Raw genomic sequence first — 115343 nt, 5'->3', positions numbered from 1 at the left:
ACAGCTCCTAGCGGAGATGTATTTTATGCAAACGTATTAGGAGTGAATGCACTACACCAAGGAGTAGAGTTTGACGGTCGGTATGACGTGAACAACAAACTTAGCCTTACCGGAATGCTTTCATTAGGAGACTGGACATGGAATAACAACGTAGAGAATGTAATTATTAGAGATGTTGATGGAACACAACTTGGTGACCCGATCAATGTTTACATCCAGGGATTGAAGGTTGGTAATGCTGCTCAGACTACAGGTGCATTTGGATTCAACTACAAGTTACTGCAAGGACTATCAGTTGGAATGGATTACAACTATTATGCTGATTTGTTTGCCAGCTACGATCCAACTAGCAGAACTTCACAAGAAGAAAATGTGCAAGCCTGGGAGATTCCAGCATATAGCTTGATGGACTTAAATATTGCTTACGACTTTGACGTTGCAGACTTCAAAGGATCGCTTTATGCCAATATCAACAACATGTTTGATACTTTCTATGTAGCTGATGCAAGAGATGGCAGCAATCACGATGCACAAACTTCAAGTATGTATGCAGGCTTTGGTAGAACATGGACACTTGGAGCAGTTATTAGATTTTAACCAATCAAGTCTGACAAATTAATTAAGAGAAAAATGAAAAAGATAAATATAATTTTAGCAGCACTTCTTTTGGTTAGCTTCTGGGGATGCGAGCCGTTAGAAGACGAAATCAAACTGGTTGAAGAGCAAACTGTAATCACAAAAGATTTGGTTTATACTTTGACAGATGATGATTACGATGTAGCAGATGATGCATGTGACTGTTCGGGTTTTGGTAGTTTTAGTTCAGAGGCAGGAGTGAAAGTAGGAATTCCAGCTGTACTAGATAACAACTTTCCTGCACTTGGAAAGGGTTCGTCTGCTGTTGTGACTTACAATTTCTATAATGGAAGTTCACCAGATCTGAATGGAACAGAGTTTACTTACACAGTTACAGCTCAGGAATATACTGATCTTGGTTACAATTTTGGCAGTTTTGACGATTTGTCTGGTGATATCCCAACTTATGCAAGCTTTAAGGAGCCGAATGCAGAAGATGGAGATTTTATGGATATCACACATGAATATTATGACGGTAGCAGTACCTCAACAGTGACCTCCAGAGGTGTTTATACTGTTGCTTATGGTTGGCAATATGCATTTATTCTTCCAGATGCAGCATATGGGGATTTCTTCGGTGAAAGCGGAATTGACTTCAGTACGAGTGATGAAGGCAAGGAGAAAATGCCTGTATATTTAAATGAGTTTAATTCATTATTTGTGGATGAAGGAACAACTATGGTGGTTCAATTTAACTTTGACGATAGATTTACCGAGGGTGGATCAGGTAATCCAAATGTGCCAGATGTAGGTCTTTATATTTTTAGCGGTGGTGAGTGGTTGTTATACAATGATCATTTCCAAACTACTGCGGAAACATTAAGTTTCGCAAATGATGGCTCTGAATGGGTTGCAGACAACACCATTAAATTAACACTTGATGCATCAGCATATGCTTCCATTGGAGCTGCAACTGCTACTTCAAATCCAGATGGATCTGCAAGCGCAATTCAATACAGTAACTTCGATCTTGGGCTATGGACATCAGATGAAATTTTTGATGCTATTACCAGCTATCTAGAATCAACTGTTCCTTCTGTAGATGGACAAAAATACCTTGTTACTTATGCAACTTGGGAACCAGGTGCCGGAACAGGTCAGATTTATGTAATCTATAGCGATGCAGATGGAAAATATATTCCATTTGTAGCTGAATAAGAGTTTTCAGTGATTTATTTAAAAGGGAGCATTTGCTCCCTTTTTTTGTTTGTCTCAACACCGTCTACCTTTGCTCTGTGCACACAATAACCCCATATGAGCGCTGGAATCAATATTACAATTCCAGCTATGATGATCGGTCTCCATTCTCAGGAAAGGAATATAACTATGATTTGTACTCTGAGAATATCTATGGTTATTACATTGATCCTGCATGGGATTTTTTTGGTTCCGAGACCCTTTATATCAAAATCCTTTTTGCCGATTACGATTTGGGATTTGCAGCAATTGAGATGATAGGGGAGTGGAACGATGCACTCAACAATGATGTCATGCAACTCAAGCGAAACATCATTGAGCACATGTCCTCTTTCGGTATTAATAAGTTTGCTTTGATAGGCGAGAATGTGATGAACTTTCATGGTAGCGATGATTGCTACTATGAGGAGTGGTTCGAGGATGTAGAAGACGGTTGGATCGCAGGGATCAACTTTCGTGAGTTTGTGATCGAGGAGATGAAGAATTATAACATCGATAACTATATCAATATGTCCGGAAGTCTTCAGGTAGAAAAATGGAGGACCCTGCCACCACTACGCTTTTTCGATTTGATCAATGGGTTGATCACGCGAAGACTCGCTATTTAGCTTTAACCTCCTGGTTATCAATCTGACTTAAAACTTCGACAAGATCCAGCTGATTCATCCGGGCAATCACTTCTTCACTCAGCTTAAGAAAGTCTTCCGCCACGACACTTTGGTCCGTAAATGAATATAGTGACTCATGCTGTTCGTTAGCCTCACTAACCCTTATGGATTCTCGTATCCGCTGATCCAAAATGAGATTTCCCAACTCTTGCTCCGCCTCCCTTACAATTTTCTGATGAAACAATGTGTTTTTTCTGTATTGATTGAAGAATATCCCCAATACGTTTAATGGCTTCTCTTTTTCGATGCTGCTGAGGTAGCTGAGCAGTTTTTTAAACCCCGCGACTGAAAATGAGCCCGGCGTGGCGGGTATCAGAATGCTGTTGATGTTGGCGATAAACGACTTCACGGTAACACCAAAGTGAGTTGGACAATCGAGAAGTATGAAATCATACTTATGCTTTATCATAGAAAGGAGCTTGTAAAATATGATGTGCCCAAAGGAAATAAATTGGGTGTTTGCTTCTATTTCAGCCATACGATAGTCGCCAGGAATTAAGTGTAGATATGGATGAATTTCAACCGGACTAATCTGTGGCTGCTCGTTGTGCAATAATTTTTTTGTAATGGAAAATAAGGTAGTGCTTTGACTCTCATTAGTCAATGCCATAGTCAAATTGGACTGAGGATCACAATCGATCACAAGAACTTTGAACGAACGTGACCAACTATGTGCCAGGCTCAATGTAGTGCTTGTTTTTCCAACTCCGCCTTTGAAATTGTAAACTGCTATTGTATTGGACATTTCATATAGTTGAATTCCTGAACACCAGCAGCAGTGATTAGATTAGACTCTTAAAATAATAAAATTTAATCTCTAAATGATTATATCAATAGCTTTTTTCTGAATCAAGCAGAAAAACTTCTGCTAGTTCTGAGATTAAATATTTTTTATGCGTAACAACCTCCTGGCACACGGAGCGTGTGCGTTTCTTCTCCAGCTTTACGAAGGTTTTTTTATTGAAGACAAATGATCTTCCAACTTGGATTTCTTTGAGAAGCAGCTTCCCGTTTTCAGCGTCAAATTGTTTGAGGATCTGATATAAAACCGGATCGGAACAACTTGAGGCTTTTGGGTTTTTGAAATACTTTTTGAGTGCCGCCAGTACACTTTGATGGAAGATTTCCGGATGGAGCATAGGTTCGGAAACCTCTTTGAAACACTGCTTCCATTCTTTGCCATGAGGCTGAATCCTTCTCCCGTACTGCTTGAAGGCTAGTAGGTGAGCTACCTCGTGCAAGTAGGTGACCAGGAAGGCAAAGGGATTTAAATCATTGTTTACGGTGATCGTATGCCTATCCGTTTTAGGATTGTAGCGATAGTCACCTAGTTTGGTCTGTCTTGCTTTTTTGATTTTAAACTCAAAACCAAAACGCTCATAAAGCTTCACGCAATAGCTGACGGAAGCCTGAGGCACAAACCTTGAAAAGACTTCTTCTGAAGTCATTTCTTCCTAAAGACCATTTTGATAGGCACACCTCTGAAATCAAAGTGCTCACGCATACGATTGGTCAGGTACCTATGATACGACTCCTTAATGTATTGTGGGAAGTTGCAGAAGAACGCAAAAGTTGGCGTATGTGTGGGCAGCTGAGTGATATATTTTATCTTGATATAATGCCCTCTAACTGCCGGAGGAGGATAATTCTCGATTTCCTTGCCCATAATCTCATTTAGCTTGGAAGTAGAAATCTTGCGTGACCTGTTATCATATACAGTCAATGCCAGCTCCAGTGTCTGCATGATCCGCTGCTTGTTTAATACTGAGGTGAAAATGACTGGGATGTAACTCAGAGGGCCTAGCTTCTCTTCCAAAAACTTCCGGTAAGTATCTGCAGTTTTAGAGTCTTTTTCCTGAAGATCCCACTTGTTTACCATCAGTACAATCCCTTTTTTGTACTTGTGAGCCAGCCCGATAATATTCATATCCTGAGATTCCAACCCTGTCTCTGCATCGATCATTACCACACATACATCAGAATCCTGAAGCGCCTGTATCGCTCTTAGCACCGAGTAAAACTCTATGTTTTCTTTAACCTTAGATTTTTTCCTGATTCCGGCTGTATCCGTCAGGATAAAGTCTTTTCCAAAAAGATTGTATCTGGTGTTTATGGCATCTCGGGTGGTGCCAGCAATGTTTGTAACAATGCTACGCTCTTTGCCAATCAGCGCATTCACGAATGAAGACTTCCCAACATTAGGTCTGCCGAGTATAGCTATTCTCGGAACATCCTCTTTTTCAAGTTCCTCTTCATCAAATTGCTTCACCACCTCATCAAGTAGATCTCCGGTTCCCGCTCCGCTTGCTGCGGCAATTGGGAACAGATCTGCATCAATACCTAGATTGTAAAACTCGTTGGAGGCTAAGAGTTTTTCTTGATTGTCGGCCTTATTGGCTACCAGAAAGATAGGTTTATCAATTTCCCTTACCACATTGGCAAAATCCTGATCCAACCCATGAAGCCCTGTATCACAGTCAACCATAAATAGGATGGCAGTGGCCTCTTCCAGCGCCTGCTTCACCTGGGTTCTGATAGCTCCTTCAAAGATATCGTCAGAGCCTTCAACGTACCCACCTGTGTCAATGACAGTGAATTTCTTTCCATTCCACTCCCCATATCCATAATGACGATCTCTGGTCACCCCGGATTCATTGTCCATAATGGCTTGTTTCTTTTCGATCAGTCGATTGAAAAGTGTGGATTTGCCTACGTTAGGTCTACCTACAATTGCGAGAATATTAGCCATTATTGGATATGAAAATTGAAGTACTAAACCGCGAAGTTAACCTAAAAGCGAGGAGCTAATTTGATTTTTGAGAAGATATGTAATTCTTCACTTCATTTTCTAAAATAGGCAAAGGTACCGATCCATTTCTCAGGATCACATCGTGAAATTGTTGAATGTTAAATTTCTCTCCAAGTGCATCTGCCGCTTCTTCTCGTAGTTTTTTAATTGTGAGTTCGCCTATCTTATAGCTCACTGCCTGCCCAGGCCATCCAATGTATCGGTCAATCTCCGTATTCACCTCATGCAGTGAAAGGGCGGTATTGTTTGCCATATAATCCACTGCCTCCTGTCTCGTCCACCCTTTGTAATGCAGGCCTACATCTACTACCAGCCTGCAGGCTCGCCACATCTCATAGGTATACCGACCAAAGAGGTCGTAAGGAGTTTCGTACATACCCATCTCTTCACCCAGATACTCGGCGTACAACCCCCAACCTTCGCCAAAAGCACTGATATAATATCCTGATCTAAAATCGGGAAGTCCTTCCAGTTCAGATGCAAGGGTGATTTGAAGGTGATGACCAGGTACAGCTTCATGAAGAGTGAGTGCGGGCAATGTGTAAAGCGTACGGCTGGGTAGATTGTACGTATTCACCCAATAGATTCCAGCTTTATTCTGCTGTCTACTTCCACCTACATATCTTCCGCCTGTATATTTTGGTGCTATGTCGTCGGGCACAGGCTCCACGGTGAATGGGAGGGAATACAAGTTTGAAAATAGCTTGGGCAGTTGACCTTCCGCTTTCTTGCTGAGCCAAGCCGCTTGATTCAAAAGTTCTTGTTCGGTTTTGGGATAAAACCTAGGGTCTGTTCTTAGGAAATTTAAAAAAGCTGCAAAGTCTCCCTCAAATTCAACACCTGAAATGATTTGCTCCATCAATGTTCGAATTCTCGATACTTCTGCCAAGCCAGTGGCATATACAGAATCAGGACTTATATCTAAGGTGGTGAAATGTTTTACTCGGTTTTCATAGTATGCCTTACCATTCTTGATTTCACTTATTCCGACCTTCTCAGGGGCTGTGGGTAAATATTCCTCTTTGATAAAACGGTGGAGTTCTTTGTATGCAGGTAGGATTTGATTTGATATTACTTTTTTTCCCCGCTCTTTAATAGTTGCCTTTTCCGCTGATGAATGACTGGACGATAAGCTTTGAAGTGGTGTGTAAAGAGGATGGAGTGTTACATCATCTTGTATCCACGATTCCAGCAAGTCCAGCACATTTTTCACAATGATTTTTGGAGCCTGAATCTGTTGCTCGATCCCCTCTTGCATCAAGTTTTTATTGTAATTGAGGAAATCCGGAAATGACTCCAGCCACTTAAAATATGTATCAAAATCTTGTGCATTCTCAAATGGAAGATTTGGCAAAAAGAAAGAAGGTGAGTTGAAGAAGCCTCCCTCGGCATTAAATGGAATCAGGTAGATTTTGTAGTCTACCTGGCTTATCTCATCCTTTAATTGAAGGATTTTTATTGATCGATTGATATAATCTTGATTGGATAGTTTTTCTGCTGATAGGCTTTCCAGCCCATCCAGTAAAGGGCGCAGGAGGTTTACTTTTTCAATCTGCGACTCAATCCTTTGAAAAGGGAAACTTTCGGGATGCTCACCTCGCCAGATAGGATTATCGATGGAATATGACTTTTCAATTTCATCAATCCGATCAAAAATCGATTGGAGTTCTTCTGACTGTGCGAGTGCCTGAAGATTGATGATTAAGAGAAGTAGTATTATCGATCTTTTCATAGCCGGATGTTATTACTTCCCACCGTCATCATATTTTAATGAATCTGTTTTTAAAGTATCTGGCGGCATCATATTTAGTCTCAGAGAGTCCATTCTCAAAGAATCCAACCTCATTTGTTCGAGGCGTACCAATTCCTCGAGCCTTGCTTGCTCAAGCAGTCTGTCTACCTCCTCTTGAGCCACCTCTACAGCTTTAGCAAGCACCTCATCTCTACCTTCTCGGATTCCGTTTAACGTTGGTTTCACCTCGATATCCGGAACGATTCCGATCCGTTGGGTTTCGCCCCGATCAGGGTAATACACCCCGATTCCGGTTAAGGATGAGTAGTACCTGTCAAGAAGTCTTAGCTTGGTCACATTGCCATCTGCACCAGCAGTCTGACTGCCAATGATTGTCACATTTGGTGCTGTTTGAAAGCACATGCAAGTAAACTCAGCATGGCTTTGAGTTTTTTCATTTACGAGCAGAATTACCTTTCCCTTGTAATAATCATCATTATCACTACCGCAAGTACTTTCTCCTGACCACACAAATTTCCCGGGATAGCTGTAATCTGGTCTTGTGAAAATAGCAAAGGTGGTATCTGTTGGATTTAGGTATTTGGAGATTGCTCTGTAGACACCCCTTGGGTAGTTTCTGACGTCTAAGATGATGACAGACTTATCCATGAGATTGCCCATTATTTCATCTACATCTCCAACAACTACATGCTCTAAATCCACATAGCCAATGGAATCGCTAATATGCTTCCATTTCACCACCGGATCTTTTTTGGCGTTTAGATCAGAGGACTTATAGAGGGTGACTGTTTTTGGTTGAGTAGCTCCATCTCTTTCAATCGTTACTGGAACAGTTCCTGTTTTTCCCATGAAGAGGCTGTACGTAATGCTTCGATTTTTGACAGCATCGTTAGATCCCCAGATGTATTTTTTGTGTGATTCATGAAGTTTTGTAGCTGTTTGACCATCAACCGTCACCAAAATATCACCGACCCTCAAGTCATCTTGACTAGCTTTTGCCTCATCTATTATTTTGGTTACCACAATTTGATCTTCAATCACTTCCAACTGGACAGATGGAAAAGTGAAGTATGGCATTTCGTCAATCAAGGAAGTAATAAATCCTCCATGGCTGTCATCTACTTTCACTACCAATTCCAGCATAGCAAGGTGGAAATCAAGTCTAGTGTCTGCCTCCAAGAACTTCGGGATCATCTCCCTCAGAACATCGTCCCAATTCTGGTCTGTCTTGTATTTGTATGGATAAAAATATTCGATGTAGTTCCAGTATCTGAAGAGTGGAAGCAGTCTTTGATTCTCGTCTTTCCAGATAAATTCATAGTCTGGGTTTTCGTTTTTTGGCTCAAACTGACCCACCTTACCCTGACCAACATAGTGATTGTTCCCTTGAAATCTATTGTTTTCAATATTCTTTAAAGATTTCCTAAACTCATCGGAAAACTTGCTGTTTTGCGTCCATGACAGGTCAAAGTTTTTCAGGAAAGGTTCCTCATTAGATGGTTGATTGCACTTTGCACATGGTTTGATTTGTCCCATATAATAAATCCACCGTGTCATGTATTCGGAGTAGGATTCGTAGGTCTGAATATTGGCGGTGTTTTTCAACATTCCCTGCAATTTTTCATCCCAATCAAAGGAACCCTTTGCTACCAGAGGGTGATAATACTTTAGAAATCCCCAAATCTTGCAGTTATAATATAATCTGTCAATTTTAGATAGTTCCTGAGTGTCGGTTGTAGGATTTTCTTTTGAAAATGAAGAGAGTGCTATGCTTAATGAGAATGCAAATACGATAAGTTGACGCATGACTAGATAGGTTATTAATAACCAAACCTAGTCAATTTTCTGTCATCTTTTCGCCAGTCCTTCTCCACCTTTACAAAGGTTTGCAGATGGATCTTCTTCCCGAAGAATGCTTCCATATCTTTTCTGGCCTGCATACCCACTTTTTTGATTGATTCAGCCTTCTTTCCGATGATGATTCCTTTCTGGCTGTCGCGCTCCACGAAAATCTCGGCATCTATGTGGATGATCGCTTCTTCTTCTTTGAAGCTGGTGACCACCACTTCAGAGCTATAGGGAATTTCTTGCTGATAGTTCATGAAGATTTTTTCCCTAATAATTTCGGCACAGATGAATCGCTCGCTTTTGTCCGTCATTTCATCTTTAGGAAAATAGGCGGGGTGGTGCGGTAGGAGTTCAAGAATACGATCCATAAGTTCCTGTGTTCCCTGCTGTTCCAGAGCAGAAATGGTCATCATCTCCAGGTCTGGGTACAATTCTTTCCAATAAGTGGTTTTGTCGTGTGTTTGCGAGCCTTTGTTTTGATCAGTCTTATTAATCAAAAAAATCACAGGTGCATCCGCTCGCATAGCCATCTCGATTAGTTCGGGATAGTCATTTTTGTCTTCAAGTGCTACCATGAACAAAATGATGTCAGCGTCATCCAATGCTGTACGGACATAACCCATCATTTTTTCCTGGAGCTTATATGCAGGATCAATTGCACCAGGAGTATCCGAAAATACTATCTGGTAGTTTTCTTCATTTAAAATCCCAAACATTCTGTGCCGGGTAGTCTGAGCCTTGCTACTCGTTATAGCAATCTTCTCATTCATCAAAGCATTGAGTAGGGTAGATTTCCCCACATTTGGCCTGCCTATGATGTTTACAAACCCCGACTTAAACTCTTTCGTATCCTCCATGAAACAACAAAATTATGAGGATAAGACTAACGATACTAATGCTTTGCCTTTTTACGCTTGCAAAAGCACAGGATAAGGAGATTGCCTCTATCAAATCTCAGATCACCAGATTCTCCCAATACCTAATGGAAGGAAAGCGAGATAAGGTGGTAGAGATGTATACTTCGGATGCCAAGATATTTCCTTCCAATACTGATATTTTGGAAGGGACGGAGCTTGCCAACTATTGGAACCCTCCGGGTGAACGAACCTGGAAAACAACCTATCACAAAGTGACACCCGTTGAGATCAAAGTGCTTGGTGATGAAGCCTATGATTATGGCTACTATGAAGGTACCTCGGTCAATGACGATCAATCATCAGATTGGAAAGGGAAGTATGTGATTATTTGGAAGAAGGTGAATGCAGAGTGGAAGATCTACCTGGATATTTGGAACAGGATAGAAAATGATTAAGTATATTTTGCATTCTATTTGGTAAGAAAATAATAGCGACTTAATTTTGCAGTAATATCGCGGGGTGGAGCAGTTGGTAGCTCGTCGGGCTCATAACCCGAAGGTCACAGGTTCGAGTCCTGTCCCCGCTACTAAAAACAAAAACCGATTCAGAAATGAATCGGTTTTTTTGTTTATCCAGCTATTCTAGTTCTATTTTTTCACCACTTTTAGTGCCTCGATAGTACCCATCATTAAGTAAAAACAGGATTTCACCGTATTCTCCTTTTTTAATGCTAGAGTCCACTCCGAAAACCTTGTTGTTATAGCGACTCACAACTTCGTCATTGGAGCAGTGGCCAACTACAATGTGCTTAGATTTCACTTGTGTTAAAATGCTATCTATTGATTGCTCAGGAATGGGATCATAGAAATACCCTCGATACCAGATAGGTCCTGCACTTCCATAGTAAGTACTATAAAATTCAGTGGCTTTCATTTCCTCTTTACTTCGATCAATAGACTTCCTCATTGTTTCATTGATGGCTTCAATATCAACACCGGCAGCATTTATAAAATGCTGAGAAATACCACCATGCACAAACAGGTGCTCATTTATTTTGATGATTGTATGTTTCGATCGTAACCATCTGCCCAGCACGGTATTTTTTCCATATAAGTCATCATAGCTAAGGTTTAAAAGTTTGGATACTTTGGGATATTTTTCATGCAGGTATCTCAGGTCTTTATGGAGTACCATATATTCATGATTGCCTAGTAGAAAGTGAAGTCGTCCGCCTGCCTTTTGAGCTTGTTTTTCAAGATTATAAATGAACCAGAGCGTTTCTGTGACTTTAGGTCCTCGATCAAAAATATCACCAACAATTACCAGGTGACCATCCTCAAAATTCCAGTTAAGCTCTTCATCAATGATTTGATTGTTTTGAAGAATCTCTATGGCTAGATCGTACTGGCCATGTATGTCGCTTAATGCTGCGATTTTTTCAACATTATTGAAGTTTGAAGGCTGGATAGTATAAGAGGTATCTAAAGAACTAAAAGCTAATTCTACGGAAACAACTGTCCCATCAACTACACTTTTTTCCAACATCCGTTGTTCTTCTATGAAAACATAAGGACCGTCGCTAATGGCTTCCTGACTGAGAAGATGTGTGCTCGTCAGACTAAACATGATTAATATCAGATACTTATTCATTTCGCTTAGATTGATTCTTCAAGGAACAGTCGAATTTACCATGAAGTAGACGCGGATACAATTGGGCTCATGATAATCCCAGTGATATGGAAGACCTGCATGGGGACTTTTTAGTGACTTTTCGTCTTTTCTGCGTCTCATGGATAACACAACATGTATGGCAGAAAAAAAACTTATATACACGGCTTATTTGGTAGCAGACAAGATAGATCTGGCGTCATATAAAAAGGACTACCCTGATAAGCTCATCTCATCTACCTCATCAGAATTGTACTATCATGTGGCTGAAGATCAATACATGTATCTTCTTAGCTACGGAGTGGTGGTTTTTTCTAGTATGACCAAAGGAGAGATGCTCGGTTATATGGATACCATTTTGTCTTATAGTTCGAATTGGAAATTGCAGCCGGTAGAAGATGATCTTGAGGTTGCCTTCAATGGAGATAAACAAATCACCATTGGCTTCAACACATTACATATCGGTCGGTTTGATCACCCGGTGAATCGAATGATCATGCTTCACCTTGCTCAAACAGTCACGCTCGATCACTACGCAATTTTAGGTGAGCAAATTCTTAGAAATATTACGAGCTATACAGACCTCATGCGAGTGAAGGGACGAATTATTTTGAGTAAAAGAAAAGCACTAAGATTTATCGGAACTACGCTCGCCACCAAGAATACCATCGCTGAAAACCTATACATTCTCGATAGCCCTGAAATAGCGTGGGAAGATGAGTTTTTGGATCAACTTCACAAAAAGTTGGTCAACCACTTTGAGCTGGCACAGCGATATCGTGCGCTCGAAAACACACTCAAAATTGTAGGAGATAACCTGGACGTCTATATCTCCTACAATAATCATCGGGAAAGTAGCAGGCTCGAGTGGATCATCATCATCCTGATCGTTATCGAAGTGGTCGATACACTTCTGGCCAAATTCATCTGATCAAATAGATGGTATGGTCAGGTCTGAGGCAATACGCTTAATCTTTAGATCATGAATCTTTCTCTGAATTTCTTTGATTCTAACCATGGACTGATCCCTAAGATTGGGGTTATTTCTTACACTCTCTGATTGAAGATTTGCAAGAATTATATCCATTTCTCCAATCAGTAGCTGGATTTCATCATAAAAGGGAGTTTTGCTTTGATTCATTTTTAAATCTTTCTCATCAGTCTGACGATGAAAAGATTAAAAGTCACTTTGGCTTTCGCAGGCTTTCTGAGTAGAGCTTATTGAGCATTTCTTTTGCTCTTTTCAAGCGCATCTTCACAGCGCTTTCTGAGAGTCCTAATGAATTTTGAATGTCCTGAATCGAATGCTTTTCCTTGTATTTTAAAAGCAAAATAAGCTTGCCTTCAGGCGTCATCTGATCTAATAGCGTTTCCAGGATCTCCACAGTTTTTTCTTCTGGTAGTTCTTCATCAGCATCCACCAGTTCAAAAACTTCGTCTGCCAACTTTTCGGAAATCACATCATGCGTTCTTTTCTTTTTGCTCCGCAAATAATCGATGCAGGTGTTGTGGATAATGCTAAAAAGCCACGTTGTGAGTTTCGCCTCCGTACGAAATTTGGATACCTGTAAAAACACTTTGATCATCACTTCCTGAGACAGGTCATTAGCAGCATCTTCATCCTTCACATAGGATTTGCATTTCTTCGTGATGTACGACTCATACCGATCCACAAAAACTGAAAAGTACTGGTTGTCGCCGCTTTTCATACGCAGTACCAGCTCTTCATCACTCAGTTTTTCGAAGGCTTTTTTCATGTTCAAAAGATGTGACTTATTAAAAATCTTGCGTCCAAGATATAAAAATATGAGTGCGGAATGCTTTTAAAGGAAGAAAAGAAATACTTGAAAATATTGCCCCAGCCAACAGATGTAAGTTGTGGGCCTACCAGCCTACATGCCGTTTACAATTTCTATGGTGATAAGCTTGCATTGGAGAAAGTCATTGACGAGGTGAAGCAGGTGAGTGGCGGTGGTACGCTCGCGGTAATGCTGGCAAATCATGCCCTGAAACGAGGGTATGAAACAACCATTTATACAAATAACCTCCAGGTGTTTGATCCTACATGGTTTCAAGGCGGTGTAGATATTGCCGAGAAGCTGAAAGAGCAAATGCGCTATAAAAAGACCAAGCGAATGGCCCAGGCTTCAGAAGCATATCTCGCATTCCTGAAGGCAGGAGGAAAATTGATGTTTGATGAGCTGAGCCCTGACCTTTTAAAAAAGTTCTTGTTAAATAAAATTCCTGTTTTAACTGGACTCAGCGCGACGTATCTTTATCAAAGCTCGCGAGAGATTGGAGAGACGAACGTGTATCACGATACCAAGGGTGAGCCAAGTGGTCACTTTGTGGTATTGAGTGATTATGATCAGGTTACGGATAAAGTACTTATTGCGGACCCTTTAGACCCAAATCCTATTAGCGATACAAATCAATATTATGCTGTAAAGATTCAGAGAGTGGTAAATGCAATCCTTTTGGGTATTGTAACTTATGATGCCAACCTCTTGATCATCCAACCTAAGAAACATGCGAAGATTAATAGTAACTGAAAACCCAGAAAAATGGACACTAGAAGTAGAAGGTGTTCAGGTTGTCTCGCCATCAAGTTATATAAATGATGAAGAGTATGCGAAGCAGAAAAATGTAAAGGTGATAAACCTATGCAAAAGCTATCAATACCAATCGGAAGGGTACTATATCTCTTTACTGGCAGAGGCCAGAGGGCATAAATCTTTACCCGTGACTTCTACCTTGATGGATTTCAAATTGCCAAACCTCGCTCGTGAGGATGCCCAGGATTTTGATAAGCTCATTCAGGATGTACTTGATGTCGCCACAAAGGATGATAAAATCGAATTCAATATCTACCTAGGCACCAACAGCAATCAGGCACTTTCCAGAATTAGTCAGTTGCTTTTCAATCTTTTCCAGATGCCAATTCTGAAAGCATCCTTTTTGAAAAAGGAAAAATGGCAGCTTCAGTCTCTCAAGCCTCTCAACCCTAAAGACCTCTCAGAAGCGGAGAAGAACGAATTGATCGAATCGCTAAAGATGTTCTTGTCTGGCAAAATCGTTCGTAAAAACTACAAACGGAAAAAATACGATTTGGCGATTCTTGTAAATCAGGATGACCCAAATCCTCCCTCTGATTCTAAAGCACTCCAAAAATTTGTGAAAGCTGCAGACAAAGTTGGATTCAGTACAGAGTTTATCACAAAAGCAGATTATGGTAAACTCACTCAATTTGATGCGCTTTTTATTCGAGAAACAACCAATGTAAATCATCATACTTTCCGATTTGCACGAAGGGCAGAGTACGAGGGTTTGGCTGTGATTGATGATTCTAACTCGATTCTGAAGTGTACCAACAAAGTGTACTTGAATGAGCTTTTGGCTGCCAATAATATCCCTACTCCTAAGTCTGTGATCATTCAGAAAAACCGATATGACAATATCAATATGGAATTTCCATATGTGCTGAAACAGCCGGATGGAGCATTTTCAAAGGGAGTGAAAAAAGTGAAAAACAAGGAGGAACAAGAGGAGGTTCTCAAGGAATTTTTTCAGCAAACAGAATTGATGATTGCACAGGAGTTTATGCCTACTTCTTTCGACTGGCGTGTAGGTATTTTGGGAGGAGAAGTAATCTATGTATGCAAGTATTTCATGGCAAAAAATCACTGGCAAATCATTGATTGGAAGTCTAAGAACAAAGACCGTTTGGGTGATAGTGAAACCATTCCTGTTCATATGGCTCCCAAAAATCTGATAGCTATTTCATTGAAAGCTACCAAGTTGATTGGCAATGGCCTGTATGGAGTGGATGTGAAGGAAGTGGATGGTAAGTATTATATCGTAGAGATCAATGACAACCCGAGCATAGAATCGGGAATTGAAGATGATGTAGATAACATGGATTTATATGAAAGAATCATGTCTCACATGATGAAAATCGTATTGTCACATTAATTATGAGTAAAAGATTACACCTATTCCAGGGATATGGTATCGAGCTGGAATACATGATAGTAGATAGAGATACGCTTGATGTGAAGCCCATTGCTGATGAGCTGTTGAAAGAGGTGCTCGGTCAATATGGTGAGGAATTTGCCAATGGATCGGTTAGCTGGTCCAATGAGCTGGTGTTGCATGTGATTGAACTAAAATGCACCACACCCACTCCTGATTTGGTTCAATTAGAGGCTGATCTTCATAGAAATATTCTAGAGGTTAATGATCGCTTGAAAAAATTCAATGCGAGGCTTATGCCCACCGCAGCACACCCGTGGATGAACCCACGGAAGGAAACGTTTTTGTGGCCTCATGGCAACTCCGAGATTTACGAAAAGTACAATGAGCTATTTGACTGTCAGGGGCATGGATGGTCTAATTTGCAAAGCATTCACCTCAACTTACCGTTCTACGATGATGAGGAGTTTGCCAAGCTGCACACGGCAGCCAGGTTGATTTTACCTATTATCCCCGGCTTGACTGCCAGCTCACCTATCTTGGATGGTGCTTACACTGAGTACCACGACAAGCGGATGGTGTATTACAAAAACAACCAAAAGCGATTTGAAAGTATCACGGGAAAGGTGGTACCGGAGCGTGTGACATCCAAGCATCAGTATCATAAGGTGATTTATGATCGAATTTTGAAGCAGATCAAGCCATTCGACCCTGCAGATATATTAGAGCCTGTCTGGGTTAATTCGAGAGGTATCATTGCCCGCTTTGATCGTGGCTCCATCGAGATAAGGATCATGGACATTCAGGAGTGCCCGAAATCAGATTTGGCCATTGCTGCTTTGGTTATCAATTCTATAAAGTTGTTTGCACAAGGAAAAATGACTGATTTTCATGAGCAGCAAATCTGGGAGGTAGACCCACTTTATGAGATTTTGAAGAAGTGCATCAGGAATAGTAGTGATACCACAATTACAAACACCGAGTATTTGAAAACACTGGGCATGAGTGAGACCAGCGCATCGGTGGTAGATGTGTGGAAGCATTTGCTTACGCAATGTGCAAAACATTACTCTACAGAAATGAATCATTGGATTGACCCGTTGAATCAGTTGTTTGAGCGGGGATCACTTGCGAAAGGAATTTTGGAGGTAGCCAATGGTCAGTATGGCAAAGAAAATCTAAAACTGATCTATCAGGAATTAAGTCAGAACCTGGAAGAGAATAAACTCTTTGAACCATGCGACAAGTCCATATTGTTGTAACCTGTGAGCATGCAGGGAACGAAATCCCTCGTCCATATCAGCATCTTTTCAAGGATAAAAATGTGCTTCATTCTCATCGTGGCATTGATGAAGGGGCACTTTCTTTTGCTGAACAACTTTCGGATCATTTAAGGGTGAAACTTTTCGAAACCAGAATTAGCAGGCTATTAGTGGAGTGTAATCGCAGTTTGTTCAACCCCAATTTATTTTCTGAGTTTACCTCATCATTAAAACCTGCGGTAAAGGAATCTATCCTCAAACAATACTATTATCCATATCGAAATATGGTAGAGAAATACATTGAAGAGAAGGTGTCAACAAAGCCGGTTTTGCATATTTCCATGCATACATTCACACCTGTGTGGGAAGGACAGGAAAGGAAAGTGGATATCGGATTGCTATTCGATGAAAACAGGTCGTCAGAAAGAGCTTTGTGCAATCTCTGGATAGAGAAACTGAGTCAAATGCTGGAAGGGTATGATATCGTCAAAAATGAGCCATATAAAGGATCTGATGATGGTTTTACGACCTATCTAAGGACAAAATTCATACCCAGCCAATATATGGGTATCGAAATTGAAATAAATCAGAAATGGGCATGGAGTGAGCAAGGCGATGCTTTTGTCAAAGCACTATCAGAAACATTGGAGACGGTTTTGAGTGATTTTGAAATAAATGAACCTCAGCTAAAATGAAAATAGACAAGACTATCCTGATTGAGGAGTGCATTGAGTTGATCGCTATGCACAAAAACAATCAATGCGATCAAAAGCATAACGAATCAGATCTCAACTGGTACACCCGTTTGCAAGGATTGATGAATGAAATACGAGAAGAACCAGATAGAAATTCCGCCAAGGATCGATCAGAAGTTTTGCTAAAAGCCCTGACCGAACTGATCGAAGAGGAGCGTGGTTCATAACCCCAACCACGAAAATATTCTTTTATTTTTTACGTGACCTTTCGATATTCCTTCGTCTTATTATCAGTGATTAGGTAGGTGATTTAGCCGACAATTGCGAGAGAAATTCCTTGGGTTGTCGGTTCCTTATTTCTAATCACAGAAAAATAATCCTAAATAGAGATGAAATTAAAATTGATGGCTATTTCCATGCTGGTGATAGCTGGATGTAGCAAAGTGCAAGAAAATGCCGAATTGCAAGAAGTAAGCAAAGTTGATTCACTACTTCAGGTGGTGGAAGAGCATAGGTATGCCGTGGCTTTGTTGAGCCAGGTTGGTATGTATATGGATTCGATTGATGAAAATCGAAAGTTGATCGCTGTTGATTTGGAAACAGGCCTTAACGAGGAAGACTACATTAAGCGGATGAAAAACCTGAATGAGTATACTCAAAAAGCTGAATGGACAATTGCTGAACTGGAAAAAACCAGAGGTGCTTATGCATCTCAGGTGAAAAGGCTTAAGAAGCAAATTGCAGAGCAGGGTGATCAGATTGCCATTCTTCAGATTAGTGTGGAAGACTATAAAGCAAAAAACGCTAATCTGGAAGACGAAGTAAAGTTGACAAGAGAGCAGCTTTTGGACACTCAGGTGGCACTAAATTACAATGAAAATGCCCTGATAGAAGCTGAGGAGAGAGCCGCTGAGCTCGACCAAAAACTGACACTTTCGGAGGCTGAAACTCTTTACGCAAAAGGAGAAGGGTTAGAACTAATGGCTACCAGAATTGAATTTGCTCCTAAGAGAAAAAAGCAAACACTGGAACAGTCATTAGCTTACTACAAGCAAGCGATAGATCTTGGTCACGCTCCAGCTAAAGCAAAGGCAGAAAACATTCAAAAACTCCTCAAATAACACCGAGTTGAAGTTGAATAAGCGAGAAGGAGGCTATGCCTCCTTTTTTTGTGACTTTTTTTAGACTGTTCGTCATATAGAAAAATATAAAGCGATGGCTAGAATAATGATACTACTTGCGACCGTGGCATCACTCGTACTTTTTGGTTATTTCATTCACAGTGAAAATTCCGAAAAGCATGCAGAGGTGGATTCGGATAGCGATGAGGTTGGATAGAACTAATTCTTCACAAACACTTTGTCGTTTTCCGGAAATCGGGTTTGGTAGAGGTGGTAGTTAATACCATCTTTCAACCCCACGTCCGGAACAACAATGCTTTTGGCTTTTGCCGCTTTCATTACCTCCACATAAATATCAGATGCAGGAATAATTACATCCGCTCGGTCGGGGTTCAATTGAAGCTTATTCAATCGATCCTCCAGCGTCAAGTTCTTCAAAATATCCTGCGTTCTCATCAAAGTGTTGAGTGACATTTTACGGGCTTTCTTTTCTGGATTAGAAAGCTCATATAGCTTATTGATGTTTCCGCCTGTCCCGATAGCGGTAATTTTTTCACCTTTTTTAAACGCATATTTTGCGACCCACTCACGCATCTCCTGCCAGTTTTCGGTAGTGTCCCTTCCTTCAAGTATTCTAACTGAACCTAGCTTGAAAGACTTGGAATATACTTTTTCGTGATTTTCATAAATATTTAACTCAGTACTACCACCACCCACATCAATATGGATGTAATGATCATTGTCCAGCCCCTGAAGAATCACCTTATTGATCATTTCGGCTTCATCCTCACCGGAGATAATTTGTAAATCTATTCCTAGCTTATCTCTGACCCGATCCACAATCTCCCTTCCATTTTCTGATTCCCGCATGGCAGAAGTAGCACATCCGTAAAATGCATCTATTTCATATAGATCTATAAGATTTTTATAGGCAGTCATCAGCTTAAAAAAACGATCCTCGTTGAATTCACTAATCCTCCCGGTAGAAAATACATCGTGACCTAACCGAAGAGGGAATCGCACGTATTCAAGCTTTTTAAAGGTGATTACTTTTTCATATTCCAGTACCCTCGTTATCTGTAAACGAACCGCATTTGAGCCTATATCTATCGCAGCTAATTTCATCTTAAGATAAAGGTAACATCCTATTTATTGCTGGGAATTAAAAACCCATATATTTGCAATACTTATCAAGAAAGACCGAGGGATTGGGCCCTGTGACGTCTTAGCAACCTGTCCGCTAGCTAGTGGATTTCGGTGCTACTTCCCAGCCCGCAGTGACGGGAAAGATGAGCGAAATCCAATCGGAACTTTCTCTGGTAAGTAAGCTTTAAGCCAGAGAATGAAGAAATTAACAGAACTTTTACATAAAAAAATCCTGGTGCTCGATGGAGCCATGGGCACCATGATTCAGCGTCATAAACTGGAGGAAGAAGACTTCAGAAATGAAGATCTACAAGATCACCCAAAATCCCTTAAGGGAAATAACGATCTCCTTTCAATCACTCGTCCGGATATCATCAGGGATATTCATGCTAAGTATTTTGAAGCCGGAGCAGATATTGCCGAGACTAATACTTTTTCGGGTACAACCATTGCCCAGGCGGATTATGGACTTGAGGATTTGGTATATGAATTGAATTACCAATCAGCTAAGATCGCCAGAGAGGTCGCAGATGAATTCACTAAAAGCAATCCCGATAAACCCAGGTTTGTAGCAGGGGCAATGGGTCCCACTAACCGCACAGCATCCCTTTCACCGGATGTCAATGACCCGGGATTTCGCGCAATAACATTTGAAGAATTACGGATCGCTTACAAGCAGCAGGCAGAAGCCTTAATCGACGGAGGGGTAGACATGCTGTTGGTAGAAACTGTTTTTGACACACTGAATGCAAAAGCGGCACTCTTCGCAATCGAAGAGATCAAAGATGAGCGAAAGATCGAGATACCAGTGATGGTTTCCGGAACTATCACAGATGCATCGGGAAGAACACTTTCCGGTCAAACCACAGAGGCATTTCTGATTTCAATTGCTCATACGGATTTACTAAGCGTAGGATTGAACTGTGCTTTAGGAGCGGCACAGTTGCGGCCATACCTAAAAACCCTCGCTGTTAAATCGGACTTTTTTGTTAGTGCTCATCCGAATGCCGGCTTACCCAATGAGTTTGGTCAATACGATGAAACACCTGAAATGATGGCTACTCAAATCAAAGAGTTTTTAGAAGAGGGGCTAGTGAATATTATTGGAGGGTGCTGTGGTACTACTCCGGAGCATATAGCTGCAATCTCGGAATTAGTCGCTAGTTATGATCCAAGGGAAATTCCCCCTTTGAAGGGGGGAGGGGGGATGTTTTCACGTGATAAAGAAAGGGAGGGTGTTCGATGAAGCCATTAATACTTTCCGGCCTAGAACCACTTGTCATCACCCCGGAATCCAACTTTGTCAACGTAGGTGAGCGGACCAATGTAACAGGCTCGAAGCGGTTCGCACGACTCATCGCAGAGGACAAGTACGATGAGGCTCTTGAAGTAGCTCTGGATCAAGTACGAGGAGGTGCTCAAATTCTGGACGTGAACATGGATGAGGGGATGCTGGACGGGAAGAAGGCCATGGTCAAATTTTTGAATCTGATAGCTTCCGAACCGGAAATCGCTCGCATTCCAATCATGATCGACTCATCGAAGTGGGAGATCATTGAAGCAGGTCTTCAGTGTGTGCAGGGGAAAGGAGTGGTGAATTCCATCAGCCTCAAAGGAGGAGAGAAGGAGTTTATAGAGCAAGCCAAAAAAGTAAAACGCTACGGAGCGGCTGTGATCGTTATGGCTTTTGATGAAAAAGGCCAGGCGGATAGTTATAAGCGGAGGATTGAAATCTGTGAAAGATGCTATCGCATTTTAGTTGATCAGGTCAAGTTTCCACCCCAGGATATCATTTTCGATCCAAATATCTTTCCAGTAGCTACAGGAATCGAAGAGCATAACAATAATGCGCTTGATTTTTTCAGAGCAACCACATGGATAAAGGAGAACCTTCCGGGAGCTAAGGTGAGCGGGGGAGTGAGCAACGTTTCCTTCTCTTTTCGAGGAAATAATGTAGTGCGTGAAGCCATGCATTCTGCTTTTCTATATCATGGAATACAGGCGGGTATGGATATGGGGATTGTCAATGCAGGTATGATTGAGGTGTATGATGAAATACCAAAAGATTTATTGGAGCATGTGGAAGATGTACTCCTCAACCGCAGAGATGATGCCACAGAAAGGCTGCTTGCCTTTGCTGAAAATGTAAAAGGAGCTGGAAAGAAAAAAGTAGAAGACCTCAGCTGGAGAGAAGCGGGTGTGGAGGATCGTTTGTCACATGCCTTGGTCAAAGGAATTGTTGATTTTATTGAGGAGGATACCGAGGAAGCAAGAGCAAAATATAACAGTCCGCTTCAGGTCATTGAAGGCCCTTTGATGGATGGGATGAATATCGTAGGTGACTTATTTGGTAGTGGGAAAATGTTCCTACCCCAGGTGGTGAAAAGCGCACGTGTGATGAAGAAGTCCGTGGCTTATCTGACTCCCTATCTTGAAAAGGAGAAAGCATCAGGAAACACGAAAGGGAAGATTTTGCTGGCTACTGTTAAGGGGGATGTTCACGACATTGGAAAAAATATTGTTGGGGTGGTAATGGCGTGCAACAATTTCGATATTGAGGATATGGGTGTGATGGTACCTGCTGATAAGATTTTAGATCGTGCAGAGGAAATTGGAGCAGATATCATTGGGTTGAGTGGGCTAATAACACCTTCGCTGGATGAGATGGTGAATGTAGCTGAAGAGATGAGTAGACGAAAGATGAAGACACCTTTATTGATTGGTGGAGCAACTACCTCAAGGATTCATACTGCTGTGAAGATCGCTCCTAAATATGATCAGACCGTAGTGCACGTATTGGATGCATCAAAAAGCGTGGGTGTTTCTACCAATCTGCTAAGTGATAAAGCTGCAGACTATAGTAAGTTGATCAAATCTGAGTATCAAGAACTCGCTGCTGATCATGCGTCGCGGACAGAGGTGAAAAGTTATATCACCTATGAAAAAGCGAGAGCCAATTCTGCTTCAATTGATTGGTCCAAACATGAGACGATAGTTCCCAATCATTTAGGTATTACTGTTTTTGAAGATTATGATCTCTCAGAAATCAGGAATTATATCGATTGGACGCCCTTCTTTTCTACCTGGATGCTGAAGGGGAAGTACCCGCAAATCTTCGAGAATCCTACAGTTGGGGTTGAGGCAAAGAAGCTGTTCAATGATGCCCAAGTCATGCTAGATGAGATCGTCAAAAATCGCTCGCTTCAAGCAAATGGAGTTGCAGGTCTTTTCGAAGTGAATAGAAATGAAGATGACGTTCAGATAGTTGGTCAAGATCACACATTCCACTTCTTAAGACAGCAAGGAAAAAAAGCTCCAGGGATTCCTAATCTGTCTTTGGTGGATTTCCTGAATCCGGATGAAAAGGATTACATGGGTGGTTTTGCGGTGACAGCCGGAATAGGAATTGAATCGCTGATTGCAAAATATAAAGCAGAGCACGATGACTACAAAGAGATCATGATCAAGGCATTGGCGGATCGGTTGGCTGAAGCTTTTGCCGAGCTGATGCACGAAAAAGTGAGAAAGAAACTGTGGGGATATGCCGCAGACGAAAAGTGTGCGAATGAAGATTTGATAAAAGAAAAATATCAGGGTATTCGTCCGGCTCCAGGGTATCCGGCCTGTCCGGATCATACCGAAAAGCAAACGCTGTTTGAATTGTTAGAGGTGGAGAAAAATACGGGTATCACCTTAACCGAATCCTATGCTATGTATCCAACTGCAGCGGTTAGTGGTTTCTACTTTTCTCATCCAGAATCCAAATATTTCGGATTAGGAAAAATCGGGAAGGATCAGGTGGAGGATTATGCCGCCAGAAAACAAATGAAAATAGAGGAAGTTGAAAAATGGCTTGCTCCTAATCTAGCCTATAGTCCATAGCCTAAGTCCACAGTCCGTTGTGTCAAGGAGACTTTGCGGACTAAAAACTATGGACTATTAACTAACAGAATATGAAAGTAACCGACCATATAAAAAACGCTGATAAAACGCTGTTCTCACTGGAGATTATTCCGCCGAAGAAAGGAGACAGCATTAGAAACTTATTCGATCAGATTGATCCGTTGATGGAGTTTAATCCTCCTTTCATTGATGTGACGTATCACAGAGAGGAATATGTATATAAAGAGCATGAAAATGGATTACTGGAGAAGCGAAGCATCAAAAAGAGACCCGGTACGGTAGGCATTTGTGCGGCTATTCAAAATCACTATCAGATTGATGCAGTGCCACATATCATATGTGGGGGATTCTCTCGTGAGGAGACGGAAAATGCATTGATTGATCTTAACTTCTTAGGGATTGATAATGTATTGGCCTTAAGGGGAGATAACATCAAATCTGAACGTGAATTCAAACCCGAGCCGGATGGAAATGCTTACGCTTCAGAATTAGTTGAGCAGATCTCCGCAATGAATAGAGGAGAATACCTGGATGATGAATTACAAAATGCGATTCCTTCTAACTTCTGCATTGGTGTCGCTGGCTATCCGGAGAAGCACTTCGAAGCGCCCAATATGAACTTTGATTTGAAATGGTTGAAGAAGAAAGTGGATCTAGGGGCAGAATATATTGTCACACAGATGTTTTTCGATAACAAGGCTTACTTCAAATTTGTTGATGACTGCAGAGCTATTGGTATTAATGTGCCGATTATACCAGGAATAAAGCCAGTCGCCGTTCAGCGACATCTAACAATACTTCCAAATATTTTTAAGATTGATCTGCCGGACGAATTGGAGCAGGAAATAGGTAAATGCAAGGACAATGAACAGGTGAAAGAGCTGGGTATTGAGTGGGGAATTGATCAGTGTAGGGAGCTAATAGATAGGGGAGTTCCAGTCATTCATTTCTATAGTATGGGAAAATCAGATGCAATTCATCGCATAGCAAAGGAGTTTTTCTAGCTTTGGCATCTATGAAGATAATCGAGTGCCCGCGAGATGCCATGCAGGGGTTGCATGACTTTATTCCTACCGAAACCAAGATCAACTATATCAATCAACTCTTGAAGGTTGGTTTTGATACTGTTGATTTTGGAAGCTTTGTTTCACCGAAAGCGATTCCGCAAATGAGAGATACTGCTGAGGTTCTTGCAGGCCTTAGCTTGGCAGACACTCCGTCTAAATTGCTGGCGATAGTTGCGAACCTCCGTGGTGCAAGTGATGCATGTCAGTTTGATGAAATTCAGTACCTCGGCTATCCTTTGTCTTTGTCAGAAACCTTCCAGCAGCGAAACACTAACAGGTCTATTGATGATGCATTTAATGACCTTTCTGAAATGCAGGAGCTGGCAGACGATCATGAAAAAATCTTAGTGGTATATTTATCCATGGGTTTTGGCAATCCCTATGGCGATCCCTATGAAATGGATTATGTTGGTGAGTTTGTTGATCGGCTGGATAAAATAGAGGTGCAAATCATCTCACTGGCGGATACCATTGGTGTTTCTCAGCCAGACAATATCACCACATTGTTCGAGACTTTGATTCCAAAATTCCCTCACATTGAATTTGGGGCACACCTACACTCTACACCTGACACAATTAAGGAAAAAGTAAAGGCTGCCTATGAGGCTGGTTGCAGACGAATGGACGGAGCAATTAAGGGATTTGGTGGATGTCCGATGGCTAAGGATGATCTGACAGGTAATATGGCTACTGAAGTGATGCTTGAATGGTTGGATACTAATAGAATCCATGCAGGAGTTAATAAAGAGGAGTTTAAAAAGTCTTTAGAAATAGCACTTTCTGTTTTTGGTTAAACCAACCCAAACTTCTTCCCTGGTAAGCTTTTGATCAGGTTTTTAAACTCAAGGCTTAATAAGTGAGAGGCAACCTGATTAATTGGAATTTGCGTCTTCATTGCGATAAGATCAATCTCTAGCGGATTCTGATTTTCGTCCAACAAATCATAAATTGATTGCTCCGCCTCAGTAAGTTCCGGCATCACCTTAGGGGGTTCATTCTTGTTATTCACATCCCAGTTCAGGTGATATATTAAATCTTCAACTCCTGTATAAATTAAAGCCCGCTGGGTAGCAATCAATTTATTCGTTCCTTCAGAGTGCGTGTGACCAATGTCTCCGGGAACAGCGAAAACCAATCGGTCATAAGAATCTGCAATGTTAGCAGTGATGAGTGCGCCTCCCTTTGCTGCTGCTTCCACGATGATGGTAGCATCCGTCATCCCAGCTATGATTCTGTTTCGGGCAGGGAAGAGATGAGGATCTGGTTTTGTTCCAGGGATGCTTTCAGAAATAATAGCTCCGGTCTGCTGCATTTCTTCCGCGTACTTTTTATGAACTGACGGATAAATTCGATCCAGGCCGCCGGCTAGTATCGCGATAGTGGGAAGGTTATTTTTTAAACTGGCTTTGTGAGCCTGGATGTCAATACCATAGGCCAATCCGCTGATTACAGTCACATTAAGTGATGAAAGGTCAGCTATGATTTTGTCAGTAATTCGCTTTCCGTACTCTGTAGCCTTTCGAGTGCCCACAACAGCAATAGCTCGTTTCGGATTTAATTCACCAGCTCCTTTTTTATAAATAATATTTGGAGAGTCCGGAGCTTGTTTCAGGCGTTTAGGAAAAGCTGGATTGGTATAATGTATAGCCTCAGAACCAATTTTCTCGGCCGACATTAAAATGCTTTCCGCTTCTTTAAATGGACTGGCGTGTTTGATAGCTTCAGCCATCTTATCACCAACTCCAGGAATCTTTAATAGCTTGCTTTTTTGGGATCTGAAGACTTCAGAGGCGGAACCACAATAACTGAGTAGCTGCTTGGTGCCTTTGTTTCCAACTCCCGGAATTAGCTCCAGCGCAATCTGGAAAACCAACTCTTCAGACATGTTTTAAGGTAATTCGCTCTTCAGCTCGGTTAAAAACTTTCTGATCCTCTTCAGCGATTCAATCATCTCCATTTTATCTGAGGCAGTCTCACCACCATTGGATATGAAGTCTCGTGCTCCCTGAAGGGTATAGCCTTTTTCCTTTACGAGGTGATATATCAGCTTAACACTTTGAAGATCATCTTTGGTAAACTGACGGTTGCCCTTTCGGTTTTTCTTGGGCTTGATATTGTCAAACTCACCCTCCCAAAAACGGATAAGGGAAGTAGCAACACCCAACTCATCGGCTACTTCGCCGATGGTGTAGTACTTCTTTTCAATTTCCTTTTCCTTGTAGGGCACGGTTGGTGAATAGGCTTTTAATTCTGAAGATAGATAATTCTTCCTTGATCATCTATGGTCACCGGATTTTCAGGGAAGTCTTCCAAAGATAATCGTTGAATTGTTTTTATAGAAGAAAGATTCAAATCATTTCTGGGTCCGTCAGAATAACTTTGACGGAAGGCATGAATCTGACCCGCAACAAACCTCCCGGTAGCGTCTGTTTGTATTTCGAGGATGGGTGCTTCGCCAGCCAGACCTCTCAAATTAAATCTTCCATAGGTCAAAAAATTTCCAAGACTATAAGCGATGATGCGTTCTTTATAAACTTCCATGGCACGAACGATATGAGGTCCATGTCCGAGTACTATGTCAGCACCATTGTCGATCATCAAGTGTGCAAGCTCATAAACATTCCCACGGTCTTCACCATAATAGAATTCTCGCTTCCGAGTCACATGCTGATGTTTAGAACCTTCAGCTCCGGCGTGGAAAGATGCAACTACTATATCAACTAATGTGTCAAGATGCTTGATGGTTGCCTTTATGTTTTCATATTGATGAATACTTACTGTCCCTCTATTAGGAGCAAATGCGCAGAACCCAACTTTCAGATGACCAATCTTTGTGATAGTGAAAGGCTGATCGATGGATCCGGCGTGGGCAATGCCTAAAGAATCTAAGACTCGCTGGGTATTTTTTCTTCCAGTTTCTCCAAAATCATTCGCATGATTGTTTGCCACACTCATCAAGTCAAATCCATTTTCACGGAAATTCTCGGCCAGATATTCGGGCGACCTGAAGAGATAACAAAGCTTTGGGTTGTTGCACTCTTTCTGCTCACCGCCATCATTAAGTATAGTACCTTCCAGGTTTCCAAAGGTGATGTCTGCATTTTGAAGAATAGGACGAACGTGATCCCAGAGATACCTCCCTGTGCCTCTGGGTAGGTAGGATTTATCAGGAAAATTGGTGCCAACCATAATATCACCAACAGCCACTATCGTCACAGTATCCGGTAATAGCCTTACCATTTCAATCTCAACTTCCTCATCCAGACTTGATAGGGTATCTCCTTTTTGAGTAATGAGATAAACAGTATCTGGTTCGGTGATTAACGCTATTGTGTCTGGAATCTTCTCTATCTGTGGATCATTCGTCTGAGGAAGTTTGGCTGTCTTGCAGGAAGCAAAAACTAGGATGATGCCAATGAAGAAAAGTTGTGTTTTCATAAGTGCAAAAAAAAGCGGCAAGTCCGTAAGACCAACCGCTTCTGATTTTTTTAAACGGAGTTTAGTAAGATCCCATTGCTTGATTTTCCCGAGAAGCAAGCTCTAGAATTCTAACAAATTCATCATCTGATAATCCTTGATTAAAGTAGTAAACAGGATTTTTCTTAGAGCCCTTTTCGATTACCTCATAGTGTAGATGAGGAGCTGTGGATTTACCACTGTTTCCAGAGTAAGCAATAATTTGACCTCTCTTTACTTTCTGACCAGGCTTTACCAAAAACTCACTTAGGTGTGCATATTTGGTCACATATCCATAACCATGATTGATCTCAATTTGGTTACCGTATCCACTAAAGCTCTTTCTGGTAAGTTTTACTACTCCATCCCCTGTTGAATAAACCGGAGTTCCTTTTGGAATGGAGAAGTCAACTCCTTCGTGCATTCTTCTCGTTTTTAGTATTGGATCAATACGATAACCATATCCGGAAGCAAGCCTTTTAAGCTCTTTATTGGAAACGGGCTGAATTGCAGGCAAACTAGCTAGCATGTCCTCCTTGTTTTTAGCCATACTCATGATATCATCATAAGACTTGGTCTGGATGTACATCTGCTTTTTCAGCTTATCTATGCGCTGCATGTTATTTAGGATTAGCTCCTCACGCTTCAATCCTTTCTCAAGTAGCTCTCTGTATCTATTGGAACCACCAATACCAGCAGATCTGATCTCATCCGGAATTGGCTCTACGCCGAATACAACACGGTAAATATCATCATCTCGTTCCTCCAGTACCGCTAGCATCTTATTAGCCTCGGCAATATCATTCTCTAGAAGTTCGTAGTAGAGTTTTAGTTCTTCATTTTCTTTTCTCAGAGCTGCCTTTGCTGGTGATTCAAAGTAGTGATCAGTTGCGAAAAAGATTCCCAATCCGATTATTGAAGAAACTACAAGAAAGCCCATTAGGTTAAGCACAATGTCCCAAGAAGAGACTTTTATGCGCTCATACCGGCAGGATTCAGTGTCATAGTAGTACTTAATTTTTGCCATGGGTTGATAGGGTATTTGTCGTAATTTTGTAAATGTATTTTAGTAGGTGGTTCACAAATTACCGCTGCAATTTACGGATAATTGAGATTTTTTCATAATTACAAGATTTTACAGTAACATTCTAATTTTTTACTCCTAAATGGATTCCAAGTCAATCAGGAAAACTTTCCTCAACTTTTTCGAAGAAAAATCCCACAAAATCGTTCCTTCGGCACCAATTGTAGTGCAAAATGACCCTACCCTAATGTTTACCAATGCGGGGATGAACCAGTTTAAAGACTTCTTTTTAGGTAATAAGGTTGCCGAAAGTAAACGAGTGGCTGATACGCAGAAATGTTTGCGAGTATCCGGGAAGCACAATGACCTGGAGGAGGTAGGTATTGACACTTATCACCATACCATGTTCGAAATGTTGGGGAACTGGTCATTTGGTGATTACTTCAAAAAAGAGGCTATTGAATGGGCTTGGGAGCTGCTTACGGGAGAATTCAAGTTACCGAAAGACCGGTTCTATGCCACCATTTTTGAAGGAGATGAAAGTGAAAATCTTGATCAGGATGTTGAAGCAAAGGAATTTTGGTTGCAGTTTCTTCCGGAAGATCGCGTGCTGAACGGAAGCAAAAAAGACAATTTCTGGGAGATGGGAGACACAGGGCCATGTGGGCCATGTTCGGAACTTCATATAGATCTAAGGCCTCAAAGTGAGGTAGATAAAATACCCGGACGAGACCTGGTAAATCAAGACCATCCTCAAGTCGTGGAGGTATGGAACCTCGTGTTTATTCAATATAATCGATTAGCGAATGGAACGCTGGAAAACCTTCCCGAAAAGCATGTGGATACGGGAATGGGATTTGAGCGATTGGCTATGGCGATCCAGGGCAAGCAATCCAACTACGATACAGACGTATTCCAGCCATTGATCCAGTGGGTGGCAAAGAAAGGAGGAGTTGAGTATGGAAAGGATGAAAAGACGGATATCGCCATTCGGGTGATCTCGGATCACATTCGAGCAATAGCTTTCACCATTGCTGATGGTCAGCTGCCGAGCAATAACAAGGCAGGTTATGTGATTAGAAGAATTTTACGAAGAGCTGTTCGCTACGGGTATACATTCCTTGGTTTTAAAGAGCCATTCCTGCATGAGATGCTAGATATTCTTGTTGATCAGTTCGATGGAGTTTTTCCTGAACTAACAGGACAAAAGGATTTTATAGCCAAAGTGATCAAGGAGGAGGAGTTGTCTTTCTTAAGAACGCTGGATAATGGACTGAAGAAATTGGATACCATTACTTCGGGTGACTCCAAGACGATAGAAGGCTCAACCGCTTTTGAATTGTATGATACCTACGGTTTCCCGATAGACTTGACAGCATTGATCGCTCGAGAAAATGGGATGGAAGTGGATGAGGCAGGTTTCCAAAAAGAAATGGAAGTTCAGAAGAACCGCTCGAAAAGTGCCGGCAAGCAAACCACTGGAGATTGGAACGTGGTGCACGAGGGTGATGAAACTAAGTTTTTGGGATACACTCAAACTCAGGCAACTACCAATATTTTAAGATATAGAGAAGTAAAACAGAAGGACAAGAAGCAATATCAGATCGTACTTGAAGCCACTCCATTTTATGCTGAGAGTGGGGGTCAGGTAGGTGATACTGGGTATTTGCAGATTGGGGAGGAGAAGATTGAGGTCGTAGATACCAAGAAGGAAAATGATCTGATTGTTCACTTTGTGAAGAAATTACCGACCAACATGCAAGGAGAGGTGAAGGCTGTAGTGAATGAAAGCAAAAGAAGACTTACGGAAAACAACCACTCAGCCACACACCTGCTTCATGCGGCACTCCGTCAGGTGCTGGGTGATCATGTGCAGCAGAAAGGTTCTTTGGTAAACGAGAAAATCCTTCGATTTGACTTTTCTCATTTTGCTAAAATGACTGAAGAGGAAATAGCCGAAGTGGAGAAAATTGTCAACCAGAAGATCAGAGAGAATATCGCGCTTGATGAAAAGCAAAATGTTCCTATTGCAGAAGCACAGGAAATGGGCGCGATGGCTCTTTTTGGAGAAAAGTATGGCGATTTTGTGCGAGTAATCACCTTCGACCCTCAGTATTCCGTGGAACTATGCGGAGGAACTCACGTGCCTCGTACCGGGAATATAGGTATGCTGAAAATAGTGAGCGAAGGATCAAGTGCGGCTGGTGTGCGAAGGATTGAAGCGGTAACTTCTGTTGAAGCTGAACGCTTTTATCAACAAAAACTTGATTTGATCGCTGAGCTTGAAGAAATGCTAAAGCATCCAAAAGATCTCAAAAAGTCGGTCGAGAACTTGGTGAAAGAAAACCTCGCTGCTCAGAAAAAACTAGAGCAATTGAATCAGCAACAGGCAGGTCAAATAAAAAATCAATTGAAGGCTAGTGTTCAAAAAGTAGGAGATAAAAACCTGATTACTTACAAAGGGGAGTTTCCATCGGCGGACAACATGAAGCAGGTTGCCTTCGACTTGAAAAGAGAAGTTGATAACCTGGTGCTATTAATTGCGGCAGATATTGAAAGCAAGCCAATGCTCACTGTGATGCTAGCCGACGAGCTTGTGAAAGGCGGGATGAACGCTAATGAAATCATTCGAAAAATGGCTTCTGCAATCAAAGGCGGAGGTGGTGGCCAGCCATTCTATGCTACTGCCGGAGGTAAGGATCTTTCCGGGCTGGATGAGGCGCTGAAGATTGGAAAAGAGGTTGTGGAAGGAGCCTGATGTCTCTGGATTCTGCATATCAGCCATCCATTGGACTAGAGGTTCATATCCAGCTAGCTACAAAGAGCAAGTTGTTTGCTGGTGACTCAACATCCTACGGACAGCCACCCAATACCAACATTAGTGTCATTACCCTGGCGCATCCAGGGATATTACCAAAGCTAAATAAGCAGGCTGTTGAGTATGCCATTCGGATGGGACTGGCTTGTGGATGTGAGATTTCACGGTATTGCATCTTCGATCGTAAAAATTATTTCTACCCCGATCTGCCAAAGGGTTTTCAGACTACTCAGGATCGGACTCCCATTTGTTTGGGAGGAGAAGTTACGGTTCAGGTAGGTGATAAAGAAAAATCCATCATCCTCAATCGGATCCACCTGGAGGAGGATGCAGGAAAGTCGATTCATGATGAAAACTCAGACGAGTCTCTTATTGATCTGAACCGAGCTGGAGTACCATTGATTGAATTGGTCACTGAGCCCTCCATCCATTCTGCAGAGGAGGCGATGGCTTTTCTAACGGAGATCAGAAGGATGGTGAGGTATTTGGAAATATGTGATGGGAATATGGAAGAAGGTTCACTTCGGTGTGATGCAAATATCTCAGTGAGAAAAACCAGTGACAGTGAGTTAGGTAAAAAGGTAGAGATCAAAAACATGAACTCCATCCGGAATGTGGGTCGTGCTATTGATTTTGAGATTCAACGTCAAATAGAATTGCTCAAGGAAGGAGAAGAGGTTATTTCGGAAACAAGGCTCTTCAATGCGGACAAAGGGACCACCTTGTCGATGCGGACCAAGGAAGAACTTAACGATTATCGGTATTTCCCCGAGCCCGATCTGAGTCCTTTTGAAGTATCGGATGAATGGTTATCTGAGATTAAACACGCTATGCCTGCCACCCCTCGAATGATGAGGGAAAGATTCATGACCGACTATCAACTCTCTTCCTATGATGCAAGTGTGCTGACTGATGCTAAAGAAATGGCGATCTTCTTTGAAGAGGTTTGTGGCAAAACCAAAAATTATAAAGCAGTTGCCAACTGGCTCATGGGGCCGATCAAGTCGATCATCAATGAGCAAAAAGAGGATGAGATCGTAATCCCCATCACATCAGATCAACTTGCTCAGCTTGTTGATGCAATAGAGGAAGGACAGCTGAGTTTTTCATTAGGAAGCAAACAAGTGCTGCCATATTTAATATCAAACTCTGAAAAATCCGTTGCTGAGTCTATTGTTGATTTGAGATTGGATACTTCGCAAGACGATGTTTCCGATGTAATTTTGAAAGTTCTGGAGTCGTTTCCAGACAAGGTAAAGGCCTATAAAAGTGGTAAGAAAAATTTGATGGGGTTGTTTATGGGGGAGGTGATGAAGAAAACAAATGGAACAGCAGATCCCAAAAAAACGAACGAACTTTTGCGGGATGCGTTGGAAAAATGGAATTAGGAGAATGATGAAATACACAACAATACTAATCTTATTTATTGGGTTGATCGGATGCAGTCAGCAGCCGAAAGAAGGAGTGAAGCTTTCAGGAAATCTGGAGCAGTTTCCGGCCGGGGGATTTGCTACGGTTGAGGTGATAAGTGAAAATGGGGTAGAACCCTTTGATACCCTAAATGTAGATGGGGATGGAAATTTTGTAGAATATTTAAATATTCAGGAACCTGCTTTCTTCAGAGTCAATTTGAATGGAAGGCAGATCATCACTTTGATTTTGACCGGAGAAGAAACTAATGTGGTGGTAAATGCACACGGTAATGATCCAGGTGGTTTTTTCGAAGTATCAGGCTCTTATGATACCGAATATAAAAATCAGATTGATGAGATGATGCAAGCTTACAGGCAGGCGATCCAGGGTTTTCAGCAAGAACAGATGCAAGCTCGAACAAACGGAGATGCGAATGCTTTTCAAACTTCACAGTTTCAAATGATGGATCTCGCTAAGAGAACCGAAGCTGAACTAAAGGAACTGATCAGAGAGGCTAGCCCATCCCTCGCATCCTTTTATGGCATTCAAATGATTGATGCTACTCAGAATTTTGCCTTCATCGATAGCATTACTACAGAGCTACAAGCCGAGATGCCGGAAAACTTTCATGTAGAGAGCTTAATCTCACAAGTATCTGCTAGGAGAAGTTTAGCGATAGGAAAGATGGCTCCTGAAATTGCCTTGGAGAATCCGGATGGTGAGGTGATCACACTTAGTTCGCTAAGGGGTAAGTATGTGTTAGTTGACTTCTGGGCTGCCTGGTGTGGGCCTTGCCGAAGGGAAAACCCAAACGTGGTGAGAGTTTACAATGAGTATGGTGGCGAGAAGTTTGAGATATTGGGAGTTTCTCTGGATAAAACAAGAGAAAAGTGGCTAGGGGCAATTGAGCAGGACGGACTGCCGTGGCTGCATGTTTCCGATCTTAAATTTTGGAGAAGTCAGGCTGCACAAGATTATCAAGTGAATGCCATACCTGCCACATTTCTGATTGATCCCGATGGAAAAATCATTGCAAAAAATTTACGTGGAGCTAGCCTGGAGGCTAAGCTTAAGGAGATCTTTGGGTAGGCTAACAAATTCTTTCTGATTTTTAGGAATAGGTCTCAGCGAGACGCTAAGACTAGAGGGGGGTATTACTCTTTTGTTAGATTTTCATACAACCTATTCATGAATTCTGGCGTCCACATACTCATATGTCCACCATCTATTTTAATAACTTCTACATTTTTGGCTCTAAGAAAGTCAAGCTCATATTGTTTCGGGCGACCAACTGATGCATCATTTTCTCCATAAACATATACTACATCGCGCAGGTCAACATCCTTTAGGAGTTCAGTAAAACGTTTTTCACCATTCATCATCAACATAGACATATTGGTGAATTTTTCTTTTAATGAAGTTTTCATTAAAAACGCAGGAAATGGGTCTTGTTCAACAGGGTTTATCCCATCTTCCCATACAATTATTTTTCCATTCTTTATAGCCTCAATATTCCTTAAATCCATATCCAGATTCAAACCCATAAAACCAATCTATCTGCCCGATTTTCTTGATTTAAGAGGTACTCAAGCCCAATTTCGGTACCATAGCTGTGGCAAATAACAAATACTCTTTTCCCCCTATTCTTGAAATAGGCAATCGTTCTTGAAAGAAATTCCACGCTTTGATTTAATTCATAGATGGCTTGTTCTCTGTTTAACGTAGGCTTGGCGGCAAATGCCGAAGTATTGATTATCTGGGATTGTTGTGGAAACACTTTTAAAAGGGATTCGCTATTGTCAATCTTCAACAAGGGGTTAAAAGAATCTGTAAAGAGCACGTAGTTGGGACCTCCCTGCACATAAATAAAGACTTCATTATTATCCATGTTGCCTTTTGTCACGAATACGTCAGTGGTATCTTTTGGAATTTCTGTTGGGACATAGGCTCTGAGCGGCACCATTGCCATTTTAATAAAAAACTTTTGTTGGTATGCCAAAAAGCTGACTATTACTAGAACTACTATTACCAAGGCGAGAATAATTTTAGTTCTTTTTTCCATTTCAGAAATTGTTTACAACGTCCAACTAGCAGGCGTATGCCCACAAGCTGTAAAGAGCACTAAACTAGCGAAACTGGCCAACCCCTACAAAAGGCAACTACGAAGCATTGCGTTTTGAAAGTCTCAAGCCAGAAAGACGAAAAGGAGGAAGGGGAAATAAAAGTAGCAGAATGGACAGTGTAGCGGTCTAGTCGTACTGAAATATGTAGAAAGCACTCCGGCATATGCCTGCTAGTGCTTGTTATCTGGTGTTTATTTCGAGTGTATCCATCGAGTATGATTGTTCATCAGATGTTATCCTGACTACAAATTCGGTTGTACCAAGAGAGTCATAGAAGTAATGGAGGCCGTTCATGAAATTCTCAGCTCGCATGAACAATTCACCATTTGGCCAGTATTGGTACTGAGTGGTAACGGAATCGTCGACGTAGACAGTAAACTGATGCATAAAGCCATTATTACGATAATGGAAAAATGTGTCAACCTTCTGACCATTCAAAAATTGACCTTTTCTATCAATCTGTCCGTTCGGATGAAATAGTAAATGAGTTCCATGGAGATTAGAGTTTAAGAAGTTGGACCGTTGAGTTAAGGTTGCTTTAGTGGCTGAGTCTCCTACGTGTGCATATTCATCTAGTGTTACCAAGACACCATCTTCATAATACTGAATTTCCATGGTGTCATTGTTAGCAGTATACTTAATCCATTTGCCAATTCTCTTACCATCTTTTTCTCTGCCAATAAGTTTGAGTTCACCGTTATTCCAGTATTTTCTAACCTCAGTTGAAGAGTCGCAAGAAAATAGAATACAAATAGAGATTAGGAGGATTATTTTATTCATGGAGATATACCAGATAACTATAATACAACGCACACAAACCCGTGCAAAACGAAATATCTGTGTGTTTTATTAATTATCTCAAATATACCGTTTTGCAAAACAAAATTTGGAGGTGTTTTACAGTGTACCCTTTGCCCTGTCACATTCACTATTCTCACATTAATAACCCCTAAAAATCAAACCTGATTTGTGTTTTGGCGTACTTTAGTTCATGAATACAATCGGGCTTTTTGGTGTATTAGCTGGTAGCGCTGTAGGGCTAGCGCTTTTTCTTTCCTCCTTTTTTCTATTTATAAAACGGAAAGAAAATTCACAGTATTTGTGGCTTGGATTGATTTTGCTCGCAGTGGGATTGCGAGTAGGAAAGTCAATTTTTTTCTTTCTCCTGAACGATATGGCACCCTTCGGGCTGGCTGCTGGCTTTCTTGGTCTTGCCTCCATTGGGCCATTGACCTATTTTATGATTTCCGGAAAGTCCTCCTTTCAATGGAAAAACAGCTGGCACTTTCTATTGCCTGTGTTAGGGGCGGTCGCATGCTTTCTGGTTTCTCCAAGTCCCTGGGAGACTTATTTATACCAATCTGCTACCGGAGTACTCTTAATCTACCTGACATTTTCATGGTTTTATCTGAGCAAATCCGAGAGCAATGTGTTGAACAGAAACGTACTAATCATGGTGACAGGGATTTGGCTGGCACTTGTCTACCAGCATCTGGCCGATTCTATGATGGATTATGCGTGGGGTGCCATCATTGCTACTGTTTTTCTTTACTGGATTTTCATTCAATCATTTAAGGCTGGTATCCTCACCAAAGGAATTTCGGTGAACTTGCCTGATCAGACCATCGCTACTGTGAGGGAAGCTTTTGAAGATCATCAGATTTTCAAAGAATCAGGTATTAATCTGCAGCAGTTTTCTTCTCGGCTTGATATTCCTTCTTATCTGGTGACACGGGCAGTCAAACACCTGTACGGACGATCTTTTCCGGAGACGTTGAGCCATTTCAGGATAGAGAGAATAAAACAAATGCTCCTCGATCCGAAAAAGGAGCATTTGAAAATTGAAGCGTTGGCTTATGATGTGGGGTTTGCTTCACCTTCAGCATTTTATGCTTCATTCAAAAAGGTAACTGGTCAGACACCTACAGAGTACCAAAAGACTGCTTTGATGTCTGCATAGCTTTTCAGGTGCCCGGTAGTTTGTACGTTCCGTTTTCAACTTCTGACTTGATTTCTTTCAATCTTGGCTGAAAGTTTTCAGGGGCTTCACTTTGCACAACAGCTAGCTCCTTTAAAGCTCTCTTGGAATTATTGAGAAAGTAGTATGAAAGTGCCCTGTTTAGCTTTAAATACCAGGCGTCTGGATATTGACCAATTGCTGCATCTAGAATATTCAAAGCAGGGTCAGGTTTCCCTATCCGTAAAAGAAAAATGGTCAACCCATTAGTTTCACCTGGATTCATGTCCATGTCGGACAGTTCGGAGATGGTTTGATCGAACTCATCTTTTCTATCCAAACGATTCAGTATCTGTGCTTTGGTGGTCATGTTCGTCACATTTTTGTTGGCAGAAAAACCATTGTACCCTCCATTAATGGATCGGTTGGCCCATGCTAGTGCCTCTTCCAGGTTTGTATCCCTATTCAGGCACCACCTGGCTGCATCATTCCAGGCTTCCCAGCGATATGTATTGATGCCCAGCAGTTCGTACCGAAAATTCTCAATCACCGTCTTATTCAGGTTCACTCCAACGGTAAAGGGAATCCTACGTTCGGCCCATTCCAGCGCAATCACAAGCGAGCTATCCGTTCGATTGATAAATTCATAATCCAGTTGCTCTGAGAATGGACAATCCTCACTTTCTACGTCTACTTTGAGAGAAACATGCTCATCTCTATCCAGGTAATAGCTTCCCCATTGGTTGTCGTGGTGAGCAAACATGAGCGTGAATGTATTATCCGCAATGTCGATATGGAAGCCATATGATCCTGCCTCTAACTCATTGCCATTGATAGTCACATCGGTGGAAAATGAAATGGTGGTGTTCATGTTGGCACCTGCCCGCCAGGCCAGGTTAGGATCTCCATAGCCGTTAACAACATCGTTCCAAACATTCCTTCCCTTGGTTGAAGGAGATGAATAGTCAATAGTGATGTCAGTAATACCCAGCCTTTGGGTTTCTGTAACGTTGGGGCTGGGCTGAGGAATCTTCATGGTGTGAAATTGTGCAAGGGCGAAAAGGCCTGCACTCATACATGCAATCGAAAATAGTAGTCGTTTCTGTTTCATTGTTCTTTTGAGTTTTTCTCAAAAGTGGATGACTTTCGCGTCTCTACTCTCCTGATTTGGGAAATGAGGAGAAGTTACATCTTGGATATTAGGGGTAAAAGAACCATTAGTTGACATGTATGTATGAAACCTATCCTCACCACCATCTTCATTCTGATTTTGATTCTAACTTTCTGCTCTCGGTTACATGCTCAGGAATCAGATACCACAAAAACCGAGACCATTTTGAGGTTGAAAAATCCTTACAAGAAAAATCAGAGTAAATGGCTTAATAGTAATGATTTTAACACTAGCTCTTATGATTGGAGTGATCCAGTAATCAATTTACACCTGGATCGTGCTGTAAAAAATAGATCTACCGGAAATGCATTTGGCTTTATAGGAGGGGCTGCTCTTTTTATTGGAGTGCTTACCAGCATTCAAGCGGGGGTTGTTCGTTCGAGCGGTAATTCAGTAGAATCAAAATCAACAATCAATCCATTTTATTTGATAGGAGGAACTTTTGTTATGACTTCCATTGGATTAAAAATGGATGCGAACAATCAACTTAGAAATGCCAAGGACGCTCGATATGCGAGATAGAATTATTTAAAATTATAAACATGAAACCTATCCTCACCACCATCTTCATTCTGATTTTGATTCTAACTTTCTGCTCTCGATTACATGCTCAGGAATCAGATACTCTAAAAGCCGAGACCATTTTAAGGTTGGAAAATCCTTACAAGAAGAATAGAACAAAGTGGCTTAATGAAAATGGATTCAATACCAGCACGTACAGTTGGGATGATCCAACTATCAACTTGTATTTGAATCAGGCTGTAAAAAGGCGTTCAAAGGCGAATGTAATTGGGATAGTTGGAGGTAGTATTTTGGTGCTTGGTTTGGCTGCAAATGCAATGGGGAGATTGGTGGAAAGTATCAATGATTCAAACCCCGACGATCCGTATCAGGTGATGAAAGGACCTTATTATATCGGAGGTGCCATGATTGTAACATCTGTGGGTTTAAGTCTCGACTCCCTGGCTAAATTGAAAAAGGCTAAGAACGAGAGAGAAAGGAAATTTAAATGATTAATCCCGCTTTGGACGAGTGATGACTCGTACAGTTGGCTTCTTTGAAAGAGGCCTCTCCTCCTTTGCAGTGGGCTTGTCTTCTTTTTCCGATTTGTTCTCCCCTCGATATTTTATCTGAAGACCCTGAAGAAAATTTCGGAGAAACTGATCCTTACAAACGCGATATTGCTTTTGGGTAGGCTTGCGAAAGATGGCACTGATCTCATGCTTGCTCACCTCAAAATTGGCCAGGTTCATGATGGCAATGATGTCTTCATCTTTCAGGTTTAAGGCAATCTTGAGTTTACGGAAGACCTGATTATTGTTGAGGCTCTTTTCCGGTTTGGGCGTTTCACCATCTTTTTTTCCACGGTGTTTGATTATTAGTCCATTAAGAAAAGCAGCCAGATCTACGTCATAGATCGGCTTTTGAGCTTCATCATCATCTTTCTTAAGCCAGTCACTGATCTGCTCACGAGTCACCTCCTTGCCCCCATGCTTGAACAGCTTGATGACTTTATCATCACCAAGGTTAAAGGTATAGCGGATACGTCGAAGGATGTCGTTGTTGTTCATACCTATTCTGAGTTATAGTACAAACTTCTGTAATGCTCCCCATAGTTTGGCTTTCTCATTCTGGTCTTTTGCCAGATCAGTTAGTGGTTTAGAGCAGAGAAACTCACTGCCCTTGTAGGGGATGGGAGAGTAGAAGGCTTTAGCTTTTTCTATGAATACGAGTGCTTTTTTGAATCGCACCGATTGGTCAAATCCATTTCCAAAGATTTTATAATCATCGGCGGGCACTTTGCATGCATCGATGATCTTTTGCAGCAAGGCGATTTCATCCTCATCGGTGCTACTGTGGAATATGGCAAAAGGAATTTCTGTCGGCTCCTCCACCTCATGGATTGGGATTGCAGGTGATTCCTGTTTCGGCTCGTTCTCCGTTTCGTCTTTGTTCACCGTTTCAGTTTCACCTTTTGCGTCCTCCTGCTTAGCGATAGGCTCAGACTCTGGTTCAGCAACCTCATTCTCTTGCAGATTCTCGCTAGTGGACATTTCTTCAACCACTGCCTCACCAGTGATAACCTCGTCCGACGATAGTCGGTAGATTTCTTCGTGGATGAGTAAATGCAGATGTTCCTTTTCCATGGAGATCAGTCTTCCATATCAAATATAGACTTTAGTTCTTTGGCTTCACTAGGTTTCATTCGCTTACCCAGCACAAGTCTAAGTTGTCTTCTTCTCAGCGCTCCTTCGTATAGCTCTTTTTCAAACTCAGTCTCCGGTTCCAATTGAGGTATATCAATTGGCTTACCTGACTGATCCACTGCTACAAAAGTGAAGAATGCTCTGTTTGTATGTACTTTCTTGTCGGCAGGTATGTCTTCTGCAACCACTTCAAGGTAAACTTCCATAGAGGAGTTGAATGCCCGGGTTACAAAAGCGGAAATTGTAACAGTATTGCTCTTTCGGATGGGCTCTGAAAAAGAGATATTGTCGACCGATGCTGTCACCACAATTCTGTTGGAGTGCTTTTGCGCTGCAATGGCTGCCGCAATGTCCATCCAATGCATCAAACGCCCTCCCATAAGATTATCCAGTCCATTGGTGTCGTTTGGGAGCACCAGTTCGGTCATGGTTACAAAAGAGTCTTTCGGATTTTTTATCTTTTTCATATTGATTTCGCCTATTCATGTGGACCAACCTCGATCTCCGAGCAAAGGTACGAAGCTGAAATTGTTGAATTGCTTCTTTTTTATTTTGTTTTCGTCCACTTTTTGAACCAAAACCATAGATTGTATGTCATTGTTCCCAACCGGGATTACTAAGCGTCCACCAATTTTGAGTTGCTGTATCAATTCCTCAGGAACTGAAGGCGCTCCGGCCGTCACTATGATACCATCATAAGGTGCAAAACGAGGCATTCCTTTGGAACCGTCCCCCTGATACATGTGGGGTTGATATCCCAGCTTAGGTAAGAAGCGGATGGTTTTTTGATACAATTTCTTTTGATACTCGATAGTGTAGACCTGAGCTCCCAACTCTACCAATACGCTAGCTTGATACCCAGATCCGGTACCAATCTCCAGGATTTTATCTCCCGGTTTTACTTTTAGCAATTGTGTTTGAAAAGCAACTGTAAATGGCTGACTGATGGTTTGGCCTGCGTCAATTGGGAAGGCTTTGTCTTCGTAAGCATGCGTGTCAAAAATTTTATCAAAAAAGAAATGACGTGGAATTTTATTGATGGCGTTGAGAATGGACTTATCAGTGATGCCTTTTTTTGCAATTTCCAAAACCAATTGCTTTCGTAATCCCTTATGCTTGTAGGTATCTTCCAATTCACTTATTTTGAAGCTCAAATTTAATCAGCGTGTTTACAGGAATTGTTGAAACGGTAGGGAAAGTAGAAGAAATTAACCAGAATGGAACCAATGTGGATTTTTGTGTTTCATCGCCGATTTCGGATGAGTTAAAAATCGATCAGAGTGTTTCTCACAATGGTGTCTGTCTGACAGTTACTAAGGTAGATAAAGGAAAACACTGGGTGACCGCTATCGACGAGACCATAAAGAAATCAAACATTGGTTTTGTTAAGGTGGGTGATAATTTTAATCTGGAGCGATGCATGAAAGCCGACGGGAGATTTGACGGCCACATCGTGCAGGGCCATGTGGATACAACTGCAGAGGTGGTCTCAATCAAAGATGAGAATGGTAGCTGGTTGTTTACTTTTAAGCTTGAGGAAGAGGGGTTGGTAGTGGAAAAAGGGAGTGTTTGTATTAACGGTACCAGCCTCACTTGTTTCAACGTTGATAAAAAAACCTTTTCTGTGGCGATAATTCCATATACATTTGAATATACCAACTTCAATCAGCTAGCAGTTGGTAGTGTTGTAAATATTGAATTTGATATAATCGGAAAGTATATTCACCTAATCCTAAATAGAAAATAATGGCACTGAATTGCATGGTGGTAGATGACGACAAAATGTCGCGTCTCGTAATTAAGAAATTTATTGACAAAACAGACTCCCTTGTTCTCACTCACGATCTGGACAACACTCAGGAAGCATCAGATATTTTATTAGGTGAAAGTGCCAATGATGTGGATGTGGTTTTTCTGGATATAGAAATGCCGGGCATGAGTGGACTGGACCTGGTAAAGTCTCTCCAGCATGCTTACAATGTAATCCTGGTTACATCTAAAAAGGAGTATGCCATTGAAGCGTTTGAAGATGCGGTTGCAGACTATTTGGTAAAGCCGGTAGAATACGAGCGCTTCATGAAGGCGGTGAACAAGGTGAAAGAAAACCTTGAGAAAGAGAAGTTACTGGCTGAGCAGGAGGATCACATCTATGTGAAAAGTGACGGTAAGCTGTTCAGACTAAGCTATGACAATATCCTATTTGTGGAAGCTTTAGCAGATTATGTAATATTCAACACGGCAAGCGGCAAGAAACACATTGTTCACCATACTATGAAGGGGATCGAGAAGCGACTGCCGGAGAGTATCTTCAGTCGGGTTCATAGAAGCTATATCATCAACAGAGATAAGATCGATAAGATTGAGGATTTGCAGGTGCACATAGGAGAGAAGACCTTCTCGATTGGTGCTTCCTACAAAGAGTCACTTATGGAGAAGTTCAACCTTCTATAGGAAAAAATCAAAATTGATTGAAAGGCATTGATTTGGTTATTTGACCCAGTCAATTCCTTTTTTTAATGCCTTCAATGTTTGTTTTTGAAGCTCTGTGGTAGGTTGGTGATCATATTCCCAGTTAGCTTCTGGTGGTAAGCTCATTAGGATTGATTCTGTCCGTCCGTTGGTATCCAGCCCGAATTTGGTTCCTTTATCATGAACGAGGTTGAATTCTACGTATCGTCCTCTCCGGATTTTCTGCCAGTCTTTATCAGTATCTGACCACAGTTTTTCATTCAGTCCTTTCACAGCATCTGTATATGCTGGGATGAAGGTTTCTCCAACATCCTGTACAAACTTCCACTGATCTGATTTCGTTTTTCCGTCCGCATCAGAAAGGCGGTCGAAGAAAATCCCACCAATACCCCTTGTTTCATTTCTATGTTTGACGTAGAAGTAGTCATCCGCCCAACTTTTAAATTTCGGGTAGAGGGCTGGTGAATGTTTGTCGCAAGTATCTTTCAGGTGTTGGTGAAAATTCTTAGCCTTTTCCGGGATCACATAATGAGGTGTCAGGTCTATTCCCCCCCCAAACCACCAGGTGCCGTTGCTCATTTCGAAGTACCGCACATTCATGTGAATTATGGGCACCCATGGATTTTGTGGATGCAGAACAATGGATACTCCTGTGGCGAAAAAATCAGCCTTGTCTAGTTTTAAAGCCTGCAATATTTTTTCAGGTGTAGGGCCGGAAACTGCGGAGAAGTTTACTCCTCCTTTTTCAATTAGATTCCCCTGTTTAATCACTCTGGTTCTTCCGCCACCACCTTCTGGTCGATCCCATTTATCTTCCTTGAATTTCGCTTTGCCATCTAGGGATTCAAGGGAGTTACAAATTGTATCTTGCAGCCCTTTAAACCAGTTAGCGATTTCTTCTTTTGTAATTGTGTCCATTTAGAAAGGATATCCAATACCAATATTTATTTCGGAGTTTCTGCTGAAGTTGGAGAAGATTTCATTGCCTACAAAACGCTCTCCCTTCTTCTGTGCCGGGTCGAAGAGTTTCATTCCCAGATCAACTCGGAAAATCAAAAATTGCAGGTCGAAACGTAAACCAATCCCGGTTCCAACTGCCATTTCTTCCATGAAGCTATCAAAATGGAAGACTCCATCATCACCCTCAGCATCAGCTCCAACCAAAGAATTTCTAACCTGCCAGATATTTCCTGCATCAACGAAAACTGCGCCTTCTAAAAAACCCACCAGGTCTTGTCTTAATTCGATACTAGACTCAATGAGCAACTCTCCCCGCTGCTCACGTCTGTAATCAATCACGTCCGTGGGATTTCCGTCCGTATCATTCAAATAAACTCCATATGCTCCAGGACCAAGACGTCTCGGCCTCCACGCTCGTATACTACTACTACCTCCAGCAAAGAAATATTTTTCATAAGGAAGTGACTGGTTATCACCGTACGGGTATGCCATCCCGACATTCAGGCGGAAGGCGAGGTTTGTATTTCTTGTAAGGCGTTCAATTTTTCTCAAGTCGATTTGTGATTTTGCAAATTGATACCTTTCTAAACTATCACTGAATAATGAACCGCCCAGAAAGTCAGTTAGGTTTCCACCTAGTTCTGCATTAAATCGAATGTATCCACCATCTTGTCCGCTGCTATAGTCTCCGATACTTAAGTCGAGCTGGAAGGCGGTTGTACTTACAATTGCGGATTCGAAAGCGAGTGCGTAAGGATTGTTATCCTCCGAAAGATCATCTAGAAATGACTGGAACTCTGGTGTAGTTGTAGCATCTGTTAAACTGAGCTGAATAGGTGTAAGAATGTATTTTATCTGATCTCTTACCTGCCAACTATAAGACCAGGTACCACGATAGGTCAGCCTTCGATATTCGTCTACCCTATCCTCAAATGAAAATCCAAATGAAACCCTTGTTTTGGGGTTAAATCGGCCTATTTTGTTTTTATAGTATGATCCTAGTGGAAATAGAAATTGAGGGAAGCTAATGGCTGCCTCTGCGCCGAACTGTCTTGATGTATAGTTTCCTTCGAAACCGGAATCTTCCCGAACTGATTGAAGATCCTCCAGCTTTGCATTCGCATCAAAACTCAAAATCTCAAGTGTTCGAAAAGTGTTTCGATTCTTAAGGTTGATGTTGACGAAAGGACCCGGCCTACCTTGTGTTCTGGACAAACCAAATTCACTGGACGTCTGGTATTTATCGAACGGTGATGTAAAGATGTTGGCCACAAAGTAATTTCCGGTTGTATCATAATTGATATTGATAAACTTGAAATTGTCCAGATAGGAGAGCTGCCTCTGCGTTTCAATGGTCAGGTCTCTACTGTAAGGATCATCTTGCTCCAGGGGTATTCGCCACTCTAGCACCTTTTTTGAATATCTGTTTTTTGCAAAGCTGAAAGTGATATCCCTATACTTTTCTTCAGTTCGTTGGAATGTTTCGCTCACGCTGGCATTGGATACAAAAACAATAGAGTCCAGATAAAATATTTTGTGCTCTCTCCTTCCTGGAGGGTTTTTAATCACCTCTCTCACAATTACTGTGTCCTTTCCAAGTTGTACCGAATCAATTTGAAATCCGATGTATTGCTTTGAAAATTCGTAGTATCCGTTATTCACAGCAAGGTCATAGATAAAGTCTCTTTCTTCAGTCAGAGTTTTTTGATCATAATACCCTTTTTCCAAAGGAGATTTGTCAATATTCTCAAAAATGAGCGCCTGCAATACCGTATCCTCGATGGCATATTCTATCGAATCAATAACGTACCGGGTGTTTAGGTTTACATTGTACTCTAGATTGACATAGCGATCCTTTTCACCAAACCAGCCACTTACCCAGTTTCTTAAATCTCTTCCGAACTTACCCACAGCTCCAAGGCTATCGTAGGTTGCCGTGTCTATCTGAACCTCAGCATCAAAGTATCCATTTGACTGAAGTAGCTGGCTTATTTTTTCGGTAGTTAATATCGAGCTGTTGTGATCGTATATGGCAAGGGGCTCACCCCACCTCATCAACTGATTGCCCTGCTTTACCTTACGATTCTTCTTGTCGTACTTTTTTGCCTTCTTGTTCCTAAGCTTTTGTTTTTTCTTATCTTCAGTTGCATTCGCAATTTTACGATCATACTTTACAGCCAGAGAGTCTCGTTGAGCAACCGCTTTTTGCTGATCATAGCCTTTAAAAATCCAGCCGTTTTCTCCTAGCTTATATAGATGTGCAAGATGGGTGAAAGGATACCAGCCAAAGATTACACGACTATTGCGCTGTTGATCATATAGAGCAGCGGCATCATCTTTTAGTGAGCCAGACAGCCCATTGATTTTTTGTTTGGCTAAAATCTGCTGATCGTCTTTTAAAAACTTAGAGCCAAGGCAAGAAGTAAGGAAAATCCCTGCGAATAGTGATATTTGGCTAAGTTTAAAAAATCGCTTCAAATCAGATGCTCTCTAGGAAGGAACAGAAATTTATAAAATCGCTCAAAGTTAAGAAGTACCGCACTCGTGAGAAATGCTTTTTGGTAGAAGGAGCAAAAAATGTGCAAGAGTTGATCAGTTCTGATTTTGAGGTGGAGATGATTTTAGGAACGGAAGAATACTTTTCTCAAAATCTAAAAACCGGGAGGTATAGAAACGAAATAGTAAGCCCTGATTTACTATCACAGCTAGGTACCTTTAAAACCAATGAAGATGTAATGGCGGTTGCTAAAATGAAAGATCAAAAGGCGAATGCGTTGGATTTTGAAGATCACATTTTTGTCTTAGATGGAGTAAGCGACCCTGGGAATTTAGGAACCATTATTCGTACACTCGATTGGTTTGGATTTAAACAATTGATCTGTTCACCAGAGTGCGCTGAGTTTTATAATCCTAAGGTAATCAACAGTACTATGGGGTCTTTCACGCGTCTGAGAGTCTATACCATGGATTTGAATGAGTTTTATAACTCCAACAACTTACCTGTCTATGCGGCTGATATGGAAGGGAAGGCATTGCAATCACTAAATGTAGAGTCACCTGTAGTGATGGTTATGGGAAGTGAATCAAATGGGATCAGCCAAACGACTATAAATAGTCTGGATGGCAAAATTACAATTCCCCGATACGGGAAAGCAGAATCACTTAATGTAGGAATTGCAACCGGGATAATTGCAGGTTACTTGCGCATGTCCTGATAGCGTTTCATAAGAGAATTGGTAGATGCGTCATGATCACCTTTTTCTCCAGCTTTGATCTCTTTCAAGATGGGTTTAGATAGCTGTTTACCCAGTTCCACACCCCACTGGTCAAAGCTGAAAATGTTCCAGATCACTCCCTGCACAAACACTCTGTGTTCATAGTATGCAACTAGCATACCGAGGTTGAATGGGGAAAGCTGGTCCATCAAAATACTGGTGGAAGGCCTGTTTCCATCAAATATCTTCGAGTTGATTAGAACCTTAGCTTCGACATTTCCCAACTCCTTGAGGACTTCTTCCCGAGTTTTGCCTTTTAGGAGTGCCTCTGATTGTGCGAAAAAATTTGCCAGAAGTTTTTCATGATGATCAAGGTGATCATGAGCTGGATTTGCTACTCCAATAAAGTCGCAGGGGATAACCTTCGTTCCCTGATGAATTAGTTGATAGAAGGCGTGCTGTCCGTTTGTTCCGGGCTCACCCCAGATGATTGGGCCGGTTTGATAGCTTACTTTATTACCCGATCTATCTACAGACTTGCCATTACTCTCCATATCTACCTGCTGGAGGTACGATGGAAGGTATCTTAGTCTATGATCATATGGCAGGATAGCCATTGAGTCATAATTGCGGAAGTTATTGTACCAAATCCCAATCATGGCTGAGATAACCGGTAAGTTTTGATTTAGCTCAGCATTTTCGAAATGATTGTCCATGACTCTTGCACCATTCAATAGTTCCATGAAAGCCTCATATCCAACAGCGCAAGCGATGCTTAAGCCAATAGAAGACCAGAGCGAAAATCGTCCACCAACCCAGTCCCAAAATACGAACATGTTGTCGCTTGATATACCGAAATCATTCACTGCTTTTTCATTCGTACTCACAGCTACAAAATGTTTGCTGATTGAGTCTTCATTGCCCCCATTTCCCAAAAACCACTTTCTTGCTGAGAGAGCATTGGTGATTGTTTCCTGTGTTGTGAATGTTTTTGATGCAATAATGAAAAGGGTTGTTTCAGGATTCAATCCTTCCAGCTCTTCAACCATCTGTGCAGCATCCACATTCGAGATAAAATGTGAGTTTATTTTTTTCCAATATGGTCTTAAAGCATGGCTAATCATTTTTGGACCCAAATCAGATCCCCCAATTCCAATATTTACAACATCTGTGATCTGACGACCTGAATATCCCGTCCACTCACCATTGTGCAATCTTGTGGTAAAAGACTTTATTTTTTCCAGCTCATGAATGACCTCCTCATTTTTTCCAGCTCTTAAAGCAGTATGAAGTACCGCTCTGTTTTCGGTTTCGTTTATTTTTTCACCTGAAAATATAGCCTTGATTGCTGATGACAACTGACATTCACTAGCTAGCTCAATGAGATGTTCAAAAACTGGTTTCGAAATTTCATTTTTCGAAAAGTCAAGATGGAGACCTTCCAGATTGAATGTGAAATCACTCAAACGGGATTCGTCTTTCAGCAAAGTTTGAATGTCAGCTTTATCGGAGGCAAAAGCACTCAGTTTTGCCCATGACTTGGTGGTCGTTGGGTCAATTTTTGGAAGCATGTTTGAGATGTTTTAGAACAGCCCGGGAAGGATATCTTCCCTTACAAAAAGATAATAAGAATATGCCACAAACCCGATGAGATAAACCATTCCTTCAGCGCGATCAAGTTTGTACTTGTTAAGTGTGAACATGAAGATGAATAGCATGAATGTACCAATCATAACAATATAAAGATCGGTGTTCAAGGTAGGTGTGAATACCAATGGTGTATGAACGATAGCCGTTGCTCCAAGGACTAACAGTAGATTGAAAATATTGGAGCCTACTATATTTCCAACTGCAAGGTCTGATTTTTTGTGAAAGGCTGCTACAGCTGATGTGGCCAATTCCGGAAGAGATGTACCTGCAGCAAGGATGGTCAAGCCAATCATTTTATCGCTAACATTATAAAATTTAGCAATTGTCACTGCATTTTCTACGATCAGGTTACCACCAAATACAAGACCTACGATCCCCAATGCGATCATGACGGTTGTTTTAAGACTCCCGTGTATTTCTATGTCCTCAACTTCTGCTTCGGGGTTCCTGCTCAGATTCATGAAAATGTAAACCAGAAACAATGCGAACATTACGAGTAGAATGATACCGTCTTTTACATCAAGTGAATTCGTATCTGCACCAAAGAATAGCGCATCGTTTACAAGGATAAAAAAGATGAAAGTTGCCAGAAGTGAGTAAGGTACCTCCTTCCAAAGGGCATTTCTTTCAACGGTCAATGGATAAATGATACTGGCTATCCCCAGAATCAGGAAAATATTAAAAATGTTTGAACCAATAATATTCCCAAAAACAACTTCATTGGCGCCACTGCCACCATCCTGAACTGAACCAGAAATGATATTTACAACAAGCTCTGGTGCTGAGGTACCCATGGCTACTACTGTGAGGCCAATAGCAATATCAGAAACATTAAAACGTTTGGCTAAAGAAGAAGCTCCGTTTACGAGGTAATCTGCACCCTTAATCAAGAGGACGAAACCAACGACTACAAGCAAAAAATTTAGTAATACGCTATTCAATTCAGTTTTTGGTTAGATTGGTGACTCTCTATATAAAAAGACTAGTTTATACCATCCTTCTAATCTTCGCAAATTAACACTTTTGATCTATTTAATCCAATAATTTGTGAATGGATCACAAATTCATGTCATTCAGCAACTTATGAACTTTTTGTTTCAATTTATTTTCGGTTTCGAAATAATCATCTGATTCTATATCGCTCATAACCGAAAAATAAAATTTTATTTTAGGTTCAGTTCCTGATGGTCTGATACTCACTTTTGTGCCATCTGCGGTAAGGTATTGAAGCACATTTGATTTTGGAAAATTGATCGATTCTTTTTTTCCGTCCGCATATTTCTTTTGTCCTTCGGCATAATCCACGATCTCAACCACTTCCGAACCCGCTAACGTTTTGGGAGGGCTGTTTCTGAAATCTTCCATCATTTTCTTAATCTCATCGGCACCCTTGAGACCTTTTTTGGTGATGGATTTGAGTTCTTCATAATAAAATCCGTATTGCTTATAAATATCAATTAGCAGATCAAATAGGCTCTTGCCCTTACCCTTTGCCCAGGCAGTCATTTCCGCGATCATTACGCTGCTTGCAACTGCATCCTTGTCTCGCACCGCTTCACCAATCATATATCCATAGCTCTCTTCACCACCACCAATGAACACTTCCTTACCTTCTTTTTTGCGGATCATATCTGCAATCCATTTGAAGCCGGTGAGTGTATCGTAGCAGTTGGTATTGAAGCTGGTTGCTATATCACGAATAAGCTCAGTGGTTACAATCGTTTTCCCGATGTATTCATTACCCCTCAAGCCTTTCTCACTCCATTTTTTCAATAGGTAGTACACAAGTAATGAGCCGGTTTGATTTCCATTGAGGAGTTGAAATTCACCCTTTGAGTTTTTCAAGGCGATCCCCACTCTGTCAGCGTCCGGGTCAGTTGCCATGACCATATCCGCATCAATTTTTTCGGCTTCTTTGAGTGCCAATGACATTGCTTCCGTTTCTTCCGGATTTGGATAAATCACGGTAGGGAAATTGCCGTCAGGCTGTTCTTGTTCTTTAACCGTATGTACGTTTTTGAATCCAAGCTCGGTCAAAGCTCGAGGAACCATGGTAATTCCCGTACCATGGATGGAAGAGAAGACAATTTTTAGATCGCTATTCTTTTTGATATCCTCCGGAGAAAGTGAAAGCCCCTTAATCATTTGTAGATAGGCATCATCAATTTCTGATCCTATTGATTGAATAAGCGAGTGATCTGCTTTGAAATTTATTTCTTCCAGTGAATTGATTTTTTTTACCTCATCGATCACATTTTTATCATGAGGTGGTACTAATTGGCCTCCGTCTGACCAATATGCCTTATATCCATTGTATTCTTTTGGGTTATGAGAGGCGGTCAAAACTACACCACCCTGGCATCCAAGGTGCCGAATAGCGAAGGAAAGTTCAGGTGTGGGTCGGAGTTCTTCGAATAGAAAAACTTTGATGCCATTGGCAGAAAATACATTGGCGGTTGTTTCTGCAAAGAATCGGCTATTGTTTCTGCTGTCATGAGCTATTGCTACTGATACTCCAGTGGGAAATTGGTTCTTCAGGTAATTAGAAAACCCCTGAGTGGCCATAGCAACCGTGTATTTGTTCATGCGGTTGGTGCCAATGCCCATGATGCCGCGTAGACCTCCTGTCCCAAATTCCAGATCGTTTAGAAATGCTTCTTCCAAATCTTCCCCATTCCCAAGCAATTCTTTGATCTGATCTTTTGATTCCTGATCCATCTCAGCTGCGCTGAGCCATTGTTTTGCTTTTTCCTCTGCTCTTGTCATAGTTGCTTATGCGTATCCAAGTTTGACCTTCACTCTATTTAGAACTTCATTGGCAACTTCTGCAGCCTTTTCCTCTCCCTTCTTCAACTCACTTTCTAGTTCCCCTAAATTATCCATATAGTAATCAAACTTCTCACGTTCAGTTTTGAATCTATCAAGGAGAAGTTCAAATAGTTCCTGTTTAGCATGTCCATATCCGTAGTTGCCACCCTCATATTTTTTTCGCATTTCTGCAATTTGATCTGGCGTAGCTATCAGTTTGTAAATAGAAAACACATGACAGGAGTCAGGGTTTTTAGGTTCTTCCAGCGGTGTACTGTCCGTCACAATTTGCATTACATTTTTTCTGAGTTTTTTCTCGGGAAGAAATACATCGATGATATTCCCATAGCTCTTGCTCATTTTTTGTCCATCAGTTCCGGGAATGGTCATGACATTATCGTCAATCAAAGCTTCTGGCAATGTGAAGGTTTCACCAAACTGGTGATTGAAAGATGAAGCCATGTCTCGCGCCATCTCCAAATGCTGTTTCTGATCCTTGCCAACAGGTACGAAGTTGGCGTCATACAAAAGGATATCTGCAGCCATCAGTACAGGGTAGTCAAATAGGCCTGCATTGACGTCCGCTAGTCTGTCAGATTTATCCTTAAATGAATGCGCATTTGCCAGCATTGGGTAAGGGGTGAAGCAATTCAGGTACCAGGTCAATTCGGTGCAAGCCGGCACCCTCGATTGTCTATAGAATGTATTGGCGCTGGTATCGAATCCGCAAGCCAACCAAGCAGCAGCTACTGCGTTAGTGTTTTCTATACGCAGCTGTGCGTCTTTGATAGTAGTGAGCGAGTGCAGGTCAGCAATGAAGAAAAATGATTCATTGTCTTTGTTTTTAGATAACTCAATTGCGGGTATAATTGCCCCCAAAAGATTGCCTAAATGAGGCTTGCCTGAACTTTGGATACCAGTAAGTATTCGTGCCATTATTGAGAAATTTGTGCAAACCTATATAATTTGGAGCCTTTGTGAGTTGTCTTAAAAGAGATCAAAATGAAATTTGAAATGAAATCTGTTTTCTGCTTAGTTATCCTTTTGTCCACCGTTAGTGTCTTTGGACAGTCCAAGCTGAACTTTCCTGTATCAGATTACGATTTTGGAGAGATCAAAGAGGAGGGAGGAGCAGCTGAGTATACCTTTCATTTTGTAAACGTAGGGGAGGAGCCAATCCAAATTACAAATGTGAAAGCATCCTGCGGGTGTACCACACCAGGCTGGACTAAGGAAGAAGTGATGCCCGGAGATTCGGGTTTTGTGAAAGCGAAATACAACCCGAGAAACAGACCTGGGAGATTTAGAAAATCACTTCGAATTACAACAAGTGATGCAGCTTCAAATACCACCCTGTATATAATGGGCTTTGTGAAGCCCAAACCAAAAACACCGGAAGAGGAATTCCCTGTGAGCCTTGGCGATTTCAGAATGAAATACAGAGGGCTGAATATGGGTAAAATCACAACAGAGAAAACCGTTGAAAAAACATTTGACATTTACAACAGCTCAGATACCATTGCTGCTCTAGATGCAAACAAAATGGTGCTACCAGATCATATCAGCGTGTCACTTGTTCAGGAGTTTTTAAATCCCCGAGAGGTTGGTGAACTAAAGGTGACCTATGATCCAAAAATGAAGAATGATTTTGGCTATGTGAGCGATAATATCCAACTCAATGACGATTCTGAAGAGAATCTATCGGTTATTGCAGTGATTGATGAGTATTTTCCGGAAATGACTGCAGAGGAACTGGACAATTCTGCTAAACTGGAAATTTCAAATAGATCTCATGACTTTGGTAAAGTGACAGCAGGTACTGTGCTTGAGATTGATTTTGAGCTGACAAATGCAGGGAAAGAAAAGCTTTATTTCCGTACAGTAAAATCTAACTGTGGGTGCATTACCTATGAGCTAAAAAATAAAGGTATCAAAAAAGGTAAGAGCCAAACGCTCAAAGTCTTTTTTGATACCTCTGAAATGCGTGGGAATCAATACAAGTCGATTACCATCTACTCAAATGATCCTGTATCACCAACGCAGATAATCACGATAAAGGGGAATGTAGATAAGTAGGAGATCAATTCTCCCACTTATTATTATCTCTGTTTACATCTGCCATATAGCCACTCTCATCAATTTCAATTGATTTGATGTTGTTGAGTGGAGCATCAATAGTAAATTGATAAGTCGGGTGTGTCCATGCCCAGTCTGGTAAGACTATTCTTTCCAGATCAGTATCATTTTCCTTTTCACCTCGCATTATGGCAAGAGGTGCATAATAAATTTTCTGGGAGCCATCTGTAAACGTTACGTACACATCCATTGGCATTGGCATTTTGCCTACTCTTTTCAGAGTCACTGAAGTCTTGCCATCCATCTCACTAACTGTATCTACTGCATAGTCTATGGTGTGAACAGTATTTACCCAGTAGTCAAGGTACCAGTCAAGCTCAATGTCAGATTCTTTCTCAAAAACACGAATCCAATCAATGGCATCAGGGTGCTTATATCTCCATAGGTAGTAATACTTCTTCAAGGCGCTTGCTGTTTTTGGTTTTCCAATTAGGTAATTCATTTGTGCAAGCGCAATTGCTCCTTTATAATATGAACCTAGCCCATAGGCTGAATTGGTCTCAAAATGATCTGCATGTGTGCTTAGCGGTTCTTCTTTTCCTGTAGTCGTCAGGTAATTGTATACCTGGTAGTTTCTAGCTTGAGTTCTGTCAGACCCTTCGAAAAGTTGAGACATAGTTTCCGCTGTGGCATAAGTAGTGAAACCTTCATCCATCCATGCGTAATAGCTTTCATTAGTGGCCAGAAGCCCTTGGTACCAGCTATGCAATGCTTCATGTACGGTTACCCCCACCAGGCTCTGGATGTTTCTGTTTCCAGTGATCAAGGTGGCCATCGGATATTCCATACCCCCGTCACCACCTTGAATGATAGAGTAATGAGCATATGGGTATTTTCCGAAATTTTCCTCTATGTATTCGAATGCTTTGACTGTTAGTTCGGGAAGTTCCTCCCAAGCTTTGGTTTTCTCTCCTTTTTGATAAAAGAAATGTAATAAAGGTCCATCTTCTACTTTAGCAGTTGTATGCGTGTAGTCTCTATCTGCAGCCCAGACAAAATCATGCACTTTTTCTGCTTTAAATTTCCAGGTTATCTTTTTACCCTTTCGCTTCACTTTTACACCTTCATCCTCATATCCGTATCCTATTTCATTTGGATTTTGGAGGATGCCCGTAGCAGCAACTACGTAATCCTTATCGATAGTTAAGTTCACCTCAAAGTCCCCCCAAGGGGCATAAAACTCTCTTCCCACATATGGATGTGAGTGCCAGCCACGCTCATCATACTCTGCCATTTTAGGATACCACTGTGCCATGCTATAGTCTATGCCTTCGGCATTATCTCTTCCACTTCTTCTGATTTGAATTGGAACCTGGCTTTGAAAATTCATATTTAAAACGGTTGCGGAACCCGGGAAGAGTGGTTTGGACAATACAACTTCAAGTACCGTTCCCTCTACTTTGTATTCCAATGGTGTGCCGTCTTGATTTAATGAAGTTACTTTATGGAAGCCGATCTCAGAATCATCCAATTTTGATATACGATCTCCCACACGTCCATCCGGATCTTCAATTGTTCTGCTTCTAGTATCCATCATGCTTCCAGGTTGGAAAGCATTGAAGTAGAGGTGGTAGAAAACCCGACTTAATGTATCGGGGCTATTATTAAAATATTTCAAAGTTTGAGACCCGGTAAACTGATGATTCTCTATATTGAAATCTATATCCATTTTGTATTCCACCCTCTGTTGCCAGTAGCCTTGCGCCATGCAAAATGAACCGAAGCTGGCAAATAAAAGTGCGTAAATGGCTTTCTTAATAAAATTATATTTCATAATTGAAAATTAGTTTAATAATTCACACTCCCCTTGGTTAATAAAGTCGTATATTCAATTCTCAATTAACCTGAAGAGTATGGAAAAAATTTTAGACTTTTTTCTTCTGATCATTTTCGCTTTTGGTTCTGCTATCCTCTTTACGTTTGCTGTAATTTGGAAGTTCATCCAGGCAATGTATCAGATAATTTTATCTAAATAGTTAGACGTCAACCTTAGCGTACTTGGCATTTTTCTCAATGAATTCTCTTCGTGGCGCTACTTCGTCACCCATGAGCATTGAGAATAAGTGATCTGCTTCTGCAGCTGACTCAATAGTTACCTGCTTAAGGCTTCTATGTGCCGGATCCATGGTGGTTGTCCAAAGCTGATCAGGGTTCATTTCTCCAAGACCTTTGTATCTCTGAACGCTTACCGAATCTTCTTTTCCATTAGGAGCTATCTCTTGTACTACCCTTGCTCGATCATCTTCTGACCATGCATACTTTTCTGTTTTCCCCTTCTTGATTAAGTATAGAGGAGGTAAGGCGATATACAGGTATCCCGCTTCAATGAGAGATCTCATGTATCGGAAGAAGAACGTCAAAATCAAGGTACGAATATGGCTTCCATCAATATCCGCATCCGTCATGATGATGATTTTGTGATATCGAAGTTTTTCCATGTTCAGGGCCTTTTCATCTTCTTCTGTTCCGAAGGAAACTCCAAGTGCCGTGATCATATTTTTGATCTCGTCATTGTCATATATTTTGTGCTCCTGTGCTTTTTCAACATTTAGGATTTTACCTCTTAATGGAAGTATAGCCTGAAACTTTCTATCTCTACCTTGTTTAGCTGAACCACCAGCTGAGTCTCCCTCCACGAGGTATAGTTCACATACGGAAGGGTCTTTATCAGAGCAATCAGCCAGCTTCCCTGGAAGGCCAGTTCCTGACAGCACATTCTTACGCTGCACCATCTCACGTGCTTTTCTCGCCGCATGTCTTGCCTGAGCAGCAATAATTACCTTAGACACGATCTGCTTTGCTTCTTTCGGGTGCTCCTCAAGATACTCATTGAGAATTTCACTCACACACGTATCTACTGCGCCCATCACATCAGAGTTTCCAAGCTTGGTCTTTGTTTGACCTTCAAATTGCGGTTCAGCAACTTTGACCGAAATAACGGCTGTCAGTCCTTCTCTGAAGTCATCTCCGGATATTTCCACTTTCACTTTATCCAGAAGACCGGATTTGTCTGCGTAGCTTTTTAGTGTTCGGGTAAGTGCTCTTCTAAATCCGGAAACATGGGTCCCTCCTTCAATGGTGTTGATATTGTTGACATATGAAACCACATTTTCAGAATAGGACGTATTGTAGCTAAGTGCCACCTCAACCGGCACGATACCTTTATCTCCTTCCATGTATATTGGTTCGGGGATTAGGTTTTCTCTCGTTGAATCGAGGTAGGTTACAAATTCTGAAAGGCCACCTTCTGAAAAGAAAGTTTCTTTCGTTGGCTCACCGGACTCATCCAAATCTCTATGATCGATCATATGGATTGTGATGCCTGCGTTGAGAAACGAAAGCTCTCTTAGCCTGGAAGCAATAGTTTCAGAATTGTATTTATTGGCACTGAAAATTTCCATATCTGGCTTGAAATGGATGATGGTACCACTTATATCTGTTGTGCCGATTTCTTTAACAGGAGCCTGTGGTACCCCAATTTTATATTCCTGTTGGAATATTTTGCCTCCTCTGTGAACGGTAGCTACTAGTTTGGAGGAAAGGGCATTCACACAGGAGACACCCACTCCATGAAGTCCTCCTGAAACTTTATAGGTGTCTTTGTCAAACTTACCTCCGGCGTGAAGCACAGTCATCACCACTTCAAGTGCACTTCGGTTTTCCTTCTTGTGGATGTCCGTAGGGATGCCACGTCCATTATCCGTCACTGTAATTGACTCATCTGTATTGATCTCTACTGTGATGGTATCGCAGTGTCCCGCAAGTGCTTCATCAATGGAGTTATCTACTACTTCCCATACCATATGGTGAAGTCCTTTTACTCCAATGTCTCCGATGTACATTGCCGGTCTTTTTCTTACCGCTTCCAGACCCTCTAATACCTGGATATTACTTGCTGAATAATCTCCTTTTTTGATTTCCTTATTTTCTTCCATGTGCAGTGATTAAAAAACGCTTATAAGAGCTAAAATCGATGATTTTTTGATTTGAATAAAATACTCTTCCGCGCCAAGAATGCAGTCATTTTTAAGCTTCCAAAGATACTAAAAATATCCCTTATTTCTGTGGTTTAAATGAGGTGATTTATAGGGACGGTTGGTAGGAGTGAAATAGCTCTGAAAATGTGCTTGAAAGTGGTGATTTGAAGGCCATGAAAATTTATATTTCTTCAAATAAGGAATATTCTCCTTTAAAAAGTTCAATTTTACGCGCACTAACCACTTTGGATATGAATCAGCTTTCTCGTTTCCTCCTTGAAGCGATGTTAATTGGTGTATTTACCGGACTCTTTGCTCAGAATCCCCCACAACCAACAGAAAAGGAAATCAGCACATCAGATGGTGTGTGGCTAGGTTTTTACACTAAGTATCATTTTAATGAAAAATGGGCCTATTATGGCGAGTACCATGTAAGGAAGAAGGATGGTTTTAGTGAAATGGCTCAGATATATCTAAGATTTGGGGCTACTTATACCATAGCAGAATATTTAGATTTTACAGCCGGAGTGGTGCTACCTTTTTATTGGGCTCCCAATCCGGAAGATCCTAATGTAGATGATGTTGTGCCTCAGTATCGTCTTTGGCAGCAGGCAGTACTCGCTACCCCATTTGAGCATATCAAGGTTTTTCATCAACTAAGAACTGAACAACGGTGGAGACGATCCTATGTAAAAGATTCTCCTTTTGAGCTGACGCACCGGTTTAGGTATAAGCTGACGGTTTATGTGCCCTTGAATAAACCAGCATTTGAAAATCATACGCTCTTTGTTGCAGCTTACAATGAAATATTTATCCAGGCAGGGAAGTCGATTGTCTACAATCATTTTGAGGATAACCGGTCATATGTCGGTGTGGGTTATAACCTTAGTGAGCAATTCCAAATTCAGGGTGGATATATGCTGTCCTTTAGGCATGCAGGCTCTCCATTCAAATACGAGCAGCGGCATATATTGAGATTAAGCCTTTATCATCATATGGATCTGCATCTAGGGAGTCACCGAGAAGAGCGTCCTATACCGATCCACTAGAATAAACCGTTTCCCAGCATGACCAATGTGCAGGCATTCAGAACTTCTATGCCTCGCCTCGATGCTTTTTCGGCAAGTGAGCGATTTTCTGAGCCGGGATTGAATATGATTCGTTTCGGATTCAAAGACAGAATGTATTCTTCCCATTCAGCCTGATTTTGAGGGCCAATATACATAGTGATTGTATCAATGGCTTTGATGTCTGGTTTTTCCCTAAGATCAAGAATTGATGTACCAAAAATGTTTCCTTTTTTTATTCCAATTGGCACAATTTCGTGATTGTGCGAAATGAGTCTTTCAGCAGCCAGGTATGCGTATCTAGATGGGTTTGTTGTAGCCCCGAAAATGGCTGTTTTTTTACTCATTATTGCGTTTTGCTTTTGCTCTTCGTGGCAGCAAATCCAATGTTTATTCCGAAGATTATTGGGAAGTGAATGGATGATTTTATATCTCGCTCAAAGTAAGGATCAAGGCGCTCATCCAGCAAAGTTAATTGACTTGGTTTGTAGTCTTTTTTGTAAGATCTGCTTGAAACCCCAACACCGAGGAAAGCGTCGATAGTCAACCCGGAAGAGCCCACATCTTTCATCCAGCGGTTGCCGATAAACAGGCCATAACCGTAATTTGTTTCTATCAGACTCCCTGTCAGAGTAGGTGAGGGGTTTCTAAGTGTGTCTATGTGATTTACTTGATTATTCAGGTATTTGAAATTGACTTCATGACCAAAGTAAAACATGCCAAGCCTGGAGTCTGCATGATAGAATTTTTGTCTGAAGTGGACCTTCACGCCTCGTTTGTATACCGTATAGTCTGGGATCTGATCATCTGAAGTGAAGAATGGAGAGCGAATCAGATTAAGCTGAACCTCATAGCCAAGTCTTTCCTGAATATAATACTCCACAGCAATGGGGAGTTGGTCGTCGAGCAGCCAGAATGGATTTGATCCTATGATAACTCCCCGATACTCGTTCACCCTGGGAAGGAAATATCTTAATCCTCTTTTTTCAGGATGGTAGTTTGGTTTGTCTTGCTGATCTTTTTCCAGTTCATCACTTGAAATGCGGGTTTTGAAAATGGGAGTTTCATTTTCGTAAATAGGGTGATAGGTGCCTGCAGTGGTGCCATCCGGATTGTAGAGCGTCCACTCACCAATACGCCTGTCATCCTTGATTCTACCCTTCATTTTAATGGTACCGTCGGGATAGTAGCCCGTGTATTCTCCTTCGCCATTTTCTAATTGAGCTTGGCCCTCCAGGTGGCCCTGGTCGCTGTAGTAGTACCACGTGCCGGATTTTTCACCTTCTACTATTTGTCCTTTGGATTTTTGATTTCCGCTTGGGTAGTATTCATTAAATTCTCCGTTACCCATTTCATATTGGGCTGCCCCCAGTACCTCACCGGTTGGGTAAAACAGCTTCCAATACCCATCTTTTTGATCATTGACAAGATTGCCCGATTGACTTAGCTCACCATTTTCATGATAATATTTCCATTCGCCATTACGATTACCCTTTATATAAAATCCCGAAGCGGCTAGCTCACCATTTTTGTGATAATATTTCCATACTCCGGTTCTTAGTCCATCATCAAATTCACCTACCGCTTCAACCTCGCCCGTTTCGTAGTAATAGGTCCATTCTCCCTCACTTTTGTCATTGATATTTTCACCTTCCATCCTCCGTGAACCTGACGGATAAAACTCGGTGTACTGACCTTTTCCATTTTCGATAATCGTCTGAGCCTTTATAGATCCATCTTCGAAGAAGTAGTTCCATATACCCACTTTTTGATTTTTATGATACTTCCCGCTGCTCTTTTCGCCATCATTTTCATAGTAGAATTTCCACAGACCTTCTTTGGAATTTCCGACTAACCGGCCTTCAGATTTGATATTACCATTCTCATAATAATATTTCCACTTGCCATTTGGTATCCCTTTCTTAAATCTACCCTCCGCTTTTTTTCTACCATTTTCATAGTAGTAGACCCAAACACTATCGGGATAGTTTTTTTCATACCACCCAAATGTTTTAAGGGAGCCATTGAGGTAGAATGACTCATAGGTTCCATTTAGTGTAGAATCCTTTACCGAATAGTGATATACCTCGCTGACCTTTGAACTGTCCGAATCAAAGAAATTCTTTGCCTGCTTTATCTGTGCACTGGATGCTAGAAAGGCAAAAATCATGGTGATATAGCCACCAAGTTTAAGCATGCGGACTTGCGAATGCGTTTTTGAATTTTTTACCCCACTCTTCCATTTCTTCTATTGTCCACAGTTCCGGATAAAAAATAATTCTCTGTCTTCTGGGAGGTAGATATTTTTGCCAGTTAGTTCCCCCAGATGCTTTAATAACCTCTGGATCTCGCTGCAAGTAGCGGGTGGCAGATTTGAGGTGCTGTAGTGGCCAATCAACATTGGCTTTTTGATCCAGCTTTTTCAATTCTACAATTATTTCTTCATTGCCCTGATAGTGCTGATGGTACTTCTTTAGCAGGTTGCAGTCTTTTACTTTTTCAGCCAGCTCTATAAACGCTTTGCTGTACTTCGCTTCGAATTGCTTCAGCGTGAGTGTCTTATTTCCTGTAGCGAGCTCAGTCGCTCCAGCTTTCCAATACAGAGATTCATAGAGAATCGAAAGGTCTGAGTCTTTATCTAACTCTTCACGCTTATCCTTATTTACAAGGTTGAAAAAATTAGTGGAGTAGATTTCCAGCATTCTATATTGTGCAGACTGAAATCCACTGGCAGGAAGAAGGGCCATCCTAAAAGCAAGAAACTGATCCTGATCCATCCCGTCCGTCATTACATCAAAGGAATCAATTAGGTGATCCAGATATCGATTTATCCGCTTGAGTCGTTTCACGAATGTAGCCTCCCCAATTGGATCGGTGAATACAGCCTGCTCCATTTCATTGAGGATCATTCGGAAGTAGAGTTCCGTCACCTGATGGTATAGGATAAAAATTTTCTCATCAGGGATAGCAGTCCTTGGGGACTGCAAGCTGAGCAAAGTGTCTAGGTGAATGTAGTCCCAGTAAGTCAGGTAGTCGGAATAAAGTAAACCATCTAAATAGCTGGAAAGATCCTGCCCCATAGCCCCATATTTCTCCTCCAGTTTGGTGAGTTGGTTTAGAATATTTTCATCGAACTTCTTTTCGCTCATCGTTGTGTAGTAGTTGTATTTTAAGGTTGTAAATTTGGCCAAAATTTTAACAACAGAACACAAACCCACACCTTCTGATGAGTGCAGAAAAGCGAAATTTTGTAGATGAATTTGAATCACCGGACTTTTATGCGTTGGACGACTTGCTTACTGATGAGCATAAGCTGATTCGATCCTCCGTTAGAGATTTTGTTAAAAAAGAAATTACTCCATTCATCGAAGGATGGGCTGAAAAGAATCATTTCCCATATGAGATAGTGAAGAAATTCGGAGAAGTTGGTGCTTTTGGACCAACGGTACCAGCCGAGTATGGTGGGGGAGGATTAGACTATATATCCTATGGTCTAATCATGCAGGAAATTGAGCGTGGTGATTCAGGAATGAGATCTACAGCTTCTGTACAGGGCTCGCTCGTGATGTATCCGATCTATGCGTATGGCTCTGAGGAGCAAAAGAAAAAGTACCTTCCAAAGTTGGCTTCAGGTGAAATGCTTGGATGCTTCGGTCTTACTGAGCCAAACCACGGGTCAAATCCAAGTGGCATGGAGACACACTTCAAGGATATGGGTGATTACTACTTGCTAAATGGAGCTAAAATGTGGATTTCCAACTCACCCAAAGCGGATATTGCAGTTGTTTGGGCGAAAAATGAGGAAGGAAGAATTCACGGCTTGATTGTGGAGAGGGGTATGGAAGGGTTCACTACTCCTGAGACACATGGTAAGTGGTCGCTGAGAGCGTCCTGTACGGGTGAGCTTGTATTTAGCGATGTGAAAGTTCCGAAAGAGAATTTACTTCCTGGTAAAAATGGATTGGGAGCACCGATGGGTTGCCTGGATAAAGCTCGCTATGGAATTGCCTGGGGTGCGATAGGTGCTGCAATGGACTGCTACGATTCGGCACGTAGATATTCGCTAGAGCGTGAGCAGTTTGGAAAGCCAATTGGCTCATTCCAATTGACTCAGAAAAAACTCTCTGAAATGCTGACTGAGATCACCAAGGCACAGTTACTCAACTGGAAGCTCGGTAAAATGATGGACGAAGGGAAAGCCTCTACCTCACAGATATCCATGGCTAAAAGAAACAGTGTAGAAGTGGCACTTAATATTGCCAGAGAAGCAAGACAGATCCATGGTGGTATGGGAATTACCGGAGAATACCCAATGATGCGTCATATGATGAATTTAGAATCGGTGGTGACCTATGAAGGTACTCACGATATTCATCTATTAATTTTGGGAGCTGAGATTACCGGTATCCCAGCATTTAAATAACCATAAGGTTTAATTCAATTAAAAGCTGCTCGGGAGGGCAGCTTTTTTATTTTATGCAAAAAAAGAGGTCCGATCTTCAATCGGAGAGACGAAAACCGGACCAAACCAACTATCCTTAAGATAGATTTTAAGATGCTCCTACATCAATATCATTTTTAACTCTGGTACGAGTTACAAACTTTCCGGTAAATCCAAATCATCAAGTCATAGCTTTTTTTGAAAAATACCCAGAATAGGGTAGCGTTATTAGTGATTTATTATCAAGTGATAAAATAAATACCACTTTTTAGGGATTTACAATGATGATTGCATACCCTAGATTAGCTCTTGAATTCGTCTACTTTTAATGAAGTTTACTACCACCATACTTATCACCATAACTATGCTTTCTTGCGGGAGCAGATTTAAGATTCATCATGTCATGAAGAATCGTCAGGTTATCAAACAAACCGAACAATTTCAATTTGATCTGGATGAAAAATGGCCATTCCCTGAGGCTATTGAAAATGGAGACCCACTGCTATCTGAGCTATTCGAACTGGAGGCTGGTGATGAGGCTAGCAGTCCTGAAGGCACTGTTAAGATCAAAGTGACACCTTCTTCTACTTTTTTACCGCTCGTCTCACCATCCAAATTCTCCATTTTTTGAGATTAATTAGGTCGTTTTCATCAACTCCTTGAGCAAGACAACCAGATCCTTTTCTGCAACTTTTGCTGTAGCGATAATATCTTCAATGTCGATTGGTTCCAGATTTTCCGGATCGCAATAGTCAGTCAGTACAGAAATAGCAGAAACCGGAAGCCCCATCTGATTGGCGGCTATCACCTCCGGCACTGTACTCATCCCAACCACATCAGCTCCGATCATACGAAGAAATCGATATTCAGCTTTTGTCTCTAAACTAGGCCCAACAACAGCTACATAGACGCCTCTATTGAGTTTGATGCCTTTATCTGCAGCTATTGAGATTAGTTTACTATTTATATCCTTATCGTATGGATTACTCATATCCGTGAATATCTGACCAAAGGCAGTTGCTTCATGACCTCTGAGAGGATTGTCTGGTTGGAGGTTGATGTGATCCTCGATTAACATTAATTCTCCCTTGTTCCAATCCAAATTCATGCATCCACCTGCGTTCGAAATGATGAGCTTTTTAATGCCAAGCATCTGCATCACCCTAACGGGGAATACAACCTGATCCATGCTGTGACCCTCATAATAATGAAATCTTCCTTGCATGGCCACCACTGTTTTTCCTTCCAGCTTACCATAGATGAGTTTTCCTTTATGGAACTCTACGGTGGCAATAGGGAAGTGGGGGATATTAGAGTAAACAAATTCTTTTTCAACCTCAATCTCATCTGCAAGCGCACCTAGCCCTGTTCCCAAAATGATTCCAACTTCAGGATTATCAAACCCCTTTTCCTTTAAGAACTTTACAGCGGCACTTACCTTTTCAATCATTTGCATATCGTATATCTTCTATTGTCGATCTATTTACTTAGAAATTTCTAAATTGACCCTGAAATTAATTAGCGTCTAACTTACATGAAAAACTTTATTTGCTGCCTCTTACTTGCCATTGGCTTTTTGAGCTTTTCTCAAGATCCTATCACCTCCACCAAAATGGAGCTTTATGGGGATCACATTTTTATTCATTTGAGTGTGGACGGGTCGGGTCCACTAGATTTCATTTTTGATACCGGGGATGGTCTTCCAGTCATAGATTTGGATGTTGCCAATGAGCTCGGGTTGGACTTGAATCATTCTTCTTCTAAAACCAGTGCTCAGGGGGCAATCAAGGGTGCTTTGATCGATCACAATACAATAGAGCTCAATGGAATAGAACTGGAGAAGGATATCCAACTGTATGCTACCAGTCTTAGACATTTGGAAATGAGTATAGGGAGAAATATTGATGGAATTATTGGGTATGATTTACTCCATCATTATGTGGTAAGGTTAGATTATGATCGCGGAATGTTTGATTTGTTTGATCAGACTACCTACACGCATGATGGGCTAGGGGAGAGCTTTCAATTTAAACTTGACAACTACATTCCGCACATTTCGGGTGAGGTGACCCTAAATGATGGAGAGATTTTGAAAGGGGAGTTTTTTCTAAATACTGGAGCGGGCACCACATTGGATTTTAATACAAAGTATGCAGCAAAGAATAAGATCATCAACCGAACAGGTGATCACTTCTCTTATCCGGTTGCCGGAATTAGCAGCCAGGAGACTACTCATTATGAGGGAAGAGTAAAAAACTTCGGGTTTGGAACATTTGATTTTTCAGACATGCCGATAGGTATAAGCACCGCAAAGCACGGAATTCAGAACAATAAAAAAGTAGCAGGAATCCTTGGAAACAAAGTGCTCAAAAAATTTAATATCACATTTGATTACTCTCGAGAGAAGATTCATTTCATTCGAAACAGGAACTTTGCTGAGGCTTTTAAGGTGAATGCAAGTGGGGTATATCTCCAACTGAGCGAGGATATGAGTAAAGTATTAGTTCACCGTGTGTATGACAATAGCCCGGCTCAAGGTGCTGGGATCAATGAAAATGATGAGATCGTGAAGGTAAATGGTCTTGACATTAACGAATACTCCCTTCCACAACTAAGAGACATTTTAGAAAAAACTAAATCATCCGTTGATTTGGTGATACTGCAGGGTGGAGAAGAGAAAGAAATAACTTTGGATTTGGAAGAGCTTATTTAACTAAGAAACAACTTCTTTGATAGCCTGCAAGATGATCTCGCAGGCTTTTTTTATTTCATCCTCTGTAATGATTAGCGGTGGGGCTATTCGCATGGATTTGTCATTGAAAAGAAACCAATCAGTAACGACACCAAGTGCGATCGCTTTATCTATGATTGGCTTAAGGACATCATAAGATTCAAACTCTACAGCCATCATCAATCCCTTATTTCGAATATCCATGATGGCTGGATGCTTTAAATATTCTAGAAATAAATTGGCTTTTGTCTCAATCCCTTCAAGCAAGTTTTCCTGCAAAATGGTTTCCAGAGTGGCCAAAGAAGCAGCGGATGAAACAGGGTGCCCTCCGAAGGTGGAGATGTGTCCCAGCACTGGATTCTCGGTGAAGACGGCCATCGTATTTTTATTGGATATGAAGCAGCCAATTGGCATTCCTCCGCCCATTCCTTTAGCGCTAACCAATACGTCTGGTTCAATTCCATAATGCTCAAATGCCCAAAACTTTCCAGTGCGCCCAAACCCGCACTGTATTTCATCTAAAATCAATAGTGTGCCGGTTTCATCACATCGTTTTCTTACCTCGCTCCAGTACTCTTGATTAGCATGTCTTACACCTGCCTCTCCCTGAACGGTCTCCACTACAAATGCAGCTGTAGACTCACTTATCATTTCCAGTTCAGACACATTTCCAAAATTGATGTGGGAGATGCCGGGGATGAGCGGGCGATAATTTCTTTTGAAAGACTCGCTACCGGTAAGAGATAGAGCTCCATGTGATGAGCCATGGTAGGCATTGTGGCAAGCCACTATTTCCCGCCGACCGGTGTATCTTTTGGCAAGTTTCATAGCACCTTCAATAGCCTCACTGCCTGAGTTGACGAGATATACCGAGTCCAACTTTTTTGGAAGTGTGCGGGTTAAGGCTTCAGCCAATTTTACCTGCGGACTTTGGACAAACTCTCCATAAACCATAACATGGAGATGTTTATCCACCTGATCTTTGATAGCTTCTACCACTCTTGGATGCCTGTGTCCTACGTTTGATACACCAATACCTGAGATTAAATCGATGTATTGCTTCCCATCCACATCAGTCATGTATATACCCTCTGCAGATGTCATTTCCAACATCAGGGGAGCGTCAGATGTTTGTGCCAGGTGATTTAGAAAAAGCTGTCTTTGTGAAGGCATGCTGCAAAGATGCAAAACGATAGTTATTAAACTATTCCATCCAGGACTTTGATTATTCGAAGAATATAAAAACCTATCTTTTAGTTATGTTCGATATTGGCTATCTTACCATTACTCACTAATCTAACTAACCACCATGACCTTCTCACTCCCTAAATTGGGTAGGAGGAATACCGTGCTATTCACCACCCTACTACTCATTCTGGCATCTTTTGCGTATTACTTTCTTGTATATGTAAAAACCAATGAATCTATATTTATTGATCGTGCTTACCGCGTGCTGGAGCGAAAGGCTACCAATATTGAAAACAAGCATGCTGGGTACAAAAGCTACCTGACATTTGTCTTCAACTCGGTGAAGGATGAACTAGCCAATGTTATTTCAGCTGGGAGCAGTGATCAGGAGAAAATCAAAGATCTTAATGATAAGATCAATGCATTGTACAATGATATTGATCGAAGGTATGCAGCGGAAAGTCTGGAGAAAAGTGATTACCAATTTATTGATGAGTCATACGAGAAAATCGATCGCTATCAGCAAAGCATCAACCAAATTACCAAAGGGCTCGACAGCAGAGTCCGGATTAAGATCAGAGACATATTAGAGGATGCCACCCCGGAAAATGTGGTGCTAGACTACTTTTTAAAAGGAGAGATAAGTTATGATAGGTATTCGTATGATATCGATGGTTTTGTTTGGAATCTGGAGACGCCCGATACTGCTTATGTAAGTTTCAGCGAGGGGGCAGATTCGTTTGTTTCTTCACTTCTCACTAATGGACTTTTTGATCAATATGCCCTATTGAAGGAAGTGAATACCTATGGAGAAACCAATAGCATAGACTACTCCATGGTTTATCAAACTTTTGAAAATGGGATAGATCTGGAGTCCATAGGTCCCAAACTACAACATAGCGTTGTGAATATGACCAAGAGTGACTCTGTGTATCTGGCCATGGGGCCTAAAATGGTCAAACCCGTCAATGTCAACCTGTTTAATAATGAATACATGCTGCTGTTCCACAGATTGGAGATTGAAGAACAGGTGTACTATCTGGGAGGTTTTGTTCAAACATCAGTTTTTAAAAAAGAGTCTCAAAAGGTTGAAGTTTTTCTACTGGTTATTTCCATTCTTCTGATTTTGTTGCTTCTCATTTCTATGCCGGTTTTGAAACTGGTATACATGAGCTCCATCGAGCGTTTGCACATAAGCAATGTGGTTATGACAGGAGGGTCAATGATCTTAGGAATCCCGATGGTCCTGCTTATTATCTTCAGTATTTATGAGTTTGTGGTAAAAGGCAACACCGAAATTGACGCCAATCTCAGGGATTTGTCTGACGAAATTGAAACCAATTTCAAAAATGAGATTGGTACGATGATTACCAAACTCAATGAATTTGACAGGCAGGTGAGTGCCAATATGGACAATCTGGCCAGTATAGATTTCGCACCATATACGGAATTTAACCACATCTTCTGGATCGATGAGAAAGGAGTGGTGAAGGCTAATATGCAACACACACTCCTCAATTTGGTGACATCTGAAATAGAGGTAGCAGCTCGCGAGTATTTCCAGCGAATTGTCCATGACAAGATGTGGAAGTTTAGTACCGACTCTGTCAATTTTGACTTCTACCTGGAGTCGATCGTTTCCTGGAATGACTTTACAAATGAAGCGGCAGTTTCTATCCCATCCAGACTTAAAAATTCTAGCCAGTTAAATGATAAGTACCCGGTAGCGGTGATGACAAGTCAGTTGCGTTCTGTCATGGATCCGATCATGCAGGAGGGATATAGCTTTGCCATAATAGATCAGCAAGGCTTGGTCAAATTTCATAGTGACAGAGAGCGAATCTTGCAGGAAAATTTCCTGGAAGAGACCGGAAATTCTGCAGATATACGCTCAGCCATATACGCCAGGATGTCGATGGACACTGATATTAAATACCATAATATCAACCACCGTGCGTTTATCCAGCCGATCAATTCCATGCCCCTATATCTGGTTACGTTTTACAACAATGAATACCGCAATGCTAAAATCCAGGGAGTAGCAAGCTTATCAATCATTCTCCTTTTTGGAACCTTTGTTTTTGTATGTTTAATGATATTCGTTTTATGGATAATACAGCGTAGACGATCAAAACTTGCCATTAGCAGCTTTCTTTTTCATTGGATCAAACCCGATGAAGGAAAGCATCTTGAGTATCAATTCTTGTCACTACTATTTCTATTTATCGGAGCGAGTATGCTCCTAATGATTTCCAGTAGGAATATCACAGAGCAAGATATTTTGTTCACGTTCATTATTTCTAATGCGTACCTTTTTTTGATTAGCTTCACCTGGTTGGCACCTAAGCAAACCATGCGCTATACCGAACGACCGTATGAGCGCAGAAACTTTAATGCGGTATTTATCTCGTTCATTATTATCGCCGACATTACCTATTATCCACTTTCTGATAGCCCCACATGGTGGATTGTTTATCAGTTACTTTTAACAGCACTTGTCCTGTTCAGTAGAAATTTTGAAAAATGGATTCGATGGACCCAAGCCAAGTTGCCCAATAAGTTTGTTGTTCAGACAATTTTTAAGAAAAATTCCTACAACCTGTTTTTGTTTAGCTGGCTGCTCATCAGCAGTGTATTGCCTATTTTCTTCATTTTCATGGTTTCACACAATGAAGAGGAAATCATTTGGCAGAAGTACAATCAAATGAAAATAGCTGAGCAGTATGAGGAAAAGGTAAGAAGTCTGGATCACCGCACCAAGGCTCTGAAAAATGTAGATACCCTACGTACACATTTCTTTGATCAGAAGCTGCATGGGGCTATTTATTTACTGAATACTTCAATGTCTCTTAATGCGACAGACACACTTAAGAATTGTTTAAGGACCAATGCAAAAGCGGATTATTTATTGAGTAAGATACGACCTCATTATAATGATCTGATCATTGAAAGCAAGGGCTTGGCTTTTGATGTTTCCAATGAGAAGAATAGAAAATGGCGACTTTCTCGGGAAAACGGTAAATCTCAAATTCAGCTGTCCTATTCAGAAATAGAAGGTCCGGCTACAAGGAAGCAAAACAGCCAGCTCACCATTACTACTGATCTTAACTTGCTTTTGTTTGGTCAGCAGAGGAATCAGAATGAGGAGGTTCTGGCGCATCATAAATGGACATTTAGGCTAGTGATTGTCTTGATATTGATTATTGTTTATGCGCTGATAGACTACTGTACCAACAAGATTTATGGTAGGGAGTATAATAATTTCAAGAACACCTTACCACTTACTGTAGAGAATTTTAGAAAAATTTCGATTGGAGATGACACCATCACTCATCACAAGCAGCGTCAAATTTTTCTCCTTGGTTTGCCCAAATCCAATAAGAGTAATTTGATAAAATCCATTGAAGGAAACCTGCTTCAAGTTGATATGATGTGGGTTAATGTTGAGGATAAATGGAACGAGATTATGGATGCAGACCTCAATAAATATGATGGGGTGGTTTTAGAAAATTTTGAATACGGTGTGAGCTCTCATAAGGCCAATGTGATGCGTCTTCAAATGCTTGAAAAACTCACATGCAATCATTCCATCCAGTTGGTTATCTCATCAAATGTACATCCTAGTTTCATCACAGACTTTTATGAAAATAAGTTAAAAAACTGCGAAGCTGATGATAAGCTGAAAGAAGAATATGAACATTCGCTGGAGACATGGAGACACGTGCTCGGCGGTTTTATAGTGGTACATAATCCAATCAAGGAGAATCAAAAAATCAATTCATACCTTAAATCTTCCTGGATTGAAAGCGAAGTATTCAAGCAGCTATTTAGGCTGGAGCTTAATAAGGGCAGCTTCCTTCCAAACCTTCTGCCTGGCATCAAGGATTACTTTGTAAAACTTAAAAAGAATGCAGGCGGTGATGAGTCTAAAATTGACAAAGAAGATATCATTTTAAGAATCCAACTACTGGCAGAAAGTTACTATCTAGGGCTATGGAATACGCTTTCAAAGGAAGAGAAGTACATTATTTATGATCTTGCTAAGGATCGTTTTGTAAACATCAATAACAAGAATGGAATCAGAAGCTTACTCGAAAAGGGCTTGCTTATCTATGATAATGAACTCAGAATCATGAATGAGAGCTTTACCAATTTCGTGCTTTCGATTATCAAAAAAGAAGAGGCATTGAAAATGGAGAAGGAGGTAAGAGATAAGGGTGCATGGAGCACCATCAGCTCTGTTTTGGTTTTGGCTGTGGTAGGAATTCTAACCTTCTTGTTCTTAGGAAATCCAGACTTTTTTCAAGATTTCAATGCGCTGATCAGTGTTTTAATTGCAATTGCCGGAGTAGTTCCCCGATTAGGTGGGCTATTTAGTTTTAGCAAAGCACCTTCTGCTGGTAATGGTGCCTAGCTTTTTCTGGCAATTGCTTTTTTTGCCTTTTCAACGATATCGTTTACCCCAAGACCATATTTATCCAAGAGTTCTTCGGGCTTGCCACTCTCACCAAATTGGTCGTTGACAGCTACAAATTCCTGAGGTACCAAATGATTTCTCACGATCGTCTGAGCAATACTTTCACCCAAACCTCCGGCAATTTGATGCTCCTCGGCAGATACAGCGCATCCAGTTTTAGCAATTGATTTCAGAATGGCTTCTTCATCAAGAGGCTTTATGGTGTGAATGTTAATAATCTCCGCCGAAATTCCTTGCTCGGCAAGCACTGCTTCAGCTTCTATAGCTTTCCATACCATATGGCCTGTTGCAAAAATCGAAACATCTGCTCCTTCAATAAGATTAATTGCTTTACCTATCTCGAACGGTTGATCTTGCATAAACATTGGCCAACCAGGTCTGCCGAAACGTAGATATACGGGTCCATGATGATCGGCTATTGCCATTGTAGCGGCTTTAGTCTGGTGATAATCACAAGGATTGATAACCGTGAAATTTGGCAGCATCTTAGTCATGCCCAGGTCTTCAAGCACCTGATGCGTTGCACCATCTTCACCAAGAGTGAGTCCGGCGTGGGATGCACAGATTTTTACATTTTTCTCAGAGTATGCAATTGATTGTCGGAGTTGATCATACACTCTGCTAGTAGAGAAATTGGCAAAAGTTCCTGTAAATGGAATCTTTCCTGCGATTGCCAATCCTGCAGCAATTCCCATCATATTTGCTTCAGCAATTCCTACCTGAAAAAAACGTTCAGGAAATTCTTTTTGAAAAGCGTTCATTTTGAGCGATCCGGTCAGGTCAGCACATAACCCAACTACCTTTGGATTTTTTCTAGCTGCTTCTAATAGCCCATCACCAAATCCTGATCTTGTATCCTTCTTTTCTGTATAGATAATTTTCGTCTTCATTTCGATGGTTTAGTAGTCTCCAAGTGTTTCTTCAAGTTGGCTTAGTGCATCAGCTAGTTGCTCGTCATTAGGAGCTACTCCGTGCCATTTGTGTGTGCCTTCCATAAAGTCCACACCTTTTCCCATCACAGTTTTCATTAAAATCATAATTGGCTTCCCAGCCCCTGATTTAGACCGTGCATTTTCAAGGGTATTGATCAATTCTTCCAGATTGTTGCCATCACACTCAAGCACCAACCAACCAAATGACTCGTACTTAGCTCGGATATCACCAAGATTATTTACTTCAGTTAGTGGACCATCAATTTGCTGACCATTATAGTCAATAGTTGCTATTAGGTTGTCTACCTTATTATGAGCTGCAAACATTGCCGCCTCCCATACCTGTCCCTCTTGTTGTTCACCATCACCCATCAGCACGAATACATTCCTGTCATCCTCGTCCAGCTTTTTAGCAAGGGCAACTCCCACGGCAGCAGACAGTCCTTGACCAAGAGAGCCTGACGCAATTCTGACACCTTCAAGTCCTTCTTCTGTAGCTGGGTGTCCCTGTAGTCTCGATCCTATCTTTCTAAATGTTGCTAACTCGGATACATCGAAGAATCCTGCATGTGCCAGGGTGCTATAAAAAACCGGTGAGATATGTCCGTTTGATAGGAAGAATACATCTTCATTTTTTCCTTCCATGTTAAAAGAAGGATCGTATTTCATGATATGATTATAGAGAGCAACGAAATACTCAGTGCATCCAAGCGATCCTCCGGGATGACCTGAATTTACGTCATGAACCATTCTAACGATATCACGACGTACTTGCGAACAAATTTTTTGAAGATTATCTAGGTTGGGTGGTTTTGACATTGATGACTGATTTTTCAAGGAGGCAAATCTAATCAATCAGAAAAATTGATTGACCTTATGCAAGTCGTAAATGTTATTTTAACTTGTTGACAAATATTTTACTATGAGATTATTTAGTTTCTTATTCACTTTTATCACCACCATTACTTTAATTGCCCAATCTCCTTATGAAATTATTGATGATGTAAGTAAGGAAAGAATAGAACATGACATCAATACTCTTGTTTCATTCGGTACTCGTCATACTATGTCAGAAACTGAGTCTGATACCCGCGGTATAGGAGCTGCAAGAAGATGGATAAAGGCTGAATTTGAAAAAATATCTGAGGAATGTGGCGGGTGCTACGAAGTATCCATGCAGCGAACATTAGAAAAAGGAAATGCAAAGACTCGTATTACAAAAGATACTGAAATAGTAAATGTCTTAGCAATTAAGCGTGGCACAAAATATCCCAATAGATATGTGATCATGGCAGGAGACATTGATAATCGAATTTCCGACCCGCTCAATTATACTGACGATTCTCCTGGAGCTAACGACAATGCATCTGGAATGGCAGGGGTTATTGAAACAGCAAGAGTACTAGCGAAATACGATTTTGAAAGTAGCATTCTTTTGGTGGGATTATCTGGGGAAGAGCAAGGGTTGTACGGAGGTAAGCATCTTGCGGCAAAAGCAGTTGAAGAAGGATGGGATATTATTGGCGTTCTGAACAATGATATGATTGGAAATATTGAAGGAGTAGATGGAGTGATTGACAATCGCACTTTCCGAATCTTTTCCGAGCCAACAAACCCTAAAGACACTGATTTTCAGCAAAGGATGAGAAGGTATTACGGAGGTGAAGTGGATGGAATTTCACGTCAACTGGCAAGGTACGTTTACACCACGACCAAGAAATATATGCCGGAAATGAATCCAATGATGATTTACCGATTGGACCGTTTTGGCAGAGGTGGACACCATCGTCCATTTTGTGATGAAGGATTTGCTGGGGTAAGAATCATGGAAGCTCATGAGAATTACAATAGACAGCACCAGGATTTAAGAACCGAAGATGGAATTAAGTATGGAGATGTTATAGAGGGCGTGAATTTTGAATATGCGGCGAAACTAACATCTGTAAATGCAATCACCCTTGCTTCTTTGGCATCCGCACCACCTCAACCAAAAAATGTAGCAATAAGTGGTGCTGTACAGCCTTCAACCACACTTTATTGGGATGCAATTGAAGATGAGAATCTAGCGGGTTATAAGGTCTATTTTAGAGACACTACCTCGCCAACCTGGGATTATTCTTATACAGTAGATAAGGATAAAACTGAATTTACACTACAGGGAATCGTGATAGATAACTACTTTTTCGGAGTTTCCTCTATCGGAACAAATGGAAACGAAAGTCTTGTAGTTTTTCCCTCTGAGGTCAAGCGATAGTAAAAAATCATCTAATATTTGATATCCATAAATATCAAAAAATCTACTCATACACTCCTTTTTATTAAAAAGTTGTAAATCAGCCTCTGTCCTTTTTTACAATTATTTGGTAGGCTTAGTTTCTAAAATTAAGGGTTTGTTCAACTTAAATAACCCTTATGAAAAAAGCTTACTTAGTATTAATGACATGTCTTTTGCTTGTCTCCAGCGTGATGGCGCAAAGGACAGTGACAGGTAAAGTCACCGACGATGTTGGTGAAGGAATACCTGGTGCGACGGTTCTTGTCAAGGGAACCACAAACGGTGTAGTGACCGATATTGATGGCAGCTACAGTTTAACCGTTTCAGATAACGACGTTATCGTTGTTTCTTTTGTGGGATTTGAAACGCAGGAAATTTCTGTTGGAAATAGATCAGTTATAGATGTTTCCATGGGTGCTAATCTCACGGAGTTACAAGAGGTAGTTGTAACTGCGATAGGGCTCACAGCCAAAAAGCGGGATCTTGGATATTCGATTCAGGAAGTAGGAGGACAAGAGGTTGATCGAGCCAATGAGGTGAACCTGGTTGCAAGTTTGGCGGGCAAAGCTGCTGGTGTTCAAGTGACATCATCTGGTGGTACTGCAGGAGCTTCGGCACAAATTAGGATTAGAGGAAATAGCACAATACAAGGATCAAATAGTCCTTTATTCGTCGTGGATGGTATTCCTATTGATAATAGCACATTTACGACTGCTGATTCACCAGAGGATGCTGTCTCAGATCTTGGATCTGGCGGAGTTAATAACTCTAATAGAGCAATCGATATCAATCCAAATGATATTGCAAGTCTTACTGTTTTGAAAGGACCTGCGGCTACTGCTCTTTATGGAGTAAGAGCTGGTAACGGTGCAATTATCATTACAACTAAAAGAGGAGCTAAAGGGCAGGCTAAAATCAACTATTCCTTTGGGATGACCTTTGATAAGGTGAACAAGCTTCCTGATTTGCAGACAATTTATGCTCAGGGTCGCCCCGTTGAAACATTCGAAGGATCAGGTGTTTTTGTACCTACTTATAGAGGTCCGGAGACATTTGAAGGGTTTAGTTGGGGACCACTTATTTCAGATTTAAGAGTTTCAAATACTGCATCGAGGTGGTATCCAAACGGAGCAATTGTTTCAGCAAGTGATCCTACAGCCACCAGCGAGGTTCCGGGTTCCTATAATAATGCGGAGGAATTTTTTGAAACAGGTATTACTTCAAATCACTACATCAGTGCAAGTGGTGGAACTGATAATTTGAACTACTATATTTCTGCAGGACACCTGTCCCAAGAAGGTATAATTCCGAACAATAGGTTCAATAGGACATCAGTTAAAACAACTATTTCTAGTAACCTTACCGATAAGCTGAAAGCAACCTTCTCTGCAAACTTTATCAATAGTGGCGGCCAGCGAGTGCAGAATGGATCAAATACATCTGGGGTGATGCTCGGACTTCTCAGAACTACCCCTTCATTTGACAATAGAGGAGGAGTAAATCCAGACAATGATCCTTCTGGATATCAATTTGAAGATGGTACTCCAAGAGCCTACAGAGGCCAGGATGAAGGTGTGGCGATTTATGACAATCCATACTGGACGATCTATAAAAACTTCATGACTGATAATGTGAATCGAATTATCGGATATGGCCAGTTGAGCTATGAATTCACCGATTGGTTTACGTTGAATTCACGAGTAGGTATTGACCAGTATTCTGACTTTAGAAAGTTTAGAAATGATATAGGCTCAGCAACATTCGGAGCAGGTCAGGTTATCAATCATGCGATCAACAATACTGACTTAACAATGGATGTTTACGGTCTGATACAAAAGGAACTGTCTTCAGATATCTATTTGAACGGAACAGTAGGATGGAATTATTATGACAAAAAAGTAGACAATCGAAGAGAAGATGGTCAGGGATTGGCCTCAAGAGGATTCTTCAATGCAGCAAGTGCTCAGTCGTTTAGCGTGGTTGAAAGACCAACAGCGAAACAACTGTACGGTGTATATGCTGATTTTAGATTTTCGTATCAGGAAATGTTGTACCTCAATCTGACTGGTAGAAATGACTGGTCTTCAACACTTGGATCGGCCAACAATTCGTTTTTCTATCCTGCCGTTGCTCTTGGGTGGGCATTTACAGAAAACTTCGATCTAGGTGATGCCATGCCTTATGGTAAGTTGCGTGTTTCCTGGGGTAAAGTAGGTAATGATGCACCGTTCGGTTTCACTAATACTGTATTTACACAGGCAAGAGTTCGTGATGGATGGACTACACCAAACGGAACCCTGTTCCCAGCACTTGGTACAAACTCATTCGTTCCTAATAATTTGCTTGGAAACTCAGAGTTGAAGCCTGAATTCACATCCACTCTCGAAATTGGAGCTGACTTTAGATTACTTGGTGGAAGAATCACCACAGATATTACATGGTACAGAGCTTTGACAGAAGATGCGATCATTAGTGTCGACCTTCCTTTCCCTACAGGCTATTCACAGACGGTGATTAATGCCGGAGAGATTGAGAATAAAGGAATCGAGGCAGTTATCACAGGTAAGGTGGTTCAAACATCTGACTTTGGATATGAGGTTGGATTGATATTTAATAAATACACCTCAATTGTAAACGCGATTGCACCTGGTCTGGATGTAATCACAATTGATCCGTTTGGTTCTCAAAGAATACAAGTAGGTGAACCTTATGGTATCTTCTATGGAGGTAGATTCTTGAGAGATGATCAGGGAAGAAAAGTTATCGATCAAAACACTGGATTGCCATTGCAAGACCCGGTAGATGGTAAGGTTGGAGACCCAACACCTGATTTCACCCTTGGCTTTAGAAATACTTTCACTTACAAAGGATTCGAGCTTTCAATGCTGTTTGATTTCAGAAAAGGTGGAGACGTTTACAACGGAACATCAGGAGTACTCAACAATTTTGGTGTAGGTGCTGAGACGCTGAATCGAAATGAAGTAATTGTATTTGATGGTGTAGCAGCAGATGCTAATGGTCAGCCTACAGAAACGATTAATACGGTTGGAACTGTAATAGGTGGTACGGATGGTAGCTCTAACTACTATCAGGCGTATGGGTTTGTCGGTCTTACCGAGCTGACTGTACAGGACGGTGGTTGGTTGCGCCTGAGAGATGTTAATCTTTCATACAACCTACCACAATCTATTGTTGGTAAGCTGCCTTTCTCCGCTATCAATATTAATCTCAATGCAAGAAACGTATTCTTGATTACAGATTACACCGGAATCGATCCGGAAACCAACTTGACTGGCTCTGCCAGCAATGTTTTTGGATATGATTATTTCAACAATCCGAACACGAAAAGCTACGGATTCAAATTGAATGTTACTCTTTAAAATTTGACATAATGAAACTGAAAATATTTTCAATAATTACGTGCTTTGTTTTGGTCACCAGTTCGTGTGACTTTGACGAAGATATAAATGTGAGCCCAGCAACTCCTGCGGATGTATCTGCCCAGGCAATTATTCCGGCAGCACAGGCAGGTTTGGCTTGGGTGATAGGTGGCGAACTTGTCAGAATTAGTGGCTTGTTCACTCAGCAGATGGAAGGAATCAATGCTCAGCAGGCTGATAACTACCGCTATCTGTGGGTACCGGCTGATGGGGATGGTATTTACTTCAGAATGTACAATGCGGTACTTCAACCATTGGTTATAATAGCTGAGAAAGCTGAGGCTGAAGGCTCAAATCATACGTTGGGTATGGCCCAAATAATGATTGCACATGGAATTGGATCATTAACTGACTGTTTCGGTGACGTTCCTTTTACGGATGCATTTGGAGCTTTGGATGGAAATTTCCAACCCGGATATGATACACAAGAGTCTATTTATACGACTATTCAAGACCTTCTTGATAGCGGTATAACACTTTTGGAAGGTCCTGCCGGTAATGGTCCAGCTTTAGGAAGTGAAGATTTAATATATGGTGGAAGCACGGCTTCCTGGGTGGCAGCAGCATACTCTTTAAAAGCCAAATATTATCTACGATTGAGTAAGCGATCATCTACGGCGTATAGCGATGCAGAGGCAGCTTTAGCAAATGCTATTTCTTCGAATGCAGGAGATTTTCAACTCGAATTCGGAACAGCTCCCAATGAGTCTAATCCGGCATATCAATTTTCTAGAGATAGAGGTGGAAATATTGAAATAGACGACTATTTCTTCGGACTCCTCAATGGATTGAATGATCCAAGAAGGGAAGCACTGTTAGTGGAAGATGCTTCAACAGCTTCAGGTTATACCATTACTTTGAATAGCCAAACTTACTATACAACCATTGACGCTCCTGTGGTAATGACTAGCTACGCTGAGATGAAGTTTATAGAGGCGGAAATTGAGCTGATGGAAAATGCAGATACCCCTGCTGCAGAAGCTGCGCTAGCAGAAGCGATAGGTGCTTCAATCACTAAAATAGCTGGATCAAATGATGCAGCATACGTGGCTACCCATTCAGCTCTGGCTGGTCTTGCCGATGATGCGGCAAGGTTAGAGCAAATCATCACTCAAAAATACATTGCGATGTATTCAAACGGACTTGAGCCATGGACAGATTATAGAAGAACAGGTTATCCAAACCTGACTCCTGTAGCCAATGGAAATAACTCATTCAATTTGAATGGTGAGATACCAAGAAGATTGTCTTACCCAGACACAGAGATTCAATTAAACAACGCGAATGTTCCGATTAAAGATGGAAACCTGCAGACTCCACTTTGGTGGGATAATTAAATAATTGGTTGTACTCTTTTAAAAGCCGGAAGTCTATGTGGATTTCCGGCTTTTTCATATAGAGATACAAAGCTTGTAAACTGTTTATTTATTATGAGATACATCCTGGTGCTATGTATAATCATTAAAAGCTCCGACTACCTTTTTTCGCAGCTAGTATTAAATAAGGGGGAGGTAATTGACAAGGTATACTGTAAGGAAGATACACTTCAGTCATATGCTCTTTACTTGCCGAGTGATTACGCTGAAGATAGAAAATGGCCAGTGATTTTTGTATTCGAACCTGCAGCCAGAGGACCTCTTCCGGTGCATCAATATAAATTGGTAGCTGAGGAGTTGGGCTATATTATTATCTCATCCAACAATTCAAGAAATGGCTCATGGGATGTTGCGCTATCCGCTGCAAACGCCATGTTCACGGATGCTGCTTCAAAATTTAAGATTGACTCTGCCAGGATTTACACATCTGGTTTCTCAGGAGGATCTCGAATAGCTGTTAGTTTAGCTGTAATAAATGATGAAATAGATGGGGTGATTGGATGTGGTGCAGGACTCTCCAGTGTGCCTCTTTATCAGCCTCAGGTGCATCATGATTTCGTTTACGTTGGGATAGTTGGAAATAGAGATATGAACTATTTGGAGCACATCAGGTTGGAACAGCTCTTAGATGATCTTAGTATAGCAAACAATAGAATTGTGTTTGACGGTAAACATCAGTGGCCTCCAGCCAATGTGCTGCGAGAGGCTGTGTTTTGGTTGGAATATCAAGCACATGAGAGGGGTGAAAGGATTAATGAAAAATTCAAATCGAAAGTACTACTCGATAGGCAATTGTTCAGGGGAGATAGTCTCCACAAGAAAGAATGTTTGGTTGAAGCTCTGAATGTCTACGAGCAAGTGATTTCTGATTTTAATGATGACGAAAACATGCAATTAATCAAAGATCGATTGGAGGTGATTCGAAACTCAAAGGAGTTGAAGAAAGCTGCTAAAAGAAGCAAAAAACTACTCGAAGGTGAAGAAAAGCTGCAATCTGAGATTATTAGTGCTTTTTCAGAAATAGCCCAAACCAGGCTTCAGCCATCCTATGATTCTTCAGCTAAAACCAAATTATGGTGGGTGAAGAAAATCGATTCGCTGCATATATCGTCAAAGAATAAGAACATTGATAAGCGCCATTCTGCTCTCAGATCTTTGAATTTGATTTGGGCCAAATTCGCTGAGGCAAGTTTTAGTTATGAAAACTTTAAGGATTTTGACATGGCCATTTTACTGACCGAAATATGGCTCCATGCAGACCCGGAAAATATCTGGGGGCTTTGGAGCATGGCCAAGCTTCATGCCAAAACAGGCAATACTGACAAATCGATCGACTATCTATGGATGGCATATGCCGCCGGGATGAAATACCGATCTAGTTTGCAAGCACCAGAATTTGATAAATTGAGAACCGATCCAAGGTTCAAAGAGCTGGAGGCTCAACTGGAGGAACCAAAGCAATAGTTCACTTCAGTATTTGAGCGGTGTGATCCTTGGTTTTCACCTTTTCAATCACCTCTTCGATTTTACCATCCTCGTCAATGATGAAGGTCGTTCTTAGGGTTCCCATGTACTCACGCCCCATAAATTTTTTCAGATCCCATGTGCCGTAAGCTTCATGCACGGATTTGTCCTCATCTGCAATAAGCTTGAATGGCAGCTCGTGCTTCGCAATAAATTTTTGATGTGATTTCTCCCCATCGCTACTGACGCCCAACACCTCATACCCTTGCTTCTGCAAGGCTTCATAATTGTCTCTTAGGTTGCATGATTCTACGGTACAACCCGGCGTATTGTCTTTCGGGTAGAAGTATAGAACTACTTTCTTTCCTTTATAGTCCGAAAGCTTTATCGGGTTGCCGTCTTGATCCTTGCTGTTGAAATCCGGAGCTTTGTCTCCTACTTTTAGTGTGATCATAATTCTTTCGTATATATCGTGCCGTTATTGGCATTATCAATTACTTCCAATACAAACCTTCCTTTAAATGGAATGTTTTCGTTTAGTTTTTGAGACCAAATTAGATTTCTTTTTGGTTCATAGTGCATCAACACAAACTCTCCGTTGATAGTTGCCTTGAAGCTTTTGATGCCAGAACGCTCATCATCAATTCTGAACTTGAGATAATCAGCATTTGCCATTTTTAAATCAATTGATGGAGGAATGGAGTCCTCCAGAATGGTATATGAAACCAAATCTCGCGTTGAAAAAGTCACTTCATCATTTTTCCACTCACCCCCCATGTAGTTGTATCGCTTTCCGAAAACCGAGTATACGGCTGCTTTCTCTTGATTGTAATTTTGATCAGGCCTTAACGTAATCTCTATGTTCGACCTGATCGGTTGAGTTTGATTTTTGAAATGGAAAAGCTCCAGATTATTGGCCGTATCAAACTCTTTCTCAAATGCCAGATAAAGTGTGTCAAAAAGGGATCTTCTGCTCAGACTTAGAACAAATTCTTCCTGAAAATAGCTAATCTCCTGATTGGAAGGCAAAAGGCTAACCAAATGAGTTGGCACGGTCTCGCCATCTACGAACAGGCTTTTTGGAGTTCCCTTTCTCAGATCCCACAGGTAGTAGTGGTCTTCTCCATTTTGCTTGTAGGGTTTTAGGTTTTGCCATTCGTCCAGCAATACAGAAGCCTGCTGATTGGATTTGAAATGTAGGTAATTTCCAGATTGATCGAACCCGTAAACCTTTGGAGCAGAACTTATTTCTTCCTCACTCAGTAGAATTCGGGTAGTGGAGGAATTCTTATAACTATCTTCAGTTTTAATTAAGATTTCTCGCTGGTCGCTAAAATCTATCCCACGATTAGTGATCGTATAAATGTTGTGTTCATTGCCATCGGCGAGATATAGTTTATTGAAGCGGCGACTTCCTTTTTTGTGTGCCGAATAGTTGTAATGGACGAGAACGTTTCGTTGCTTCCCAAAGGGAAAGGCTTCTTTATATTCTGAAAACAAAGTGTCACCATCAAGCTCAAAAATGGTTTTCACAATACCGTTTTTATTGGGAATTCCATCCATCGGATCATATGAGTAAATCTCTACTCCAATTTTTCCTCGCAGGTTTATGGGTTCGGTAGTCTGATACCAATTTGGGGTTTTGATAAGATCAAATTCGTACCTCCCAAAGTATCCGTTTACCCTGGCAGCTTCATCAAGAGTTACAAAGGCAACTTTTTGAACAACAGGAGGGATATTATCTCTAATCTCACTGAATCCAAGCGAGAGAACATCTATAGGCTGATGATTGGCGTCCCTGATTTCGAAGTGTAGATGAGGACCACTGGATGATCCGGTATTTCCGGAATAACCAATGATATCTCCTTTTTTGAATAAAAATTGATTGGCCTCCGGAAACAGATCGATCTCAAATGATTCTTTTCGGTACTGCTCTTTTAAAGTCCATTCGGCAATTCTTGAATCAAAGGCTTCCAGATGTGCATATACTGAAAATGTACCGTTTGGATGCTGCATATACAATGCATATCCGTATCCTGAGGCAGATACTTTAATTCTGGAAATGAAACCATCAGCTACGGCGTAGACCGGAAGGCCTGTACGTCCACCTGTTTTTACATCTATACCCGTATGAAAGTGCGAACTTCTGATTTCGCCCACAGTTCCGGCCAGGTAGTTTTGCTGTCGCGGGTTGATGGGAAATTGGTATTTAATACCCTGAAACTCCTGTGCCTGAAGAGTAGATAGAATTAGAACAAACAGAAAAAGAAAAGAGTACCTCACATTATTTAACCTCAAAATCAAACATCTTATCTTCCTCCAAATATCCTACCAGTCTGTCACCTATTTGCACCGGACCTACACCTTTGGGTGTACCCGTAAAGATTATATCTCCTGTTTTTAATAGAATAAACTGTGATACATAGGCTATTATTTCATCTATTGGCCAAAGCATCAGACTGGTGTTTCCATTCTGTACTTCTTCACCATTTTTTTCCAATCGAAAATTCACATTGGTCATGTCGCGATCTCCCATGGAGATAAATTTAGAAATAGGCGCAGACCCATTGAATGCTTTAGCTATTTCCCAGGGATGTCCTTTGTCTTTCACTATTGTTTGCCAATCACGAGCGGTAAAGTCAATACCAAGACCAATTTCATCATAATATTGATGAGCAAACTCCTTCTTTACAGACTTTGCTTCCTTTTTGATTTTCACTAAAACTTCCACCTCATGATGGATATCTTTCGAAAAATCAGGGTAGTAAAATGGGTCATTGTTTTTGAGAAGAGCTGTGTCCGGTTTCATAAAAATGATCGGATGTTCCGGGCGTTCATTTCCAAGCTCCTCTATGTGTTCAGCATAGTTCCTGCCGATGCAGATAATCTTCATAGTCAATTGTATTGACTCAAAAATATAAATGATTTAGGGTCATTCTTGAACTTGTTTCAGAATCTTTTATGGATGGAGAAATTCAAATTTGAATAAAGGCTGGCTAATGAACAAGAACTTCCTCTGGCTCTTCCACTTCTACGTGACCATCAGCATTGATGGAGCGAAGAGTCACAGTTTTCACTTCATTGATCAAAATAGGATCATATTTTGCAGCCACCCGCACATAGTTTTCAGTAAACCCATGCATGATGCCTTCTTGCACATCTTCCTCAAACAATACATTAAATGTTTTGCCTAATTGCTGTTCGTAAAAGTATCTGCGTTTTTTCTCAGACAGACCTCTCAGCATTTTTGAGCGCTTATTTCGTTCAGCCTGATCCACTACCCCCTCCATTTCTACAGCTTTTGTATTTGGCCGCTCGGAATAGGTGAATACATGCAGATAGGAAATGTCCAGTTCGTTCAGGAAGTTGTAGGTGGTTAGAAATTCTTCTTCGGTCTCTCCTGGAAAACCAACAATCACGTCTACACCGATGCAGCAGTCAGGCATCAGCGACTTGATCTTTTCGACCCTGCTCTGGTACAAATCGCTAAGGTACCGGCGATTCATTTTTTTCAAAATGTTGTCACTCCCTGACTGGAGAGGAATATGAAAATGCGGGACAAATCGTTTGGATTGAGCCACAAACTCAATCACTTCATTAGAGAGGAGGTTTGGTTCGATGGATGAAATCCGAAAGCGATCTATTCCTTCCACTTCATCCAGTGCTTTGACCAGATCAATAAACTTCTCTTTACGGCGACCATCCTGTATGCCAAAATCCCCAATATTCACACCTGTAAGCACTACTTCTTTCACCTCTGTCTTCGAAATTTCTTTAGCTTGCTTTACAATGTTGGCGATACTATCACTCCGACTTTTCCCCCTGGCCAACGGGATAGTACAAAACGCACAACCGTAATTACACCCATCCTGAACCTTCAAGAAGGTACGGGTACGATCTGCGATTGAGTAAGAAGCGTTGTAGGTTTTAGCTTCTTTAATTTCAGAAGCAAATACTCCGCCTTTTGTGAAATCCTCTAGGTAATCAAAAAGTCTGAATTTCTCTGCAGCTCCAAGCACCGCATCTACCCCGGGTATTTCTGATATTTCTTTGGGCTTTAGCTGAGCATAGCATCCAATGATGGTTACAAAGCTCCCTGGTGAGATTTTCTTTGCCTCTTTTACAATTTTCTTGCATTTCTTATCTGCATTTTCTGTGACGGAGCAGGTGTTGATAATGAATATATCCGGCTGATCAGTGAAGTCAACTTTTGCATACCCTTTATCCTCAAACATCCTTGAAATAGAGGAGGTCTCTGAATAGTTGAGTTTGCACCCAAGCGTATAAAATGCAACTTTTTTCATGCGGGCCGCAAAGTTAAGGTGAATATTCTTTACGACGAATCCAGTAAATGATTATTAAAGTCTTAGTATATTAAACTACCATTGGCCTTTTTACTATGAAGCGATTCCTGTTAATAGCGTCACTCCTGTCGTGTAGTTTCTTATATGGCCAAAAAAGTGAACTGGATAGTCTCACAACTGAGCTGAAGGCTTCATCACCTGACACAACCAGAGTTTTATTGCTCCTCAAAATCGGTTTTCGATATTATCAGACCTCACCAGACTCGGTATTGAAATACACGGAGCAGGCTATGGAGCTGGCCAGAAACCTTGATTACAAAAAAGGGATTGCCAATGGATATAACAACCTAGGAACACTTGCATATTCGCAATCGAACTTCAACGAGGCAAGGAAGCATTATCAGACATTCCTGGCACTCTCAGAAGAAATCAATGACTTAGAGGGTATGAATCGTGCTTTTAACAATATTGGGATCGTGAATAAGCTTCTTGGGAATTACTCAGAATCACTTAAGTATTACAAACAGTCGCTGGAAGTAAAAGAGCAACTAGGTGATGTGCAGGGGAAGGCGGGTACCCTCAATAATATAGGGCTTGTGTACCACGAACTAGGAGATTACAAAAAAGCACTGGAGTATTATATCCAATCCATTCAAATAAAGGAGGAGTTGGGAGATAAGGAAAGCTATGCTTCTACCTACTCAAACATTGGAGCTATTCACAAAGAAACTGGAGACTACAAACTTGCCTTGGAATATTACGAGCGGGCCATGGAGATTGATTCTTCCTATAAAAAGACCTTGCGGGTAGCCACTCTACATCAAAATATGGGAGAAGTCTATTTTGAAATGGGGCAACTTGAACGGGCAATGAGGTATTATGAAGCCAGTTTCGGTGCTGCCAAAAAACTTGGAAATAGAATGCTTGAAGCAAACCTGAAAAGTGATATTGGTCGGTTGTATTTGTCCAGGAAGGAGTATGAGAAGGCACTACTCAATTTTGAAACGGCACAGCAGATATACATGGAGATTGGTCATCGGGTTGGTATTTGCCAGTCTCAATACCTAATGGGGCAGGTATACAAGGCGCTGGAAAGCTATGGATATGCGATTGCTTTGGGAAAGAGGAGCTTACAACTGGCTTTAGAACTGGAAGTGAAGAAGGAGATCAGTCAGTCAGCCCAGTTGCTTTATGAGGCTTATCAGGGGTTTGGCGATTATGAAAATGCTTTTGAATATGCGCTTTTGCACAAGGCATATGATGATAGTATTAACCAGGATACGCATGCCAAGGAAATTGCCATGTATGAGAATCGGTTCGAAATGGAACGTATCTCAAGTGAAAACCGAATGCTTGCTAGTCAAAACGAACTCAATCAGGCGGAAATAGAAAAAAATCGTCTCCAAATTCAAAGACAAAACTTGATGATCTATGGCGGCACTGTTATGTTTTTACTTTCTCTGGGGATGCTGTACATCGGTTATCGATATTACACATCAAGGAAAAGATCTATGGAGTTGCTGAAGCGCAAGAACCGGGAAATCACCCTCCAGTCTAAGGTGTTGGCAGAGCAGGCTGACGAACTAATTCGAGTCAATGAAGAAATACAAAGTATAAATGAGTCTTTGGAGTCAGAAGTAAAGAAAAGGACTGCTAAGATTCAGACCCAAAATGAAAAACTCAAGGAATATGCTTTTGCCAATGCTCATCACGTACGTGCACCTTTGGCAAGAATTATGGGCATTGCCGCTGAGCTAAAATCTGATGGACCTCTTACTGATGAGCAACGAAAAGCGCTCAACGAAAGCATTCTTTCATCTGCGGAGGAATTAGATCAGGTGGTGAGAAAGGTGAATGATATTCTCAAAAATGAGGAATAGGCTGATTCTCAATCGAGAAGAGGCTCCAGGTATTCCCACACAGTCTCTGCTACTATTTCATGTCCTTCAGATGTAGGGTGGATTCCGTCTGATAGGTTTAACTCAGGATTTCCGGCAACACCTTCCAGCAAAAAGGGAATGTAAATTGCGTCATTTTCTTTAGCTAATCTAGGAAAGGTCTGCTGAAATTGTTCGGTGTATTCTGTTCCAAGATTCGGCGGAACCATCATTCCGGCTATGATGATTTTTACATCCGGGTTCTCTTTTCTTACCGCATCTATGATATCCTGGAGGTTCTCATAAGTCTCATCCAGAGGCAGCCCCCTCAGTCCATCATTGGCTCCAAGCTCAAGAAAAAAAATATCCGGCACTGTACGAAGCACCCAGTCGATTCTACTTTTACCACCAGCTGAAGTCTCTCCACTGAGTCCTGCATTGATTGTTGTGTAGTTCAGTCCAAGTGAATCAATTCTTTCTTGAATAAGTGCTGGAAATGCCTGATCCATGTCAAGTCGATAGCCGGCAGTGATGCTGTTGCCAAAGAAAAGAATCACCTTTTTATTCTCTTTGGGCTCTTCAGTTTTGGACTCTTTTTTTTGTTGCGTCGGAGTTTTCTCACTTGAAGAATCGGTGGAAGAACTGCATCCAGCAATGAGAAGGATTGTGAAGATAATTGGAACTCTAAGTAACATTGACAGTTATTATATCGTGTGAGCAAAAGCTGTTTTGGTCTCAAACAGACTAAGTTAACATCAGAATTTGCTTTTCGTTTACTTTCTAAATTTTATACATGCCCAACGAATCATCCATTTTAGAGGTTACCTCCCTTTCAAAAACATTCAAATCTGGAACGAAAGAAGTACATGTACTTGAAGACATAAACTTTACAGTGGAAGAAGGATCATCTGTAGCAGTAGTGGGGCCATCCGGGAGCGGCAAGACCACACTGCTTGGGTTGTGTGCTGGTTTAGACAGACCATCGATCGGTTCAATCACACTTAACCACATTTTGCTGGATCGGTTGAGTGAGGATGAAATGGCACAGGTACGAAATCAGTATGTAGGCTTTGTTTTTCAAAACTTCCAGTTGATTCAAACGCTGACAGCTCTGGAGAATGTGATGATTCCGCTGGAGTTAAGAGGAGTGAAAAGCGCCCGGAAGCAATCTTCAGACTTGCTTGAGCGTGTAGGATTGGGTGAGCGTATGCATCACTACCCATCTCAACTTTCGGGTGGTGAGCAGCAGCGAGTAGCTATTGCACGGGCTTTCTCCAATGAGCCAAAAGTACTTTTTGCAGATGAGCCCACCGGAAATCTGGACGAAGAAACCGGCCAATCTGTAGAGGATTTATTGTTTGAGATCAATCAGGAGAAAGGCACTACGCTCATTCTTGTGACACATGATTTGGAGCTGGCCGAAAAGACAGAGAAAATCATTCAGCTCAAAGGCGGGCAGATCATTGACCAGCGAAAGGGCTCCAATGTAATCAGTCTGAGATCCACAGCCTCATAGATTCATGGATCGAAAAATAAGAATCGAACCCCCGAAATATAGTCGTTCCTGGCCCTGGAAAATGGCATGGAGGGATAGTCGCAAGAGCAGAGGAAAGCTGTTTCTTTTCATTGCCGCCATCTCACTCGGCATAGCCGCGATGGTTGGAATCACTTCTTTTAGGGAAAACCTGTTGGAGGAAATAGACAAACAAGCCAAGGGGTTGGTAGGCTCGGATGTGCGCATTCGTGGTAGGAGAGACTTGCCAGATAGCTTGTTGCAGTCATTTAAATCCATGGTTTCGGATCATTCCAAGGAGAGCTATTTCGCCTCCATGGTGATGTTTCAGAAGTCAGGAGGCACACGATTGGTGCAGGTAAGAGCACTGAAGGGTGACTATCCCTACTATGGTGCAATAGTGACAAAGCCGGAGCAGGCCTCAAATGAGTTTCAAGACGGCAAGTTTGCGCTAGTGGATGAAAAATTAATGATTCAGTATGACGCTCAGGTAGGAGACAGCCTTCAAGTAGGTAATGTCACCTTTGAGATCATTGGAGCCATCACTCAAATCCCCGGGCAAACCGATGTTTCAGCTTCCATTTCTCCGGTAGTTTACATTCCATTCAAATATCTTGAAGCAACAGGCCTAATAAAGAAAGGAAGTAGGATTAACTATGTCCACTATTTTCAGTTTTCGGAAGAGGTAGATTCCACAGGCTGGGGTAAGCTGGCAGCACACACCGAGAGTAAAGGATATGATGTGGAAACCGTGGAAGAAGAGAAACAAGAGACGGGAGAAGATTTTGAAAACCTGTCTGATTTTCTGGAGCTGGTAGCATTTACCGCCCTGCTATTGGGATGTCTTGGAGTGGCAAGCTCCATCTATGTCTATGCCAAAAGCAAGATCCAATCGGTAGCTGTTTTGAGATGTCTGGGCATGAAAGCCAGGCAGGCGGTCAGTGTTTACCTGATTCAGGTCACGTTGTTCGGATTCATTGGCGCACTTATCGGCAGCATCCTGGGACTGGCTATCCATCTATATCTTCCTGCAGTGGTTCAGGATTTTCTACCTATAGATATCGAGCCCACACCCTACTGGCCGGCACTCTTTGTTGGAGTGCTGATTGGAATTGTCATCTCCTTGTTGTTTGGGTTATTGTCTTTAGTGGGTCTTAGAAACATCAGTCCACTTTCTGCCATTCGATTGGGTTTTGGAGAGTCCAGGTACAAATTCGATAAAGCTCTGATTCCAATCATCGGAGGTATTATGCTGTTCATTTTTCTTTCAGTGTATTGGCAGATCCAATCCTGGACTGAGGCATTGGCTTTTTCAGGTATACTGATCGGGGCGATCCTGTTTTTAGGCGTGATTGGAAAGGGTTTTAGCTGGCTCACTCGCAAGCTTATCCCGGCCAATCTGAAATATGTCTGGAAGCAGGGATTTTCGAACCTTTACCGACCTAATAACCAAACTGTGATCTTGATTACGGCACTTGGGTTGGGAACCTCATTCTTAGCTACGCTCTATTTTATGCAGGATTTGCTGGTGCAGCGTGTGTCCCTGTCTGCTGCCAACGATCGGCCAAATACGATCTTGTTTGACATTCAATCGGAACAGCATGAGGAGATCAAGGAGGTGACTTCAGCGTATGACTTACCTGTGATTCAGGATGTGCCCGTGGTAACGATGAGGCTGCTGGAAGTGAAGGGATTTACCAAGGATGAAGCTTTTAACGATACTACCGTTTCCATTTCAGACTGGGCGTATAGCCGCGAGTACCGGGTGACCTATCGGGACTCGCTGATTGATTCGGAGAAAATTGTGGAGGGAGAGTGGATTAGTGAAGTGCGTAACGACAGCATTTTTATCAGCATCGCTGAGGGGTTTAAGGATAATCTGGATATTGAGCTGGGAGATGAGCTGGTATTCAATGTGCAGGGTGCCATCTTAAAAACGTATGTGGGTAGCTTCCGCGAAATTGACTGGCGGAGGGTACAAACCAACTTCCTGGTACTATTTCCAAAAGGAGCCCTGGAGCGTGCTCCGCAGTTTCATGTGCTGGTCACTCGTGTGGATGACATGATGAAGTCCGTCAAATACCAGCAGGAGGTGGTGAAGAAGTTTCCCAATGTCTCCATTATTGATCTGGAGCTGATATTGAAAACCCTGGAGGATGTGCTGGGCAAGGTGGCGTTTGTGATTCAGTTCATGGCCTTTTTCAGCATTGGAACGGGGATCATTGTGATGATCAGCTCGATTATCCTCAGTAAGTTTCAACGGGTGCAGGAAAACGTTTTATTGCGAACATTAGGAGCATCCAAAAAACAACTGTGGGCAATCACCATCGCCGAATACTTTTTTTTGGGTGCATTGGGAGCACTCAGCGGGATATTTCTGGCTACTCTTTTCTGCACCTTACTTGGACAGTTTTTATTCGAGTTCACCTTTGTACCCAATCCCCTGCAGATAGGCATGGTGTTCGTTCTGGTCACCGGTATGAGTGTTCTTATAGGCCTGCTCAATAGCCGCAGTGTAGTGCGTGAGTCCCCAATGGAAGTGTTGAGGAGAGAGGGATGAGGCGATTTGAGGGATTAACGCCTAACTAGCGAGAGTATGCCCACCAGTTGTAAAGAGCACTAAACTAGCGAAACTGCCCAATCCCCACAACAGTACCTACGAAGCACTGCGTTCTCCCGATCAAATGCCAGAACCACAGAAGAAGCTAGCAGCACGGAGGTCTCAGAATGGGCAGTGAAGCGGGCAATTAATCGATGAAATTGGCAGAATGCTCATTTGGCGCATAACTGCTAGCGCATGTTAGGCTCAGTTTTTATCCAGTTGGCCAAAAGTCCTTCTAGATCTTCCGAGTTATCGAGTTCATCATATTGATCATCCAGTTGGCCTAATTCGTCACCTATGCTATCGTCCACCAAGTTGTTTGCGATGTACTGTGAAAATTCAGGTTCACTAAGTTGGTCGTAGTTAACCAGTTTCAGAGCCTGTTCAAGCAAGTCGGCTGTTGCAGTTGCTCCAATTGTTCGTAAAACTCTGAGAGTTTCGTATCCGAACATTCCATAGGAATTATCAAAATACTGGTTGAATCCTCCGTTCAAAACTTGTTGATTCAAAACACCAATCAGATACACTGCTTTTTGAGTATCATCGAGTTCGTTCACCGAATCTTTCCAGTGGGCATAGTTAGCCCAGTCTGTTACTGCGCTACGTAGATGTTCACCAGCAGAGTTATACAGTTTGTCAATTAGTTCCGTGTTGGAGAGGTTCTCTTGCGACATGTAAGTATTGAGCCTAACATTAATGTAACGCGCACAAACCCGTGCAAAACGTTATTTACTGTACAATTTAGGATTGGTGCGGCTAATCTCCAAGTTGATTTACCTCCTCCTCATCGGGTAGTCCACTTTTTCCAGCTCTCGCTCGATTAGCCTCTCAATGCGCTTCATTTTGTAGTTGTCGTCTTTGCTCACCAGGGTGATCGCTACTCCGCTGGTTTTTGCCCGTGCGGTTCGGCCTATCCGGTGTACATAGTCAGCGGCATCATTTGGCACATCATAGTTTACCACCAGGTTGATGTCCTTGATGTCGATCCCACGGGATAGCACGTCTGTGGCTACCAGGATACGAAGCTTCTTAGCCCGGAACTTCAACAAAATACGCTCTCGCTCATCTTGCTCCAGCATGGAGGAGATACCCTTGGCTTCCAGTCCGGCCTTCTTCAGGCTTTGTACAATCTCAGAGACTTTCTTTTTAGTAGAACTGAAAATCAGGATACTTTCAAAAGCATCGTATCGCCCTATTAGTTTGCTTATCAGTTCGGTTTTATAGCCCTCTTCCACACGATACACCTCCTGGCTAATGTTTTCTGCAGGCTTGGCCAGTGCCAGTTCTATTTTCTTGGGGTCTTTTAGAATTTCCCTCGCCAGCTTCTCAATCTTGGGTGCCATGGTGGCACTAAACATGGAGGTTTGCTTGAGATTTGGGAGGAAGGTGATAATTTTCTTGATATCATCGTAGAAGTTCATGTCCAGCATCCTGTCTGCCTCGTCAAGGATGAGGTGCGAGACCTGATCAAACTTCACATAACCCAGATTCAAATGCGAGATGAGCTTTCCGGGGGTTGCCACCACAATGTTGCTGCCCTGAGTTAGCGCTTTCTTTTGCTGGGCAAAATCAGAACCATCACCACCGCCATAGATAGCAATGGAGTGTACGGGCAGGAAATAGGAAAATCCCTGAATCTGCTGATCAATCTGAATAGCAAGCTCTCTCGTTGGCACTACAATCAGCACCTTCACATCATCACTTGGGTTTTGAGCCAGGTGGTTGAGTGTGGGGATGACGAAAGCTGCCGTTTTCCCAGTGCCGGTTTGTGCGCAAGCTATGAGGTCTCTTCCTTCTAAAATGGCCGGGATGGCTTCTTCTTGTATGGGAGTTGCCTCAGAAAATCCCATGTGATCGATCGCTTCAGTTAGTTGATCGTCAAGGTTAAAATCATTGAATTTCATGTGCGGCAAAGATGCATTAATCCGATAAATAAAAAATCCCCCTGAAAGGAGGGGGATGAAAAATCATCTTTAAATCATTTTATTTTAGCCAGCCTTCTGTTTTCCCTTTTTTGGCAAAGAATACCAGCCCTATACCAATCAAAAGAACCATGATGGGCATGATGGCTCCACCGGGACCATACACTTCCATTGAGTTGCTCATAAAGAAGTTGTAAAACATTTGTACAAGGATACCTGCCAGCGAAATAATCAAGACCGTATGAGCGAGCTTCTTTCTCAAAAGCAGCAGTAAGCTTCCCAGGGCTCCTCCCCAAACAGCGATAGCAAAGGCAGCTGTTGCCCAGGCGGGAGTCTGATTGATTAAATCCTGAACGGCTTGCTCCATTTGGGCAATTACATCATCAGGGGCGTAGGCCTGACTAAGGTATGCACCTACGCCTGCCAGATTCCATAACAATGCAATTACAGACACCACCCAAAACCATACGGGCGGCTTTCCAGATTCATTTGTCATAATTAATTTAGGTTGGTTAATGATTAAATATACGGTTTTATCGCCATTACTTGTGCAAGGTTCTTATCTTATGATCATGAAAGTATTACTCGCTACCTGCCTGTTTCTGTCAGCCACTTTTTTGCCTGCTCAAATAATGAAAGCCGGGCAATGGCGGGGTGTTATCCATTACTCAGATGCCGATATTCCGTTCATTCTGGAATTGGGGTACCCGAATGGAGAAGTGCCTGAGCTGACAATCGTGAATGGGAGTGAGCGAAGAGTGATCTCAAACGTGAGGATGGAAAATGACAGTATGATCATTCCCCTGGACCCTTTTGATGTTGAGATTCGCACGGCTTTTTCGTCCATGAAAATGGAGGGAGTCTATCGAAAATACTACAGAGATTTATCTATTCCATTTTCAGCTTCTTTTGGTAAACCCAGAATGACCAAAACCAGTCCCAGACCTTCACCGGTGATTGAAGAAAAGTGGGCTGTGACCTTCTCTCCCGGATCTTCAGATTTGTCCAAAGGTGTCGGAATGTTTAAGCAACGTGGAAATACGGTTACAGGCACAATCATGACACAGGTGAGTGACTATCGGTATTTTGAGGGGATTTTGGATGGGGACTCCATTAAGCTTTCAAGCTTTGATGGAGCGCATGCTTTTGGATTTTTTGGGGTGAAAACAGAAAATGGATGGCAGGGAGAAATGATCTATGATGACGGCTACTCTGAATCATGGGAAGCCGTGTATGATGCGGATGCTGAGCTGGAAAACCCTTTCGAAATGGTAGGGGTTGAGCCAGGAACACACAAGCCCTATTACGATTTGTTGGGGGCAGGTGAAGGGCCAAATGCAATTGATCCAACCAAATATGAAGGACAGATTTTGATTATTCAGCTGTTTGGCACCTGGTGTCCTAATAGCCTGGACCAGACCAACTATCTGGTAAAGTGGTATGAAAAAAACAAAGAAAGGGGTGTCTCCATATTGGCGTCCTCTTTTGAAGCAAACTATTCACAGGAGTATGGATTGAGCCGCCTGGAGAAATATCGGGAGGTCAATAAAATACCGTATGATTTGGTATTGGGAGGCAGGCTAAGCAAAACTGGAGCCGCTATGCCATTTCCTTTTATGAAGCGCATAGAGGCCTTTCCCACGCTTGTGATATTGGATAAGCAGGGCTATGTGCGATACGTTCATAGCTACTTTAATGGTCCGGCTACAGGTGATTATTACCAGACCTTTGATCAGCGATTCAATGAGATCATTGACGCACTACTTGCTGAATAGCTCTGTCGACATCAGGAATGCTGAAGTTCCATTTCCTTTACCACCCGGTAATGGTCATCGGACTTCAATATGGCAAATTCAGAGTCGCTTTCATTGGCTGAATCATCATGGATAATCCACTGACTTGTCTCAGCCAACACTCGTCCCTTGCCATAATCACTTTCCACCATGTCACCGATTTTTACTCTCTTCATACGATCGATTACAGGTTTATTAGGACCGGTAAGGTGCAAAATAAATCCGAGAGAGTCCGGAAGATTATGAGAGTACTTGTTAAGAATTATGAAATCTTACTTCTTTCTTTTACAGAAAATCCGCCAGGTAGGGTAGGTGAAAGTCTCCGTTTTGTTTACCCATTCCCCGGCCCAATTGTAGCCTTCTTTAGAGATATTGGAGAAAGTTAACCGGTAAAATCCGGGTGTTTGATTTGGTGCAGGTTGATCCCTGTAAAGGACGATATCTCCGTTTTCATTTTTATTTCCTTCCCAGGCTGAGAGCACAGGCGTGGGTGCGCTTGAAGAGTAATAATGGACATACCAGCGAGCACTATCTGCATTGTACTGACGGATACTTCCGGAGTGAGCACCATCTTCTTTAAGCGTTTCATCCTGCACAGCCATTCCATTCATGATGTACTTAAATGTCCAGTTCATCATCACCGTGTCTGCCCAGGTATTTTGATCGATTCGCGAAACGGACTTGCAAATACATGTTCCAATGAGTGGTGCAAAATCAGCAGTCTGCTCAGGAGCTTCCGGATTTAATTTTCCGAATGGATTTTTAGCGGAAGGTTCGTAATCATATTGTGAATAAATACCAGAAGTGACACAAAAGAAGAGTAAGTAGGTTAGCTTTTTCATATTTCAGAAACAAGCCAACCTTGAGATACACTTACATACCAACCAAAATAAATGGAGCCCAGTAATGAGGACGGGCATATTGCTCAGAACTCAGCAAGCTTAGTTTGGCCTGACGAAGCGCTGCATTGTAGCCATGATGCTCGTTGTTGAGATTGTACTTGTAAAATTCAATCATCATCTGAGCAGTGGAGGCATCTACCACCTGCCAAAGGGAAACAATGATGTTGTTTGCTCCAGCATATTGCAAGGCTCTACTCAGTCCTACAATACCTTCACCCTTTGCTACTTTTCCAAGACCGGTTTCACAAGCTGAAAGAGTCACCAGATCAGCATCGATATTTAGGTTGTAGATTTCTCCCGTGTAGAGACTACCATCCTCATCATCACCAGGCTTAAGGAAAATTCTGGAAAGGGCGGGTTCCGACTCATTGACCAGCCCGTGGGTGGCGAAGTGGAGGTATCGGTACTTGCTCAAGTTCTCCTTTTTAAAATTTGACTCGCTGGCATCACGCCCTGTCTGTACCTTGGTTTCGCAGTTGCTGCCCATAAACAAATACCTGATTTCATCGATCTCCTTTTCTGAATCTGGCAGGGTAGCCATTCTGATTTCATTGTCTTCAAAACTAACAGGGGCTATGAGTAGAATCTCAGGTTTTATTTGTTTGTCATCCGCTTTTCGTTCATTGAACAAGGTGGCAGAATAATCATACGAGACATGATATTTTTTAATAAGGAATTGCGTGTTTTCATACGATTCAGATGTATCATCAGGCTCTACGAAAGCTTCGAAAGGAAGTGTTCCCAAAATACCATCTGGTAAAATGACAAGCTCGGTAATATTAGAAGATAAATTAGGAATCAGTAGCGTATGAAGTGATTTCGCACTTCGGAGAAAGGTTGATTGACTGTTGTACTTAATGCCATTTCTAAGACCAGATATCAGTTTATCAAAATCCCCTCCCTTTGGCTTTCGGACTGCTTGAACTCCCTTTTTGGCAATGATAAAAATGTAGATTTCGTCTTCTCCGAGAAAGTAGGATAGCATTGCGGAATTGTCTGATAGGTGCCGCTGAACCGATGCAACGGTAGCAATGGATTGATCATACTTCAGTCGATAGTATTCAGGGTAGTTGGTTTCCAGATTTTCAATGAAGTCTCTATACGCATTTTGATAGGTAAAGAGCAGATCCTTCATCTCTTGATTGTCTGCGTTTTCCTGCTGGGCTAACTGTTGCTCCAGATAGGATATCTCATCTTTCAGACTATCCTCCAACAAGATTTGCTCATCTGGTATACCGGCAAATTTCTTAGCTTTTGATTCGGTAATGGCCTCAAGTAGAACCGAAGACTTACTTCGTTCACAAAAATCAAAAGCCGTCTGAAGGTGCTTCTTCCTGTTGAAACTTTGCTCACTCAGAATAAGTGATAGCTGGATGCCGTTTTCATAAACCTCTTTTGCAATTTGTCCCAACCGCAGTTTATCCTGTTCATTCAGTCTTTTTCTACGGATGATGGTGATGAGGTCATCACACTTTTGGTAGGTGGCTATCGCGCCTGTTAGGTCCTTTACATTGAGAGATTTTTCGAAATGCAATGCCCCTAGAGTAATCGCCTTTGCTTGCAAAGTCCTTAATAGAATATCACCATTGAAATAGTTTTCGAGTTTCGGCAGTTCATAGATATCTGAAAATACCTGCTCGGGAAGATTGGCGTAGATCGCTCGCTGATAAAACTCCACAGCGACCTTAAACTCACTTTTTGCTTTGTGAATTTCACCAATCAGGTAATAGGTGTTCGCCACATCCGGGTGTTTTTCACCAAATAAGCTGATGTACATCTGAAGTGCTTCCTTCTGATTGAGTAGCGCTTTGTCGTATTCCTTCTTTTCCAGATGAACCCTTCCAATGATAGATTGTATGTAAGCTTTGTTGGGATGTTCTTCCTGATAGGTAGCTTCATAGATTAGTCGCACATTGTTGAGCTGTTGCAACGCTTCGTCAAAGTTTCCTTGCTCCATGTTTGCAAAAGCAATGTTGAGATTGGCTCTCAGCGCTCTTCGACTACTATTTCCAATTTTCTCTTCATAAATGTCTTTGGCTCGATTGAAATAAATCAATGCTTGCAAGGGGTCGTCCTTCAGATAAACCCGACCAAGGTTGTTGTAAGAGTTTGCCACCTCTATGGATTGTGAACCGAAAAGTTTTCTTCGCATCACGAATCCCTGCTCATGATATTGGATGGCGAGTTGTTTGTTTTCATTATTGGTATACACCAATCCGAGTGCATCCAGGCAGTTAGCTTTTTCTTCTGAATCTTCATCTGAAAAGTGTTTCTCTGCTTCAAGCAAATGTTCCAGTGCGTCATCATTTCTGCCAAGGTTGAGGTAACTCACCCCGAGCAGCGTAAGGCATCTAGCTTTCAAAATCTGCTCCGACGGGATGTCTGAAGAAATAAATTCCAGGGTATTCTCAGCCAGACTTTTGGCATGAAATGGATCGCCTGACTCTATCTGACAACTTACCATTTTGAGGTGAGAATCTACATAGTCTGGATACTGCTGGTTAGCAAAAAACAGATCTCCGGCCTCCTTGTATTGAGTGTAGGCATTTGAGTAGTCACCATTCTGATAAAAGGAATTGGCCTGCTGTAGCTGGCTCTGTTGTGCCTGAATCTCGATTGAAAACAGTATGGTAGTAGCTATAAAAACCTTTCTCATGGATTTAGAATTTATAAACATAGCTTACACTTAGCACCTCATCTCTGGTCAGTCCGTCGGGGTTAAAGTCCCGATCGACAAGTTTCACACCTTTGATGATCTTAATGCTATTGTTTACATCGAAGTGGTACCCGAAACTTCCAAGAATAGAAAGTGCCAGACCGGTGGTGTTGTCAAGTTTTTCACGTTCGCCAGTAGTTGTGTTTTCCGCTTCATCCTTTATGATGCGGTAGATTGGTAGGGCTCCAAGTGAAAAGTTAAAGTTGGTGAAGCGCCAGTTTTTTTCTACTCTCAGCATCACATCAATACCTCTTAAAAGATTGTGACCAACGTTGTATTGTTCAATGTATTCTCTGTCTGGATAATTAGGAAATCCACTCCATAGGAATTGATTGCCATTTCTAGTCAGTGGGATCTGTATACCGGTTGCAAAGAGCCAGTTTCTACTTATGGCAGAGATGCCCGCGATAGCATCATATGAGCCAAGACTTTGCTGATAGTACATGTGAATGGGAGCATCCACTCCTCCTGTATGTTCATTATTGACTGTTTTGTTTGCATCGTTTGTAGGTATCTTGGCTCCAAGGGTGCCATTGATGTTCCACTTCTCCGAAGATTTTAACAGCCGTGTGTAGCTCATTGAAATATCACCTAGTCCGGCAGTTTCTCCAAGTGTTCCATTTACCCATTGATATGGTAACTTAATTTGGAATGAACTGTAATCATTTATCCCAAGATTGAAATCTATTGTGGCGGCATAGATGATGGGGGTCAATAAGCTAGTTCCTTTATAGTAATTAAACTCAATAGACCGGAGTTTAATGGCTATTCGCTTGCTATAATTCTGGTCCGGCTTCATGGCACCCATGGTGCAAAAGCCTGCATCGCTACAGCCCTGAGCATATATACATGTGGTTGAAAGCAAAAAAAGTGATAAAACAAAAAGATGTCGATAGGTGCGCATGGTTGTGATGATAGGATTATACGACTATACAATAATACGTAATCAAGAAACACTTACTTCAGAAATTTTTTCTTTTCGATTAAACCATCGGACAGAGGAGCTGTCAAAGGTGCAAATCATTTGAAAACTAATACTGATAATACGATTATGAAAAAGCTACTATTTATTACCGCGATTGCCTTTGCTACTTTTTTGACCTCATGTAGTAAGGATGAAGAAGTTGGGACGAGTGACATCCTGGAAGAAATGGATGCGGAAGCTGACGCAGCACTTGAGTCCAATTATGAAGATATTGACATGATTGCCGAAGCTGGTGTGGCCTTTACCGATGAATCAGGCAGAGTAGAGCGTGATGAAATCCTTGACTGTGCGGATGTGACGCATGATCAGGAGAATAAAACGATAACCATTGATTATGGTGATGGCTGTGAAATTAGAGGAGGAAGGATTTTGAAAGGAAAAATCATCATCGAGTATAATGAAAGAAAACTGATACCCGGCGCTTATAGAATTATCACGCTTGAAGACTTTTACATTGATGAAGTGCACGTAGAAGGCACTAGAACACTCACTAATATTTCTGAAAGCCTTGAAGACGATCCTACGTTTAGCATTGAGTTGGTGGGGGGAAAGCTTTCATTCCCTGATGGAACCACAGCTACTAGAGACGCTGAGCATGTAAAAACATGGATCAGAGCCAGCAATCCCTTGAATGATGAGTGGCATGTAGATGGCGAAGCAAATGGATCTAACCGCAGAGATGTGAGATACGAAATTGAGATTCTTGAGACACTAATTTTCAAGAGATCATGTAGAGCAAGCAGAGTGTTTATTCCTGTGGCGGGTATCAAGCAGGTGACCTTTGGTGATAATGTTGCAGTGATCGACTATGGAGATGGAGCGTGCGACAATGAAGTGACCATAACACTCAATGGAGAAACATTTACAAAAACTATTGAGCCTAGAGGAGAGCGATAGAATATAATTCTTCAGGTAGGTTAATTGCCCCATGACTCTTCGGAGGATTGGGGCTTCCTTGTTTACAACTCAGCTGTGAAAGCATAAGAAATGATATTGGCACCCATTTTTAGTGCCTCCAGACGAATGGCTTGCGGATCATTGTAAACTGACTGATCTTCCCATCCATTCCCCAAATCTGATTCATAAGAATAAAAACAAACCAATCTGCCTTCATAGATAATTCCATAACCCTTTGGAGGCTTTCCATCATGCTGATGAATCTTGGGTAGCCCATCATCAAAATCGAACTTTTGATGGTAAATAGGGTGATCAAATGGTATCTCGACGAACTCTAACTCGGGAAAGACTTTTTTCATTTCCATTCGTACAAACTGATCCAGTCCGTAGTTATCGTCTATATGGAGAAAGCCACCAGAGGTGAGATAGCTTCTTAGGTTTTCAGCCTGAGCATTATTAAAAACCACGTTTCCGTGCCCAGTCATGTAGACATACGGGTAGAGGTATAGATCAGGACTACCTACACTCACCACATCTTCTGAGAGTGCCAGGTTAGTATTTATTTGCTCGTTGCAAAACTCAATGAGGTTAGGCAGGGCTGTTTTATTTGCATACCAGTCACCACCTCCATCGTATTTAAGTTTAGCGATTTTTACTGGCTGGGCTGAGGCACTCAATGTCCCTATCAACAGAAGAATCCAAAGTTTTCTCATAGACTCAATTATACTGATGTTGAGTCAAATAGTTTTAATCAAACAACTCAATCAACGGATCGCCAGAGGCTCCACTAGGAAGTGCGATATTTAAAAGCATGGAGAGTGAAGGTGCTATGTCTGTGATTGAGACAGGTCTAAAGCTTGTTCCTTTTTTAATTCCGGCTCCATAAAAAATGATCGGAATATGTGTGTCGTAGGTATAAGGTGTACGATGATCTGTGCCTTGTCTGCCCCATGCATCATTGAGGTCACTTGGTGATAGTATGTAAAGAATATCACCACAACGCTTATTGTCATATCCGTTTTGCAAGCGGACAAGCATGGGGTCTGTAAACATTCTCATGGCTACCATATCAGCGTCAAATGCCTCTACCACATAATCTTCTTTGGTCAATGTGCTGATCACCTGATCTTTAACCTCCTTCAGGCTGAGATTTTTACTTTCTATCAACTCGTGATTCAGATAAACCTGCTCATTGATTATATAGCTGATCCATTTTCCATCACCGTATTTTTTTACCAGATCATCATTCAAAATAGACTTGATATATCCATTGTTGTGATAGCCAGATGGCATTTTGTTTTTGTACATATAGGCAGGCACGTCGGTAGCTCCATGATCTGCCGAGAGAAAGACCAGGTATTTTCCTTCACCAACAGTTTCATCCAGAAAATTTAAGAACTCACTAATCTCCCGATCTAGCCTTAAGTAAGTGTCTTGAACCTCCATAGACCGGGGGCCAAATTTGTGTCCAATATCATCAGTCGCTGAAAAGCTCATCGTCAAAAAATCTGGTATGGTATCCATTCCCATTTTTTCACCTGTCACAGCTCGCATGGAAACTTCTTTCACCAGCGTATTGGTAAAAGGCGTGTACTTCAGCAATGAATTGTCTTTTTTGTGTTTTGGTAGATCGTGAGGGAATGTCACTCCCAGTCCTTTTCTAAGCTCCTGTTCATAAGGATTTTCATCCTCGATGCTTTCATTGTACACTTCAGGTCTTCTCAGTAAATCCCACTTTTCGCTCAAAAACTGAGTCGGTCTGTTTAGCTTATTGTATTCTTTCACCCAGTCAGGTAAATCATTTCGGTAGTAGGTACTTGTGATCATGTTTCCACTCTCCAGATCGTACCAATAAGCCCCTGTTGGGTTGTGTCCTGCGGGTATGGCAGCACCACGGTCTTTCAGCGAAATGCCAACCACCTTGGCATTGAAGTTGTAAAAAAGTCTAAGTTCATCTGTTATTGTGGTGGTCTTTACATTTCTGGGAGACACCTCTCCATTTGATGTACCCCCGACCACAGATGCAGTGGTGTCTTCAACGCAGTTGAACTTCCGATCAATCGATGGCACATACCAGTCATTTCCAACAATTCCGTGGCGAGAAGGTGTTGTACCGGTAAAAATGGACGTATGTCCCGGGCCTGTTTTGGTGGGGATGTAGTTGTAGTGCGCATTTCTGAATAAAAATCCATCTTCCACTAATCTTTTAAATCCTCCTTCTTCAAAATCATTGTAATAGCGGGAGATATAGTCATAGCGCATTTGATCAACAACGATACCTACCACCAATCTTGGCTTTTCCTGAGCTTGAAGGCTATTAATGAGGAGAATTAAGAGTATAGACAAGAGTTTTTTCATAGCAGTTTTTCCTAAAAAACGTGAAGGTATTAAACCAAAATTATTCCAGAGTTAAATCGTTTGCATTGTTATGTGAATTTTCGATAAAAGATCAGGCAAACAGTATGGCTTTAAGCCTGTAATTTTGCGGCCATGCAAGATAAAATCCTGATCCTTGATTTTGGTTCTCAATACACCCAACTCATCGCCAGAAGAGTGAGAGAGCTAAATGTCTACTGTGAGATTCATCCGTTTAGCAAGTTTGAAATTACTCCCGATGTAAAAGGAGTGATCCTTTCAGGAGGTCCATGCTCGGTACTGGATGAAGGCTCGCCCGATATGAATATGGATGATCTCGGAGATTTGCCAGTATTAGGAATTTGCTACGGAGCACAGCTTCTCGTTCAAAAAAACGGTGGGACAGTAGCTAAATCGAATCACAGAGAGTACGGCAGGGCAAATCTAAAAACAGTTGATTCACATTTTGACCTGCTGAAAGAGGTAGAAATAGGTTCTCAGGTTTGGATGTCTCATGGAGATACAATTACCAACTTGCCCGAAAATTTTCAGCTTATATCAGCTACAGAATCCATACCGGTAGCAGCATATAAAATCAAAGATAAGCCTGTTTACGGCATTCAGTTTCACCCGGAGGTTACCCACAGTATTCAGGGGAAAGTAGTCCTTCGAAACTTCGTTGTTCATATCTGCAAGGCATCTCAGGATTGGACGCCAGATATCTTTGTTGAGGAGACAGTAGCTCAGCTAAAGGAGCAACTTGGAGATGATAAGGTAGTCCTGGGACTTTCAGGTGGAGTAGATTCTTCAGTAGCTGCAATGCTCATTCATCAGGCCATAGGAAAAAACCTCTACTGCATTTTTGTGGACAATGGACTTCTCAGGAAAAATGAATTTGAAGATGTACTAAAGTCCTACGAGGGTCTTGGACTAAATGTAAAAGGAGTAGACGCCAAGTCTCGTTTTTACAATGAATTGAAAGGTGAGAGTGATCCTGAGAAAAAGCGAAAAATTATCGGAAGAGTTTTTATTGAGGTATTTGATGAGGAGGCAAAAAGTATCAAAGATGTAAAGTGGCTGGGGCAGGGTACTATCTACCCCGATGTGATTGAATCTGTATCAGTCAATGGCCCTTCAGTGACCATCAAGTCTCACCACAATGTTGGTGGACTGCCTGATAAAATGAACCTGAAAGTGGTGGAGCCACTCAACACGCTTTTCAAAGACGAAGTAAGAAACGTAGGTAAAACACTCGAAATTCCTGATTTTATTTTAGGTCGTCACCCATTCCCAGGACCAGGATTGGGCATCAGGATTCTAAGTGACGTTACTGCCGAGAAGGTGAGAATTCTTCAGGATGTGGACGCCATTTTCATCAATGGATTGAAAGAAGAGGGACTCTATGATGAAGTTTGGCAGGCAGGTGCAATGTTGCTGCCTGTTCAGTCAGTAGGAGTAATGGGTGATGAAAGAACCTACGAAAATGTGGTTGCTCTCAGAGCAGTAGCTAGCCTTGATGGGATGACTGCTGACTGGGTGCATTTGCCTTATGAATTTTTAGGAAGAGTTTCGAATAAGATCATCAATCAGGTAAAAGGAGTAAACCGAGTAGTTTATGATATCAGCTCCAAGCCACCTGCCACTATTGAGTGGGAATAATCGTTAGCTTTGGAAATAAAGAATCAGCCGTGAGATCAATCTTTTTTAGTCTTTTATTTTTTGCATTTCTAATTGGTTCCGCTCAGTCCAATCAGGGGGAGTACCTGGAAGCCAAGCGTCAATTTTCGTTAGGAAACTATCGAGAAGCAATGCAGGCTTTTCATTATTTGAGCAACGATGATGTTTTTGGGGAGTATGCTTCGTTTTATTATGCCCTTTCCGCATTGAAACTCGATCAGCCTAAAGTGGCGGAAGATATGTGGAAGCAGATCAGGGTGAAGTATCCTGATTGGGACAAACAGCAAGAAGTTGATTTTTGGCTGGCGTATGTTGCCTTTGATCAGGGTAAACTCTGGCAAGCGTTTAGAGAGGCAGAATCACTACCGGAAGATTGGAAAAGTTTTCTGATAAATACGTACATAGGTAAAATGTCTCTTTCAGCCTTAGATTCGGCCTATGCACTCAATCCAAACAACAAAAGTATTGCGGAATTTTACCTGAAAGCCATTAAGGATCAGCCATATGACGAGCGCGATCAGTTTATGATGATCGAGCTCGCTGAAAAGTTTGATCTGGAGTTGGGGGGAGACGAAAGCCTTCCTGTGATTAAGAAAGATGAATATGCCGTAGCTGTAGTGCTTCCCTTTATGTACGAGTCATTGGGGAATCCCCAGACTGTTATCAGGAACTCTATCATTTTCGACCTGTATCAGGGAATGGAATTAGCACAACGAGAGCTGTTGGATAAGGAAAGAATAAAGCTCAATTTATTCCCATTTGATACACAAAAAAAGGGATCAACAAGCTATGAGTTGGTGCAGAGCAAAAAGCTTGACAATGCGGATGTGATAGTTGGCCCATTGTATCCTGGTCCTCTTAATTATATCAGCCAGTTTTCCAAAGAAAATAAGGTGACCATGATCAATCCTGTATCTTCAAATGAAGAAGTAATTGGGGATAATCCATATTCTTATTTGTTCAAGCCCTCCTATAGTACGCAAGGCAGGGAGGCAGCCAAGTTTGCAGCTCAGAAGTTTACAGACAACAAAAAGCTTTTCATTTTCTACGAAACAGATCGGGACAGCATTGTGGCCAATGCCTACAGGGAAACAATAGAGAGAGACAGCTTTTTTGTGGTTCGGTTTGAGCGACTAACTAACGAAGATGCGCAGCAAATTCAAAAGGACTTTACAGAACAATACGAAGTTCGATTGGATACCATGTATCGCCAGTCCGAGATTGATTCGATAGCAAGGTTACCAGGTAGGATTGTTCGTACTCGAAGTTTGAGAAATGAAGTGACAGGCAGAATCATCCGTGATGCAAGTGGACAGGATGTGATTGAATCGTACGAGGTGAAATTTAAAGTGCAGCCGGATAGCATAGGTCACATATTTGCGGCTACTTCCAGCAATTTGTTAGCCAACAACTTTATAAGTATGGTGGAGGTTAGGAGCGACAGTATTGGTCTCATCGGGTATGAAGATTGGCTGGATTTCTCTTTGGTGTCATATTCACAGCTAGAGCGCCTACAGGTAGATTTTCTGAGTCCTTCTTATTACGATGTTGAAAGTGTTAATTATGACCGACTGAGATCGAAGTTCATCCGAACCATAGGGAAGGAACCAAGTGAGTATCATCTATATGGATATGAATTGATGTGGCATCTAGGTAAGATGCTGGATGAGCATGGTATCTATTTCCAGCGTGGTTGGTCTGATGGAAATTTTCGCCCCGGCTATGTCATGGAAGGTGTGAAATACGGTGTTTATAAGGACAATCAAGTGGTGCCGATCACTACACTGAGAAATTTGGAACTGAAAAATCAGAATACGGAAAAAGAAACAATTGATGAAGATAGAGACTAGCAGAGAGCTTTTTGAGCGAGCGAAAGATTATATACCCGGAGGGGTAAATTCTCCGGTACGGGCTTTTAAAGCAGTAGGGGGAGACCCTATTTTTTTTGCTAAGGCTGAGGGCGCTTACATGTATGATGAGGACGGAAACTCCTACATTGACCTGATCAATAGCTGGGGGCCAATGATCCTTGGTCACGCTAATAAGCAAATTGAGGAGGCGATTTTCAAAGCGGTGATTGGCTCTCCTTCTTTTGGAGCACCCAGCAGAATGGAAGTGGAACTTGCTGAATTGATTACTGAAATGGTACCTTCTATTGAGAAGGTAAGAATGGTAAACTCTGGTACTGAAGCTACCATGTCAGCCATTCGACTGGCACGTGGATTTACAAAACGAGATAAAGTTCTGAAATTTGAAGGCTGCTATCATGGTCACGGTGATTCATTTTTGATAGCTGCCGGAAGTGGGGCTATGACCATGGGCTCTCCGGATAGCCCGGGAGTGACTAAAGGAACAGCTCAGGACACATTGCTTGCTCCGTTTAACGATCTTGAAAAAGTGAAGGAAGTAGTAGCTTCCAATAAAGGAGAAATTGCCGCCATCATTGTGGAGCCGGTCCCTGGTAATATGGGTTGTGTACTGCCCAAGGATGGATTTTTGGAAGGTTTGCGATCCGTTTGCGATGAAGATGGTATTCTTCTGATCTTCGATGAAGTGATGACTGGATTTCGTCTGGCAAAAGGAGGTGCGCAGGAGGTATATAATGTACGACCTGATTTGACCACTCTTGGTAAAATCATTGGAGCGGGAATGCCGGTAGGAGCCTATGGTGGACGAAAAGACGTTATGGATTTTGTGTCACCTTCCGGGCCTGTTTATCAAGCTGGTACTCTTTCGGGCAATCCCGTTGCTATGGCAGCTGGGTTTGCGCAGCTAAGCTATCTGGATGACCATCCGGAAGTTTATACCAATCTGGAAAAGACCACAAAGAAAATCTTAAGTGGCTATGAAAAAGTACTGAAGAAACACAAACTGAACTATACCATGAATCAGATCGGTAGCATGATCAGTTTGTTTTTCACTGACAAGGAAGTGGTTGACTTTGAAACAGCCAAAACATGCAATACTGAGCTGTTCGGGAAGTATTTCAGATTTATGCTGGAAAATGGTATTTATCTCGCACCATCACAGTTTGAGACTCTATTCATTTCCAATTGCATTGGGGATGAGGAAGTGAAAAAGATTGTGAGTTCGTTTGACGATTTCCTAAAACAAAGCCAGGGATAACAATACGCCAATAAGTAACGAGAATGAAATGATGATCGTGTAAATAAATCCAATCATCAATAGTCTCAGCGAACTCCAAATGATTTTTACACCATAAACATTCTTAAAGCTTACAGCAATGTAGACTGAGGTTATGATTAGACTGATAGGCAGTCCGAAATCTTCAAAATCATCTATCAAAAGTGAAAATACCCATACCCATCCAAGCAAGAAAAAGTAGAATGAGTGGATATGAATTGAGTGTATTAAGTGCTTAATGTACAGCCCCTTCCGCCAAAAGAATAGCTTTAGAAGAAAGGCATAAATGGGTAAAATAAAAAAAATGATCAGCGGTATCTGCCGCATGATATAGGAGTTTAATGAGGCCTTGGTTTCCTGACTTATCTTGACACTTTTTTCAATTGCCAACTTTCTAAACGTTGAGTAATCACTCATCTTAAGCGAATCCATGATGCCCTTTGCATCCAGAGAGGTTGTTTCTATCAAGTGTCTGCTGAGTCTGTATTGATTGCTACTTAAGGGCCAATTTTCTCCAAAAACCAGCTGTTTCGAAGTATCCGGCAAGTTGTATAGGCTATCAAATTCAATATCGGTCAAAGTTTGGGAATCTCCCTCCTGAAAGACCCTTTGTTTTTTGTCCTGAACCGTAGGCTCAAACATCTTGGCCATAAAGAAGAAATGAAAAATGCTGATGACCAGGTACCACCTGATTGGATTGGCATAATAAACCCTCTTCCCTTCAATGAAAGCATTAGTGATTTTGCCAGGATTGAAAAGAAAGGGCTTGAATGTGTGTGCAAATCGGGAATCCAGCGAGAAGAAGTTGGATGTAAACTCCCTCATAAGCAAGCCAATGCTTACGTGGTGGTCGGTGTTTTCCTGGCCACAGTTTGGACAATAATTATGTTTTTGATTGAGGAGCTCGCCGCAATTGAGGCAGGCTTTATGTTTCCTTCTCTTTTTCACCTGGTTTGAACTTGTTGAGTAAAAATGCCACTCCCCACATGCCGAGCGCTATAAAACTATAAAGGATTTGATCGGTTTCTGTCCTCAGGGAGAAGAAAAGAAAAACAAACGCCAGAATGGTGAATGTCCAGATTAGTGTTGGGAATAGTTTCATTGAGCCTCCTTTACTTTCAAGCTTGTTCCCTCGTCGGAAATAACCTCTATCTCCACACCTTCGTCAATGAAGTTCCCTCGAGTAAAAGCATCATATATTTCACCATCAATCTCCACTTTTCCGCTCGGTCTCAACCGTGTGTATGCGACACCTTTTTTGCCCACCATAGATTTGGCCTTATAGAAGGTGGAGGTAAATCCCTGCTCTGAATCTTGTACATCCTGCAGAGCAATTCGTTTGAATACATTGCTGTTGATCAATCGGGCACCTCCAAAAAACATGACTATAATGGCGCCCATCATTCCTGCTAGGACGGTGGTCACCGATACGAAAATTTCCTGCTCGCCCACAAACGAAAAATCAAACATGTCATTGTTGAGCATTACCAGCACCAGAGATCCCAGTGTACAGATCAACCCCAGAACACCTGCCACCCCAAAACCAGGTATAACGAAAACTTCCAGCCCGATAAGTATGATCCCAACTACAAATAGGATGATCTCCCAATTCTCAGCAAGTCCATTCAGATAGTTGGGGACAAAGTACAGGATGATGGCTACCAAAGAAGCCAAAATCGGGAAGCCAACTCCGGGTGTCTGCAGCTCAAAGTAGATGCCTCCAATAATGATGAGAATAAGTATACCACTAACGAAAGGATTCAAGAAAAGTGAAATAATTTTTTCAGTGGTGCCCAATTTGAACTCTTGTAATTCATAATCTTCAACCCCGGATCGCTTCATGATATCATCAATACTGTTCACCTCAGCTTCGCAGAAACCGTATTTGATAGCCTCTGAAGTAGATAAGGTCAAAATTTTTCCTTCTGTCGCAATGCTGTCCAGATCAATATCTTCATCAACCATAGCCTCTGCCATTCTTGGATTTCTGCCTTTGGCTTCTGCAGTAGATCGCATGATTGAACGCATGTAAGACTGATATTTATCTGGAGCAGCTGCTCCATCCTGAGTTACCACGGTAGCCGCCCCGATGCTGGAGCCTTTGGCCATGTATATACTGTCGCATGCAATCGAAATTAGTGCGCCGGCGGAGGCAGCATCTTTATTGATGTATGTATAAATCGGTCTGTCAAAATTTAGAATTCTGGTTCGGATGTCATCCGCATCATTCAGAGCACCTCCATAGGTATCTAGCTCCAGAATTACATAATCAGCATCTAGCTCCTTAGCTTTTTCCAGTCCCAGCTCTGAATATCTGTTGGTGCGCGGATCGATTACATCGTTGATTTTTAAGTGTAAAACCAACGGTCTTTCCTTTTCCTGAGCCCAAAGAAGACCACAAAAAACAAAGCCAGCTATCGCAAACAGTTTTCTCATAATTGATTACTAAAATCACAACAAAAGTCTCAACTTTGAAACAGTCGTTCAGAGGCTAAAGTTATCCTAAAAATGATCGGCGATTAAATTTCTTTCACTCATAATGATTCCGGACTCAATTTCGTGTGTAAAGCTTGATGGACAGATTTGGAATACTGCAATTGATGAACGTAACACTTTGATCTATCTGGATGTGAGAGGGCAACAAGATCAAAGTATTCATGTAATTGAGTTTGACCTGATATCTCTAAAAGTTACTTCTAAAACCTTTGATTTGGCTTGGTGGACACAATTGATTGAGGTTGTGGATGGAAATCTGTATTTCGTTGAATATAGGGATCAGAATGATCCAACGAATAAGAAGTATTTTAAGCTATCGTGGGATGATGGAAATCGTGAAGGTATTGAAGAGTTGCCGAACCTTAAAAAGGAATTGAAACACCCACATATCTACGAGCATGGTGGTTCCTATCATAAGACAGTAGCTGATTTTTTGTCTATGGAGCTTCCACTATCTTGTGAGTATCTGGAGTGGGATGATAAAATCATAATCAGCTACTATCTTCGTTCTGGTAATGGTTTTGATAGATTTATTCTGCTTCTTCAAGATGGAAAGAAGGTTTGGAAGGTGAAGCAGGATGAGCAAATGAAGGGATTTTCTTCTGGCTCATTTTTTGTATTTCAAGAGCAATTAATTTTTATAAAAGATCGAAATGAAGTTTGTGTGTTTCCTGGGTAGTTTCCTGATGACGATCATGACGTTTGCCAATCCTACAGATAGTGTAGGGGTAGAGCGTCGGGATGAGGGCCTGTTCGTCATTCACGAAGTGGAGGAGAAGGAAACGATCTACTCCATTGCCAGGCGATATGGAGGATCGGTGATTGGGATCATTAAGCACAATCAGATTGTAGATAATCGCATTGAGATTGGTCAGACCCTTTATGTGCTGGTAGAAAACGAAAAGCCAGTTCAGGCGATCGTTGTTGAGAAAGTTTCTTCTGCGGAGGGTGTCCATATTGTTCAGCTTGGGGAGACCCTTTATAGCATTTCTAAGATGCACGATGTGAAATTGAAGGATTTGAGGAGGTGGAATAATCTTCCCGACAATGCGATTTCGCCGGGCATGCAGCTGAAGCTGAGCCAGGATGCAGTGATAAATAATGAGAAAATTGAATTACAGCCAAAGCCGGTGGATCAGCCCAAAGACATTGAAAAGGTGGTGAAGGATTCTGTTTCTGCAGAAGATGCAGATCCCCTCGTAAGCTTTGAGAAATACCTGGTTCAAACAGGGGAAACATTATCGACCATCGCTAGAAAAATTGGTGTAAGTATGGATAGCCTGAAACTTTGGAATGGTCTCGAAACAGATTATCTGAAAATAGGGCAGCAACTCTTTTTTAAGGAAAACACAAAGGTGGAAGCAACCACCCTCAACGAACCAACCAAGAAAAAACGAACTCAAATTGATGAGAAAGGATTTGAGCGAGTCTATGAAGAGGGCGTTGCTTCAGTGATCCAAACGATGAATACTTCACGCTATTTAGCTCTTCATAGAACCTTACCAATCGGCACTAACCTTGAGGTGAGAAACCTTATGAACAATCAGGTAGTGCATGTAAAAGTAGTGGGCAAACTACCCAACACAGGTCTCAATAAGAACCTACTGCTTAGGCTTTCGCAACCTGCCTATGACCAACTTGGCATTCTCGATTCAAAATCTCGGGTGGAAGTATCCTACAATAAGCAGTGAATCGTCAGGAGTTAAAATCTTTTCTTGATGCTAAGGTTGAGGAATATAATCAGCCGGGATTTATCCCAAATGATCCTGTCAGCATTCCCCATGAATTCACTAAAAAACAGGATATCGAAATTTCAGGCTTTATAGCTGCTGTGTTCGCATGGGGTCAGCGCAAAACAATCATTAACAAGAGCAGGGAGTTTCTAAATTTGATGGGAAATGACCCTCATAACTTTCTGATTAATTATTCAGAATCAGATTTAAAGCCATTCCTCAATTTCAAGCATCGTACGTTTAACAGTACTGACGCACTCTATTTTCTGCATTTTTTTCGATGGTTTTATGAGCAACATGAGTCACTGGAGGAAGCATTTACAGTATCACTGGGTGAGGAGGCATCCATGGAGATCAGGCTCACTCACTTTTTTGAGTTGTTCTTTTCATTACCCGATCATCCAATTCGTACCTATAAGCATATACCCAATCCTTTAAGAAAATCTGCCTGCAAGCGGATCAATATGTTCTTGCGCTGGATGGTGCGTGACGATGATAAGGGAGTGGATTTTGGTATCTGGAAGAGAATTAAACCCGAGCAGCTTATCTGCCCATGCGACCTGCATGTGGATAGGGTGGCTCGTAAACTTCGTCTCATCAAGCGCAAACAAACCGATTGGCAAACAGCTGTTGAGCTGACTGAGAACTTAAAAAGACTGGACCCTCAGGATCCAGTCAAATACGATTTTGCTTTATTTGGTCTAGGGGTAGAGGAGAAATTCTAGTTCATCATTTTATCAGAGCTCTTCTTCGCATAAAACTCTACCATCTGTCCCTTCACATCACTTTTGCCGTGCAGATAGTACAAGACCAGTGGGGCGCTTGATTGGCCACTGAATGCCTCGGACATAGCTGTCATGTTTTTCAAGCTGCCAAGTCCGGATGAAACGCTCTGTTGAGAGAGGTATTTTAGACTCCCTTTTACCGGTGGCTGCATGACGCTACTCCAGGTTTCTGATTGCAGCTTTTGCACGTTGAGGGTCTGAGCTTTATTGCTCATTGAAGAGCCAGTAAATTCCCCTTTAGCTGTAGCTAAATTCATAAAGACTACCTGCGAGCGTGAGCCGTCTTTTAGCTCTACACGATCTATTTTGAATGCTTTGTCCATGTTGCGTTGGCATGTTAGCAATTCCAGTTTTCCGTTCTCAAATCTCAGCCCAGCTCCAAATCGCATGCCTGGTCTGTTTGCTAGCAATTCACCTGCGCCTTTTACTCGAGGTGTGCCAAGGTTCACTGTTTGCATGAATACATCTCTTTTCTGAACCGGGGTACCATCCGCATTGATCACCTTAAAGAGTCGCACTTTATCCTCGGCAATATCATAGTTGGAAAGGCTGTGATCTTCATATTCGTTGCTTTCAAAATATAAGCCCCAAATAGAGTTGTCTGATGCTGTTACAAGGTTGAGTCCGGCTCCCGAACCATATCTTCGATATTGAGCAATAGGCTCCTTTTGCCATGAGTTGATGTTTTCGTTAGCGGTTTTGTACACCACCACTTTACCGTTGGCATTGTCTTGATCTGCCAGCATGTACCAGCATTTCATTTGCGGGCTGTATGCCAATCCCGCACCACCACTGTTTGTTTTGTCCTGAGCGATTCGAGCTACCTCCACGGTAGCATTAGGGTCTTTCCCCAGATCAAAAATCTGAATTAGCGAGCGCTCCTCTCTCTTTGTTCCAAGTGCCGCCTGACTCACGCCGTACTCAGCTTCTGTGGTGATTGTAAGGTATTTCCCTGTAACCTGTATACCGCATGGGTGAGGGTATCCTTTTTCCAACTCTTTAAGTTGGCTCTGTTTGGTTTTGGTATTGTAGATCCAGAGTTTACCCACTGGCTCTTTGGAGCCTACTGTCACTCCCCCTTTTCCCAGGTTTCCGTCACTAAAAGCTACGTAGATGTATTCTTTATACTGACCAATGGCTTGTGCATGCCATCCACCCACAATTGCGGTAAGGTTGCGACTATCACCGTTTAATTCCTCTCTGACAGAGGTGGAATTAGCCATGGAGCTTAGCAACTTAGGCTGCTCCCCATTTAGCCAATCTAGAGGCACCTTTTCAATCGTAGGCGCCTGACTGAATGAGGCATGGAATAGGAGAGAAAGAAATAGGCCTTGGATGAATTTTTTCATTTGCTGATAATTTATGTCCACCTGTTATACTAAGGTAGAAATCAACTCCGAAACGTTAAGTGGGTGGGGATAGTTGCATGATTTTTGGGCAGATTAAAAAGAATTTTTTAGCTCCCAGACATCCACATAAAGTTCAAAACTCAAGTAGCAAGAAAAAGCCATTGATTTGGAAAAACGAGCGCTGGTGCTAGGGTGTTAGCTTAGAAGTTTGAGGGGAGATAACGTCTAACTAGCGAGAGTATGCCCACTAGTTGTAAAGAGCACTAAACTAGCGAAACTGCCCAACCTCAGCAACAGTATCTATGAAGCACTACGTTGTGAAAGTCTCAATCCAGAAAGACGAAAAGGAGGGAGGGGAAATGAAAGTAGCAGAATGGGCAGTGTAGCGGTCGAGTTGCATGATCTGAGTAGAAAGCACTCCGGCATATGCCTGCTAGTGATTGTTACCTACTGTCATTTCTTCGTATACAAGTTCGTCCAACTCGTAGTTGTAACGTGAAATTATGAAGCCGTTAACAATGTCAAGGGGTTCGATGATGCTTAACAAGGTGTCAAGAGTTGCCTGAGAAGTTGTACTGTCAGCATGAATAATTAGCCAGTTATTTTCAACTTCAGATAACTTGTCATCTTCCTGTCTCACAAAGTATTCTAAGTCAATTAAGCTAGTGGCAATAAAATCCACAGTTTGAAAACAAGTAGAATCTGCATTGTAGTAATAGGATTTACTATGTTGATATGGGGGTCCAATGAATAGATGAGCCTGCTGACTTGGACGAGGTAGTTCTACCTTGGGGTTAGTCGTTGGACTGGTAAGGTTCAGACGAACTAGAGAGTTAGGAAAGTGATCTCTTAAAATATTCCTTTCTTCTCTTCTAAAGAACTTCAAATTCTCGTTGATAAAAAGTGTGTCGTTAAT

At 41.7% G+C, this 115343-nt stretch carries 102 protein-coding genes, 1 tRNA gene and 1 riboswitch (2 of these 104 cut by a window edge); of the genes, 47 read left to right on the top strand and 56 right to left on the bottom strand.

Annotation, left to right across the window (positions count from 1 at the left end; all coding sequences use genetic code 11):
• The 3 genes from ACEQZT_RS12315 to ACEQZT_RS12305 all read left to right on the top strand — a co-directional run.
• A protein-coding gene (locus tag ACEQZT_RS12315) for a TonB-dependent receptor (RefSeq protein WP_370089742.1) crosses the window boundary here: on the top strand, positions 1–597 show its 3' portion. The gene continues 1938 nt to the left of window position 1, outside the view; the window shows 597 of its 2535 coding nt (coding positions 1939–2535); the start codon falls outside the window, past its left edge; its stop codon occupies positions 595–597.
• Between the two features lie 33 nt (positions 598–630).
• Entirely contained in the window at positions 631–1794 is a 1164-nt protein-coding gene (locus ACEQZT_RS12310; protein ID WP_370089741.1) for a hypothetical protein, read from the top strand.
• A 77-nt stretch (positions 1795–1871) separates the two neighbouring features.
• Positions 1872–2441: a hypothetical protein gene (locus ACEQZT_RS12305; RefSeq protein ID WP_370089740.1), complete on the top strand. Its 570-nt coding sequence runs from the start codon at positions 1872–1874 to the stop codon at positions 2439–2441.
• Here the strand turns inward: ACEQZT_RS12305 and ACEQZT_RS12300 are convergent.
• The 6 genes from ACEQZT_RS12300 to era all read right to left on the bottom strand — a co-directional run bounded on the left by ACEQZT_RS12300 (position 2434) and on the right by era (position 9768).
• Positions 2434–3246, bottom strand: a complete 813-nt coding sequence (locus ACEQZT_RS12300; protein WP_370089739.1) for a ParA family protein — start codon at positions 3244–3246, stop codon at positions 2434–2436. The two genes, ACEQZT_RS12305 and ACEQZT_RS12300, sit on opposite strands and share 8 nt — an antisense overlap.
• A gap of 85 nt (positions 3247–3331) precedes the next feature.
• Positions 3332–3949, bottom strand: a complete 618-nt coding sequence (locus ACEQZT_RS12295) for a SprT-like domain-containing protein (protein WP_370089738.1) — start codon at positions 3947–3949, stop codon at positions 3332–3334.
• Complete coding sequence (der, locus tag ACEQZT_RS12290) at positions 3946–5250, bottom strand: ribosome biogenesis GTPase Der (RefSeq protein WP_370089737.1); 1305 nt, start codon at positions 5248–5250, stop codon at positions 3946–3948. The genes ACEQZT_RS12295 and der overlap by 4 nt, the downstream gene beginning before the upstream one ends.
• Before the next feature lie 55 nt (positions 5251–5305).
• The gene (locus ACEQZT_RS12285; RefSeq protein WP_370089736.1) at positions 5306–7042 is read right to left on the bottom strand and encodes a DUF885 family protein; all 1737 of its coding nucleotides are present in this window, start codon (positions 7040–7042) and stop codon (positions 5306–5308) included.
• Between the two features lie 12 nt (positions 7043–7054).
• Positions 7055–8869, bottom strand: coding sequence for a S41 family peptidase (locus ACEQZT_RS12280; protein WP_370089735.1), 1815 nt, complete (start codon positions 8867–8869; stop codon positions 7055–7057).
• Between the two features lie 14 nt (positions 8870–8883).
• A complete protein-coding gene (gene era / locus ACEQZT_RS12275) occupies positions 8884–9768 on the bottom strand; it encodes a GTPase Era (protein WP_370089734.1) in 885 nt (294 codons plus the stop codon).
• 14 nt (positions 9769–9782) lie between these two features.
• Here era and ACEQZT_RS12270 point away from each other — a divergent pair, with 14 nt between their 5' ends.
• The gene (locus tag ACEQZT_RS12270; protein ID WP_370089733.1) at positions 9783–10223 is read left to right on the top strand and encodes a DUF4440 domain-containing protein; all 441 of its coding nucleotides are present in this window, start codon (positions 9783–9785) and stop codon (positions 10221–10223) included.
• A gap of 58 nt (positions 10224–10281) precedes the next feature.
• Positions 10282–10354, top strand: a tRNA-Met gene (locus ACEQZT_RS12265).
• Positions 10355–10404: 50 nt separating this feature from the next.
• Here ACEQZT_RS12265 and ACEQZT_RS12260 read toward each other — a convergent pair.
• A complete protein-coding gene (locus tag ACEQZT_RS12260) occupies positions 10405–11418 on the bottom strand; it encodes a metallophosphoesterase (protein ID WP_370089732.1) in 1014 nt (337 codons plus the stop codon).
• 157 nt (positions 11419–11575) lie between these two features.
• Here ACEQZT_RS12260 and ACEQZT_RS12255 point away from each other — a divergent pair, with 157 nt between their 5' ends.
• Positions 11576–12367, top strand: coding sequence for an RMD1 family protein (locus ACEQZT_RS12255; protein ID WP_370089731.1), 792 nt, complete (start codon positions 11576–11578; stop codon positions 12365–12367).
• Here ACEQZT_RS12255 and ACEQZT_RS12250 read toward each other — a convergent pair whose 3' ends face one another.
• Both ACEQZT_RS12250 and ACEQZT_RS12245 read right to left on the bottom strand, forming a co-directional pair.
• Entirely contained in the window at positions 12368–12577 is a 210-nt protein-coding gene (locus ACEQZT_RS12250) for a hypothetical protein (protein ID WP_370089730.1), read from the bottom strand. It lies immediately after the preceding gene.
• Between the two features lie 43 nt (positions 12578–12620).
• Positions 12621–13193: an RNA polymerase sigma factor gene (locus ACEQZT_RS12245; protein ID WP_370089729.1), complete on the bottom strand. Its 573-nt coding sequence runs from the start codon at positions 13191–13193 to the stop codon at positions 12621–12623.
• 60 nt (positions 13194–13253) lie between these two features.
• On the opposite strand from ACEQZT_RS12245, the gene ACEQZT_RS12240 reads away from it, so the two are divergent.
• From ACEQZT_RS12240 to ACEQZT_RS12210, 7 genes are all read left to right on the top strand, one after another.
• Positions 13254–13988 carry a peptidase-C39 like family protein gene (locus ACEQZT_RS12240; RefSeq protein WP_370089728.1) on the top strand — a complete coding sequence of 245 codons (735 nt, stop codon included), beginning with the start codon at positions 13254–13256 and terminating at the stop codon, positions 13986–13988.
• Positions 13966–15408 (top strand): RimK family protein, encoded by a 1443-nt coding sequence (locus tag ACEQZT_RS12235; RefSeq protein WP_370089727.1) that lies wholly within the window; start codon positions 13966–13968, stop codon positions 15406–15408. The genes ACEQZT_RS12240 and ACEQZT_RS12235 overlap by 23 nt, the downstream gene beginning before the upstream one ends.
• A gap of 2 nt (positions 15409–15410) precedes the next feature.
• Complete coding sequence (locus ACEQZT_RS12230; RefSeq protein ID WP_370089726.1) at positions 15411–16670, top strand: glutamate-cysteine ligase family protein; 1260 nt, start codon at positions 15411–15413, stop codon at positions 16668–16670.
• Complete coding sequence (locus tag ACEQZT_RS12225) at positions 16646–17365, top strand: N-formylglutamate amidohydrolase (RefSeq protein WP_370089725.1); 720 nt, start codon at positions 16646–16648, stop codon at positions 17363–17365. Before ACEQZT_RS12230 ends, ACEQZT_RS12225 begins: the two co-directional genes overlap by 25 nt.
• Positions 17362–17592, top strand: coding sequence for a hypothetical protein (locus ACEQZT_RS12220; RefSeq protein ID WP_370089724.1), 231 nt, complete (start codon positions 17362–17364; stop codon positions 17590–17592). The genes ACEQZT_RS12225 and ACEQZT_RS12220 overlap by 4 nt, the downstream gene beginning before the upstream one ends.
• Positions 17593–17754: 162 nt before the next feature.
• Complete coding sequence (locus ACEQZT_RS12215; RefSeq protein ID WP_370089723.1) at positions 17755–18486, top strand: hypothetical protein; 732 nt, start codon at positions 17755–17757, stop codon at positions 18484–18486.
• Positions 18487–18580: 94 nt separating this feature from the next.
• A complete protein-coding gene (locus tag ACEQZT_RS12210) occupies positions 18581–18703 on the top strand; it encodes a hypothetical protein (RefSeq protein ID WP_370089722.1) in 123 nt (40 codons plus the stop codon).
• A 2-nt stretch (positions 18704–18705) separates the two neighbouring features.
• On the opposite strand, the gene ACEQZT_RS12205 is transcribed toward ACEQZT_RS12210, so the two are convergent.
• The gene (locus ACEQZT_RS12205; protein WP_370089721.1) at positions 18706–19611 is read right to left on the bottom strand and encodes a Ppx/GppA phosphatase family protein; all 906 of its coding nucleotides are present in this window, start codon (positions 19609–19611) and stop codon (positions 18706–18708) included.
• Between the two features lie 59 nt (positions 19612–19670).
• A riboswitch (SAM riboswitch) is annotated at positions 19671–19782 on the top strand.
• Positions 19783–19828: 46 nt separating this feature from the next.
• Between ACEQZT_RS12205 and ACEQZT_RS12200 the strand changes: the two genes are divergently transcribed.
• The 4 genes from ACEQZT_RS12200 (at position 19829) to ACEQZT_RS12185 (ending at position 25396) form a co-directional block, all read left to right on the top strand.
• Positions 19829–20878 carry a homocysteine S-methyltransferase family protein gene (locus ACEQZT_RS12200; RefSeq protein ID WP_370089720.1) on the top strand — a complete coding sequence of 350 codons (1050 nt, stop codon included), beginning with the start codon at positions 19829–19831 and terminating at the stop codon, positions 20876–20878.
• Positions 20875–23514, top strand: coding sequence for a methionine synthase (gene metH, locus ACEQZT_RS12195; RefSeq protein WP_370089719.1), 2640 nt, complete (start codon positions 20875–20877; stop codon positions 23512–23514). The genes ACEQZT_RS12200 and metH overlap by 4 nt, the downstream gene beginning before the upstream one ends.
• A gap of 71 nt (positions 23515–23585) precedes the next feature.
• Complete coding sequence (gene metF, locus ACEQZT_RS12190) at positions 23586–24539, top strand: methylenetetrahydrofolate reductase [NAD(P)H] (RefSeq protein WP_370089718.1); 954 nt, start codon at positions 23586–23588, stop codon at positions 24537–24539.
• A gap of 11 nt (positions 24540–24550) precedes the next feature.
• On the top strand, positions 24551–25396 hold the full coding sequence (locus tag ACEQZT_RS12185) for a hydroxymethylglutaryl-CoA lyase (RefSeq protein WP_370089717.1): 846 nt from the start codon (positions 24551–24553) through the stop codon (positions 25394–25396).
• Here ACEQZT_RS12185 and dprA read toward each other — a convergent pair.
• From dprA to ACEQZT_RS12165, 4 genes are all read right to left on the bottom strand, one after another.
• Positions 25393–26487 (bottom strand): DNA-processing protein DprA, encoded by a 1095-nt coding sequence (gene dprA / locus ACEQZT_RS12180; protein WP_370089716.1) that lies wholly within the window; start codon positions 26485–26487, stop codon positions 25393–25395. The two genes, ACEQZT_RS12185 and dprA, sit on opposite strands and share 4 nt — an antisense overlap.
• Before the next feature lie 3 nt (positions 26488–26490).
• On the bottom strand, positions 26491–26829 hold the full coding sequence (locus tag ACEQZT_RS12175; protein ID WP_370089715.1) for a MerR family transcriptional regulator: 339 nt from the start codon (positions 26827–26829) through the stop codon (positions 26491–26493).
• A 17-nt stretch (positions 26830–26846) separates the two neighbouring features.
• Positions 26847–28040: a CapA family protein gene (locus tag ACEQZT_RS12170; protein WP_370089714.1), complete on the bottom strand. Its 1194-nt coding sequence runs from the start codon at positions 28038–28040 to the stop codon at positions 26847–26849.
• Positions 28041–28101: 61 nt separating this feature from the next.
• Positions 28102–29085 (bottom strand): peptidoglycan DD-metalloendopeptidase family protein, encoded by a 984-nt coding sequence (locus ACEQZT_RS12165; RefSeq protein ID WP_370089713.1) that lies wholly within the window; start codon positions 29083–29085, stop codon positions 28102–28104.
• 139 nt (positions 29086–29224) lie between these two features.
• On the opposite strand from ACEQZT_RS12165, the gene alaS reads away from it, so the two are divergent.
• The 3 genes from alaS to ACEQZT_RS12150 are packed head-to-tail and all read left to right on the top strand — an operon-like array spanning position 29225 to position 34402.
• Complete coding sequence (gene alaS, locus ACEQZT_RS12160; protein ID WP_370089712.1) at positions 29225–31840, top strand: alanine--tRNA ligase; 2616 nt, start codon at positions 29225–29227, stop codon at positions 31838–31840.
• Complete coding sequence (gatB, locus tag ACEQZT_RS12155) at positions 31840–33288, top strand: Asp-tRNA(Asn)/Glu-tRNA(Gln) amidotransferase subunit GatB (protein ID WP_370089711.1); 1449 nt, start codon at positions 31840–31842, stop codon at positions 33286–33288. Before alaS ends, gatB begins: the two co-directional genes overlap by 1 nt.
• Positions 33224–34402 (top strand): TlpA family protein disulfide reductase, encoded by a 1179-nt coding sequence (locus tag ACEQZT_RS12150; protein WP_372530159.1) that lies wholly within the window; start codon positions 33224–33226, stop codon positions 34400–34402. Before gatB ends, ACEQZT_RS12150 begins: the two co-directional genes overlap by 65 nt.
• Positions 34403–34467: 65 nt before the next feature.
• On the opposite strand, the gene ACEQZT_RS12145 is transcribed toward ACEQZT_RS12150, so the two are convergent.
• The 3 genes from ACEQZT_RS12145 to ACEQZT_RS12135 all read right to left on the bottom strand — a co-directional run bounded on the left by ACEQZT_RS12145 (position 34468) and on the right by ACEQZT_RS12135 (position 36216).
• Positions 34468–34857, bottom strand: a complete 390-nt coding sequence (locus ACEQZT_RS12145; RefSeq protein ID WP_370089709.1) for a hypothetical protein — start codon at positions 34855–34857, stop codon at positions 34468–34470.
• Positions 34848–35375 carry a hypothetical protein gene (locus ACEQZT_RS12140; protein ID WP_370089708.1) on the bottom strand — a complete coding sequence of 176 codons (528 nt, stop codon included), beginning with the start codon at positions 35373–35375 and terminating at the stop codon, positions 34848–34850. The genes ACEQZT_RS12145 and ACEQZT_RS12140 overlap by 10 nt, the downstream gene beginning before the upstream one ends.
• A 241-nt stretch (positions 35376–35616) precedes the next feature.
• The gene (locus ACEQZT_RS12135; protein ID WP_370089707.1) at positions 35617–36216 is read right to left on the bottom strand and encodes a toxin-antitoxin system YwqK family antitoxin; all 600 of its coding nucleotides are present in this window, start codon (positions 36214–36216) and stop codon (positions 35617–35619) included.
• A gap of 211 nt (positions 36217–36427) precedes the next feature.
• Here ACEQZT_RS12135 and ACEQZT_RS12130 point away from each other — a divergent pair, with 211 nt between their 5' ends.
• Complete coding sequence (locus ACEQZT_RS12130; RefSeq protein WP_370089706.1) at positions 36428–37396, top strand: helix-turn-helix domain-containing protein; 969 nt, start codon at positions 36428–36430, stop codon at positions 37394–37396.
• A 4-nt stretch (positions 37397–37400) separates the two neighbouring features.
• Here ACEQZT_RS12130 and ACEQZT_RS12125 read toward each other — a convergent pair whose 3' ends face one another.
• Positions 37401–38504 (bottom strand): DUF2911 domain-containing protein, encoded by a 1104-nt coding sequence (locus ACEQZT_RS12125; protein WP_370089705.1) that lies wholly within the window; start codon positions 38502–38504, stop codon positions 37401–37403.
• Between the two features lie 123 nt (positions 38505–38627).
• Between ACEQZT_RS12125 and ACEQZT_RS12120 the strand changes: the two genes are divergently transcribed.
• Together ACEQZT_RS12120 and ACEQZT_RS12115 are read left to right on the top strand one after the other, a co-directional pair.
• Complete coding sequence (locus ACEQZT_RS12120) at positions 38628–39086, top strand: hypothetical protein (protein WP_370089704.1); 459 nt, start codon at positions 38628–38630, stop codon at positions 39084–39086.
• A gap of 20 nt (positions 39087–39106) precedes the next feature.
• Complete coding sequence (locus ACEQZT_RS12115) at positions 39107–39577, top strand: hypothetical protein (protein ID WP_370089703.1); 471 nt, start codon at positions 39107–39109, stop codon at positions 39575–39577.
• On the opposite strand, the gene ACEQZT_RS12110 is transcribed toward ACEQZT_RS12115, so the two are convergent.
• From ACEQZT_RS12110 to ACEQZT_RS12095, 4 genes are read right to left on the bottom strand one after another with little or no spacing between them, the layout of a single operon-like run.
• Positions 39578–40135 (bottom strand): DUF1456 family protein, encoded by a 558-nt coding sequence (locus ACEQZT_RS12110; RefSeq protein ID WP_370089702.1) that lies wholly within the window; start codon positions 40133–40135, stop codon positions 39578–39580.
• 12 nt (positions 40136–40147) lie between these two features.
• Entirely contained in the window at positions 40148–40711 is a 564-nt protein-coding gene (locus ACEQZT_RS12105) for a hypothetical protein (protein WP_370089701.1), read from the bottom strand.
• Positions 40712–40716: 5 nt separating this feature from the next.
• Positions 40717–41238 (bottom strand): acyl-CoA thioesterase, encoded by a 522-nt coding sequence (locus ACEQZT_RS12100; RefSeq protein WP_370089700.1) that lies wholly within the window; start codon positions 41236–41238, stop codon positions 40717–40719.
• A 15-nt stretch (positions 41239–41253) separates the two neighbouring features.
• On the bottom strand, positions 41254–41913 hold the full coding sequence (locus tag ACEQZT_RS12095; protein ID WP_370089816.1) for a protein-L-isoaspartate(D-aspartate) O-methyltransferase: 660 nt from the start codon (positions 41911–41913) through the stop codon (positions 41254–41256).
• A gap of 23 nt (positions 41914–41936) precedes the next feature.
• Between ACEQZT_RS12095 and ACEQZT_RS12090 the strand changes: the two genes are divergently transcribed.
• Entirely contained in the window at positions 41937–42518 is a 582-nt protein-coding gene (locus ACEQZT_RS12090; protein ID WP_370089699.1) for a riboflavin synthase, read from the top strand.
• A complete protein-coding gene (locus tag ACEQZT_RS12085; protein WP_370089698.1) occupies positions 42518–43222 on the top strand; it encodes a LytR/AlgR family response regulator transcription factor in 705 nt (234 codons plus the stop codon). The genes ACEQZT_RS12090 and ACEQZT_RS12085 overlap by 1 nt, the downstream gene beginning before the upstream one ends.
• A gap of 36 nt (positions 43223–43258) precedes the next feature.
• Here ACEQZT_RS12085 and hemF read toward each other — a convergent pair whose 3' ends face one another.
• Both hemF and ACEQZT_RS12075 read right to left on the bottom strand, forming a co-directional pair.
• The gene (gene hemF / locus ACEQZT_RS12080) at positions 43259–44158 is read right to left on the bottom strand and encodes an oxygen-dependent coproporphyrinogen oxidase (RefSeq protein WP_370089697.1); all 900 of its coding nucleotides are present in this window, start codon (positions 44156–44158) and stop codon (positions 43259–43261) included.
• On the bottom strand, positions 44159–46678 hold the full coding sequence (locus ACEQZT_RS12075) for a BamA/TamA family outer membrane protein (protein WP_370089696.1): 2520 nt from the start codon (positions 46676–46678) through the stop codon (positions 44159–44161).
• Positions 46679–46683: 5 nt separating this feature from the next.
• Here ACEQZT_RS12075 and ACEQZT_RS12070 point away from each other — a divergent pair, with 5 nt between their 5' ends.
• Positions 46684–47415 carry a TrmH family RNA methyltransferase gene (locus ACEQZT_RS12070; RefSeq protein ID WP_370089695.1) on the top strand — a complete coding sequence of 244 codons (732 nt, stop codon included), beginning with the start codon at positions 46684–46686 and terminating at the stop codon, positions 47413–47415.
• Here the strand turns inward: ACEQZT_RS12070 and pgi are convergent.
• The 4 genes from pgi to trpS all read right to left on the bottom strand — a co-directional run bounded on the left by pgi (position 47397) and on the right by trpS (position 52809).
• Complete coding sequence (gene pgi / locus ACEQZT_RS12065) at positions 47397–48986, bottom strand: glucose-6-phosphate isomerase (RefSeq protein ID WP_370089694.1); 1590 nt, start codon at positions 48984–48986, stop codon at positions 47397–47399. The genes ACEQZT_RS12070 and pgi overlap by 19 nt on opposite strands.
• A 12-nt stretch (positions 48987–48998) precedes the next feature.
• On the bottom strand, positions 48999–50006 hold the full coding sequence (locus ACEQZT_RS12060) for a calcium/sodium antiporter (protein WP_370089693.1): 1008 nt from the start codon (positions 50004–50006) through the stop codon (positions 48999–49001).
• A gap of 115 nt (positions 50007–50121) precedes the next feature.
• Positions 50122–51831, bottom strand: coding sequence for a phospho-sugar mutase (locus ACEQZT_RS12055; protein WP_370089692.1), 1710 nt, complete (start codon positions 51829–51831; stop codon positions 50122–50124).
• 6 nt (positions 51832–51837) lie between these two features.
• On the bottom strand, positions 51838–52809 hold the full coding sequence (gene trpS / locus ACEQZT_RS12050) for a tryptophan--tRNA ligase (RefSeq protein WP_370089691.1): 972 nt from the start codon (positions 52807–52809) through the stop codon (positions 51838–51840).
• A 66-nt stretch (positions 52810–52875) separates the two neighbouring features.
• Between trpS and ACEQZT_RS12045 the strand changes: the two genes are divergently transcribed.
• Complete coding sequence (locus tag ACEQZT_RS12045) at positions 52876–53949, top strand: DUF1573 domain-containing protein (RefSeq protein ID WP_370089690.1); 1074 nt, start codon at positions 52876–52878, stop codon at positions 53947–53949.
• A gap of 4 nt (positions 53950–53953) precedes the next feature.
• On the opposite strand, the gene ACEQZT_RS12040 is transcribed toward ACEQZT_RS12045, so the two are convergent.
• Together ACEQZT_RS12040 and gyrB are read right to left on the bottom strand one after the other, a co-directional pair.
• Positions 53954–55783 (bottom strand): M1 family metallopeptidase, encoded by a 1830-nt coding sequence (locus tag ACEQZT_RS12040; RefSeq protein WP_370089689.1) that lies wholly within the window; start codon positions 55781–55783, stop codon positions 53954–53956.
• Between the two features lie 202 nt (positions 55784–55985).
• Complete coding sequence (gyrB, locus tag ACEQZT_RS12035; RefSeq protein ID WP_370089688.1) at positions 55986–57944, bottom strand: DNA topoisomerase (ATP-hydrolyzing) subunit B; 1959 nt, start codon at positions 57942–57944, stop codon at positions 55986–55988.
• Between the two features lie 293 nt (positions 57945–58237).
• Here gyrB and ACEQZT_RS12030 point away from each other — a divergent pair, with 293 nt between their 5' ends.
• Entirely contained in the window at positions 58238–59035 is a 798-nt protein-coding gene (locus ACEQZT_RS12030) for a DUF2490 domain-containing protein (RefSeq protein ID WP_370089687.1), read from the top strand.
• On the opposite strand, the gene ACEQZT_RS12025 is transcribed toward ACEQZT_RS12030, so the two are convergent.
• The 3 genes from ACEQZT_RS12025 to ACEQZT_RS12015 are packed head-to-tail and all read right to left on the bottom strand — an operon-like array spanning position 59032 to position 62202.
• A complete protein-coding gene (locus tag ACEQZT_RS12025; protein WP_370089686.1) occupies positions 59032–59400 on the bottom strand; it encodes a CoA-binding protein in 369 nt (122 codons plus the stop codon). The two genes, ACEQZT_RS12030 and ACEQZT_RS12025, sit on opposite strands and share 4 nt — an antisense overlap.
• Complete coding sequence (locus ACEQZT_RS12020) at positions 59400–61250, bottom strand: toxin-antitoxin system YwqK family antitoxin (protein WP_370089685.1); 1851 nt, start codon at positions 61248–61250, stop codon at positions 59400–59402. The genes ACEQZT_RS12025 and ACEQZT_RS12020 overlap by 1 nt, the downstream gene beginning before the upstream one ends.
• The gene (locus ACEQZT_RS12015) at positions 61243–62202 is read right to left on the bottom strand and encodes a tryptophan 2,3-dioxygenase family protein (protein WP_370089684.1); all 960 of its coding nucleotides are present in this window, start codon (positions 62200–62202) and stop codon (positions 61243–61245) included. Before ACEQZT_RS12015 ends, ACEQZT_RS12020 begins: the two co-directional genes overlap by 8 nt.
• Before the next feature lie 77 nt (positions 62203–62279).
• On the opposite strand from ACEQZT_RS12015, the gene ACEQZT_RS12010 reads away from it, so the two are divergent.
• Both ACEQZT_RS12010 and ACEQZT_RS12005 read left to right on the top strand, forming a co-directional pair.
• On the top strand, positions 62280–63476 hold the full coding sequence (locus tag ACEQZT_RS12010) for an acyl-CoA dehydrogenase family protein (protein ID WP_370089683.1): 1197 nt from the start codon (positions 62280–62282) through the stop codon (positions 63474–63476).
• A 346-nt stretch (positions 63477–63822) separates the two neighbouring features.
• A complete protein-coding gene (locus tag ACEQZT_RS12005; RefSeq protein WP_370089682.1) occupies positions 63823–64125 on the top strand; it encodes a hypothetical protein in 303 nt (100 codons plus the stop codon).
• 6 nt (positions 64126–64131) lie between these two features.
• Here the strand turns inward: ACEQZT_RS12005 and ACEQZT_RS12000 are convergent, their stop codons facing one another.
• Positions 64132–64944 (bottom strand): purine-nucleoside phosphorylase, encoded by an 813-nt coding sequence (locus ACEQZT_RS12000; RefSeq protein WP_370089681.1) that lies wholly within the window; start codon positions 64942–64944, stop codon positions 64132–64134.
• Positions 64945–65028: 84 nt separating this feature from the next.
• On the opposite strand from ACEQZT_RS12000, the gene ACEQZT_RS11995 reads away from it, so the two are divergent.
• A complete protein-coding gene (locus tag ACEQZT_RS11995; protein ID WP_370089680.1) occupies positions 65029–66207 on the top strand; it encodes an aspartyl protease family protein in 1179 nt (392 codons plus the stop codon).
• Here ACEQZT_RS11995 and ACEQZT_RS11990 read toward each other — a convergent pair whose 3' ends face one another.
• Positions 66208–67398: an aspartate aminotransferase family protein gene (locus tag ACEQZT_RS11990; RefSeq protein WP_370089679.1), complete on the bottom strand. Its 1191-nt coding sequence runs from the start codon at positions 67396–67398 to the stop codon at positions 66208–66210.
• Between the two features lie 136 nt (positions 67399–67534).
• Here ACEQZT_RS11990 and ACEQZT_RS11985 point away from each other — a divergent pair, with 136 nt between their 5' ends.
• On the top strand, positions 67535–71827 hold the full coding sequence (locus ACEQZT_RS11985) for a hypothetical protein (protein WP_370089678.1): 4293 nt from the start codon (positions 67535–67537) through the stop codon (positions 71825–71827).
• On the opposite strand, the gene ACEQZT_RS11980 is transcribed toward ACEQZT_RS11985, so the two are convergent.
• Both ACEQZT_RS11980 and ACEQZT_RS11975 read right to left on the bottom strand, forming a co-directional pair.
• Positions 71824–72780 carry a transketolase family protein gene (locus ACEQZT_RS11980; RefSeq protein ID WP_370089677.1) on the bottom strand — a complete coding sequence of 319 codons (957 nt, stop codon included), beginning with the start codon at positions 72778–72780 and terminating at the stop codon, positions 71824–71826. The two genes, ACEQZT_RS11985 and ACEQZT_RS11980, sit on opposite strands and share 4 nt — an antisense overlap.
• Positions 72781–72789: 9 nt before the next feature.
• A complete protein-coding gene (locus ACEQZT_RS11975) occupies positions 72790–73641 on the bottom strand; it encodes a transketolase (protein ID WP_370089676.1) in 852 nt (283 codons plus the stop codon).
• A 103-nt stretch (positions 73642–73744) separates the two neighbouring features.
• Here ACEQZT_RS11975 and ACEQZT_RS11970 point away from each other — a divergent pair, with 103 nt between their 5' ends.
• The 4 genes from ACEQZT_RS11970 (at position 73745) to ACEQZT_RS11955 (ending at position 81377) form a co-directional block, all read left to right on the top strand.
• Positions 73745–75076, top strand: coding sequence for a M28 family peptidase (locus ACEQZT_RS11970; protein ID WP_370089675.1), 1332 nt, complete (start codon positions 73745–73747; stop codon positions 75074–75076).
• Between the two features lie 158 nt (positions 75077–75234).
• Positions 75235–78477, top strand: a complete 3243-nt coding sequence (locus ACEQZT_RS11965) for a SusC/RagA family TonB-linked outer membrane protein (protein WP_370089674.1) — start codon at positions 75235–75237, stop codon at positions 78475–78477.
• 11 nt (positions 78478–78488) lie between these two features.
• Positions 78489–79874, top strand: a complete 1386-nt coding sequence (locus tag ACEQZT_RS11960; RefSeq protein ID WP_370089673.1) for a SusD/RagB family nutrient-binding outer membrane lipoprotein — start codon at positions 78489–78491, stop codon at positions 79872–79874.
• Between the two features lie 93 nt (positions 79875–79967).
• Positions 79968–81377, top strand: a complete 1410-nt coding sequence (locus ACEQZT_RS11955) for a hypothetical protein (RefSeq protein ID WP_370089672.1) — start codon at positions 79968–79970, stop codon at positions 81375–81377.
• A gap of 1 nt (position 81378) precedes the next feature.
• On the opposite strand, the gene bcp is transcribed toward ACEQZT_RS11955, so the two are convergent.
• The 4 genes from bcp to mtaB form a co-directional block, all read right to left on the bottom strand.
• On the bottom strand, positions 81379–81828 hold the full coding sequence (bcp, locus tag ACEQZT_RS11950; RefSeq protein ID WP_370089815.1) for a thioredoxin-dependent thiol peroxidase: 450 nt from the start codon (positions 81826–81828) through the stop codon (positions 81379–81381).
• Entirely contained in the window at positions 81828–83660 is a 1833-nt protein-coding gene (locus tag ACEQZT_RS11945; RefSeq protein ID WP_370089671.1) for a M23 family metallopeptidase, read from the bottom strand. Before ACEQZT_RS11945 ends, bcp begins: the two co-directional genes overlap by 1 nt.
• A 1-nt stretch (position 83661) precedes the next feature.
• Positions 83662–84270 (bottom strand): fumarylacetoacetate hydrolase family protein, encoded by a 609-nt coding sequence (locus ACEQZT_RS11940; protein WP_370089670.1) that lies wholly within the window; start codon positions 84268–84270, stop codon positions 83662–83664.
• 103 nt (positions 84271–84373) lie between these two features.
• Positions 84374–85681, bottom strand: a complete 1308-nt coding sequence (mtaB, locus tag ACEQZT_RS11935) for a tRNA (N(6)-L-threonylcarbamoyladenosine(37)-C(2))-methylthiotransferase MtaB (RefSeq protein WP_370089669.1) — start codon at positions 85679–85681, stop codon at positions 84374–84376.
• A 95-nt stretch (positions 85682–85776) separates the two neighbouring features.
• Here mtaB and ACEQZT_RS11930 point away from each other — a divergent pair, with 95 nt between their 5' ends.
• Positions 85777–87561, top strand: a complete 1785-nt coding sequence (locus ACEQZT_RS11930; RefSeq protein ID WP_370089668.1) for a tetratricopeptide repeat protein — start codon at positions 85777–85779, stop codon at positions 87559–87561.
• Between the two features lie 8 nt (positions 87562–87569).
• Here ACEQZT_RS11930 and ACEQZT_RS11925 read toward each other — a convergent pair whose 3' ends face one another.
• Positions 87570–88253, bottom strand: coding sequence for an arylesterase (locus tag ACEQZT_RS11925; protein ID WP_370089667.1), 684 nt, complete (start codon positions 88251–88253; stop codon positions 87570–87572).
• Positions 88254–88351: 98 nt separating this feature from the next.
• Between ACEQZT_RS11925 and ACEQZT_RS11920 the strand changes: the two genes are divergently transcribed.
• Both ACEQZT_RS11920 and ACEQZT_RS11915 read left to right on the top strand, forming a co-directional pair.
• Entirely contained in the window at positions 88352–89074 is a 723-nt protein-coding gene (locus tag ACEQZT_RS11920) for an ABC transporter ATP-binding protein (RefSeq protein WP_370089666.1), read from the top strand.
• Between the two features lie 4 nt (positions 89075–89078).
• Entirely contained in the window at positions 89079–91631 is a 2553-nt protein-coding gene (locus tag ACEQZT_RS11915; protein ID WP_370089665.1) for an ABC transporter permease, read from the top strand.
• Positions 91632–91861: 230 nt separating this feature from the next.
• On the opposite strand, the gene ACEQZT_RS11910 is transcribed toward ACEQZT_RS11915, so the two are convergent.
• The 3 genes from ACEQZT_RS11910 to ACEQZT_RS11900 all read right to left on the bottom strand — a co-directional run bounded on the left by ACEQZT_RS11910 (position 91862) and on the right by ACEQZT_RS11900 (position 94091).
• Positions 91862–92347: a DUF4375 domain-containing protein gene (locus ACEQZT_RS11910; protein ID WP_370089664.1), complete on the bottom strand. Its 486-nt coding sequence runs from the start codon at positions 92345–92347 to the stop codon at positions 91862–91864.
• Positions 92348–92446: 99 nt separating this feature from the next.
• Complete coding sequence (locus tag ACEQZT_RS11905; protein WP_370089663.1) at positions 92447–93577, bottom strand: DEAD/DEAH box helicase; 1131 nt, start codon at positions 93575–93577, stop codon at positions 92447–92449.
• A 79-nt stretch (positions 93578–93656) separates the two neighbouring features.
• Entirely contained in the window at positions 93657–94091 is a 435-nt protein-coding gene (locus tag ACEQZT_RS11900) for a hypothetical protein (RefSeq protein WP_370089662.1), read from the bottom strand.
• Positions 94092–94167: 76 nt separating this feature from the next.
• Between ACEQZT_RS11900 and ACEQZT_RS11895 the strand changes: the two genes are divergently transcribed.
• Entirely contained in the window at positions 94168–95370 is a 1203-nt protein-coding gene (locus ACEQZT_RS11895) for a peroxiredoxin family protein (RefSeq protein WP_370089661.1), read from the top strand.
• Positions 95371–95381: 11 nt separating this feature from the next.
• On the opposite strand, the gene ACEQZT_RS11890 is transcribed toward ACEQZT_RS11895, so the two are convergent.
• The 4 genes from ACEQZT_RS11890 to ACEQZT_RS11875 form a co-directional block, all read right to left on the bottom strand.
• The gene (locus ACEQZT_RS11890; protein WP_370089660.1) at positions 95382–95564 is read right to left on the bottom strand and encodes a hypothetical protein; all 183 of its coding nucleotides are present in this window, start codon (positions 95562–95564) and stop codon (positions 95382–95384) included.
• Positions 95565–95660: 96 nt separating this feature from the next.
• A complete protein-coding gene (locus ACEQZT_RS11885; RefSeq protein ID WP_370089659.1) occupies positions 95661–96230 on the bottom strand; it encodes a hypothetical protein in 570 nt (189 codons plus the stop codon).
• Between the two features lie 31 nt (positions 96231–96261).
• Complete coding sequence (locus tag ACEQZT_RS11880) at positions 96262–98946, bottom strand: CHAT domain-containing protein (protein WP_370089658.1); 2685 nt, start codon at positions 98944–98946, stop codon at positions 96262–96264.
• A gap of 4 nt (positions 98947–98950) precedes the next feature.
• Positions 98951–99910, bottom strand: a complete 960-nt coding sequence (locus tag ACEQZT_RS11875) for a hypothetical protein (protein WP_370089657.1) — start codon at positions 99908–99910, stop codon at positions 98951–98953.
• 147 nt (positions 99911–100057) lie between these two features.
• Between ACEQZT_RS11875 and ACEQZT_RS11870 the strand changes: the two genes are divergently transcribed.
• Positions 100058–100888, top strand: a complete 831-nt coding sequence (locus ACEQZT_RS11870) for a hypothetical protein (protein WP_370089656.1) — start codon at positions 100058–100060, stop codon at positions 100886–100888.
• A 62-nt stretch (positions 100889–100950) separates the two neighbouring features.
• Here ACEQZT_RS11870 and ACEQZT_RS11865 read toward each other — a convergent pair whose 3' ends face one another.
• Entirely contained in the window at positions 100951–101601 is a 651-nt protein-coding gene (locus tag ACEQZT_RS11865) for a DUF4159 domain-containing protein (protein WP_370089655.1), read from the bottom strand.
• A gap of 34 nt (positions 101602–101635) precedes the next feature.
• Positions 101636–103246: an alkaline phosphatase PafA gene (pafA, locus tag ACEQZT_RS11860; RefSeq protein WP_370089654.1), complete on the bottom strand. Its 1611-nt coding sequence runs from the start codon at positions 103244–103246 to the stop codon at positions 101636–101638.
• Positions 103247–103378: 132 nt separating this feature from the next.
• Here pafA and guaA point away from each other — a divergent pair, with 132 nt between their 5' ends.
• Genes guaA through hemL form a run of 3 tightly spaced genes read left to right on the top strand, consistent with a single transcriptional unit; the run spans position 103379 to position 108046 of the window.
• Positions 103379–104902 carry a glutamine-hydrolyzing GMP synthase gene (guaA, locus tag ACEQZT_RS11855; RefSeq protein ID WP_370089653.1) on the top strand — a complete coding sequence of 508 codons (1524 nt, stop codon included), beginning with the start codon at positions 103379–103381 and terminating at the stop codon, positions 104900–104902.
• A 29-nt stretch (positions 104903–104931) separates the two neighbouring features.
• Entirely contained in the window at positions 104932–106770 is a 1839-nt protein-coding gene (locus ACEQZT_RS11850) for a hypothetical protein (protein WP_370089652.1), read from the top strand.
• Positions 106754–108046, top strand: a complete 1293-nt coding sequence (gene hemL, locus ACEQZT_RS11845) for a glutamate-1-semialdehyde 2,1-aminomutase (protein WP_370089651.1) — start codon at positions 106754–106756, stop codon at positions 108044–108046. Before ACEQZT_RS11850 ends, hemL begins: the two co-directional genes overlap by 17 nt.
• Here hemL and ACEQZT_RS11840 read toward each other — a convergent pair.
• The 3 genes from ACEQZT_RS11840 to ACEQZT_RS11830 are packed head-to-tail and all read right to left on the bottom strand — an operon-like array spanning position 108026 to position 110500.
• Complete coding sequence (locus ACEQZT_RS11840) at positions 108026–109012, bottom strand: DUF3667 domain-containing protein (protein ID WP_370089650.1); 987 nt, start codon at positions 109010–109012, stop codon at positions 108026–108028. The two genes, hemL and ACEQZT_RS11840, sit on opposite strands and share 21 nt — an antisense overlap.
• The gene (locus ACEQZT_RS11835) at positions 108990–109166 is read right to left on the bottom strand and encodes a hypothetical protein (protein WP_370089649.1); all 177 of its coding nucleotides are present in this window, start codon (positions 109164–109166) and stop codon (positions 108990–108992) included. Before ACEQZT_RS11835 ends, ACEQZT_RS11840 begins: the two co-directional genes overlap by 23 nt.
• Positions 109163–110500: a nodulation protein NfeD gene (locus tag ACEQZT_RS11830; RefSeq protein WP_370089648.1), complete on the bottom strand. Its 1338-nt coding sequence runs from the start codon at positions 110498–110500 to the stop codon at positions 109163–109165. Before ACEQZT_RS11830 ends, ACEQZT_RS11835 begins: the two co-directional genes overlap by 4 nt.
• Positions 110501–110603: 103 nt before the next feature.
• Here ACEQZT_RS11830 and ACEQZT_RS11825 point away from each other — a divergent pair, with 103 nt between their 5' ends.
• From ACEQZT_RS11825 to ACEQZT_RS11815, 3 genes are read left to right on the top strand one after another with little or no spacing between them, the layout of a single operon-like run.
• Positions 110604–111239 (top strand): hypothetical protein, encoded by a 636-nt coding sequence (locus ACEQZT_RS11825; protein WP_370089647.1) that lies wholly within the window; start codon positions 110604–110606, stop codon positions 111237–111239.
• Positions 111214–112251, top strand: coding sequence for a LysM peptidoglycan-binding domain-containing protein (locus tag ACEQZT_RS11820; RefSeq protein ID WP_370089646.1), 1038 nt, complete (start codon positions 111214–111216; stop codon positions 112249–112251). Before ACEQZT_RS11825 ends, ACEQZT_RS11820 begins: the two co-directional genes overlap by 26 nt.
• Positions 112248–113018 (top strand): TIGR02757 family protein, encoded by a 771-nt coding sequence (locus ACEQZT_RS11815; RefSeq protein WP_370089645.1) that lies wholly within the window; start codon positions 112248–112250, stop codon positions 113016–113018. Before ACEQZT_RS11820 ends, ACEQZT_RS11815 begins: the two co-directional genes overlap by 4 nt.
• On the opposite strand, the gene ACEQZT_RS11810 is transcribed toward ACEQZT_RS11815, so the two are convergent.
• Together ACEQZT_RS11810 and ACEQZT_RS11805 are read right to left on the bottom strand one after the other, a co-directional pair.
• The gene (locus ACEQZT_RS11810; protein WP_370089644.1) at positions 113015–114427 is read right to left on the bottom strand and encodes a hypothetical protein; all 1413 of its coding nucleotides are present in this window, start codon (positions 114425–114427) and stop codon (positions 113015–113017) included. The genes ACEQZT_RS11815 and ACEQZT_RS11810 overlap by 4 nt on opposite strands.
• A gap of 433 nt (positions 114428–114860) precedes the next feature.
• Positions 114861–115343, bottom strand: the 3' portion of a protein-coding gene (locus ACEQZT_RS11805; RefSeq protein ID WP_370089643.1) for a hypothetical protein. The gene runs 255 nt beyond the window's last position; 483 of the gene's 738 nt are visible here — the last part of the coding sequence; the start codon falls outside the window, past its right edge; its stop codon occupies positions 114861–114863.

Origin of the sequence: Ekhidna sp. (genome assembly GCF_964218185.1) — a bacterium.
Lineage (GTDB): Bacteria > Bacteroidota > Bacteroidia > Cytophagales > Cyclobacteriaceae > Ekhidna.
Note: the sequence above shows the minus strand (reverse complement) of the source record. Positions and strands in the feature narration are given on the sequence as shown.

What these genes read in the sequence shown, in the direction of transcription:
- ACEQZT_RS12250 (WP_370089730.1), bottom strand. Translation starts at nt 12,577, where the DNA reads ATGAATCAAAGCAAAACTCCCTTTTATGATGAAATCCAGCTACTGATT.
- hemL (WP_370089651.1), top strand. Translation starts at nt 106,754, where the DNA reads ATGAAGATAGAGACTAGCAGAGAGCTTTTTGAGCGAGCGAAAGATTAT.
- ACEQZT_RS11870 (WP_370089656.1), top strand. Translation starts at nt 100,058, where the DNA reads ATGAAAAAGCTACTATTTATTACCGCGATTGCCTTTGCTACTTTTTTG.
- ACEQZT_RS12135 (WP_370089707.1), bottom strand. Translation starts at nt 36,216, where the DNA reads ATGAATAAAATAATCCTCCTAATCTCTATTTGTATTCTATTTTCTTGC.
- ACEQZT_RS11910 (WP_370089664.1), bottom strand. Translation starts at nt 92,347, where the DNA reads ATGTCGCAAGAGAACCTCTCCAACACGGAACTAATTGACAAACTGTAT.
- ACEQZT_RS12260 (WP_370089732.1), bottom strand. Translation starts at nt 11,418, where the DNA reads ATGAATAAGTATCTGATATTAATCATGTTTAGTCTGACGAGCACACAT.
- ACEQZT_RS12185 (WP_370089717.1), top strand. Translation starts at nt 24,551, where the DNA reads ATGAAGATAATCGAGTGCCCGCGAGATGCCATGCAGGGGTTGCATGAC.
- ACEQZT_RS11905 (WP_370089663.1), bottom strand. Translation starts at nt 93,577, where the DNA reads ATGAAATTCAATGATTTTAACCTTGACGATCAACTAACTGAAGCGATC.
- ACEQZT_RS12085 (WP_370089698.1), top strand. Translation starts at nt 42,518, where the DNA reads ATGGCACTGAATTGCATGGTGGTAGATGACGACAAAATGTCGCGTCTC.
- metH (WP_370089719.1), top strand. Translation starts at nt 20,875, where the DNA reads ATGAAGCCATTAATACTTTCCGGCCTAGAACCACTTGTCATCACCCCG.
- ACEQZT_RS12140 (WP_370089708.1), bottom strand. Translation starts at nt 35,375, where the DNA reads ATGGAAAAAAGAACTAAAATTATTCTCGCCTTGGTAATAGTAGTTCTA.
- ACEQZT_RS11825 (WP_370089647.1), top strand. Translation starts at nt 110,604, where the DNA reads ATGATTCCGGACTCAATTTCGTGTGTAAAGCTTGATGGACAGATTTGG.
- ACEQZT_RS12230 (WP_370089726.1), top strand. Translation starts at nt 15,411, where the DNA reads ATGAGTAAAAGATTACACCTATTCCAGGGATATGGTATCGAGCTGGAA.
- ACEQZT_RS11995 (WP_370089680.1), top strand. Translation starts at nt 65,029, where the DNA reads ATGAAAAACTTTATTTGCTGCCTCTTACTTGCCATTGGCTTTTTGAGC.
- ACEQZT_RS12015 (WP_370089684.1), bottom strand. Translation starts at nt 62,202, where the DNA reads ATGAGCGAAAAGAAGTTCGATGAAAATATTCTAAACCAACTCACCAAA.
- ACEQZT_RS11985 (WP_370089678.1), top strand. Translation starts at nt 67,535, where the DNA reads ATGACCTTCTCACTCCCTAAATTGGGTAGGAGGAATACCGTGCTATTC.
- ACEQZT_RS12235 (WP_370089727.1), top strand. Translation starts at nt 13,966, where the DNA reads ATGCGAAGATTAATAGTAACTGAAAACCCAGAAAAATGGACACTAGAA.
- ACEQZT_RS12120 (WP_370089704.1), top strand. Translation starts at nt 38,628, where the DNA reads ATGAAACCTATCCTCACCACCATCTTCATTCTGATTTTGATTCTAACT.
- ACEQZT_RS11975 (WP_370089676.1), bottom strand. Translation starts at nt 73,641, where the DNA reads ATGTCAAAACCACCCAACCTAGATAATCTTCAAAAAATTTGTTCGCAA.
- ACEQZT_RS11940 (WP_370089670.1), bottom strand. Translation starts at nt 84,270, where the DNA reads ATGAAGATTATCTGCATCGGCAGGAACTATGCTGAACACATAGAGGAG.
- ACEQZT_RS12205 (WP_370089721.1), bottom strand. Translation starts at nt 19,611, where the DNA reads ATGAAATTAGCTGCGATAGATATAGGCTCAAATGCGGTTCGTTTACAG.
- ACEQZT_RS12115 (WP_370089703.1), top strand. Translation starts at nt 39,107, where the DNA reads ATGAAACCTATCCTCACCACCATCTTCATTCTGATTTTGATTCTAACT.
- ACEQZT_RS11920 (WP_370089666.1), top strand. Translation starts at nt 88,352, where the DNA reads ATGCCCAACGAATCATCCATTTTAGAGGTTACCTCCCTTTCAAAAACA.
- ACEQZT_RS12125 (WP_370089705.1), bottom strand. Translation starts at nt 38,504, where the DNA reads ATGAAACAGAAACGACTACTATTTTCGATTGCATGTATGAGTGCAGGC.
- dprA (WP_370089716.1), bottom strand. Translation starts at nt 26,487, where the DNA reads ATGTCTGAAGAGTTGGTTTTCCAGATTGCGCTGGAGCTAATTCCGGGA.
- ACEQZT_RS11885 (WP_370089659.1), bottom strand. Translation starts at nt 96,230, where the DNA reads ATGAAAAAGCTAACCTACTTACTCTTCTTTTGTGTCACTTCTGGTATT.
- era (WP_370089734.1), bottom strand. Translation starts at nt 9,768, where the DNA reads ATGGAGGATACGAAAGAGTTTAAGTCGGGGTTTGTAAACATCATAGGC.
- ACEQZT_RS11880 (WP_370089658.1), bottom strand. Translation starts at nt 98,946, where the DNA reads ATGAGAAAGGTTTTTATAGCTACTACCATACTGTTTTCAATCGAGATT.
- hemF (WP_370089697.1), bottom strand. Translation starts at nt 44,158, where the DNA reads ATGGACACAATTACAAAAGAAGAAATCGCTAACTGGTTTAAAGGGCTG.
- ACEQZT_RS12240 (WP_370089728.1), top strand. Translation starts at nt 13,254, where the DNA reads ATGCTTTTAAAGGAAGAAAAGAAATACTTGAAAATATTGCCCCAGCCA.
- ACEQZT_RS12025 (WP_370089686.1), bottom strand. Translation starts at nt 59,400, where the DNA reads ATGAGTAAAAAAACAGCCATTTTCGGGGCTACAACAAACCCATCTAGA.
- guaA (WP_370089653.1), top strand. Translation starts at nt 103,379, where the DNA reads ATGCAAGATAAAATCCTGATCCTTGATTTTGGTTCTCAATACACCCAA.
- ACEQZT_RS12055 (WP_370089692.1), bottom strand. Translation starts at nt 51,831, where the DNA reads ATGACAAGAGCAGAGGAAAAAGCAAAACAATGGCTCAGCGCAGCTGAG.
- ACEQZT_RS12150 (WP_372530159.1), top strand. Translation starts at nt 33,224, where the DNA reads ATGGAACAGCAGATCCCAAAAAAACGAACGAACTTTTGCGGGATGCGT.
- ACEQZT_RS12220 (WP_370089724.1), top strand. Translation starts at nt 17,362, where the DNA reads ATGAAAATAGACAAGACTATCCTGATTGAGGAGTGCATTGAGTTGATC.
- ACEQZT_RS12110 (WP_370089702.1), bottom strand. Translation starts at nt 40,135, where the DNA reads ATGAACAACAACGACATCCTTCGACGTATCCGCTATACCTTTAACCTT.
- ACEQZT_RS12215 (WP_370089723.1), top strand. Translation starts at nt 17,755, where the DNA reads ATGAAATTAAAATTGATGGCTATTTCCATGCTGGTGATAGCTGGATGT.
- ACEQZT_RS11970 (WP_370089675.1), top strand. Translation starts at nt 73,745, where the DNA reads ATGAGATTATTTAGTTTCTTATTCACTTTTATCACCACCATTACTTTA.
- ACEQZT_RS12100 (WP_370089700.1), bottom strand. Translation starts at nt 41,238, where the DNA reads ATGAAAAAGATAAAAAATCCGAAAGACTCTTTTGTAACCATGACCGAA.
- ACEQZT_RS12210 (WP_370089722.1), top strand. Translation starts at nt 18,581, where the DNA reads ATGGCTAGAATAATGATACTACTTGCGACCGTGGCATCACTCGTACTT.
- alaS (WP_370089712.1), top strand. Translation starts at nt 29,225, where the DNA reads ATGGATTCCAAGTCAATCAGGAAAACTTTCCTCAACTTTTTCGAAGAA.
- mtaB (WP_370089669.1), bottom strand. Translation starts at nt 85,681, where the DNA reads ATGAAAAAAGTTGCATTTTATACGCTTGGGTGCAAACTCAACTATTCA.
- ACEQZT_RS12130 (WP_370089706.1), top strand. Translation starts at nt 36,428, where the DNA reads ATGAATACAATCGGGCTTTTTGGTGTATTAGCTGGTAGCGCTGTAGGG.
- ACEQZT_RS11930 (WP_370089668.1), top strand. Translation starts at nt 85,777, where the DNA reads ATGAAGCGATTCCTGTTAATAGCGTCACTCCTGTCGTGTAGTTTCTTA.
- ACEQZT_RS12255 (WP_370089731.1), top strand. Translation starts at nt 11,576, where the DNA reads ATGGCAGAAAAAAAACTTATATACACGGCTTATTTGGTAGCAGACAAG.
- ACEQZT_RS11900 (WP_370089662.1), bottom strand. Translation starts at nt 94,091, where the DNA reads ATGACAAATGAATCTGGAAAGCCGCCCGTATGGTTTTGGGTGGTGTCT.
- ACEQZT_RS12020 (WP_370089685.1), bottom strand. Translation starts at nt 61,250, where the DNA reads ATGCTTAAACTTGGTGGCTATATCACCATGATTTTTGCCTTTCTAGCA.
- ACEQZT_RS11830 (WP_370089648.1), bottom strand. Translation starts at nt 110,500, where the DNA reads ATGAGAAAACTGTTTGCGATAGCTGGCTTTGTTTTTTGTGGTCTTCTT.
- ACEQZT_RS12245 (WP_370089729.1), bottom strand. Translation starts at nt 13,193, where the DNA reads ATGAAAAAAGCCTTCGAAAAACTGAGTGATGAAGAGCTGGTACTGCGT.
- ACEQZT_RS12280 (WP_370089735.1), bottom strand. Translation starts at nt 8,869, where the DNA reads ATGCGTCAACTTATCGTATTTGCATTCTCATTAAGCATAGCACTCTCT.
- ACEQZT_RS12170 (WP_370089714.1), bottom strand. Translation starts at nt 28,040, where the DNA reads ATGAAAACACAACTTTTCTTCATTGGCATCATCCTAGTTTTTGCTTCC.
- metF (WP_370089718.1), top strand. Translation starts at nt 23,586, where the DNA reads ATGAAAGTAACCGACCATATAAAAAACGCTGATAAAACGCTGTTCTCA.
- ACEQZT_RS11960 (WP_370089673.1), top strand. Translation starts at nt 78,489, where the DNA reads ATGAAACTGAAAATATTTTCAATAATTACGTGCTTTGTTTTGGTCACC.
- pgi (WP_370089694.1), bottom strand. Translation starts at nt 48,986, where the DNA reads ATGCTTCCAAAAATTGACCCAACGACCACCAAGTCATGGGCAAAACTG.
- pafA (WP_370089654.1), bottom strand. Translation starts at nt 103,246, where the DNA reads ATGAAAAAACTCTTGTCTATACTCTTAATTCTCCTCATTAATAGCCTT.
- gatB (WP_370089711.1), top strand. Translation starts at nt 31,840, where the DNA reads ATGTCTCTGGATTCTGCATATCAGCCATCCATTGGACTAGAGGTTCAT.
- ACEQZT_RS11810 (WP_370089644.1), bottom strand. Translation starts at nt 114,427, where the DNA reads ATGAAAAAATTCATCCAAGGCCTATTTCTTTCTCTCCTATTCCATGCC.
- trpS (WP_370089691.1), bottom strand. Translation starts at nt 52,809, where the DNA reads ATGGCACGAATACTTACTGGTATCCAAAGTTCAGGCAAGCCTCATTTA.
- gyrB (WP_370089688.1), bottom strand. Translation starts at nt 57,944, where the DNA reads ATGGAAGAAAATAAGGAAATCAAAAAAGGAGATTATTCAGCAAGTAAT.
- ACEQZT_RS12285 (WP_370089736.1), bottom strand. Translation starts at nt 7,042, where the DNA reads ATGAAAAGATCGATAATACTACTTCTCTTAATCATCAATCTTCAGGCA.
- ACEQZT_RS12145 (WP_370089709.1), bottom strand. Translation starts at nt 34,857, where the DNA reads ATGGGTTTGAATCTGGATATGGATTTAAGGAATATTGAGGCTATAAAG.
- ACEQZT_RS11955 (WP_370089672.1), top strand. Translation starts at nt 79,968, where the DNA reads ATGAGATACATCCTGGTGCTATGTATAATCATTAAAAGCTCCGACTAC.
- ACEQZT_RS12295 (WP_370089738.1), bottom strand. Translation starts at nt 3,949, where the DNA reads ATGACTTCAGAAGAAGTCTTTTCAAGGTTTGTGCCTCAGGCTTCCGTC.
- der (WP_370089737.1), bottom strand. Translation starts at nt 5,250, where the DNA reads ATGGCTAATATTCTCGCAATTGTAGGTAGACCTAACGTAGGCAAATCC.
- ACEQZT_RS11895 (WP_370089661.1), top strand. Translation starts at nt 94,168, where the DNA reads ATGAAAGTATTACTCGCTACCTGCCTGTTTCTGTCAGCCACTTTTTTG.
- ACEQZT_RS11980 (WP_370089677.1), bottom strand. Translation starts at nt 72,780, where the DNA reads ATGAAGACGAAAATTATCTATACAGAAAAGAAGGATACAAGATCAGGA.
- ACEQZT_RS11925 (WP_370089667.1), bottom strand. Translation starts at nt 88,253, where the DNA reads ATGTTACTTAGAGTTCCAATTATCTTCACAATCCTTCTCATTGCTGGA.
- ACEQZT_RS12005 (WP_370089682.1), top strand. Translation starts at nt 63,823, where the DNA reads ATGAAGTTTACTACCACCATACTTATCACCATAACTATGCTTTCTTGC.
- ACEQZT_RS12165 (WP_370089713.1), bottom strand. Translation starts at nt 29,085, where the DNA reads ATGGCAAAAATTAAGTACTACTATGACACTGAATCCTGCCGGTATGAG.
- ACEQZT_RS12040 (WP_370089689.1), bottom strand. Translation starts at nt 55,783, where the DNA reads ATGAAATATAATTTTATTAAGAAAGCCATTTACGCACTTTTATTTGCC.
- ACEQZT_RS12310 (WP_370089741.1), top strand. Translation starts at nt 631, where the DNA reads ATGAAAAAGATAAATATAATTTTAGCAGCACTTCTTTTGGTTAGCTTC.
- ACEQZT_RS11820 (WP_370089646.1), top strand. Translation starts at nt 111,214, where the DNA reads ATGAAGTTTGTGTGTTTCCTGGGTAGTTTCCTGATGACGATCATGACG.
- ACEQZT_RS11965 (WP_370089674.1), top strand. Translation starts at nt 75,235, where the DNA reads ATGAAAAAAGCTTACTTAGTATTAATGACATGTCTTTTGCTTGTCTCC.
- ACEQZT_RS12200 (WP_370089720.1), top strand. Translation starts at nt 19,829, where the DNA reads ATGAAGAAATTAACAGAACTTTTACATAAAAAAATCCTGGTGCTCGAT.
- ACEQZT_RS11915 (WP_370089665.1), top strand. Translation starts at nt 89,079, where the DNA reads ATGGATCGAAAAATAAGAATCGAACCCCCGAAATATAGTCGTTCCTGG.
- ACEQZT_RS12045 (WP_370089690.1), top strand. Translation starts at nt 52,876, where the DNA reads ATGAAATTTGAAATGAAATCTGTTTTCTGCTTAGTTATCCTTTTGTCC.
- ACEQZT_RS12000 (WP_370089681.1), bottom strand. Translation starts at nt 64,944, where the DNA reads ATGATTGAAAAGGTAAGTGCCGCTGTAAAGTTCTTAAAGGAAAAGGGG.
- ACEQZT_RS12030 (WP_370089687.1), top strand. Translation starts at nt 58,238, where the DNA reads ATGAATCAGCTTTCTCGTTTCCTCCTTGAAGCGATGTTAATTGGTGTA.
- ACEQZT_RS12105 (WP_370089701.1), bottom strand. Translation starts at nt 40,711, where the DNA reads ATGGAAAAGGAACATCTGCATTTACTCATCCACGAAGAAATCTACCGA.
- ACEQZT_RS11865 (WP_370089655.1), bottom strand. Translation starts at nt 101,601, where the DNA reads ATGAGAAAACTTTGGATTCTTCTGTTGATAGGGACATTGAGTGCCTCA.
- ACEQZT_RS12225 (WP_370089725.1), top strand. Translation starts at nt 16,646, where the DNA reads ATGCGACAAGTCCATATTGTTGTAACCTGTGAGCATGCAGGGAACGAA.
- ACEQZT_RS12300 (WP_370089739.1), bottom strand. Translation starts at nt 3,246, where the DNA reads ATGTCCAATACAATAGCAGTTTACAATTTCAAAGGCGGAGTTGGAAAA.
- ACEQZT_RS12070 (WP_370089695.1), top strand. Translation starts at nt 46,684, where the DNA reads ATGCTCTCTAGGAAGGAACAGAAATTTATAAAATCGCTCAAAGTTAAG.
- ACEQZT_RS11990 (WP_370089679.1), bottom strand. Translation starts at nt 67,398, where the DNA reads ATGCCTTCACAAAGACAGCTTTTTCTAAATCACCTGGCACAAACATCT.
- ACEQZT_RS12270 (WP_370089733.1), top strand. Translation starts at nt 9,783, where the DNA reads ATGAGGATAAGACTAACGATACTAATGCTTTGCCTTTTTACGCTTGCA.
- ACEQZT_RS11875 (WP_370089657.1), bottom strand. Translation starts at nt 99,910, where the DNA reads ATGCGCACCTATCGACATCTTTTTGTTTTATCACTTTTTTTGCTTTCA.
- ACEQZT_RS11835 (WP_370089649.1), bottom strand. Translation starts at nt 109,166, where the DNA reads ATGAAACTATTCCCAACACTAATCTGGACATTCACCATTCTGGCGTTT.
- ACEQZT_RS11890 (WP_370089660.1), bottom strand. Translation starts at nt 95,564, where the DNA reads ATGAAGAGAGTAAAAATCGGTGACATGGTGGAAAGTGATTATGGCAAG.
- ACEQZT_RS12010 (WP_370089683.1), top strand. Translation starts at nt 62,280, where the DNA reads ATGAGTGCAGAAAAGCGAAATTTTGTAGATGAATTTGAATCACCGGAC.